The following is a 115,343-nucleotide window of genomic DNA, read 5'->3' as shown; positions in this document are numbered from 1 at the left end:
GTTCCTGCCGCGCGCCAAACGCCTGTTGGTGGACCAGGTGACCCGCTATGTGAACCAGGAGCCCCTGCGCAACGTGATCCTTACGACGGGTTCCACAAACGCTTAGGACCACGGAGCAACAGGCGCGCAATCCGTTTCCGGTACCCTCCGCAACCTTCCGGACGCGGGCCGTGCCCGCATCGCCGCTGGTCGTCACGGAGCGTAGAGGAACTATGTCCCTGAGTGACGAGACTGGTGTATCGTCCCGACAGGGGCAGCGCCGCGCACCGTTCGGCGCCGGGGATGGACATTGCAGACTGTGAGGGGGGCGACGGGCGATGCACGGCCTATGGACCAACGATCCGACGCGGCGGGGCCGCCGGCTCCGACCCTGGCACACAGCCGCGCGCAGACGCGGCCACCACGCCGGTCACGGCGGTCACCACAGCCCTCATCACCGCAGGCACAGCAGCCGCAGGAGGCATGCGCACCCGGCGCACCCGGACCCCGGAGCGGCGCGGACCGGGAGGACCCGGTGAGCGCGCCCCCCTCTCCCACGACCACCCTCGACGGAGCGCTGCGGGCCCGGCCCGCGAGGGCGGCGCTGCTGCCCTCCCGGCCGCCGGTCCTCCGTGGCGGGTCGAGCCTGGTCCACCAACTCCTCCTCGCCCTGTTGTGCGCGGGCTACGCCCTCGGTTCCGCGCTCGGCTGGGGCTCGCCCGAACTGGCCCTGATCATGGGCGACTTCGGGCTGAGCGCCGCGGCGGGCGCCGCCGCCGTGTCGTGCTTCCTCTACGCCCGCGACCGTCGGGTCCGCTTCCGGCAGGCCTGGCTGCTCTTCGCGCTCTCCTCCGCCATGGCGTCGCTCGGCAACCTGATCTGGGGGTGGTACGAGGTCGTCCTGGGCCGGGACGTGCCCAGCCCCAGCTACGCCGACCTGTTCTTCCTGTGCTTCGCCCCGCCCGCGATCGTGGGTCTGCTGGTCCTCGCCAAGCGCCCGGTGACGAAGGCGGGCTGGGTCTGTCTCGGCCTGGACTCCTGGCTGATCGGCGGCTCGCTCCTCACGCTCTCCTGGAGCCTCGCTCTCGCCCAGGCGGCCAAGTCGGAGGGGCCCAGCGTCGCGCACACCGCGCTGTCCCTGGCGTATCCGCTGCTGGACATCGCCCTCGTCAGCATGGTCCTCGCGCTGCACTTCCGGCGCTCGGCGGTCAACCGCACCGCGGTGAACACCGCGATCGGCGCGCTCGCCCTGACCGTGATGTGCGACGCCCTGTTCACCTCGCCACTGCTCCACAACAACTACCGCTCCGGACAGTTGCTGGACGCCGGATGGTTCGCCGGCTCCCTGCTCCTCGCCTACGCCCCCTGGGCCGCGCCCCGGCACCCGGACGGTGACCGGCGGCCATCGGTCGGGCGCACGCGCGTGGTGCACGAACACCTGCCCAGGCCGCGGCTCGGGATCCAGCGCCATCCGTCCGCGCAGGGAGTGCAGGGAGTGCAGGGAGCGCAGGGCGGTGACCACAGCCGGTATCCGGTCACCCGGCCCATCACCGGGTCACTGGCCGCCCTCACCCCGTATCTCGCCGCCGCCGTCTGCACGCTGGGGATCCTCTACAACGTCCTCAACGGCCGCAGCGTGGACCGCGTGGTGCTCCTCACCGGCGGCACCGTCGTGCTCGCCCTCGTGGTGCGCCAGGGCATCATGCTGCTCGACAACATCACCCTCACCCAGGAACTCGCGCAGAAGGAGAACCACTTCCGCTCCCTGGTGCAGGGCTCGAGCGACGTCATCATGATCGCCGCACCCAACGGCATCCTCCGGTACGTCTCCCCGGCCGCCGCAGGGGTCTACGGCCGCTCCGCCGAGGAGCTCGTGGGCACGGAACTGGCCGGTCTCATCCACCCGGAGGATCTGGGCTGCGTGGTGCACGAGGTGCGCCGTTTCCTCGCCGCCAGCCCCCTCGAAGAGCCCACCACCCGCATCGAGTGCCGCTTCCGGTCCGGCGACGGCGGCTGGCTCAACGTCGAGTCCACCGTCAACCGTCACCACGGCGGCCTCATCTTCAACAGCCGGGACGTGACCGAAAGAGTGCGCCTGCAGGCGCAGCTCCAGCACAACGCCGAGCACGACCCGCTGACCGACCTGCCCAACCGCGCCCTGTTCACCCGGCGCGTCCAGCAGGCCCTGTCCGGCCGCCGTTCCTCCGACCGCGGCACGGCCGTCCTCTTCATCGACCTGGACGGCTTCAAGGCCGTCAACGACACGATCGGGCACCAGGCCGGGGACGAGCTGCTCGTCCAGGCCGCCCGCAGACTCCAGGACGCGGTCCGCTACGGGGACACCGCCTCCCGGCTCGGCGGGGACGAGTTCGCCGCACTGATCGTCGGGGACGGCACCCGCGACCGCACCGCCCGCGAGGGCCACATCCTGGAGCTCGCCGACCGCCTCAGGGTCACGCTCTCGCAGCCGTACCTCATCGACGGCAACGATGTCCGGGTCGCCGCCTCCATCGGCGTCGCCTTCGCCGAACCCGGCCTCGGGGCGGGCGAGCTCCTGCGCAACGCGGACCTCGCGATGTACCGCGCCAAGGCGGGCGGCAAGGGCCGCGTCGAGCTCTACGCGCCCCAGATGCAGCAGGACGTCGTACGAAAGGCGGAGCTGGCCACGCGCCTGCGTGCCGCGCTGCACGACGGCGAGTTCACCCTGCTGCACCAGCCCGTCGTCTGTCTGGAGGACGGCCGGATCACCTCGGTCTCCGCCCAGGCGCGCTGGCGTTCCTCCCAGGGAGTGCTGTTCACGCCGGCCGAGTTCCTGCGGGTGGCCGAGGACAGCGACAAGACGCAGGAGCTGGGCCGCTGGATCCTGGAGGAGGCCGTCGAACAGGCCGCCGAACGGGCCGCGAACGGGCTCACCGTGCCCGTGGCGGTCCGGATGAGCGCCCAGCGGCTGCTGGACCGCTCGCTTCCCCTGGGCTCGGTGGAGGCGCTGCTGACCCGGCACGGGCTGCCGTCGGGCTCGCTGGTCATCGAGCTCTCCGACACCGATCCCCGGGTCTCCCTGGACGAGCTGGAGCGCCGGCTGACCGCGATCCGCCGCGTCGGCGTCCGGATCGCCCTGGACGGCTTCGGCAGCGGCTACGCGGCGATCACCGCGCTGCGCAGACTCCCCGTGGACGTACTGAAGCTCGACCGCAGTCTGGTCGAGGGCGTCGTGGAGTCCGCCAGACTGCACAAGATCACCAGCGGGCTGCTGAGGATCGCCGGGGACCTCGGCCTCCAGTCCGTGGCCGACGGCGTGGACCTCCCGGAACAGGTCGTCGCACTGCGGGCGATGGGCTGCACCCACGGGCAGGGCATGGCCTTCTCCGGACCGCTGGACGAGTACCGGCTGCGCAGGGCGCTGGCCTCGGGCCACTACCCGGTGCCGCACGGCCCCGCCGAACCCGCGTTCGCGGGGGGCGGCGCGGAGGTGTACACCAGTGGGGTGACCGCGGTCCTCGGAGGCGGCACGGCGCTCCGCTCACATAATGAGACTCCCGTCCCACCCACTTGACACCACATGCGTGCCGGGGGGAGGGTCAGTGCCATGCGCACCCGAATTCTCGTACTTGGAAAGCGCGTCGGCTGACGCTGAGCCCTCGATCGCTCAGCGACCCCACCCGGCGCGCTCCCCTCGCTTGCCTTATGGCACGAGGGGTTTTTTGTTGCACAGGCACCAGTCGAACACCGCACAAACTTCGCAAAAACCCTCAGCATCGAGAAGAGAATGACGATGACCGAGCAGGCCACCGGGGCCCATCCGCAGCCGCGGCCCCGATCCGGAGGACAGCAGTCCGCCCCCGAGCACGTCACGGGTGCGCAGTCCCTCATCCGCTCTCTCGAGGAGGTCGGCGCCGAGACGGTATTCGGCATTCCCGGCGGTGCCATCCTTCCGGCGTACGACCCGCTGATGGACTCCACCCGGGTGCGGCACGTCCTGGTCCGTCACGAGCAGGGCGCGGGCCACGCGGCCACCGGTTACGCGCAGGCCACCGGCAAGGTCGGTGTCTGCATGGCGACCTCGGGCCCCGGTGCCACCAACCTGGTCACCCCGATCGCGGACGCCCACATGGACTCGGTGCCGCTCGTGGCGATCACCGGTCAGGTGGCCTCCAAGGCGATCGGCACGGACGCCTTCCAGGAGGCGGACATCGTCGGCATCACCATGCCGATCACCAAGCACAACTTCCTCGTCACCAAGGCCGAGGACATCCCGCGCGTCATCGCGCAGGCCTTCCACATCGCCTCCACCGGCCGCCCCGGCCCGGTCCTGGTCGACATCGCCAAGGACGCCCTCCAGGCGAAGACGACGTTCTCCTGGCCGCCCGTCATGGACCTGCCCGGCTACCGCCCGGTGACCAAGCCGCACGCCAAGCAGATCCGCGAGGGCGCCAAGCTGATCACCCAGGCCAAGCGGCCCGTCCTCTACGTCGGTGGCGGTGTCATCAAGGCCGGCGCCACCGCCGAGCTGAAGGTCCTCGCAGAACTCACCGGAGCCCCCGTCACCACCACCCTGATGGGGCTCGGCGCATTCCCCGACAGCCACCCGCTGCACGTGGGAATGCCGGGCATGCACGGTTCGGTCACCGCCGTCACCGCGCTGCAGAAGGCCGACCTGATCGTCGCCCTCGGAACCCGCTTCGACGACCGCGTCACCGGCAAGCTGGACAGCTTCGCCCCACACGCCAAGATCGTCCACGCCGACATCGACCCGGCCGAGATCGGCAAGAACCGCGCCGCCGACGTGCCGATCGTCGGGGACGCCCGCGAGGTCATCGCCGACCTGGTCCAGGCCGTCCAGAAGGAACACAGCGAGGGCCACAAGGGCGACTACAGCGCCTGGTGGAAGGACCTGAACCGCTGGCGCGAGACCTACCCGCTCGGCTACGACCTCCCCGAGGACGGCTCGCTCTCCCCGCAGCAGGTCATCGAGCGGGTCGGACAGCTCGCCCCCGAGGGCACGATCTTCGCGGCGGGCGTCGGCCAGCACCAGATGTGGTCCGCGCACTTCATCCAGTACGAGAAGCCCGCCACCTGGCTCAACTCCGGCGGCGCCGGAACCATGGGCTACGCGGTCCCGGCCGCGATGGGCGCCAAGGCCGGCATGCCGGGCAACACGGTCTGGGCGATCGACGGCGACGGCTGCTTCCAGATGACCAACCAGGAACTGACCACCTGCGCCCTGAACAACATCCCGATCAAGGTCGCCATCATCAACAACGGCGCCCTCGGGATGGTCCGCCAGTGGCAGACCCTCTTCTACAACCAGCGCTACTCCAACACCGTGCTGCACAGCGGTCCCGAGGACGTCAACCCGAACGCCAAGGGCACGCGCGTGCCGGACTTCGTGAAGCTGTCCGAGGCGATGGGCTGCGTGGGTCTGCGCTGTGAACGCCCGGAGGACCTCGACAAGGTCATCGCGGAGGCGAACTCCATCAACGACCGCCCCGTCGTCGTCGACTTCATCGTCCACGAGGACGCGATGGTGTGGCCGATGGTCGCCGCCGGCACCTCGAACGACACGATCCTGGCCGCCCGGGACGTCCGCCCCGACTTCGGCGACAACGAAGACGACTGAGCGAGAGAGACGTAAAAGATCATGTCCAAGCACACGCTCTCCGTCCTGGTGGAGAACACCCCGGGCATCCTCGCCCGGATCGCCGCCCTGTTCTCCCGCCGCGGCTTCAACATCGACTCGCTCGCGGTCGGTGTCACCGAGCACCCCGAGATCTCCCGGATCACCATCGTGGTCACCGTGGTCGAGGAACTGCCGCTGGAGCAGGTGACCAAGCAGCTCAACAAGCTCGTCAACGTGCTGAAGATCGTCGAGCTGGAACCCGGCTCGGCCGTTCAGCGCGAACTCGTTCTGGTGAAGGTGCGCGCCGACAACGAGACGCGCTCCCAGATCGTCGAGATCGTCCAGCTGTTCCGCGCCAAGACCGTCGACGTCTCCCCGGAGGCCGTCACGATCGAGGCCACCGGCAGCGGCGAGAAGCTGTCCGCGATGCTGAAGATGCTGGAGCCCTTCGGCATCAAGGAACTGGTCCAGTCGGGCACCATCGCGATCGGCCGCGGCGCCCGTTCGATCACGGACCGCTCGCTGCGCGCGCTCGACCGCAGCGCGTAGGGCCGGGTACGGGCGGCTCCGGCCGCCCGTATACCGAGACCCGGAAACTTCATCTCAGCCCGCCGTCATACGGTGGGACGCAACACCTGCAGACCAAGGAGAGAACCCAAAGTGGCCGAGCTGTTCTACGACGCCGACGCCGACCTGTCCATCATCCAGGGCCGCAAGGTCGCGGTCATCGGTTACGGCAGCCAGGGCCACGCCCACGCGCTGTCGCTCCGTGACTCGGGTGTCGACGTGCGTGTCGGTCTGCACGAGGGCTCCAAGTCCAAGGCCAAGGCCGAGGAGCAGGGCCTGCGCGTGGTGACGCCGTCCGAGGCCGCCGCCGAGGCCGACGTCATCATGATCCTGGTCCCGGACCCGATCCAGGCCCAGGTCTACGAGGAGTCCATCAAGGACAACCTGAACGACGGCGACGCGTTGTTCTTCGGCCACGGCCTGAACATCCGCTTCGACTTCATCAAGCCCCCGGCGGGCGTCGACGTCTGCATGGTCGCCCCCAAGGGCCCGGGCCACCTCGTCCGTCGCCAGTACGAGGAGGGCCGCGGCGTTCCGTGTATCGCGGCCGTCGAGCAGGACGCGACCGGCAACGGCTTCGCGCTCGCGCTGTCGTACGCCAAGGGCATCGGCGGCACCCGCGCCGGCGTCATCAAGACGACCTTCACCGAGGAGACCGAGACCGACCTGTTCGGTGAGCAGGCCGTTCTCTGCGGTGGTACGGCCGCGCTGGTCAAGGCCGGTTTCGAGACGCTGACCGAGGCCGGCTACCAGCCGGAGATCGCGTACTTCGAGTGCCTGCACGAGCTGAAGCTCATCGTCGACCTCATGTACGAGGGCGGCCTGGAGAAGATGCGCTGGTCGATCTCCGAGACCGCCGAGTGGGGCGACTACGTCACCGGCCCGCGGATCATCACGGACGCCACCAAGGCCGAGATGAAGAAGGTCCTCGCCGAGATCCAGGACGGCACCTTCGCCCGTGAGTGGATGGCCGAGTACCACGGCGGTCTGAAGAAGTACAACGAGTACAAGCAGAAGGACGCCGAGTCCCTGCTGGAGACCACTGGCAAGCAGCTGCGCAAGCTGATGAGCTGGGTCGACGAGGAGGCGTAAGCCTCAGGCCACGGGGCCGGAGCAGACAGCTCCGGCCCCGTTGTCCCACCCGTCGCGTCACGGACGGGTGATCCTTCCGCAGAGGCGCAGGACGACCTCTGCCGCGCCACTAGACTGCCGGATACATACGCGTCAGGCCCACAACGTCGTGCGTCTTCCACGCGGCCAGTACCCTCCACCGCCTGCGGCCGTCGGGACGGCCGTCCGCAATGGACCTGTGAGGACTCACGTGAGCTCGAAACCCGTCGTACTCATCGCTGAAGAGCTGTCGCCCGCGACTGTGGACGCGCTTGGCCCCGACTTCGAGATCCGGCACTGCAACGGAGCGGACCGCGCCGAACTGCTCCCGGCCATCGCCGAGGTCGACGCGATCCTGATCCGCTCCGCCACCAAGGTGGACGCCGAGGCGATCGCCGCCGCGCACAAACTGAAGGTCGTCGCACGAGCCGGCGTCGGCCTGGACAACGTCGACGTCTCCGCCGCCACCAAGGCCGGCGTGATGGTCGTCAACGCCCCCACCTCGAACATCGTAACCGCGGCCGAGCTGGCCTGCGGTCTCCTCGTCGCCACCGCCCGCCACATTCCGCAGGCCAACGCCGCGCTGAAGAACGGCGAGTGGAAGCGCAGCAAGTACACGGGCGTGGAGCTCGCCGAGAAGACCCTCGGTGTCGTGGGTCTGGGCCGGATCGGTGCGCTGGTCGCCCAGCGCATGTCCGGCTTCGGCATGAAGGTCGTCGCCTACGACCCCTACATCCAGCCCGCCCGCGCCGCCCAGATGGGCGTCAAGGTGCTCTCCCTGGACGAGCTGCTCGAGGTCTCCGACTTCATCACCGTCCACCTGCCCAAGACGCCCGAGACCGTCGGTCTCATCGGCGACGAGGCGCTGCGCAAGGTCAAGCCGAGCGTGCGGATCGTCAACGCCGCGCGCGGCGGGATCGTCGACGAGGAGGCGCTGTACTCCGCCCTCAAGGAGGGCCGGGTCGCCGGTGCCGGTCTCGACGTGTACGCGAAGGAGCCCTGCACGGACTCCCCGCTCTTCGAGTTCGACCAGGTCGTCGCCACCCCGCACCTCGGTGCCTCCACCGACGAGGCCCAGGAGAAGGCCGGTATCGCCGTCGCCCGCTCGGTGCGCCTCGCTCTCGCCGGTGAGCTCGTGCCCGACGCGGTGAACGTCCAGGGTGGCGTCATCGCCGAGGACGTCAAGCCGGGCCTGCCGCTCGCCGAGCGCCTCGGCCGCATCTTCACCGCGCTCGCCGGCGAGGTCGCGGTCCGCCTCGACGTCGAGGTGTACGGCGAGATCACCCAGCACGACGTGAAGGTGCTGGAGCTGTCCGCCCTCAAGGGTGTCTTCGAGGACGTCGTCGCCGAGACGGTGTCGTACGTCAACGCCCCGCTGTTCGCCCAGGAGCGCGGTGTCGAGGTGCGGCTGACCACCAGCTCGGAGTCGGCCGACCACCGCAACGTCGTCACCGTGCGCGGCACGCTCGGCAGCGGCGAGGAGGTGTCGGTCTCCGGCACGCTGGCCGGTCCCAAGCACCTCCAGAAGATCGTCGCGGTCGGTGAGTACGACGTCGACCTGGCCCTCGCCGACCACATGGTCGTCCTGAAGTACGAGGACCGTCCCGGCGTCGTCGGCACGGTCGGCCGTATCTTCGGCGAGGCCGGTATCAACATCGCCGGTATGCAGGTGTCGCGGTCGGTCGCCGGTGGCGAGGCGCTCGCGGTCCTCACCGTCGACGACACGGTGCCCGCGGGTGTGCTGACCGAGGTGGCCGAGGAGATCGGGGCGACGTCGGCCCGTGCGGTGAACCTGGTCTGACGCTTCACCACGACCGCCGGGCGGGCCGAGGGTTTCCTCGGCCCGCCCGGCGCTTTTCTGTCAGACGAGCGCCTTCTCCTGCTCCGGTGCCTCCTGAGCTGTGGGCAGTTCGACCCGGCGCAGTGTCACAGCCGCCAGCACCGCCGCCCCGGCGAGCACTACCGCTCCCGCGATCGCCGCGCCCTGCATTCCGCTGGTGAAGGCCTCCCGGGCCGCCGTCGCGAGGCCCGGGAACCGGTCGGCCACCGCGAGGGCCCCGCCCAGCGTCTCCCGCGCCGCATCCGGCGCCGCATCCGGCATCTCGTGGCGGTAGACCGCCGTACCGATGGAGCCGAGGACCGCCATGCCCAGCGCGCCGCCGAACTCCGCGCCGGTCTCCATCAGGGAGGACGCGGCACCGGCCCGCTCCACCGGGGCGGTGCCCATCGCGAGGTCCATGATCTGGGACATCACGATGACGCCGCCGACCGCCAGGACACCGCAGGAGGCCAGCACCAGCCACATCGAGTCCGTACCGGCGAAGGCCAGCAGCCCGAAGCCGCACGCGGCGATCACGAAGCCCGCGGTGATGACCGAGGCGCGGTTGACGCCCTTCTGGACCAGGGCGGTCGCGACCGGCGCCGCGGCTCCGATCGGCACCGACGGCAGCAGCGCCCACAGGGCCGCCTCCAGCGCGCTCTTGTCGAGCACGGACTGCAGGTACTGCGTGGTGAAGTAGGCCGACCCCATGATCCCGAACGCCGAGACGAGGTTCAGGGCGACGGACGGAGCGAAGCCGCGACCGCGGAACAGGGCGGGGTCGATCATCGGTGAGGCCGCGGTGCGCTGGCGGTGCACGAAGAGGGCCGCGAAGAGCAGACCGACGGTGATCGAGACGACGTAGCGGACGTTCCAGCCCTCCGAGGGGATCTCCTTGAGGCCGTAGATCACGGGGAGCACGGCGGCCATCGACAGCGGGACGCTCAGCCGGTCGAAGCGACCCGGGGAGGCGCTCCTCGACTCGGGGAGCAGCGCGGGGCCGAGGAGCAGCAGCAGCGCCATCGCGGGCAGGTTGACCAGGAAGACCGAGCCCCACCAGAAGTACTCGACCAGCACACCGCTCATCACCGAGCCGAGCGCGATCCCGGCCGTCATCACGCCGGACCACATGCCGATCGCCTTCGCGCGCTGGCCGGGGTCGGTGAACATCGTGCGGAGCAGGGCCATCGTCGACGGCATCAGGGTCGCGCCGCCGATGCCGAGCACCGCGCGGGCCGCGATCAGCATCTCGGCGCTGTTCGCGTACGCCGCCACCAGTGAGGCGGTGCCGAAGGCGGCGGCGCCGACCAGCAGGAGCCTGCGGTGGCCGATGCGGTCGCCGAGCGAGCCCATCGTCATCAGCAGGCCGGCCAGGACGAAGGCGTAGATGTCGAAGATCCACAGCTGCTGGGTGCCGGTCGGCTCCAGGTCCGCGCTGATCGCCGGGATCGCGAAGTAGAGGACGGAGACGTCCATCGAGACCAGGAGCAGCGGAAGCATCAGGACGGCGAGGGCGGTCCATTCACGGCGGCCGGCGCGGCCGGACGGGGTGGTGGTGGTGCTCGTCGGGTTCGTCATGACGGCGACTATACGGTTGTCCTATACGGTTGTCTATGACGCTTGTATAAATCGTTTGTCTAGATAGGCTGAGCGCATGGGACATCGCGAGGATCTGCTCGAAGGCGCCAAGCGCTGCCTGCTGGAGAAGGGGTTCGTGCGCACGACGGCGCGCGACATCGTCAAGGAGTCGGGGACCAACCTCGCCTCGATCGGCTACCACTACGGCTCGAAGGACGCGCTCCTGGCGCAGGCGTACATCGCGCTGGTGGAAGACGTGTCCTTCGAGGGGGGTGACGGATTCACCGGTGCGCCCGGCTCGCTGGAGCGCTTCCGGGAGGTGTGGGCCGGCATCGTCGACACCATGCGGGAGCCCGGCTCGCTGTGGCGGCTCAGCCTGGAGGTCATGGGTATGGGTGACCAACTGCCCGAGGTGCGCGACCAGTTGGTGCGCGCGCAGCGCGAGGGTGGGCGGGGCCTGGTCTCCATGCTGATGGGCGTGCCGGAGGAGGAGGTGACGGACGAGACCGCCGACACCCTCGGCGGGTTCTATCTGGCGCTGATGACCGGACTCATCGGCCAGTGGGCCTTCGACCCCAAGAGTGCGCCCGACGCGGACACCCTCACCGAGGGTCTGCGGCAGGTCATCGAGGCCGCCACGCGCGCGTGATCCGCCCGTCCCGCATCTCCAGCACCCGGTCCGCGACATGCCGTACGACCGCCCGGTCGTGGCAGATGAACAGGTAGCCGAGCCCCAGCTCGTCCTGGAGGTCGGCCAGGAGGTTGAGGATCCCGGCCCGGACGGAGGGGTCCAGCGCCGACACCGGCTCGTCCAAGACCAGCAGCCGCGGCTCGCACGCCAACGCCCGTGCTATGCCCACGCGTTGGCACTGACCGCCGGAGAGCTCGTGCGGGCGGCGGTCGCCGTACGACGGGTCAAGGCCGACCCGGTCGAGAAGTTCGGCGATCCGGGCGGGCGTGGGCCGCCGGCCCCGGATCCTCAGCGGTTCCGCGACCGCGTCCCGAATGCGGTGGCGGGGGCTCAGGGAGCCGTACGGGTCCTGGAAGACGGGCTGCATCCGGGGGCGCAGGGGACGCAGCTCGCGGTCGGACAGCGCGGTCAACTCCCTTCCCTCGAAGTGGACTTCACCGCCGGACGGGCGGCGCAACTGGAGTACGGCGTGGGCGGTGGACGACTTGCCGCAGCCGCTCGGGCCGTCGAGCGCGAGGGTCTCGCCCTCCGACAGGGAGAAGGACACGTGATCCACGGCGGTGACCGTGCCGTAGCGGACGACCAGGTCGCGGACGTCGAGGAGGGGGGTGCTCACATGGTCTCCCCGTGGTGACAGGCGACCGACCGGTGGTCCACGTGCTGCGGTTCCGGTTCCCGCCGGTGGCACACCTCCGTCGCCAGGGCGCAGCGCGGGGCGAAGGCGCAGCCCGGGGGGAGGGCGTCCGGGGCGGGTGGCGAGCCGGGGAGGGCGACGAGACGGCGTCCCCGTGCGTTCTCGGGGAGGGACGCGAGCAGGCCCGCGGTGTACGGGGCCCGGGGGTGCGCCAGGACCTCCCGTGCCGGGCCCGTCTCCACCGCGCGGCCGGCGTACATCACCAGCACCCGGTGCGCGTGCCGCCGTACCGCGTCCATGTCGTGCGTGACCAGCACCAGGGCCGTGCCCCTCGACTCCCGCTGCTCCGCGAGGAGTCGGAGCACCAGCTCGCGATGGTCGGGGTCAAGGGCGGTGGTGGGTTCGTCGGCGACCAGGATGTCCGGTTCGTTGATCGTGGCCATCGCGACGACCGCCCGCTGGCGCATACCGCCGGAGTACTCGTGCGGGTGGGCACGGGCCCGGCGGGCGGCGTCGGGGATGCCCACCCGGTCCAGCGCGGCCACCGCGAGGGCGCGTGCCTCGCGTCGGCCCACCCGCCGTACCGACCGTACGGCGGCGGCGAGTTGGTCGCCGACCGGGTGGACGGGGGACAGTGCCGAGAGGGCGTCCTGCGGGACCAGGGCGATCCGGCGTCCCCGCGCCCCCGACAGGTCGGGGTCGACCGTGCCGGTCGTCGTGGCCTCCCTCGGCAGCATGCCGAGCAGCGCCCGCGCGGTCAGGCTCTTGCCCGCGCCCGACTCGCCCACCAGGGCGAACACCTCGCGCGCCCGGATGTCGAAGGACACCCCGCGCACCACCTGCACTCCGGAGAAGCCGATCCGCAGATCGCCTACCGACAGCAGCACCTCAGACTCCAACTCCGGCCTCCTGCCGTGTACTTTTCCGGCCGCGCCCCTGTGTGTACGACGCCCCCGCCACCGCGAGACCCGCCAGCAGGGCGAGGGCCACGGCCGGGGCGAGGGCGGCCCACGGGGCGCGTTCCACGTAGGCCCGGGACTCGTCGAGGAGCAGACCCCATTCGGGCGCGGGCGGCTGGGCGCCCAGACCGAGGAAGCCCAGGGAGGCGAGGGCGAGGGCGATACCGGGCAGCCGCAGGAGGGCATGACGGGCGACGGGGGCGGCCACCGAGGGCAGGACATGCCGGGTCAGGATCCACAACGGCGGTGCCCCGATGGCCCGTTGGGCGGTGAGGAAGGCGGACGCCCGGACCTCCTGCACCAGTGCCGCCGCGTGCGCGGCAAGCGGAGGCCAGGAGATGAGGGCGACCGCGAGGGCCGCGCCGCCGGTGCCGGGTCCGGCCGCCGCGGCGACCAGGATGCCGACGATCACCGGCGGCAGGGCGTTGGCGATGTCCGCCGCGCCCGCCGCGACCCCCGGCAGAAAGCCCAGCGCCAGTCCGGCCAGCAGGCTCAGCAGGCATACCGCCGCCGCCGTGCCGACGGTGGGGGCGGCGCCGTGGCCGAGCCGGGCCAGTACGTCCCGGCCGAGGCCGTCGGTGCCGAGCGGGTGCGCCAAGGAGGGAGCGGCGAGGCGGTCCGTCGTGTTCACGGCGTACGGGTCACGCAGCAGGCCCCAGCCGACGGCCACGGCGAGGACGGTGAAGAGGGCGGCCGGGATCGCCGGGTGGGTGCGGACCGGGCGGGCCGGCGGGAGCACGAGCGAGGCGTCGCGCAGGGCCGGACCCAGCAGCCGACGCCGCAGCAGAGCGGCCAGCGCGCCGGTGGCGAGCCCGAGCAGCAGCAGGGCGAGCACCGCACCCTGGAGCAGCGGGAGATCCTGGGACTTGGCCGCGCCCAGTGCGGTACGTCCGATGCCCGGCACGGCCAGGACGGTCTCCACCGCGACCGCGCCGCCGGTCAGCCCGACAGCCGCCATGCCGAACTGCGGTACCAGCGGCGGGAGTACCCGCTTGAGGGCCGCCGTGGCGATGAGCGACCTGCTCACCCCGGCACCCCGCCACAGCTCCACCCACCGTTCGTCCAGCACGGCGGGCAGCGCGTCCGCGACCAGCCGCCCGAGCAGGCCGCCCGCCGGAACGCCGAGAGCGAGCGCGGGCAGCACCATGGACGCAGGGCCCTGCCAGCCGGACGTCGGCAGCCACCCCAGCCACACCCCGCACACCAGCAACACAACGGTGGCCAACAGGAATTCGGGGACGGCGGCCAGCATCGCGGCCCACGCACCGGCCGACCGGCGCCCCCGCACCAGTACGGGTGCGACCAGCGCGCCCGCCAGCACCACCGCCACCGCGAAGGCCGCGCCCATCAGCGCGAGCGAGACCTGGAGCCCGGAGAGAACCGACGGCAGGACGTCCGTCCCCGACACCCAAGACGTGCCGAGGTCCCCACGCACCAGGCGGGTGGCCCAACTCCACAGCAGGGACAGGGGACCGGCGTCCAGCCCGAGGTCCTGTCGTACGGCGTCCAGGGCCTCCTTCGTCGGCTCCTGCTCGGCGGAACGGGCGCGCAGCACGGTCAGCGCGGGGTCCCTGCCGGAGAGCCACGGCAGCAGGCCCACGGCGGTGACGACCGCGAGGAGACTCAGGGCCCGGGTCGCCCCGGCCGCGGTGGGCCTCACCTGACGTGGGTGGCGGCCGTGACCAGCTCCCGCTCGCGCGGGTCGTGGGCCGCGCCGACGACCGCGGCGGCGTCGCCCTGGATCACCCGCTCGTGGAGCATCGGCACGGCGGCGTCGGTGGCGAGTACGGCGGCCTCGGCGGCGATGATCGCCGCGCGGCGCCGCTCACCGGCACCGGTCGCCCCGGCCTCCCTGAGCTTCGCGTCCACGTCGGAGTCCGCCAGCTGGGCGATGTTGAAGGAGCCGTCGGAGGCGAAGTCGCTGTAGAGGTAGGCGGCCGGGTCGCCGGAGTCCAGGACGGTGGCCCGGGACAGGATGAAGGCGTCGAACTCGCCCGCCAGCGCGTCGGATTCGATGGTGGCGTACTCGCGGACCGCCAGCTTCACCGTGAACCCGGCCTTCTGCAGCTGCTGTTGGAGCGCGGCCGCGACCTCGGGGAGCTCGGCGCGGTCGGTGAAGGTGCCGATGGTGACGGTCTGCCCGGTCGGCTTGTGGGCCTTGGCGTGCCCGACGGGCCTGCGCAGCTCGGCCGCCCATGGCAGCGCGGGCCCGAGCAGCCCCTCGGCCACGTCGGCCCGTCCCTCGTACACGCCGTTCACGATCGACTCGGCGTCGATGGCCTCGCGGGCGGCGGCGCGCAGCGAGGCGTCCGTGAAGACGCCCTTCCGGGTGTTGAGGTACAGCGTGTTGGTGCGCGGCATCGGGACCTCGGTGATCAGGTCCTTGTCGAGCAGTGCGGCCTGGGAGACGGGGATCGCCTCCACGATGTCGGCCTCGCCGCTGCGCAGGGCGGCCGCGCGGGCGGTGCCGTCGGGCACGAACGTCACGTCGATGCCGGGGGACTTGGCCCTGGCGCCCCAGTAGCCGTCGTAGCGGTCGAGGGTGGCGGAGGAGGTGCCGTTCACCTTCGTCAGCTCGAAGGGGCCGGTGCCGGCGCCGACCGGGTTCACGGTCTTGTCGGTGTAGGCCTTCGCGGCCAGGATCGACAGCTGGGGTGAGCTGAGCCGCTGTGGTACCAGCGGGTCCTCGTCGGCGGTGGTGACCGAGACGGTGCGGGCGTCCACGGCCTTCGCCGTCAGCTCGACGCCGTCCAGGATGCGGGGCTTGGGGGCGGCGGAGGCGGCTCTGGACAGCGACCGTACGACGGCATCGGCGTCGAGCTCGGTGCCGTCGTGGAACGTGACGCCGTCGCGTATCCCGAAGGTCCAGGTGCGGCCCGACTGCTGCCACCTGGTGGCGAGCGCGGGCTCGGCGTCACCGTCCGCGTCCAGCTCGACCAGGGTCTCCGCGGTCGACCAGCGCGACAGCTTGAACGCGTCGTCGGAGAGCGGGGACAGGCCGGAGCGCGGGGGCTGCATCATCGCGACGCGAAGACGCTTGCCGTCGCCGTCGCCCCCGGCGGACGTACCCGAGAAACAACCGGTGAGCAGGACGGACGCCAGAGCGGCGGGGATGAGGTGGCGGGCGGGCAGGCGCACGGGGCCCTCCGGGTAAAGGGGTGGTCAAGAGTCGGTGCGCCGACCGTAGCATGATGACAATCATTTTCAATAATCCTGCTCACTTTCAACGGCTGCCTCCTCCCTCCCAGTGCGGCCCCTCTCCATTGCTGCGGTCTGAGGCCGCCCCTATGCTTCCGGCGGGGGCCGACGCCGCGCCCCCAGCTGGAGCGTCCGACATGGCGGTTTCCCGGAGAACCGACAATCTGCCCGCACCGCTGACGACCTTCGTGGGTCGCCGCCAGGAACTCGGGGAGATCGGCGCCAGTCTGGAACAGGCCAGACTCGTCACGCTGACCGGAGCCGGGGGAGCGGGCAAAAGTCGGCTCGCCCTCGAACTGGCCGCCCGACGGACCGAGCGCCATCAGGACGGCGTATGGCTGGTCGAGCTGGCCGGGCTCGCCGATCCCGTCCTCGTCGCACACACCGTCGCCGGGGTGCTCGATGTTCCCGAACAGGGTGGGCAGGCCCAGACCGCCGTTCTCACCGAACGTCTTCGCGACTCCGACATGCTGATCTTCCTGGACAGCTGTGAACACCTCCTCGATCCCGTGGCCCGGCTGGTTCAGGACCTGCTGGCCGGGTGCCGGGGCTTGCGCGTACTGGTCACGAGCAGGGAGCGACTCGGGGTCACCGGTGAGACGCTCTGGCCGGTCACAGGCCTGTGCACACCGCCCGACGGGACCGGGGAAGTCGGCACCGCCCAAGGCTTCGACGCTGTACGGCTGTTCCTGGACCGGGCCACCGCCGCCGATCCCGGATTCCGGCTCACCGTGTCGAACGCTGCGGCGGTGGCAGACATCTGCCGCCGGCTCGACGGGCTTCCGCTGGCCATCGAACTCGCCGCTGCCCGGGTCAACTCCCTGGGAGTGGAACAGATCAGCCGACGTCTCGACAACCGGTTCGGGCTGCTGGCGGTGGAGAGCCGTGACATCCTGCCCCACCACCGGACCCTGAGAGGCGTGGTCGAGTGGAGCTATCGGATGCTCTCCACCCCGGAGCGCGAGCTGTTCGACCGGCTCGCCGTGTTCGCGGGCAGCTTCGGTGAGGAGTCCGCCAAGGCCGTCGCCGGTGGCCCGGACGGCCCGGGGGACATCGGGGAACTGCTGCCCCGGCTGGTCGACAAGTCGCTGGTGACCGTCGTCCCGGGACGGGGAACAACGCGTTACCGGCTTCTGGAAACCCTGCGCGCGTACGGGCTGGAGCGGCTCGGAGAGGGCGAGGGTGCGGAGCCGCTGCGGGCCCGCCACGCCGCGCATTTCCTGGGCCTCGCCGAAGGGGCGTGGAAACGGTACCGAGGGCCGGAACAGCCGGACTGCCTCGACCAACTGGAGGCCGAGCACTCCAATCTCCGGGTTGCCCTTGACTGGTTGCTCACCGCCCAGGAATTCGAAGGCGCCGTCCGCCTCGCTGGTGCTCTCGCGCCCTTCTGGGATCTTCGCGGCCACTATGCCGAAGGACACGTCTGGTTGGACCGAGCGCTGTCGGCCGACGCGGTGACCTCGCCCGAGGGCCGAGTGCGGGCACTCAACGGCCTGGCCACCCTGGCGGTCATCCAGGGCGACATCCCGCGCGCCGTCGGCGCCTGCGCCGATGCGGTGGAACTGTCGCGCCGGTTCGGTGACTTGCGGGGGCTGGCTTACGCGCTTCAGTACTTGGGCTTCGCCGCTGTCTGCGCGGGCGAATTCGACGGTGCGTTGGAACTCCTGGAGGAGTCGCTGGTCGTCGCGCGGGAGTCGGCGGATCTGTGGCTGTTGGGCTGGTCATACCTGTTCCTCGCCACTGCCCAGGTGGCACGGCAGGACTTCGAGCGGGCCCACGCGCTGGCGGAGACCGCCTGCACCACACTTCGAGAGACAGGCGAACCCGAGAGTCTCGCCTGGGCCACCCTGACGTACGCGATGGCGACCTGGGCCCTGGGAGGCACCGGGGACACCCGCGCTCGGGTGGCGGAAGCACTGCAGCGCTTCTGGCGGCTGAAGGCACGGTGGGGGCTGTCTGAGGTGTTCTGCCTCGTTGGCCTCCTTGCTGCACGGGAGGGCGACTGGGAACGAGCGGCCGGGCTTCTGGGTGCGTCCGAGACGACCCGGGACTCGGTAGGTGTGGCGTTGGTGCCCTTCATAGGCGCATTCATGACGACCGTTGCAGCGGACGGCCGTACCGCGTTGGGCAGCAGCACCTTCGATGCGGCGCGAGAGCGCGGCAGGCAGTGGTCGATCGACATGGCAGCCCGGGCGGTCACCGACGAACTCGGACTGCCGCCGCTGCAGCCGTACGACGATGAAGAGCCCCTCCGCACGAGGGAGGTGGAGGAGACCTCGCTCGACAGCGTCACCCTCCGCAAGGAGGGCGAGTACTGGGCCTTCACCCACGGAAGCCACGCCTTCCATCTCAAGGCCACGCTCGGAGTCGGTTACCTGAACCGGCTCCTTCACGAACCCGACCGGGAATTCCTCGCTCTCGACCTCGCGGGCGCAGCCCCCGAGTTGGTTCTCGAAGACGCGGGGCCGGTTCTCGATGCACAGGCCAAGAGGCAGTATCGGAACCGGCTCGGCGAACTCGCCGTCGACCTGGAAGAGGCCGAACGGTGGAACGACGCCGGACGGGCCGACCGTGCACGGTCCGAAATCGATGCCCTGACCGAGCAGTTGGCGGGAGCGGTCGGCCTCGGAGGCCGCGACCGCAGGGCCGCGTCGGCCTCCGAGCGGGCCCGGCTGAATGTCACCAAGGCGCTCAAGTCGGCGATACGAAGGATCGCCCACGAGGATCCCGTCCTCGGCCGTCATCTGGAAGGCGGCGTCCGGACGGGCACGTACTGCTGTTACGCCCCCGATCCCGCGACCCGCGTCGTCTGGAGTTTCTGAATCCCGAGCAGGTGTGCCGTCGCGAGGCACGATGTGCCGCCCCGATGCACGCCCTTGGTGGTGAGCAGACCGCTCATCACCAAGGAGACGAGACGCAGATGACCGACAACACCGATTCCGTCGTCACCGGGATCGCCAACGCCAAGGTGCTCGCCGTGGCCGAACGGGTGGTACGGGAGTTCCAGTTGGCCGCAGAGAAGGTCGCGGCCCACCACAACGAGCCCGCCAAGTACCCGATGCCGGGCGGCAGTACCGCGATGGAGCACCTGATGGCGAGCCGCTTCAAGGCGCTGCCCGAGGGGACGCGGAAGAAGGCGGCGGACCGCGTCGTGACCGATCTGAAGAACGCGCCCGGCCGCGCGAAGAAGCTGGACGACCTGGCCAAGGTCGATCTGCGTTCCACGACCACGGTCGAGGCACAGGTCAAGAAGCTGCCCTTCCCCGCGAAGCTCAGGTTCCCGGCGGACGAGCTGCGCAAGGCGGCGTCCGTCGCCGAGACATCCGTGGCCGGCGTGGCCGAGAGCGCGGACGCGGAGAACGCTGCCGCGGCGGCCGTCCCGCTGCGGCAGCTGGAACTGCGGCTGCACAGGGTGAAGTGCCTGGAAGAGACCAACGAGCTCTTCAAGGACGAGATCGGGCTCGGCGGCACCGCCATCGACGAGAGCGGCGACGTCGAGAAGATCTCCCCCTTCAAGGTGCGCAGCTTCCATACAGGCGGCGTGCAGACGTACACGCCGCCGCGGCGCCTCGTCCGGTTCAGCCTCATCGAGGGCCCGGTGAAGTTCCCGAAGTCCTACTTCGTGACGCTCGTGCTGGCCGAGCTGGACCAGGGCGGTTTCTCCGATTTCGTGAACAGGTTGTACGTCAAGGTGCGGGACGCGGTCGCCGAGGCTCTGGGCGATGCCGTCGGCGCGGTGCTGCCCGTCCCGATCAACGAGTTGATCCGCAAAGTCGTCATCTTCGTGGTCGGGAAGGTTTTCGACCTCTTCAAGGTGATCTGGCAGGACGACATCTTCCGGCCGGTCACCGTCGAGACCACCGTCCGTTCCCTGACCAGCCGTTGGGCGGGCCGCGCTGACAGTCCAGAACGTGTCGTCACGTTCACCGGACACGGCGGCGAGTACCAACTGGTCTACGACTGGCGGATGTTCAGCTGATGAACACCGTACTGTCCGGGACCTGGCGAGTCGTCCTGACCGCGGCGCACGGCGTGCGTCTGGAGCCGGTCGAGTTGCACCTGCGGGCCCATGTACGGGCACAGATGCGCCCGCTCTGGTCCAGGACCGTTGCCTGCCCGCCCCTGCCGGGGCGGGAGGCGGTGGTCGCGGTCGCGCGGCGAGAGATCCACGCGGGGCGGCCCCTGGAATTCCACGCCCCGTGCGGGTTCGGCAAGACCACGCTGCTCCGTTACCTTGCCTCGGGCGCGGTGTGGGCGCCCTCGGTGTACGTACGTGTGGGGTCCGCGCCGTTGGACGACGTGCTGCAGATGGTCGTCGACCGGCTCTACTGGTGTCCGGAGCCCGTGAAGGCGACCCGCGCGGAGTGCGAGGCGATCATCCGCGGCTGCCGAACCCTCGTCGTTCTCGACGACGTGCCGCCCGGCTCGGGCATCCCGAACGAGGCTGCGGCGGCGCTGCCGGGTTGCGGGCTGGTGATCGGCTCCACACGGCCCGTACTGACCGGGCTCGGGGGCTCACGCATGTTGCATGGGCTGCCCCCGGACGCGGCGCTCGACCTGTACGCACGGTCGCTGGGCCGAGGAATCGGGGCGAACGAAGTCACAGACGTACGGCGGCTGTTGGCGGCTCTGGACGGCCGTCCGCTGCACATCAAGCAAGCCGCGGCGCTCGTACGGTCCGGGGAGTTCACCGCGTCGCGGCTCGCGGAGGAAGCCGCGGCGGCCGGTCCGGAGGCGCTCGACCGGCTCTCCCTGCGCAGGCTGGACGGCGTCAAACGGCGGGCGCTGACCGTCCTGACCCTCTTCGCCGGCGCACTGCTTCCGGCTGCGCTGGTGTCGGGGGTCGGGGACATCACGTTCGTCCTCCAGTACCTGGACGAACTGCACCGTGACGGACTGGCCGAGCATCCCGACGACCGGTTCGGCATCCCTGTGTGCCGGAAGGAGAGCTATCGGCAGCAGCTCCTGGGCCAGATCGACTACGCCGGGGCGGTGCGCGGCCTTGCCGACTGGCTCGCCGACCCCTCCGGACCTCATGCGCTGGAGGCACTGGAGGCGGCGCTGGGTCTGCTCGGTTTCGCGTCCGAACGGGCGCAGTTCGAGGTGGTGGTCCGACTGATCCGGCTGGTGGAGCCGGTGCTCTTCGTCATGGGCCGCTGGAAGGAGTGGCGGGACGTCCTCGGGCAAGGCGTCGAGGCGGCACGACAGGTGGGTGACGCGTCGGCGGAGGCGTTGTTCGCCCACCAGAAGGGCACGCTGGCGTACTGCGAGGACCGGCTCGAGGAGGCGCGGGACCTGCTGCAACGGGCGGAGGAGCTGCGTTCCCGGCTGGGGGATCGGGTGGGGGCGGAGCTGAGTCGCACCCACCTGGGGCTGGTGCGGTCCGTACAGAACCACGGGCCCCCGCCTGACTCGGTTGCCTCGCGTGACCGTCGGGGGTCGCGGACCCGGGCGCGGGTGTTCCTGGCTGCCTTGCTCACCATCGTGGGCGCGGTGGCGATGGTGGCGGCAGTGCAGGCGATGTCCCGCGAACCCGTCGTCATGGTCACTGTCACCCCTCCGGTCACGCCCCCCAGCGCAGAGCTGTCAAGCCCCACAGCCACCCCGGAGACCCCGCAGAGCCCGGAGACCCCGCAGACCCCGGAGACCCCGGAGACCCCGAGGGTGTCGTCGCCCGACGAGCCGACGGTCCTAGCGGCGGAGAACAGCCCACTCACCTTGGAGTTCGTCGACACCGTGATCGATACTGGCAGCCCACCCAGCACACTCACCCTGACCAGCACGGGAACAGCCGCACTGAGCGTCGGGACGGCTGAGCCTGAGGGCCCAGCGCTCAAGGATTTCGTGATCACCGACGACGGTTGCTCCGGCACACAGCTCCGCCCGGAGCAGTCCTGCCGGATCGACGTCGTCTTCCGGCCTACCGAGACCGGTCTGCGGGAGGCGGTCTTGAAGATCCCCGATGACGCGGCGGGCGTTGTCCGTACGGTTCCCTTGTCGGGGCTGGGCGTGCGGGTGGTGGAGGGGGACGGCGACGACGTGAACAACGGCCCGAACGCCGACCCGAACGCCGACCCGAACGCCGACCCGAACGACGACGTCCGAGAGTCCTCAGAGATCCGTTGAGCCCAGGTCCGCAGACCTACAGCCGCGCCCCCTTCAACGCCATGTGCAGCAACAACCGATCCTCCCCGTCATCCAGATCCAACCCCGTCAGCTGTTCCACCCTCGACAACCGGTAGTACAGCGTCTGGCGATGGATCCCCAGCTCCGCCGCCGTGCGGCCCGCCTGGCCCGCGCAGTCGAGGTAGACCTCGGCCGTGCGGGCCAGTTCGTGGTGGGTGGGGGAGAGGAGGGCGCGTACGGCGGGGTCGTCGGCTGTTTCCGGGGGGAGGGAGGTCAGGAGGCGGTACGGGCCGATGGACGACCACTCGGCGATCGGGCCGAGGTGGGGTTCCGCGAGGGCCGCGCGGGCGGCGGCCGCGGCCTCCCGCCAGGCGACGCCCAGGTCCACCAGCCCGGCGCGGGCCGCCGCGATGCCGGCGGCGGCGCCGGTGCTCCGCGCCTGCTCCAGCAACCGCCCCGCCGCCGACGTCGCCGGTGTCATCACGTCCGCCGAGCGCAGCCGTACCAGCAGGGCCAGCGCCGTGGCCGTCGCCCCCCAGGGCAGTGTGCACAGGGCCGTCGCTCCCGGGACCGTACGGACGGAGGGGGCGTCGTCCGGGTCGGCGGAGGGCCAGGGGGTCACGCAGATCACCGTGTGGAGTGTGTCGGCGCGGGGGCCGAGGGCGGTGCGGAGTTCGGCGACCGCCATGTCGCCCTGCCAGCCGCGCTCGGCGGTCAGCACCGCACGGAGTTCCCGCGAGAGGTCCGCCCCGTGCTGCGCCTCGTCCGCGAGCAGCGCCCCGATCCGGGCCGCCACCCGCATCGCCGCGTCCAGCTGGCGGTCGGTCGGGCCGGGGTCGGAGTCCAGGAGCCAGACGTAACCGAGGACGACCCCCCGATGGCGTACGGGCAGACAGATCCGCCCGCGATAGACCCCTGCCTCCGGAGTGGGCGGAATCCGCACCGGCCCGCTCGCCCGGGTGATGCCGAAGCCCTCGAACCACGTCCGGACCGCGGCCGTGGAGCGCCGGGTCAGGATCGAGCGGGTGCGGACGGGGTCCAGCGCCGATGGATCGAGGTCGCCCTCACTGTCGTACGCACCGAAGGCGATCAGCTCGAAGTCGCGGTTCTCCAGGGTCGCCGGGACCCCCAGGAGCTCCGAGATCTCGTCGACCAGCTCCTGGTAGTCACCTGCGCGGTGCAAGGATGCGGCATCGGACGTCACCCGGGCATTCTCCCGCAATTCCTCGGTCCTTCATACATCTGTCTGAGATCTGCGGCACGGATGCGTGACAGCTGTCGATGGTCGACGATCGGGGGGATCCTTAGATTTCACGGTGGTCCTGTCTGCTGGTTTGTGGAGGTGCCCCGTGCTGGGTCCCGTGATTCTCGCCGCGTCGCGCAGCGACCGGATGCGACGCCTGATCTCGGCGGCCCCGGTGACCAAGCGGGTCGTCGACCGTTTCATCCCGGGCGAGACGGTCGACGAGATCGTGCCGATCATCCGCGAGCTGACCGACCGCGGTCTGGAGCTGACGATGGACGTCGTCGGCGAGGACATCACCAACCCGGAGCAGGCGGAAGCCGCCCGGGACGCCTATCTGGCGCTCATCGAGCGGCTCAGGACACTCGAACTGGGTAGCAGGGCCGAGATGTCGGTGAAGCTGTCGATGTTCGGCCAGGCGCTGGACGGCGGCCACGAGCTCGCACTCGCCAACGTCCGGCCCGTCGTCGAGGCCGCCGCCGCCATCGGTACGACCGTCACGCTCGACGCCGAGGACCACACCACCCTCGACTCGATGTTCGCCATCCACGAGGAGCTGCGGAAGGAGTTCCCGCAGACCGGCTGTGTGATCCAGGCCTACCTTTTCCGCACCGAGGCCGACGCCCGCCGGCTCGCCGACGCGGGCAGCCGGGTGCGGCTCGTGAAGGGCGCGTACAAGGAGCCCGCCGAGGTCGCCTACCAGCAGAAACACGAGATCGACAAGGCGTACGTCCGGGTCCTGCGCAGCCTGATGGAGGGCAACGGATACCCGATGGTCGGCTCCCACGACCCGCGCCTGATCTCCATCGCCCAGGAACTCGCCCGGCAGGCCGGCCGCAAGCCCGACGAGTACGAGTTCCAGATGCTCTACGGCATCCGCAGCGACGAACACCTCCGGCTCGCCGCCGAGGGCCACCGCATGCGCGTCTACACCGCCTACGGCACCGACTGGTACGGCTACTTCATGCGGCGGCTCGCGGAGAAGCCGGCCAATCTGCGCTTTTTCGCCCGCAGCATGATCACCCGGGGCTGACGGATGAGGCACGCACAGAGCTCTCTCTGCCGGGGGTCCGGGGGTTGTCCCCCGGGAAGGCGCAGCATGCGAAGGCTCGCGGAGAAGCCGGCGAACCTGCGCTTCTTCCTGCGGAGCATGATCAGCAAGGGCTGAGCCCCAACACCCGCTCAAGTACAAGGAGTTACGGAACCCATGGACGCTGTGACCCAGGTCCCCACCCCCGTCAACGAGCCGGTGCACGGCTACGCCCCCGGCTCGCCCGAGCGGGCCCGGCTGGAGGCAAAGCTCAAGGAGCTGGCCGAGAACCCGGTCGACCTGCCGATGACCATCGGCGGCGAGAAGCGGCTGGGCGGCGGCGAGGCCTTCCAGGTCGTGCAGCCGCACAACCACAAGGCCGTGCTGGGCACGTACCGCAACGCCACCCAGCAGGACGCCCAGGACGCCATCGACGCGGCGCTCGCCGCCGCCCCCGCCTGGCGCGCGATGTCCTTCGACGACCGCGCCGCGATCATTCTGCGCGCCGCCGAACTGCTCTCCGGCCCCTGGCGCGAGACGCTGGCCGCCTCCACCATGCTCGGCCAGTCCAAGACCGCCCAGCAGGCCGAGATCGACACCCCCTGCGAGCTGATCGACTTCTGGCGCTTCAACGTCAAGTACGCCCGTGACCTGCTCGCCGAGCAGCCCCCGGCCAACGCCCCCGGCGTCTGGAACCGCCTCGACCACCGCCCGCTCGAGGGCTTCGTCTACGCGATCACGCCGTTCAACTTCACGGCGATCGCGGGCAACCTGCCGACGGCGCCCGCGCTGATGGGCAACGTCGTCGTGTGGAAGCCGTCCCCGACCCAGACCCACGCCGCCGTGCTGCTCATGCAGCTCCTCGAGGAGGCCGGTCTGCCCAAGGGGGTCATCAACCTCGTCACCGGCGACGGCATCGAGGTCTCCAAGGTCGCCCTGGAGCACCGGGACCTCGCGGGCATCCACTTCACCGGTTCGACAAAGACCTTCCAGCACCTGTGGAAGACGGTCGGCGCCAACATCGAGAAGTACCGGACCTACCCGCGCCTGGTCGGCGAGACCGGCGGCAAGGACTTCGTCGTCGCCCACCCGAGCGCCGACCGCGCGATCCTCAAGACCGCCCTGACCCGCGGTGCCTTCGAGTACCAGGGCCAGAAGTGCTCCGCGACCTCCCGGGCCTACATCCCGGCGTCGATCTGGAACAGCGGTTTCCGCGAGGAGTTCGCCGCCGAGGTGGACGGCATCGCCATGGGTGACGTCACCGACCTGTCCAACTTCATCGGCGCGGTCATCGACGAGCGCGCCTTCGCCAAGAACAAGGCGGCGATCGACCGCGCGCAGTCGGACCCCACCTGCACGATCGTCGCGGGCGGTTCCTACGACGACTCGGTCGGATGGTTCGTCCGCCCGACCGTCGTCGAGTGCACGGACCCGGCGAACGAGGTCTTCACCACCGAGTACTTCGGCCCCTTCCTCGCGGTGTACGTCTACGAGGACGACCAGTACGAGGAGATGCTGACCCAGATGGAGTCGGCCTCCGACTACGCGCTGACGGGCTCGGTGATCGCGTCCGACCGCGCGGCGGCGGCGTACACGATGGAGAAGCTGCGCTACGCGGCCGGCAACTTCTACATCAACGACAAGTCCACCGGCGCCGTCGTCGGCCAGCAGCCCTTCGGCGGCGGCCGCGCCTCCGGCACCAACGACAAGGCCGGCGCCCCGCAGAACCTCCAGCGCTGGACCCTGACCCGCGCCATCAAGGAGACCCTGGTCCCGCCCACCGACTACGGGTACCCGCACATGGGCTGACGGACCGTCAGTCATCGGAAGGGGTCGGGCTGTTGTCCGGCCCCTTCGTGTGCGCACAATGCGGGCATGACCGCGATCACCGAGGACGGCGTACGACTGTGGGCCTCGCGTTCGGGTGAGGGCGACCCGCTCGTCCTGTGCCACGGCGGGCCGGGACTGTGGGACATGTTCGGGGACCTGGCCGCGATGCTCGGCGACCGGGCCACGGTGATCCGCTGGGTCCAGCGCGGCTGCGGCCGCTCGCAGCGGTGCGCCGGACCGTGGACGACCGACCGGTTCGTGGCCGACCTGGACGTCGTACGACGCCACTTCGGCCTGGACCGGATGGCGCTGCTCGGCCACTCCTGGGGCGCGCAACTGGCGTTGAGCTACACCCTTGCCCACCCTGAGCGGGTCAGCATGCTGGTCTACGTCAGCGGGTCGGGCATCGTGCCGGTGTCCCAGTGGCACGCCCGCTACAAGCAGAACCTCGCCGCGCGCCTCGGCGAGGACCCCGAACGGCTCGCCTGCTGGCGGGAGTTGCCGAAGAGCGACCCGGAGCGCGCGATCCTCCAGTGGACGGCCGACTTCACGGACAGCGAGCGCGCCCTGGAACACGCCCGCCGGCTGGCCGACCCCTGGTTCGAGATCAACCACGAGTGCAACAAGGCTTTGAACGCCGAGACCGCGGATGCCTGGGGCACCCCTGTCCTGCGGACCGCCTGCGCGTCCCTGGACGTGCCCGTCCTGATCATCGACGGCGCCGAGGACATCCGCCCGCGTTCGGCGGTGGACTCGCTGGAGGAGGCGTTGCCGCGAGTACGGCGGGTGGTGCTGTCGAAGGCCGGCCATCTGCCGTGGGTGGAGGCCCCGGCGGGGTTCCGGGACGCCCTGGGTGCCGTGCTCGGCCGTTGACGAAACCGCAGGTCAGGGGCGGGTGATCCACTCCGCCGTCTCAGATAGTAGGAAGTCCGAGTAATTGTGGAGACAGACCGGCAGTCCTCGCTTAGCTTTGTAGGAGCCGAACGTCTCGCTCGATCAAGCGAATGGCGGTCGTGAGCCGGGCCCATGCAGGCAACCCCTGCGCCCGCCGCTCCCCGCCCCTTCCGGCGTCTCGTTGTCCCCTTCCCTGGAATTCGAAGGAGTCGATTTCTCATGGCCGAGACGACCGCCCGCCGTCGAGTCCGTCACACCTCCCGGACCAGCGAGTCCGACCGCAAGAACGCCGCCGCAGCCCTGCAGCGCGCCCTCGACCGCCGTGACAACGGCGGCTCGACCGGTCACTGACCGACCCCTCGAAGCCGGGAGCCGCACCCGAACGAGGTGCGGCGCGGGCCCGTCAGGCCCCGCGCCGCACCTCGAAGTGGTCGACGCGCTCCCCGCTCTGCGCGAGCGCCGACACCGTCAGCCGCGGCCGCGGCCCGCTCTCCGCCTCCACTGAGAGCAGCGAGAACCCGCGGTAGCGCACCCGCGACCACTCCACCGTCTCCTTCCGGGGCTGCTTGGACTTCGTCCACTGGAAGGTCTCGACGGACTCGTGGTCGTGCACGCGCCCCTCGTAGCTCTCCTTCACGCCCGCCGGGAAGCCGTACAGATCCCGGCCGCCCCCGCCGGCCGTCACGTACACGATCCCGTCCCGCGTCGGGTCCGTGGCGCCGCCGACCGGCACCGGCCGGCCCACCTCGCCGCCGCGGATCGCGTCCGTCCGCTCGTAGACGTGGTTGTGCCCGTTGATCACCAGATCCACCTGGTGCTTCTCGAACAGCGGCAGCCACTCGGCTCGCATTCCGCCGTCGGAGGCGTGCGAGGACGTCGAGTACGCGCAGTGGTGGAAGTAGACGACGACGAAGTCGATCCCCTTGGCCGCGCGCAGCTCGGCCAGCTTTTCCTCCAGCCACGTCGTCTGCTTTCCGCCCGTGTGGCCGAAGTTGGCCTGGATCTCGTACGACACGTCGTTCGCGTCCAGCGCCACGACGCCGACGTTGCCGTAGACGAAGGAGTACACACCCGGCGCCGAGCGCGGGTCGAAGCCGCTGTCCGGGAGGGACCAGCGGGCGAGCTGGCCGCCGTAGCCCTCGGGGGAGTACCAGGCCTCCATGTCGTGGTTGCCGGTCGTCACCATCCACGGCACGCTCCGCGCGACCTCCTCGTTCTGCTTGAGGAACAGATCCCAGAAGGCCGGGTCGTAGCCGTCCGACGTCAGGCCCTGGCCGTTGCCGTCGGCGTAGCAGATGTCGCCGGCGTGGAGGTGGAAGGCGGGCTTCTGGCGCAGCAGGAGGTTGTCGTTGGCGGCCGCGGCGGTGCCGACGCCCTGGTCGCCGAAGGCGGTGAAGACGAACTTCTCGGGGCTCGCCGGGGCCGTACGGAAGCTGCTGATGGTCGAGCGGCGGCTCGCGTCCGCCGGGTCGAAGCCGTCGTGGCCGACGCCGTAGTAATAGGTCGTGCTCGGACGCAGGCCGTCCAGGGCCGCGTGCAGGTAGTACTGGTCGAGGGCGAGGCGTACGCCGGTCTGCCCCGGGGTGTGCAGGTCGCGGAGCTCGGCCTCGATCTTCCGGCTCAGCTCTTCGGGCTTCAGGCCGACGCGGACGTACGGCTTCTTCACCGCGAGCGGGACCTGCCACGAGATCCGCATCTGCGTCCTCGGGTCGGCGCCGAAGGCGAGATGGCGGCCGAAGGGGGAGACGGCGGAGCCGTGCACCGCGGCCGCGGGGGAGGGCGTGGCGGCCGGACTCGAAGGGCCGTTGCCCGCGCAGCCGGTCAGCAGGCCGCCCGCGACCGCGCCCGCCGTCACCAGCGTGCGGCGCCGGGACGGCTTCGTCCGCAGGTACTCGTGCTGCTCGGCCATGGTCATCCGGCGCGCGAGCCCGGGCGGAATGCCGAAGTCGGGAAGGTCCATGGGGATGAACTTCCCTGCGGAGCCCGACAACCGCCATACCTGCGAGTGAACGTGAGCCGAACGGTCGTGCAGCGGTGTCCGTATCGCGGACAGGTCATGTCATTCCATGGGACGGGGAGTAGGGTTTTCGCATGTCTCGCAGCCTCAATCTCGCAGTGATTCCCGGTGACGGCATCGGCCAGGAGGTCGTGGCCGAAGGTCTGAAGGTCCTCTCCGCCGTCCTTCCGCAGGATGTGAAGCTGGAGACCAAGGACTTCGACTTCGGCGCCCGCCGCTACCACGCCACCGGTGAGACCCTCACCGACGCCGACCTCGACGCGCTGAAGCAGCACGACGCGATCCTGCTGGGCGCCATCGGCGACCCGTCGGTCCCCTCAGGCGTACTGGAGCGCGGCTTCCTGCTCAAGCTCCGCTTCGCCTTCGACCACCACGTGAACCTGCGTCCGTCGAAGCTGCTCCCGGGTGTCGACACGCCCCTCAAGGGCGAGCCGGCCATCGACTTCGTCGTCGTCCGTGAGGGCACCGAGGGCCCGTACACCGGCAACGGCGGCACCATCCGCAAGGGCACCGAGCACGAGGTCGCCACCGAGGTCTCCGTGAACACGGCCTTCGGTGTCGAGCGCGTGGTCCGGGACGCCTTCGCCCGCGCCCAGGCCCGTCCGCGCAAGAAGCTCACGCTGGTCCACAAGAACAACGTGCTGACCTTCGCCGGGCACCTGTGGACGAACATCTTCAACAAGGTGGCCGCGGAGTTCCCCGAGGTCACCACCGACTACATCCACGTCGACGCGGCCACGATCTACCTGGTCACCGACCCGGCCCGGTTCGACGTGATCGTCACCGACAACCTCTTCGGCGACATCATCACCGACCTCGCCGCGGCCGTCTCCGGCGGCATCGGTGTCGCGGCCTCCGGGAACATCAACCCGAGCGGCGAGTTCCCGTCGATGTTCGAGCCCGTCCACGGCTCGGCCCCGGACATCGCCGGCCAGGGCAAGGCCGATCCCACCGCCACGGTCCTGTCCGTCGCCCTGCTCCTGCGCCACCTCGGCTACGAGGCCGAAGCCGCGCGTATCGAAGAGGCGGTCTCCGCCGACCTCGCCGAGCGCACCGGCAAGCCCGCCCGCTCCACGTCGGAGATCGGTGACGCGCTGGCCGTACGAGTAGCCGGCTGACCGGGCGCGCCACTCGAAAACCATTCGAAGCCGCCGGGTCACTCGCACCCGGCGGCTTTCGCATGTCCCCCGCCGGGTGCCACCATCATCCCCGGGTCGCATTTCACGCCGTTTCTTCCCCGGCCCCGCGCTTGCGATAATCGAACGCGGAGCCGCGGAGTGAGGGAATGCTCGGACGTCCTAGCACTGGTCACTGACAGTAAAAGGGCGTGAGCGCGGCCCGTCACTACAACCGGTGAAGGACAACCACTCATGACGACGCCCACGATCGAGCTCAAGCCCTCGGCCTCGCCACTTTCCGACGCGGAGCGCGCGGCGATCCTGGCCAATCCCGGGTTCGGCCGCCACTTCACCGACCACATGGTGACGATCAAGTGGACCGAGGGCCGCGGCTGGCACGACGCGCAGCTCGTCCCGTACGGCCCGATCTCCCTCGACCCCTCCACCCATGTCCTGCACTACGGCCAGGAGATCTTCGAGGGCCTGAAGGCCTACCGCCAGGCCGACGGCTCGGTCGCCGTGTTCCGGCCGGAGGCCAACGCGCGGCGCTTCCGCAACTCCGCCCGCCGGATGGCGATGGCCGAGCTGCCCGAGGAGCTGTTCATCGAGGCCCTCGACGCGCTGATCGGCCAGGACGCCGACTGGGTCCCGCCGCACGGCGGCGAGGAGTCCCTCTACCTGCGCCCGTTCATGTTCGCCACGGAGGCCGCGCTCGGCGTCCACCCGGCCAACGAGTACCTCTTCATGCTGATCGCCTCCCCGTCCGGCGCGTACTTCGCCGGCGGGGTCAAGCCGGTCACCATCTGGGTCTCCGAGGACTACGTCCGCGCGGTCCCCGGCGGCACCGGCGACGCCAAGACCGGCGGCAACTACGCGGCCTCCCTCCTCCCGCAGGCCGAGGCCGCCGCGAACGGCTGCGACCAGGTCGTCTACCTCGACGCGGTGACCCGCACGAAGGTCGAGGAGTCGGGTTCCATGAACATCGCCTTCGTCTACGGCGACCGGATCGTCACGCCGTCGCTCACGGGCTCGATCCTGGAGGGCATCACCCGCGACTCCCTCCTCCAGGTTGCCCGCGACCTCGGTTACACCGCCGAGGAAGGTGTCGTCACGCTGGACCAGTGGCGCACCGACGCCGCGTCCGGCGCCCTCACCGAGGTCTTCGCCTGCGGCACCGCCGCGGTCGTCACGCCGATCGGCCACGTCAAGACGAAGACGGACGCCTGGACCCACGGCGACGGCACGCCCGGCGAGGTCACCCTGAAGCTGCGCGAGGCGCTGCTCGGCATCCAGCGCGGTGTCCGGGAGGACAAGCACGGCTGGATGCACAAGCTGGGCTGACCCAGCGGTTGTTCCACGGGCCCGCCCGGACGACGTCCGGGCGGGCCCGTCGCGTATTCCGGTCATCTCCTCCACTGCTTCGGCTCCGCGCGGACGCGTGACCTTCCGCCCGGGTTGTACGCAATAAGGCCGATTGACCCTGTGGTCGCTGGTGCGTTTGCCTCGTGGGAGCCCTCGGCCTCTCAACACCGGCTGAGAGCGCCCCGGAGGCGAACGAGCCAAAAGAATGGGCGCCGGGGGTAATGCGTCAACGGGGACCACAGGGGGGAACATGTCCAGAGCCGCCGCATGTCTTTTAGGCGCGGCCTTGCTCGTCGCGTTCACCGGTACCACCGCATCCGCCGCACCGCACGTCGACCACGTCAGCACCGCCGCACCGCACGTCGACCGTGTCAGCACCGCCGCCGACGGAACCCAGGGCGATGGAGCCTCCAGTGCCGCGGTCATCACGCCGAACGGCCGCTTCGTGGCGTTCCGTTCGTCGGCGACCAACCTCGTGCCCGAGGGAATCACCCACCCCGGCACCTACTCCTACGTCCGTGACCTGAGAACCGGCGAGGTCACCAAGATGGAGAACGCGCTCAGCACGCCCCGGCTCAGCGCCGACGGCCGCTGGGCCACGTACATCGACTGGGGCAGCCGTACCATCAACGTCTTCCTGACCGACCTGACCAACGGCACGAGAACCCGGGTCGGGGGCAACGCCCAGGACAGCGCGGGCTCCCCGGAGGTCAGCGCGAACGGCCGCTACATCGCCTACCAGTGGTCCGGACACCCGCAGTTCCCGACCCGTGTCGACCTCTACGACCGGGTCGCCGGCACCACCGAGACCGTCAGCGCGGGCCCGGCCGACTCCGCCCGGGACATGGGCAACCCGTCCCTCAGCGGCGACGGCCGCCTCGTCGCCTACCAGGACAACGGCACCGGGGACGTGTGGATCGCCGACGGCGCCACCGGTACGCAGACCGAGGTGGACGACGGCACCCGCTCGACCGTCGTGCAGCTGAGCGTCAATGGCCGCGTCCTCGTGATGGATTCGGCGGACGGCTCCTACGTACGCGATCTGCGCACGGACCGGGTCCGGCACTTCCCCGGCGTCCAGGTGCGGGCCGTCAGCCCCGACGGGCGCCGACTGCTGCTCCAGGACGGGCAGTCGAACCTCTGGCTGCTGCACGGTGGACACCGAGAGCTCGTCGGAAACGGCGGTGCCGTCGACGGATCGGTCTCCGACCGGGGCCGCTCGGTCGTCTACTCCACGCAGGGCGCGGACGTCGTCCCCGGTGACACCAACGGTGTGCACGATGTCTTCCAGTGGAGGTCCCGCTGATGTCCCGTGCCTCAAGAGCCTTGCTGGGAGCGGTCGTTGTTCTTGCGCTCGCCGGCACCACCGCCCAGGCCCAGGCCCAGTCCCGTCCCGAGGAGTCCCCTACGCGGCGCGTGAGCACCGCGGCCGACGGCGGCCAGGCCGACGGGGCGTCGGACGACGCCGCGATCAGCGCCGACGGCCGCCATGTCGCGTTCGTGTCCACCGCGCCGAGCTTCGGCTGTGCGCACTTCACCCCGTGTCTGCTCGTGAAGGACGTGTCCGACGGCGGGGTCACGAGGATCGACCTGGGCAGCGGCCACACGTACGGCTCACCGACGCCGAGCGCCGACGGAAGCCGTATCGCCTTCTCCGCGGGCACCCGTTTCCTGGCCCCCTACCTGTACGACCGCGCCACCGGCCGCGCGGAGAAGCTGTGGCCGCAAGATCCGCCCGGCTTCAACGAGTTGGGCGGCGTGCAGTCGATCAGCCCGGACGGCACGCACGTCGCGTACACCATCGGCAACCGCAACGCACCGGAGAACACCCGCCTCCTGTACGTCCGCGACACGGCCACCGGCACCGACGAACTGGTCTCACCGGCCGAGGAGGGCCAGAAGGCCGGGGCCTCGGTGAGCGGCGACGGGACGCGGGTCGCGTACGGCGTCCGTGTCGACAGCGACGAGGATCCCGTCGACGTCTACGTCAAGGACCGCAGGACGGGCGAGCGGACCCAGGTGGACACGGGCCTCGGAGCCGCCTACCTGGTCGGCATCACCGCGGACGGCCGCCGCGTCCTCCTCGACGCCGAGAGCGGCCTGTACGTCCACGACCTGCGCACCGGAGAGTCGCGGCGGGTGGCCGACGGACGGCCGCTGTCGGCCACAGCCGACGGCCGGTACGCCGTCGTCGCCGGCGAGGACGGCACCCGGGTGCGTGATCTGCGGACCGGGCTGCGAGGTGCCGCTCTGCCGCCGAGCGCCCAGGTGATGGAGGGGGCGCTGGCCGCCAAGGGTCGTGCGGTGGTGTTCAGTTCGACGGCGTCCCACCTGGTGCCGGGCGACACCAACGCGGAGTCGGACGTGTTCGTCTTCTCGGGCGCGCTGCGGAGGAACCCGGCGCCGATGCCGTCCGTCACCGAGCGGATCAGCATGACGCGTGACGGGCAGCAGCGGCCCGGGGCGTCGTACGACCCGGTGATGGGGGAGGGCAAGGTCGTCTCCTTCACCTCGGAGGGCGATGTGTTCGTGAACGCCCCCGGCGGTGTCTCCCAGGTCAACTCGGTCGGACAGAAGCCGTCCTCCGAGGGCGCCCCCTGCTACAGCGGACGCATGGTCGGCTACGTGGCCCCTTACCCCGCCGGCGGCGGTCCCGGCGTCCACGTCCGCAACCGCGCGGTCGGCAAGCTCACCAGCCTGGGCTCCTACGAGGGCGTCCGCTTCACCTGGATGGGACAGCCCGTGGTGGACCCCACCTGCCAGTGGCTCACGTACGCGGCGACCCTGCCCGCCGGCGACACCGACCCGGATCCGCAACCCCGCGTCTACCGCTTCAGGTTCAACGGCGGCGGCACCGACGTGGTCAGCGCGCCCACGGGCGGGGCGGCGGGCAACCCGTCCATCACCTACGACGGCCGGTACATCGCCTTCGAGCAGGGCGGCTCCGTGTACGTCCGTGACCTGGACACCGGCGCCCTGGAGCAGGCCGCGGAGCACGCGTCGGCCCCCTCCCTCGCCGCGGACGGCCGCAAGATCGCCTACCAGCGGGGCCACGACTCCTACGTCCGTGACCTCGACACCGGCACCACGACCCGGGTCGGGGGCACCCAGCCCTCGCTCTCGGGCGACGGCACCCGGGTGGCGTACACCGCGGGCCGTTCCGTCCTCCTGCTCGAACTCGCCACCGGAAAGCGCCAGTTGGTCAGCGTCGACCGCTGGGGCGGCCGCAACGACCTCCCGGCCGGACACCCCTCCGTCAATGCCGACGGCACGGTCGTCGCGTTCGAGTCGGCGTCACCCGATCTGGTGGAGGGGGACACCAACGGAGTGTCGGACGTGTTCCTGAGGACAGTGCAATGACAACGACCGAACACGGGGGAACTCCTATGCACGGCAAGAAACGCCTGGCAGCCGCGGTCCTGGCCGCCCTCGCCACCGCCGCACTCACGGGTCCCGCGGCGACCGCCGCACCCAGGGGCCCGTACACCGAGCCGATCAGCGTCACCCCGGAGGGAAAGGCGGGCAACGGCGTCACCCGCACCGCCGTCATCAGCCGCAACGGCCGCCACATCGCCCTCACTTCGGACGCCGAGGACCTGGACCCCAACGTGCCGCACGGCGGTATGTACCTGCGCGACCCGCACACCGGCAAGCTCCGCTTCGCGGGCTTCGGGGGTCTGGTGGCGGTCCTGAACGACGGCCGGTATGTCTACGCCGAGTACCGAGCGGAGTCCTCGGAGGTGTGGATCCACGACATCGACACGGGCAAGCGCGTCGGGTTCGGCATCGAGGTCCCCGAGGGCTTCACCGGGCGGCCCGCAGAGATCTCCGTCAGCCCCAATGGCCGCTATGCCGTCTACACGCTCCAGGAGGCCGCCGACAACACCAGCGTGGTCTTCCTGCGCGATCGCATCAAGGGCACCACCGAGCGCATCAGCCACCCCCGGCCCACCTGGGAGCGGCGCAACGCCTTCCAGCCGACGGTCAGCGACGACGGGCGCCGGATCGTCTACCAGTACAACTACGCCAACGGGCCGCGCGGCGACGACTGGGGCGACGTCTGGATGTACGACCGCGGCACGGGCGAGCACACCCAGATCGACCGCTCCTACGACGGCTCGCAGACCGAGAGGGAGTCGCTGAACCCGTCCATCAGCGGCGACGGCCGTACGGTCGTCTTCGAGTCCCGGGACACCCACCTGGTTCCCGACGACACCGACGTGAGCTGGAACGTGTTCGTGCACACCATCCGCACCGGCACCAACCAGCGCATCCACGGCACCCAGGGCGGCCGCGGCGAGGTCTACACCCGGAGCGCGGCGATCAGCGCCGACGGCCGCTATCTCACGTTCATGTCGAAGCTGGCCGAGCCCGGCAGCCGGTACGGCGAGGAGTACCCCGTCTATCTGCGGGACCTGAGGAAGGGCACCACCACCCTCGTCACCCCCGACACCACCGGCGGTACCGCGACGGCCGACGTCCTGCCGGGCCGGATCGCCGACGGCGCCCGCCGGATCCTCTTCCAGTCCTCCGACCCGACGCTGATCCCGGCCGGCGACACCAACGACGGCACCGACGCGTTCCTACGGCACCTCCGATGAGCAGCACAGTGCTCGCATCCTGAGACGGAGGGTGAGCACGGGGGCGGTCTGTGCCAGACTGCCTCCGTGCTCTCGTTCGCCATGATTATTGGCAGCAGGCGCGCCGGTCCGCAGTGACCGCCACGTACGACCAGGTACGGGCGGACACCGTCGTCCTCGACCCGCGCGCAGACCTCTCGCACCCGCGAGGGGTTTTTCGCATTTCTGGCCCACCCGCAGCCGGAGGCGAGAGCGCGAGGGAGTATGTGGGGGCGGTGGAGCCGGTCATTCCGGTACGACCGAGATCCAATCCTCAGGAGCCTTGAGACCATGACCGCAACCAGCGAGCTCGACGATCAGTTCCACGTCTTCGACACCACCCTGCGCGACGGCGCCCAGCGGGAGGGCATCAACCTCACCGTCGCGGACAAGCTGGCCATCGCACGGCACCTGGACGACTTCGGCGTGGGCTTCATCGAGGGCGGCTGGCCCGGCGCCAATCCACGGGACACCGAGTTCTTCGCCCGCGCCCGCCAGGAGATCGACTTCCGGCACGCCCAGCTCGTCGCCTTCGGAGCGACCCGCCGCGCGAACGCGAAGGCGAGCGAGGACCCGCAGGTCAAGGCCCTCCTCGACTCGGGCGCCGAGGTGATCACCCTGGTCGCCAAGTCCCACGACCGGCACGTCGAGCTCGCGCTGCGCACCACGCTCGACGAGAACCTGGAGATGGTCCGCGACACGGTCTCGTACCTGGTCTCACAGGACCGCCGGGTCTTCGTCGACTGCGAGCACTTCTTCGACGGCTACCGCGCCAACCCGGAGTACGCGAAGGCCGTCGTACGGGCGGCCTCGGAGGCCGGCGCCTCCGTCGTCATCCTCTGCGACACCAACGGCGGCATGCTCCCGGCCCAGGTCCAGGCGGTCGTCGCGACCGTCCTCGCGGACACCGGTGCCCGCCTCGGCATCCACACCCAGGACGACACCGGCTGCGCGGTCGCCAACACCCTCGCCGCCGTGGACGCGGGCGCGACCCACGTCCAGTGCACGGCGAACGGCTACGGCGAGCGGGTCGGCAACGCCAACCTGTTCCCGGTCGTCGCGGCCCTGGAGCTCAAGTACGGCAAGAAGGTCCTCCCCGACGGCAAGCTCCGCGAGATGACGAGGATCTCCCACGCCATCGCCGAGGTCGTCAACCTCACCCCCTCCACCCACCAGCCCTACGTCGGCGTCTCGGCCTTCGCCCACAAGGCGGGCCTGCACGCCTCCGCGATCAAGGTCGACCCGGACCTCTACCAGCACATCGACCCCGAACAGGTCGGCAACACCATGCGGATGCTGGTCTCCGACATGGCGGGCCGCGCCTCGATCGAGCTCAAGGGCAAGGAACTCGGCATCGACCTGGGCGGCGACCGCGAGCTGGTCGGCCGGGTGGTGGAGCGGGTCAAGGAACACGAGCTGAAGGGCTACACGTACGAGGCCGCCGACGCCTCCTTCGAACTCCTGCTCCGCGCCGAGGTCCAGGGCAAGCCCCTCAAGTACTTCGGGGTCGAGTCCTGGCGCGCGATCGTGGAGGACCGCCCCGACGGCACCCACGCCAACGAGGCCACGGTCAAGCTCTTCGCCAAGGGCGAGCGCATCGTCGCCACGGCGGAGGGCAACGGCCCGGTCAACGCCCTCGACCGCGCCCTGCGCGTGGCCCTGGAGAAGATCTACCCCCAGCTCGCCAAGCTCGACCTCGTCGACTACAAGGTCCGCATCCTGGAGGGCGTCCACGGCACCTCCTCCACGACCCGCGTCCTGATCTCCACGTCGGACGGCACGGGCGAGTGGTCGACGGTGGGCGTCGCGGAGAACGTGATCGCGGCGTCCTGGCAGGCCCTGGAGGACGCGTACACCTACGGTCTGCTGCGGGCGGGCGTGGAGCCGGCGGAGTAGGTCCCGAGGCGGTCAGACGGCGGGGTGATGCCCCGCCGTGCAGGCCGCGCCGCGGGGCGGCGGGATCATGACCGCCGGCCGCGGCCCCTGGGTCGACACCGGCTCCAGCCGCCAGGCCTGCCGGATGCCGTCGATGACCGGACGTGTGCTGTACGGCGACACGGCCAGCTCCTGGCGGGCCTCGGCGAGCAGGTCGGGGTTCCCGTCGGGAGACCGTCGAGCCGCCTCCATCCGGCGCTGGGTGAAACCCGGTCTGCCGAAGACGTCCAGCAGGGTGAGGGAGAGATAGGCGTAGGCGGCGGCTTCGTCGATCAGTCGGCGGGACTCCTCGGGAATGCCGAGGCCGTCCACGTCGTAGGCCACGAAGTGCCGCAGCGCGCCGCGCAGTTGGTCCATGGGCTCCTGGCATGGGCAGGCGACCCGCAGATGGGCGGCGAGCGTCTCCGCCACCTCCTCGATGATCAACGCCTGTGCCACGTCGGTGAGTTCGGCCTGTTCCGTGACGAGCCGGATCTCCAGCAGTCGGCGGCCGTAGCGGATCAGGTCGCGCGGGATGCCTCCGGACAGCGCGTGCGCCAGCACGATGTACGCCTCACCGATGCCCGGCGCCCGCTTCCTGAGGATCTCCGAGGACTCGGCGAGCGAGCACCGACGCACATGGACCACGTCGTCCAGGGAGCTGTCGGTCACGTCCCGGTTCGGCAGCCCGCGCCGCACGAAGGCCGCGCCGACGTCCTCCGCGACGGACACCAGGTAATGCACGTGCGGAACCCCGAGGATCGCCTTGATCTCCCCCAGGAACGCCAGCGCCTGCACATCGGTGCCGAGCCGGTCCAGCTCGTCCACGGCGATCACGACTCCGATCTGACGCATATGACCCTCGCCCACTGGGGTGTGTCCGAGCGGAGCGACGAAATCCGCACCCCGGACACCGACCCCGACTCGGAACACGGGCGCGGTCTCCTCCTCGTGGCCGCGGTGGCCGACGAGTGGGGCGTGCGGGAGCGGGATCCGGGCGAAGTCGTCTGGTGTGAGTTCAAGGGGTGCCGGGTGTCTTGACGGCCCATTGGGCCGTCAGTTCACTCACGGCGTGAGGTAAGTCATGAGTGGTCACGAGAGCCAAGGGGGAAGCTCCATGCGTTCCGTACGAAGAACCGCCCTGCTCGCCTCCGCCACACTGCTGGCGGCGTTGCTCCCACTGGTGTCCGCCCAGGCGGCCGACGATCCCGCCCCGGTCCCCGTCGACCGCTTCGAGGGCGAGGTCCCCTTCGCCGCCCAGCCGGCCGAGGGCATCTTCACTTGGGGCGGCGACACCGACGACCCGCCAACTCTGCGGCTCACCACGAGAGATGACGCCCCCGAGGGCGGGAAGGTCCTCTCCGGCACCTACGACATCAGCGGCTACGGCGGCTTCACCCACGACTACGCGGCGAACGAACCCGCCCACGACTGGTCGGCCCACCAGGGCATCCGCTTCTGGTGGGAAGGCCAGGACAACGGCAAGAAGGTCGCCTTCGAGCTCAAGGACGGCGGCGCCAACGGCGAGGCCTCGGAGCTGTGGACCACGTCCTTCACCGACGACTTCACCGGCTGGAAGCAGATAGAGATCCCCTTCTCGGACTTCGCCTACCGGACCGACTACCAGCCCGTCGGCGGCATCGACCATGTCCTCGGGCTGACCGAGATGTGGGGGTACGGCGTCACGCTCCCCGTCGGCGCACCGGGCCGCTTCGCCATGGACGGCGTCGAGTTGTACGGCAGGGCCGACCAGTCGCTGCGCGCCTCGGTGCTCACCGACTCCGCCGTGTACCCGGTCGACGAGGGTGGCACGGCCACCGTGAAGGTCACCGTCGCCACCACCGGCTCCGCACCGATCGACGAGCCCGTGACCGTCGCCTACGAGACCGCCGGCGGCTCCGCCTCCACCTCCGACTACACCCCCCTCAAGGGCGAGTTCACCTTCCCCGCGGGCAGCGCCTCCGGCACCACACGGACCGTCCGGGTGCACACCCTCAAGGACAAGGCGGCCTCCGAGACCGCCGAGACCGTCCCCCTCAAGCTCACCGTTACCGGCGCCAAGGCCCCCGCCGAGACCCCGCAGGTCGTCATCGACGCGCACGGGCTGCCGTATCTGAACAGCAAGCTCCCCGTGAAGAAGCGGGTCGCGGACCTCCTCTCCCGGATGTCCCTCGCGGAGAAGACCGGCCAGATGACCCAGGCCGAGCGCGGAGCCGTCGGGACCGGGGCCGACATCGCCGCCGAGGACCTCGGCTCGCTGCTCTCCGGCGGCGGCTCCACACCCACGCCCAACACCCCCGAGGCCTGGGCGAAGATGATCGACTCCTTCCAACTCCGGGCGCAGGCGACCAGGTTCCAGATCCCGCTCGTCTACGGCGTCGACGCCGTCCACGGCCACAACAACCTGGTCGGCGCCACGGTCATGCCGCACAACATCGGCATCGGGGCGACCCGGGATCCCGCACTCGCCCAGCAGACAGGTGTCGTGACCGCCGCCGAGGTCCGTGCCACCGGCATTCCTTGGGACTTCGCGCCCTGCCTCTGCGTCACCCGCGACGAACGCTGGGGCCGTTCCTACGAGTCCTTCGGTGAGGACCCGGCACTCGTCGAGTCCATGGAAACCGTCATCCAGGGCCTCCAAGGGGCCAGGAGCGGCAAGGACCTCGACAGGAACGACAAGGTCCTCGCCACCGCCAAGCACTTCGTCGGCGACGGCGGCACCGCGTACGGCTCCTCCACCACCGGCACCTACACCATCGACCAGGGCGTCACCACGGTCACGCGACAGCAGCTGGAGGCGATCCACCTCACGCCGTACAAGACCGCGGTGGACCGTGGCGTCGGCACGGTCATGCCGTCGTACTCCTCGCTCGACGTCGTCGGCGACGGCCTCGGACCGGTCAGGATGCACGCCCGCGCCGACATGATCAACGGCGTGCTCAAACAACGCCTCGGCTTCGACGGCTTCGTCATCAGCGACTGGAACGGCATCGACCAGATCCCCGGGGACTACGCCTCGGACGTGCGGACCTCCGTCAACGCCGGCGTCGACATGGTCATGGCCCCCTACGCCTACAAGGACTTCCACACCGCGCTCGTCCAGGAGGCGCGGGCCGGTCGCGTCAGCGAGAAGCGGATCGACGACGCCGTATCCCGCATCCTCACGCAGAAGTTCCGGCTGGGGCTCTTCGAGAAGCCGTACGCCGACACGAGCGGCGCCTCGGAGATCGGTTCCGCCGGGCACCGGGCCGTGGCCCGTGAAGCGGCCGCCGAGTCGCAGGTGCTGCTGAAGAACAGCGGCGGGCTCCTGCCGCTGAGGAAGTCGCAGAAGGTGTACGTCGCCGGGTCCAACGCCGACGACATCGGCAACCAGAGCGGCGGCTGGACGGTCACCTGGCAGGGGGCCTCCGGTGACATCACCCCCGGCACCACGATCCTGGAGGCGATGCGCAAGAACTCCGCGGCCCTGACGTACTCGAAGGACGCCTCCGCCCCGACCGGCGGTTACGACGTCGGTGTGGTCGTCGTCGGCGAGACCCCGTACGCCGAGGGCGTCGGAGACGTCGGCAACGGCCACGACCTGGAGCTGTCCGCCGCCGACCGGGCCGCCGTCGACAAGGTGTGCGCGGCCATGAAGTGCGCGGTGCTGATCGTCTCCGGGCGTCCCCAGCTCATCGGCGACCGGCTCGGCGAGATCGACGCCCTGGTCGCCTCCTGGCTGCCGGGCACCGAGGGCGACGGCGTCGCGGACGTCCTCTACGGCAAGCGTCCCTTCACCGGTCGACTCCCGGTCACCTGGCCGAAGTCGGAGGCCCAGCTGCCGATCAACGTCGGCGACTCGACGTACGACCCGCAATTCCCGTACGGCTGGGGCCTGACGACGCTCACCAAGGTCCCGGAGGGAGGAGCGGCCACGCTCGAGGCGCTCGGGGCCGCGGCCAGGGCCGCCGAGCGGGCCGGCGCCGATGCGACGGGTCGCGCCCTCGTCACGAAGGCCCGGCTGATCGTCCAGCGGAAGGGCATCACCGCGGCCTTCGCCAAGCCCTTCGCCGACGCCGATCACCTGCTGCTGACCGGCCACTACGGGGAGGCGGTGGCGAAGCTGGCCCAGGCGTACAGGTCCGCCTGAGCCAGGTGCCGAAGAGGTCGGTTTCGGGAGGCTTCGGGTAGCGTCGAGGTATGAAGGCCAGCGCGCAGGCCGTCGTACGGACCCGAAGCCTTCCGGGGCTGCTTCTCGCCCTGGCGGTCGCGGCCCTGGTCGTCCTGTCGCCGGGCGTCCCGACCGCCACCGCCTCGACGTCCGCCACCAGCGTCTCGGCCATCGGCCAGGCCCTCCGCAAGAACCCCGTCTACGTCGATCCGGCCGCCGCGGCCCAGCTGTCGGCCAAGGACGCGGACGCCCTGGCGGACCGGATCGTGAAGGCGGACAAGCCGCTGTTCGTCGCGGTGCTGCCCGCCGACTACCCGAAGCAGGACCTCTTCACGAAGCTGCGCACCGCGACCGGCATCACCGGCCTGTACGCGGTCCGCCTGGGTGACGCCTTCGACGCCCGCGCCGACTCCTCGGTCCTGCCGGGCGCGGCCGTACGGAACCTGGTGACGACCGTGGAGGGCGAGGACACCCGCGCCCAGCTGACCGACTTCACCGCCGCCGCGGTCACCAACATGGGCGGCTCGGCCCCGTCGACCTGGCGGACCTCCGACGACGGGGGCGGGGTCTCGAGCACGGCACTGATCACGGTGGGCGCGGTGCTCGTGGCCGGAGGAGTGGGCGCGTACACGCTGGTGCGGCGCAACCGGCGCCGGCACGCGGAGGAGCAGCGGGCCGCGCTGGAGAAACTGCGGGTGGTGGTGGACGAGGACATCACGGCGTTCGGCGAGGAACTGGACCGGCTGGACTTCCACCCGGCCGAGGCGGGCGCCGACGACGCGATGCGCGCGGACTACGAGCGGGCCCTGGACGCGTACGAGCAGGCCAAGTCGCTCATGGGGGCGGCCACGAGACCCGAGGACGTGCGGGCGGTCACCCGGGCCCTGGAGGACGGCCGCTTCTCGCTGGCCCAGCTCGCGGCGCGCCGCGAGGGCCGGCCGCTTCCCGAGCGCCGGGTCCCCTGCTTCTTCGACCCCCGCCACGGGCCCTCCGTGACGGACGCCCTCTGGACGCCGCCGGGCGGTGCCCCGCGCGAGGTCCCGGTCTGCGCCGCCGACGCCACGCGCCTGGCCGACGGCCGGGACCCGGTGATGCGCGAGGTCGACACCGACCAGGGCCGCCGCCCCTACTGGGACGCGGGCCCCGCCTACGGTCCCTGGGCCGGCGGCTACTTCGGCGGCGGCCTCCTCCCCGGCCTGCTGGTCGGGACGGTCCTCGGCAGCATGATGGCCACTCCCGCCTACGCGGCCGACTACGGCTCCGGTTACGGCGACTTCGGCGGCGGCTATGAGGGCGGCGACCTCTCCGGCTCCGACTTCAACTCCGGGGACTTCGGCGACTTCGGGGGCGGCGGGGACTTCGGAGGCGGTGGGGACTTCGGGGGCGGGGGGTTCTGAGAAGAATCAGCCCCTCCGGCGTTTGAGGAGCGGGGGTCCGGGGGCCGGCCCCCGGAAACGGGGGCCGAAGGGGGCAGCGCCCCCTGGGGACGGGACGGGACGGGTAGGGGCGGCGGGGGCGAAAACCGCGGGCCCGGCGCTCAACGCACCGGACCCGCGAAAGACCGTACGAGACCCGCCTCACCTCACAGCGACGCGGCCGCCGAAGCGATCGCCGAGGCGAACGTGGACACCTCGGTGTAGACCCCGGGCGCGTTCGCCCGAGCGCACCCTATGCCCCAGCTCACGATGCCCACCTGGATCCACGCGTTCGCCGAGTCCCGCCGGAACATGGGCCCACCGGAGTCCCCCTGGCAGGTGTCGACCCCGCCCGAGGCATACCCCGCGCAGATCTCCTCGTTCGCGATGAGCCCGCTGTACCCGCTGTATCCCCGGCAGGTGGCGTCACTCACGAACGGCACGGTCGCCTTCAGCTGATACCGCTGCTGGGCCCCGCCTTCGGTGGCCGCACCCCACCCCGCGACCGTGAAGGTCCCGGTGTTGTACTGCGTCGTCGTCGCGATCTTCAGCGTCGGAAGGTTGACCGGCGAGGCGAGCTTGATGAGCGCCCAGTCCTTGCCGTCACCGTTGTACCCGGGCGCCCGGTACACGTACGTCGACTTGACCTGCACCCGCCCGCTGCTGGACTGCAGGTCCACGACCCCGGCGGTGGCGGTGATGCCGGTGTTCGCTCCGGTGCCGTTCACACAGTGCGCGGCGGTGAGCACGATCTGCTGGGTGTACAGCGCCCCGCCGCAGCCCATCGACAGGCGCACCATGAACGGGAACTCGCCCTGCGCGGCACGGCTGCCGCCGACGACGGGCGAGGGCGCGGCCTGTGCGGCCGACACGGGCTGGAGACTGGCGATCGCGAGCGCGGCGGCTCCGACCGCCAGACATCTCTTGACGGCGGTGAGGAGTTTCTTCAAGGGGACGCCTCTTCCAGGTGGGGGTGGCTTTGACGAGAGCATGTCAATCCTGAGCGCCAAAGAAACGCCCAAGTTCTGACATGGGCTGGTCAAATCTGTTCCTGGATTATGGGAATCCTGTGAACTCACGCACAAGGGGTGCGATTCAGCCACGTCCCCGTCAGCGGTACGACCTGAACCCAGGCCGTCTGATCACCGAGGTCTGCCGACGCGCCGGCTCCGGTCTGTCCGAGACGGCCTGGAAGGCGTACCTCCCGGACCGCCCGGACCTCCCGGACCGGCGCACCTGCCGATCTCCGGCGACGGGGTCACGCGTTCTTGATCGCGGAGATGTCGAAGTTCAGCTTGATCTTGTCGGAGACCAGGACGCCGCCCGTCTCCAGGGTCGCGTTCCAGGTCAGGCCCCAGTCGGACCGCTTGATCTCCGCCTTGCCCTCGAAGCCCACGCGCTCGTTGCCCATGGGGTCCTTCGCGGCGCCGTTGAACTCGAGGTCGATGGTGAGCGGCTTGGTGGTGCCGAGGATCGTCAGGTCGCCGGTGATGCGGTAGTCCTCGTCGCCGAGTGCCTCCGCCTTGGTGGAGCGGAAGGTCATCGTCGGGAACTCCTCGATCTTGAAGAAGTCCGCGCTCTTGAGGTGCCCGTCACGGTCCGCCGACCCGGTGTTGATGCTGTCCATCTTGACGTCGATGGAGGCCGTCGACGCGGACGGGTCGCTGCCGTCCAGGTGCAGCGAGCCGCTGAACTCGTCGAACGCACCCTTGACGTTGGTGACCATGGCGTGACGCACGGTGAAGCCGATCGTCGAGTGCGAGGCGTCGATCGTGTAGTCGCCAGTCAGTGCGGTCAGGTCGGTGTTCGTCATGACGAAGCTCCTTGGAGTGAGGATGTTGAACGTTGAACCACTCAACGGGAACGACCGTAGACCTATTCCATACGGGTTTCAACGTCATCCGCGAAGTGTTGGCCTGATCGCCCCGCGGTGGTAGATGCCCCGGTATGAACCCACAGCGCAGAGCCCTCCTGCGACCCACCCGCAGAGCCGTCTTACTCGCGGCGGCGCTCCTGGCCACCGCCGCCCCGCCCGCCCGCGCCACCGCAGCCGACCCCTACGACAGCCTCCGCCGACGCTGGCTCGACATCGCCCTCGGGACCGGATACGACCCGGCAGCGCAGCCGTACGCCGCCCGCCTCGCCGAGACCGGCGAACTCGCCCGCGGCTTCCGCGCCACCATGGCCCCGACCCCCACCTCCCTGTGGCCCGGCCAGCCCTACGACCCCCCGGCCGGCATCACCCGGAGCTACAGCCGCCTGTGGACCATGACCCGGGCCTACGTCCAGCCGGGCACCGGCTCGACCGGCGACGCGACCCTCCTCGCGGACGTCCTCCGCGGCCTCGACCACCTCGCCGCCACCGTCTACAACCCCTCCACCACCCGTTACGGCAACTGGTGGGAATGGCAGATCGGCAGCCCCCGCCTCCTCATGGACACCACGGCCGCCCTGTACGACCACCTCGGCCCGGACCGCGTCACAGCGGCCTGTGCCGCCGTCGACCACTTCATCCCCGACACGATGCTCACCGACTACTCCGGCACCTCCACCGGCGCCAACCGCGTGGACCTGTGCCGCTCCGTCGCCCTGCGCGGCCTCCTGGGCAGGGCCCCGGACCGGATCGCCCTCGCCCGCGACGCCCTCTCACCGGTCTTCCCGTACGTCACGAAGGGCGACGGCCTCTACGCCGACGGCTCCTTCGTCCAGCACACCTGGGTCGCCTACTCCGGCACCTACGGTCAGGTCCTGCTCGACGGCCTAGGCCGCCTCTTCGCCCTCCTCGCCGGGTCCGAGTGGGAGGTGACCGACCCGCAGCGGCAGACCGTCCTCGACAGCGTCGAACGCGCCTACGCCCCGCTGATCCACGACGGGCTGGTGATGGACAGCGTCAACGGCCGTGCCATCAGCCGCGGTCACCTCAAGGGCGACGACCGCCACGTCCTGCGCGGCGACCACTTCCACGGCCAGGGAATCATCGCCGCGATCGCGCTGCTGGCGGGCGGGGCGAGCGAGGAGGAGCGGCTCCGCTGGCACGGCCTGGTGAAGGGCTGGATCGAACGGGACACCGTCACACCGATCCTGACGGCACCCCAGTTCGACGTGGCCGACCTCGCCCGGCTGCACGCGGTCGCCGCGTCACCCGTCCCCGCCGCGCCCGAACCCGTCGGGCACACGCTCTTCGCCGCCATGGACAGGGCCGTCCACCGCCGCCCCGGATTCGTCGCCAACATCGCCATGGCCAGCGACCGCATCGCCGCCTACGAATGCGGCAACGGCGAGAACCCGCGCGGCTGGCACACCGGTGCCGGAATGCTCTCCTGGTGGGCCGAAGGCCGCAGCGATCAGTACACCGACTGGTACTGGCCCACCGTCGACTGGTACCGCCTCCCCGGCACGACCGTCTCCACGAAACGCCTTCCCGACCGGGCCGGCGGCGAGTGGGGCGAGCCCAAGCCGGACGTCCGCTGGGTCGGCGGCACGACCGACGGCGAGTACGCGGCGATCGGCCAGCACCTCAAGGGACTGGAGTCCACGCTTCAGGCCCACAAGTCGTGGTTCTGCGTCGCGGACGCGGTGATCTGCCTCGGCGCGGGCATCACCTGCACCGACGGCGTCCCCGTCGAGACCGTCGTCGACAACCGCAACCTGGGGGAGGGCGGGACGCAGTCCTTCGTAGGGGGACCGGGCTGGGCGCATCTGGAGGGGCACGGCGGCTGGCTCGTCCCCGGCGACGTGCACGCCCTGCGCGAGGACCGCACCGGCGCCTGGTCGGACATCAACACCTCCGGTACGACCGAACGGCGCACCCGGCGCTGGCAGACCCTCTGGCTCGACCACGGCACCGACCCCGTGGACGCCTCGTACGCCTATGTCCTGATGCCCGGGGCCTCCCGTCAGGCCGTCGCCGCCCGCGCCGCCGACCGTCACTGGCTGTCGGTCCTCGCCAACGACAGCGGGTGCCAGGCGGTCCGCGTCGACCGCCTGGGCCTGACCGCCGCGAACTTCTGGCGAGCCGGCACCTCGGGTCCGCTCACCGCGTCGGCCGGGGCGAGCGTCCTGGTCCGCCGCAGGGGCCGTACCGCTACTCTCTCCGTGGCCGAGCCACCCCGTTCGGGCGAACCGCTGGAGATCGTCTGGAACCGCCCCGTGAGCTCGGTCGTGCGCGCCGACGACACGGTCGACGTACGCGCCACGGGCCGCCTGCTGCACCTGCGCGTCACCCCGGGGACGGTATGCGCCACGCATGAGTGTGAGGTGACTCTCACGCCCTGACTTTGTACGACTCCTACAAGCGGCAGGCCCCCTGAGCAGTCAGAACGCCTGCATGCCTCCAGGGTTCTGTTCAGTGGCACCAGGAAAACGGGCCGGAGACTGTGAGGAGTCGACGGCTGGCATTCCTCGCGGGTCTTCGTAAGGTCACTACATGACCGTTTTGGATGAGGCGCCGGGTGAGACGACGGGCGAGCCGACGAGTGAGCCGGCGGGTGAGCCGACGGACGCGCGCGGGCGGGTGGCCGAACTGCACGGGATCCGTGCGGCGGCCCTGGCCGGTCCCAGCGAGAAGGCGACCGAGGCGCAGCACGCCAAGGGCAAGCTGACCGCACGGGAGCGCATCGAACTGCTCCTCGACGCGGGTTCCTTCCAGGAGGTCGAGCAGCTGCGCCGGCACCGGGCGACCGGGTTCGGCCTGGAGGCCAAGAAGCCGTACACCGACGGTGTCATCACCGGCTGGGGCACGGTGGAGGGCCGTACGGTCTTCGTCTACGCCCACGACTTCCGCATCTTCGGCGGCGCGCTGGGCGAGGCCCACGCCACGAAGATCCACAAGATCATGGACATGGCCATCGCTTCGGGCGCTCCTCTGGTGTCCCTGAACGACGGCGCGGGCGCCCGGATCCAGGAGGGCGTCTCCGCCCTCGCCGGCTACGGCGGCATCTTCCAGCGCAACACCAAGGCGTCGGGCGTCATCCCGCAGATCAGCGTCATGCTCGGCCCGTGCGCCGGCGGCGCGGCCTACAGCCCCGCCCTGACGGACTTCGTCTTCATGGTCCGCGAGACGTCCCAGATGTTCATCACCGGACCGGACGTCGTGAAGGCGGTGACGGGCGAGGAGATCACCCAGAACGGCCTCGGCGGCGCGGACGTGCACGCCGAGACGTCCGGTGTCTGCCACTTCGCCTACGACGACGAGGAGACGTGCCTCGCCGAGGTGCGCTACCTGCTGTCGATGCTCCCGCAGAACAACCGGGAGAACCCGCCGCGCGCGGAGTCCACGGACCCGGCGGACCGGCGCGGCGACGTGCTGCTCGACCTGGTCCCGGCGGACGGCAACCGGCCGTACGACATGGCCAAGGTCATCGAGGAGATCGTCGACGACGGCGACTACCTGGAGGTCCACGAGCGCTGGGCCCGCAACATCATCTGCGCGCTGGCCCGGATGGACGGCCAGGTCGTCGGCATCGTGGCCAACCAGCCCTCCACGCTCGCCGGTGTCCTGGACATCGAGGCGTCGGAAAAAGCTGCGCGCTTTGTCCAGATGTGTGACGCTTTTAACATCCCGATCGTCACTTTCCTGGACGTCCCCGGGTTCCTTCCGGGCGTCGACCAGGAGCACGGCGGAATCATCCGCCACGGCGCCAAGCTGCTCTACGCCTACTGCAACGCCACCGTGCCGCGGATCTCCCTGATCCTGCGCAAGGCCTACGGAGGGGCCTACATCGTCATGGACAGCCAGTCCATCGGCGCGGACCTCACCTACGCCTGGCCGACGAACGAGATCGCGGTGATGGGTGCCGAAGGTGCCGCCAACGTCATCTTCAGGCGTCAGATCGCCGAGGCCGAGGACCCCGAGGCCATGCGGGCCCGCATGGTCAAGGAGTACAAGTCCGAGCTGATGCACCCGTACTACGCGGCGGAGCGCGGCCTGGTGGACGACGTGATCGACCCGGCGGAAACCCGCGAGGTCCTGATCCGGTCCCTGGCCATGCTCCAGTCGAAGCACGCCGACCTGCCCTCCCGCAAGCACGGCAACCCCCCGCAGTAACCCCGCGGAAACCTCTCTCACGGAGACTGTGACCTATGAGCACCCCTGACATCCGCGTCGAGAAGGGCCACGCCGAGCCCGAGGAAGTCGCCGCCATCACGGCGATCCTCCTGGCTCGCGCGGCGGCCGCCCCGTCGTCCACCCCGACCCACCGAGTCCGCCCCAAGGCCGGCTGGCGCCGCCTGGAGCGCGAGGGCGGCTTCCGGGCCCCGCACAGCTGGCACTGAGCCCTGTACGACGCTTGAGGGCCCCTCTCGGAAGAGAGGGGCCCTCAAGCGTTTTTGTCTTTAGGGGCGCGGGGAACTGCGCGAGCAACCACAAGGCTGCCGCAGACGGCGTACAACCGTCCGTGGCAGCCCAGTAGCCGCAACCAGAACCACTTACCGCAGGCGAGCCATCAACGCGTGCTCCACGAGAGTGATCAGCGCGGACTTCGCATCCGCCCGATGCCGCGCGTCCGTCGTGATGATCGGCGTGTCCGGCCCGATCTGCAGGGCTTCCCGGACCTCGTCCGGGTTGTACGGCTGCTGGCCGTCGAACCCGTTCAGGGCGATCACAAAAGGAAGCCCGGAGTTCTCGAAGTAGTCGACAGCCGGGAAGCAGTCGGCAAGGCGCCTCGTGTCAACGAGGACGATCGCGCCGATGGCACCGCGGACCAGGTCGTCCCACATGAACCAGAAGCGGTCCTGGCCCGGCGTACCGAAGAGGTACAGGATCAGGTCCTGGTCGAGCGTGATGCGGCCGAAGTCCATGGCGACCGTGGTGGTCGTCTTGTCACCGGTGTGGGTGAGGTCGTCGATGCCCGCCGACGCGGATGTCATCACGGCCTCGGTGCGCAGCGGGTTGATCTCCGAGACGGCGCCGACGAACGTGGTCTTGCCCACGCCGAAGCCGCCAGCCACCACGATCTTCGCGGACGTGGTGGAGCGGGAAGGCCCTCCGCTAGAGCTTGCGAAGTCCACTGAGCACCCTTTCGAGCAGTGTCACGTCTGGCTGGCCGCCGGCGTTCTCGTCGCCGCCGGGCTGATGGATGGCGACCAGGCCCGCCTCCGCCAAGTCGGCGACGAGGATCCTGGCCACGCCGAGGGGGATGGTCAGCAGCGCCGAGATCTCGGCTACCGACTTGATCTCCCGGCAGAGGTTGCAGATCCGCTGATGCTCGGGCAACTGGCCCTGCATCTGGTGCGGCTGCGCGGTGGTGTGCACCAGCGCCTCGATGGCGAGCTGGTAGCGCGGGCGGGTACGGCCGCCCGTCATGGCGTACGGGCGCACCAGGGGATTGCTGGCGCCTCCCGCGGGTGAAGGCTCGGGGGTGCGTCGCTGCGGCTGCACGGGCTGGATGCGCGGGGCGGGCGGCTGGTCGTAAGGCGACGGCCCGGGACCCTGGGGCGCGTACGGCTGCTGACGCCGCTGGCTCGGTGCGGAGGGGAAGTTGTAGCGGTTCGGGTTCTGGGAACCGTCGTTCTGACCCTGGCCAGGGCCGTACGACCAATTGCCAGATGAACCACCTGGGGGTGTTGCCACTTTCTCTCCTCCTCCGACTGTGCCGGGGCACCCATCACGCTGTGTGGAGCCGCGTCCCGAAACCTTACGGCCCCGGGACGCCAAAACGCACCGTCTGTCTGTCAGTTGAGCAAGCTGCCCTGGAGCTCCGCACGCAGATCGGGCGTCAGGACCGAACCGGCTCGGTCCACCAGAAGGGCCATCTCGTACCCAATGAGGCCGATGTCCGCCTCGGGGTGCGCGAGGACCGCGAGCGAGGAACCGTCGGATACGGACATGATGAACAGGAATCCCCGCTCCATCTCCACAACCGTCTGATTCACGGCGCCGCCCTCGAAGATGCGCGAGGCACCCGCGGTCAGCGAGGTCAGACCGGAGGCGACGGCCGCAAGCTGGTCGGCTCGGTCGCGCGGAAAGCCTTCGGACATCGCCAGAAGGAGTCCGTCGGCGGAGACCACCACGGTGTGGGACACCCCCGGGGTGTTGTCCACGAAGTTGGTGATCAACCAGTTCAGGTTCTGCGCCGCCTGGCTCATCGGGCTCACACTAACGCTCCTGGTTGTAGGTGCTGTCAGAACCGAAGCCCTGACCGTTCGTTTCACTGCCGGCGTTGCGGCCCCGCTGGACACCGCGACGCAGATTGCTCAGCCTGCCCCGGACGTCCTCGGGAGCACGGGAGACCGATGGGCCTCCCTGGGGGGTGGATTCGGCGGCTCCCTCGACCAGGTTGGCCTTGGGCACCCGCCGCGGCAGACCGGAGGAGGTGACCCCGCCCGCCTTGGGCTTCCGGAGCTGGGAGGCCTGCTGCCACCGCGCGTCGTTGGCCGAGCGCCAGGATTCGCCGCCGCCGTTGCTCTCCGGCGCGGAGGCCGGCGGCTCCTGGGTCGTGTGCCGCGTGCCGTTCGAGCCGTTGGCGCCGCTCCCGGTGGAGCCACGGCGGGGGAGCCCGGCGTCGGTCAGCTCGTGACCCTTGGTGGCGGGGGCCGGCCCCGGACGTTCGAAGCCTACGCGGTCGCGCTCACTCACGTCAGCGGCCTGCACAGATTCCGCTTCCGGAGCGTACTGGTCCGGGTAGCCGTTCTGGTATCCGTCCGGCTGCGGCCAGTCATCCTGGTAGCGGCGCTCCTCGAATCCCGAGAAGGTCTCCGGCGCGGTCGCGTGCGCCGCCGCGGGCTCCTCCTGGACCGGCTCCGCATAGGAGGGCTCCGGGTAGCCGCCGCCGGGGGAGAAGGTGTCGTTCTGCGGCAGGCCGCCGTTCTGCGCGAAGTACGGCTCGTCGTACGCCGGGCGCTTCGGCTCCTCGTACGCCGTCTGCCGCTGCTCCTCGTACGGCGCCTGCTGCGCCTCCTCGTACGACGTCTGCTGGTCGTACGCGGCGGGCTGCTGCTCCGGGAAGCCGCCCCGGCCGTTGTCGTAACCGGTCTGCGGGGCGCTCTGGGGACCGTCGAACGCTTCGGTGTACGACGGGTTCGGACCCTGCAGAGCGGCCGGCTCGCCGCCGTTCTGGGACTCCAGGGCCGCGCGGCGCTCCTCGCGCATCAGGGAGCGGCCGACCGGGTCCAGCTCGCGTATGTCGTCCGGGACCTCGGAGTAGCGGCTGTCGTCGAAGCCGAGCTCCGCGGCCGTACGCATCGGCAGGCCGTTGTTGAAGTTCTCGCCGCCGAAGTTCTGCTCCGGGATGATCTGCGAGACGGTGAACTCGTCACGGTTCGGCTGGTACTCGCCGCCGCCGCCGTGGGTGATCGCGTCGGGCAGCATGACCAGCGAGGTGGTGCCGGCCTGCTCGCCCGAGGGGCGCAGCTGGACGCGGATGCCGTGCCGGTCGGACAGCCGGCCGACCACGAACAGGCCCATGCGCTGGGAGATCGCGGCGTCCACGGTCGGCGGGTTGGCCAGCTTGTGGTTGATGTCCGCGAAGTCCTCGGCGGTCAGGCCGATGCCCTTGTCGTGGATCTCGATCATGATGCGGCCGTCGGGCAGCCGGGTCGCGGTGACGCGGACCTTGGTCTGCGGCGAGGAGAACGTGGTGGCGTTCTCCAGGAGCTCGGCGAGCAGGTGCACGAGGTCGGTGACCGCGCGGCCGTGGATCTCGGCCTCCGGGACGCCGGACAGCTCGATGCGCTCGTACTGCTCCACCTCGGAGGAGGCGGCGCGCAGCACGTCGACCAGCGGGACCGGCTGGTCCCAGCGGCGGCCGGGCTCCTCGCCGGCGAGGACCAGGAGGTTCTCGCCGTTGCGGCGCATACGGGTCGCGAGGTGGTCCAGACGGAAGAGGTTCTCCAGCTGGTCCGGGTCGGCCTCGTTGTTCTCCAGGTCGGTGATCAGGGTCAGCTGGCCCTCGATCAGCGACTGGTTGCGCCGGGACAGGTTGGTGAAGATCGCGTTGATGTTGCCCCGCAGCAGGGCCTGCTCGGAGGCGAGTCGTACGGCCTCGCGGTGGACCTGGTCGAAGGCGCGGGCGACCTCGCCGATCTCGTCCTTGGTGTTGATCGGGATCGGGGCGACCCGGGTGTCGACGCGGCCGGGGTCGGTGCGCGAGAGCTGGTCGACCAGCATCGGCAGGCGCTGCTCGGCGATGCCGAAGGCGGCGTTGCGCAGCTGGCGCATCGAGCGGGACATCTGGCGGGCGACCGCGCCGGCCAGGATGAACGCGAGGAGCAGGGCGACCACGACGGCGGCACCCACGATGAACGCGTCGCGCTTGGCGTCGTCGGCGATGCTCGCGGCCTCGTTCACCGCGGTGTCGGCCAGGTCGGTCTCGATCTGGCGGTAGGCGTTGTACTTGAGGGTGTTCACCGCCCACCAGTTCTCGGCGGTGATGCCGTCCTTGCCGAGCGCGTCACGGGCGCTCTTGTCCATCGACGGCAGCTGGGCGAGGCTGGACACCATGTCCACGGGGTTGGACGGCGGCGGCACGTAGTTCGGGTTCTTGGCCGCGGCCTCCTTCGCGAGCGCCGCGCCCTCGGCCTGGATCTGCTTCTTCGCGGTGTCGAGCTTCGCCGCGTCGGCCTCGGTGCCACCGCCGACGTACTCCTCGACGGCGATGCCCTCGAGATACGCGTACGAGGAGAGGGCGACCTTCTGGCTGGCGAAGCTGCTCAGTCCCGGGCCGGGCTTGATCAGCAGGTGCATGCCGATGGAGCGCTGCAGCGACAGGGCCGCCTTGGTGAGCTCGATGGCGTAGACGGTCCGGCCGTAGCTGGTGATGTTGCCGGTGCCGAGGCCGAGCTCGTTGGCGAACTCCGTCAGCGGGTGCGCGATCTGGGTGTAGCCCTCTTCGGTCTTCACGCCGGTGAGCTTGGAGGAGGTGTAGGCGCCAGCGCGCAGCGTCTGGAGCCCTCCCTCGCCGTCCCGGAACAGCGTGAGGCGGCGCTGCAGGCCCGCCTTCTGCGGCATGTTCTGGGCGGCCTCGTCGAAGGCGTCCGCGGCCTCGTCGGTCTTCTTGCGGGCGGCGACGACCGTGGCGTTGTCCTGGCCCTGGCCGCTGAGCAGCGGGAGGGCGGTGCTGTCGCGCTCTTGGTAGAGGGCGTCGGCGTAGCTGAGGGAGGCCCGCACCAGACGCGCGGTGTTCTCCGCGTCCTCGGCCTCGCGCCAGGTGTCGATCGAGCTCTTGACCTGGAAGCCGCCCATGACGAGGCCGACGATCACGGGTATGAGCAGGATCGCGTTCAGCCGGGTGGGCACCCGCCAGTTGCGCGGGGAGAACCGGCCACCGCTGGACGACGGCGCGGCCGTCGAGTCCGGACCGGGCACAGGGGCGGGCGCCGCTCCGCGCGGCGGCGGGGTGAAGTTGCCCCGGGCCGACGGCTCGGGACCGTTCTTGCTTCGCCTCACTCGACCAACAACCTCTCGGAGGGGTCGGCACCTACGTTGTGCCGCAGTCTCTCAGAGCCCAGTGTCATCGACAGATGAGTACGTCTTTGACTATTGGGCAGTTCACGCATTCCAGCACGACGGCCTGCGCACCACCAAACATTGGTACGCGCGGATTCCGCGTGATGTAAGCCCCAGATAAAACGGTCATAAAGAACGAGCCCCGCCAAAAGACGGGGCCGTTGTGAGCGCAGCGAGACCGGCTGGCAACCACGCGTGGCCATACCACCCGATTCCTCTGCCGAAACGTTATGAACGCCGGGGCCGGCCGTGTCAAAGACCACAGCCGGCTCCGGGACATCTACGACAACTGCCGTATGACGCTTTTGATTTGGGAGCTGATCGACACGTCTTCAGGGCGTTACCGAAGACGTGCCATGAGGGCGTGCTCGACCAGCGTGATCAGGGCACTCTTGGCGTCCGACCGGTGCCGGGCGTCCGTCGTGATGATCGGTGCGTCCGGCCCGATCTGCAGGGCCTCGCGCACCTCCTCGGGAGCGTACGGCTGGTGCCCGTCGAAGCCGTTGAGGGCCACGACGAAGGGCAGACCGCTGTTCTCGAAGTAGTCGACCGCCGGGAAGCAGTCGGCCAGACGCCGGGTGTCGACCAGCACCACCGCGCCGATGGCACCGCGGACCAGGTCGTCCCACATGAACCAGAAGCGGTCCTGACCGGGCGTACCGAAGAGGTACAGGATCAGGTCCTGGTCGAGCGTGATGCGGCCGAAGTCCATGGCGACCGTGGTAGTCGTCTTGTCACCGGTGTGGGTGAGGTCGTCGATGCCCGCGCTCGCGGACGTCATGACGGCCTCGGTGCGCAGCGGGTTGATCTCGGAGACGGCGCCGACGAACGTGGTCTTGCCCACGCCGAAGCCACCCGCCACCACGATCTTCGCGGAGGTGGTGGCCCGCCCCGCGTCAGAGCTTGCGAAGTCCACTGAGCACCCTTTCGAGCAGCGTCACATCGGGAGCGCCGCCGTTGTTCTCGTCGCCGCCCGGCTGGTGGATGGCCACCAGTCCGGCCTCGGCGAGGTCCGCGACGAGGATCCTGGCCACACCGAGCGGCATGGCGAGCAGCGCCGAGACCTCGGCGACCGACTTCACCTCGCGGCACAGGTGGCAGATGCGCTGATGCTCGGGGAGGAGCCCCATCAGCGCCGCCGGGTCGGCCGTGGTGCTGATCAGAGCCTCGATGGCGAGCTGGTAGCGCGGCCGGGTCCGGCCGCCGGTCATCGCGTACGGACGTACCAGCGGCTGGTCGCCCTCATCCTCGTACGGCTCCGCGTACGGATCATGAGAGGCGGTGGGCGGGGTCATGAATCCTCCGGGCGGGACAGCAAGTCGGTCGGGCAAGCCGTCTGAAGAGGCCGGTGGGGGGATTGTGGCGGCCGGACGGTGATTTGGTGAGACGGGTGGATCCGGGCGGGTCAGTGGAGCAGACTGCCTTGAAGCTCGGCTCGCAGGTCGGGCGTGAGCACTGCGCCCGCGCGGTCGACCAGCAGGGCCATCTCGTATCCGACCAGGCCGATGTCGCATTCGGGGTGGGCGAGGACCGCGAGGGACGAACCGTCCGAGACGGACATGAGGAAGAGGAATCCCCGCTCCATCTCCACGACGGTCTGGGCCACGCTGCCGCCCTCGAAGATCCGTGAGGCACCCGCCGTGAGCGAGGTCAGCCCCGAAGCGACGGCCGCCAGCTGGTCGGCACGGTCGCGCGGGAAGCCCTCGGACATCGCCAGCAGAAGGCCGTCGGCGGACACGACGACGGTGTGGGACACCCCTGGGGTGTTGTCCACGAAGTTGGTGATCAACCAGTTCAGGTTCTGTGCCGCCTGGCTCATCGGGCTCAACTAACGCTCCTGCTGGTGAGTGGGGTTCGGGAAGCTGCCCGTCTGGCCGTTGCCGCCGACCTGACGACCTTGCGCGATACCCCGACGGAGATTGGTCAGCCGGCCGCGCACGTCGTCAGGCGCACGCGAGACAGCCGGACCGCTTTGGTGCTGTTGCTGCTGAGCCGTACCCGGGACGAGGTTCGCCCTGGGCACCCGGCGCGGCAGACCGGAGGTGGTGACACCGCCCGCGGCCGGCTGGCGGACACGCTCCGCCTGCCGGACGAGGTCGTCATTGGGCGAACTGCGCCAGGCCGCGGAAGCCGCGGGCCGTTGCGGAGCGCCGGCAGAACTCTGTGGGGCCGCGGGAGCCTGCTGCCGCGGCGCCTGCGCCGGGGAGGAGCCGTTGCCGTTGGCCGGCTGCCCCTGTCCCTGCTGCTGGCTGCCGTGGAACCAGTTGGTCTCCAGCGTGTCGTACAGCGGCGTCCGGCCGTCACCGGGACCCGCCGGGGGCAGCGCCTCCGGCTCCTGGCGGACCGGCCGCTGCTGCGGACGCGGCGGCATGGGCGGCCGCGGGGCGCCGAAGTCGGCGCCGTTGGCCTGGGGGCGCTCGAACTGGCCCGTGGACGCGGGGTCCTGACGGCCCGGCAGGGAATGCTGCCCGGTGGAACTGCCGTCGTAGCCCGGCATCGCGAACTGGCCCGTCGAGCCGCTGTCGTACGCCTGCGGAGTCGCGAACTGCCCGGTCTGCGCACCGCTGTTCTGCCCGGCCGGAGTACCGAAGACGTCCGGTCGGACGAACTGGCCCGTGTTCTGCGCGTCGTTCGGGACGGGGCGGGGGAACTCGCCCGTGTCCTGGGGGTCGTTGGATCCCGGCCGCGGGAACTGGCCGGTGTTCTGCGGACCGACCGCGCCCGGGCGGGGGAAGTCGCCCTGCGGACCGTTCGCACCCGGCCTCGGGAACTGGCCGGTGTTCTGCGGCGCGTCGAAGTCCGGCCGCGGGAACTCGGAGGTGCTCGCCGGACCCCGGTGGTCGTCGATCCGCGGCATCCGCGAGGTGGCGGCCGGGTCCTGCTCGTCGTGGCCGCGCGGGACGTCGAGCGAGGCGCGCGGCACCGGCGGCTGCGCGTTCTCGTCGCTCCAGCTCGGGGTGCGGGGCTGCTGGTTGCCGCCCGGCAGCTCGGCCCGCGGACCACCGCGGCCCGGCAGCTGCGGCCGCCGGCGCCGGCCGCCCCGCTCGGGAGCCTGGTCGGCGTTCGGGGCCTGCGACTGCGGAGGCACGGGCCCCCGGCCGCCGAAGGCGTCCTGGCCGCCGCCGAAAGCGTCCTGACCGTTGAAGGCGTCCTGGCCCGGACCGCCCGTGCCCGCGGCCTGGAGGCCCTGCGGAGCACCCGGCGCCTGGCCGCCGAACCCGGCACCCGCGGGAGCGGGCCGGCCCTGCGGGGGCGTACCCGGACCCTGCGGTCCTCGCGGGCCGCCCGGCGCACCGGGACGACCGCCCTGCCCACTGCCGGGCAGCGCGGCCCGCGGTCCCTGACCGGAGCTGAGCCGTCCGCCCGAGGGGGCACCGGCACCGAGAGCGCCACCGCCCGCGCCACCGGGCGCACCGCCAAGGGCACCGCCCTGGCCGTTGCCACCGCCACGACGGGCCGCGGCCACACCGGCGGCGGCCTGAGCCGCGGCGGGGGTGGCCTGACCGGGCTTCGGCTGGGGCTTCTTGCCGCCCTGGGCGACATCCACGGGCAGCATGACCAGCGCGGTCGTACCACCGGAGTCGGACGGGCGCAGCTGGATGCGGATGCCGTGGCGCTGCGACAGCCGGCCGACCACGAACAGGCCCATGCGGCGGGAGACGGAGACGTCCACGGTGGGCGGCGAGGCGAGCCGCTCGTTGATCGCGGCGAGGTCCTCGGGGGAGAGGCCGATGCCGGTGTCGTGGATCTCGATCAGCACCCGGCCGTCGGGCAGCGCGTGACCGGTGACCTTGACCTTGGTCTGCGGGGAGGAGAACGAGGTCGCGTTCTCCAGCAGCTCGGCGAGCAGGTGGACGAGGTCGTTGACCACGCGGCCGGCCACTTCGGTGGTCGGCACGGAGGCCAGCTCGATGCGCTCGTACTGCTCCACCTCGGACGCGGCGGCACGCAGCACGTCGACCAGCGGGACCGGGCGGGTCCAGCGGCGGCCGGGCTCCTCGCCCGCGAGGACGAGGAGGTTCTCACCGTTACGGCGCATGCGGGTCGCGAGGTGGTCGAGCTTGAACAGCGAGGACAGCTGGTCCGGGTCGGCCTCGCGGGACTCCAGTTCGGAGATGAGCGAGAGCTGACGCTGGATGAGGCCCTGGGAGCGGCGCGAGAGGTTGGTGAACATCGCGTTGACGTTGCCCCGCAGCAGGGCCTGCTCGGCGGCGAGGCGGACCGCCTCGCGGTGCACGTCGTCGAAGGCCGCGGCCACTCGGCCGATCTCGTCCCGGGAGTGCACACCGACCGACTCCACGGACGTGTCGACGTCCTGCGGGTCGGACTCGGACAGCTGCTTGACCAGCTCGGGCAGACGGTCGGAGGCGACCTTGGTGGCGGTCTCCTGGAGACGGCGCAGCGAGCGGATCATGGACCGGGCCACGACGAAGGCGCCGACCAGCGAGACACCGAGCACGAGCAGGATCAGCGCACCGGCGATGATCGCGTCGCGCTCGGTGGCGCTGCGCAGCTCGCGGGCCTTCTGCTCCATGTCCTCGAGCAGCGTGTGCTCGATGTTGCCCATCTGCTGGATCTTGGTCGAGCTGTCGTCGACCCAGTCCTTGTAGGAGCGCTTGTCCAGGTCGGCGAGGCCACCCTGGCGGCCGAAGGCACGGCCGGCGTACTGGTCGGCGGCCTCGATGTTCGAGTTGCCGTCCTCGATGGGCTGCAGGAGCTCCTCGGCGTTGTTGTCGCCGTAGATGCTCCGGAAGGTGTTGAGGTCGGACGCCTCACTGTCGAGCGCACCCTGGCCGTAGAGCCGGTCGGTCTCGGAGAGGCTGCCCAGTGTCTTGTTGGACGCGGGCAGCGCCGCCGCGAGGATGGCGCGCTGGCTGGACGCGTACTCCTTGGCCGAGGAGAAGGCCGCCAGGGCACGCGTGCTCTGGATCATGTCCGGGTTGCTGGTCGCCTGGGCCATGTCCTGCGAGAGGTCGAGCAGGTGCGTGATCAGGCGGTGGTAGGACTCCACCGTCTGCGTCGCGTTGCCCTTGGTCTCGTAGGCGTCGCTGCGGATCTTGCTCAGCGTGTCCAGGTCGCGGACGAGGCCGACGAGGCTGTCGCGGACGCCCTGGAGGTTGCCGTCCTTGCCGGCGGTGTCGATGTCCTCGGCGGCGTTGATGAAGTTGGTCGCGGCCCGGTCCGTCTTGTCCCGGTAGCCCTTGACCGTGATGTTGCTCGCCGTGGAGTCGTGCGCCAGCGGACCGGCCGACTGGTCGCGCTCCTCCTGGAGGGCCGCGGCCAGCTCGGTGGCCTGCTTCGTCATCTCCGTCAGCAGCTTCATGTTGTCGAGCTGCTGGATGTCGTCCATGGAGTCGTTGATGCGCAGCGCGCCCAGCGAGGTGGCCGCCACCACGGGGAGCGCGAGCAGCGACACCAGGCGCGTGGAGATGCGCCAGTTGCGCAGGGCTACGCGCGATCCCGGGCCGCTGGGGCCCTTCGGGGGCTTCACCGTCGGCTTGGCCGCGGCCGCCGGGCCCGAGGACGCCGACGTGCCGAGGCGCCCGGGGCCGGAACCGCCGTCCACGGCCGGGCCCGGGTTCTGGGCGTGCTGGGGGGAGGAACTGCCGACATTGGGGCCAGTCCCGCCGTGCTGCTCCGGCTCGGCCGAAGCGCTGCCATCCCTCTTGAAACGTCCCTGCACTAGCGTCGCAACCTCTGGACCAGGCGCTCCTCCGCAGGACGGCGGAGCACGGTGTCGGCGTTGTGGGGCGCGCCCTGAATACGCACCCCGGGTGGTCTGAGTGACCGGCGCTGCTCCCCCTTTACTCACCGCCGCTCGGCGCTTCTCTGCGCCCCCTGTGCGCCGGTTCGATCCCGCGGCGGTCCGTGGAATTCCAGCACAGTGCCGGATCTCCAACAAGGTCCGAGGGTCAGACCGTGACCTACGTGACACCACGTGAGGACAGTGTCACCGGCTGTGGGAAGCGTTCTCGTGCATAACGGACATAAGTCCGCGAGTCACCCTGCGGGGGTAGGTGTCCCAGTCGCCATGATCAGGAGCGGAATGATGGCTTCAGGGAGTCAATGTCCGTTTCGTTGGGGTGAGTTAAGGCTCGGAATTGTCCGGTTTGCCCACAGGTCAGTGAGGAAACTCACACGCCGATCATGAGGTCTTCGCGGCTTCGGAGGGGAATGGCATGTTTAGCCTGACGCTTTACAAGAAGGCCGCAACTGTCCAAACCACCACTGTCGAGGTCGAGTACAACCGTGAAGACGACGATGATGTTCCGCAACATTGCCAACCCGCGGCGCACGACGCTGGCGCACCTCGAGGACGCCGACGCACTGCAGATCCCGGAGCAGCCGGAGCACTCCCTCGCCCTCCCGGCCCAGACCGCCAACCCCCGGCGGACGGTCCTGATGGAGATCCCGGTCTCCGCCGACGCCGAGTAGATCACAACCGTACGACGGCCACGGCACCGCGGTGATACGCGCGGTGCCGTCCCCTCCCCGCGTTAGCCTGGAGCGTCAGACTCCAGCCGGCCGAGTAGAGGGGCGCCCAGATCCCGTGCGCATCGCCAGATTCTCCATCGACGGGAACGTCGCCTTCGGCGCGGTCGAGGGCGACAGGCCGGACGAGCTCGTCCTCGACATCATCAAGGGCATCCCGTTCGCGGACTTCGAGCTCTCCGGTACGAAGGTCCCGCTCAGCAAGGTCCGGCTGCTGCCCCCGGTGCTCCCCAACAAGGTCGTGGCGTACGGCCGTAACTATGCCGACCACGCGAAGGAACTCGGCAACGAGGTCCCGGACGTCCCCTTCGCCTTCTTCAAGCCCTCCACCTCGGTGATCGGCCCCGGCGACGAGATCCAGTACCCCTCCTTCTCGGAGGACGTCCACCACGAGGCCGAACTCGCCGTCGTCATCGGCCGTATGTGCCGTGAGGTGCCGCGCGAGCGCGTCAAGGACGTGATCTTCGGCTACACCTGCGCGAACGACATCACCGCCCGGGACGTCCAGAAGCGCGAGAAGCAGTGGGCGCGGGCCAAGGGCTTCGACAGCTCCTGCCCGCTGGGCCCCTGGGTGGAGACGGACCTGGACCTGGAGACGGCCTCCGACCTGACGATCCAGCTCACCGTCAACGGCGAACAACGCCAGCTCGGCCGCACCAGCGAGATGATCCACTCCATCGAGGATCTGATCGTCAACATCACCGAGGCCATGACGCTGCTCCCCGGCGACGTGATCCTCACGGGCACCCCGGCAGGCGTCGGGCCGCTCACCGTCGGCGACGAGGTCGCCGTCACCATCGAAGGCATCGGCACTCTCACCAACAAGGTTGTCAAGCGTGGCTAGCGCACCCGTCCCCGCCGTCCGAGTACGGTTCTGCCCGTCGCCCACCGGTAACCCCCACGTGGGCCTGGTCCGCACCGCCCTGTTCAACTGGGCGTTCGCCCGGCACCATCAGGGCACGCTCGTCTTCCGCATCGAGGACACCGACGCGGCCCGCGACTCCGAGGAGTCCTACCAGCAGCTGCTCGACTCGATGCGCTGGCTGGGCTTCGACTGGGACGAGGGCCCCGAGGTCGGCGGGCCGCACGCGCCGTACCGGCAGTCGCAGCGGATGGACCTCTACAAGGACGTCGCAGTCAAGCTCCTGGACGCCGGTCACGCGTACCACTGCTACTGCTCCCAGGCGGAGCTGGACACCCGCCGCGAGGCGGCTCGCGCGGCCGGCAAGCCCTCGGGCTACGACGGCCACTGCCGCGACCTGACCGACGAGCAGGTCTCCACGTACGTCGCCGAGGGCCGTACGCCCATCGTCCGCTTCCGTATGCCCGACGAGACGATCACCTTCACGGACCTGGTCCGCGGCGAGCTGACGTTCACCCCCGAGAACGTGCCGGACTACGGGATCGTACGAGCCAACGGGGCGCCCCTCTACACGCTGGTGAACCCGGTCGACGACGCGCTGATGGAGATCACGCACGTCCTGCGCGGCGAGGACCTGCTGTCCTCCACCCCACGCCAGATCGCCCTGTACAAGGCACTGATCGAGCTGGGCGTCGCGAAGACCGTGCCCGCCTTCGGGCACCTGCCGTACGTGATGGGCGAGGGCAACAAGAAGCTCTCCAAGCGTGACCCGCAGGCCTCGCTGAACCTCTACCGGGAGCGCGGCTTCCTGCCCGAGGGACTGCTCAACTACCTGTCCCTGCTGGGCTGGTCGCTCTCGGCGGACCAGGACATCTTCACCACCGACGAGCTGATCGCGGCCTTCGACATCGCGGACGTGAACCCCAACCCGGCGCGCTTCGACCTGAAGAAGTGCGAGGCGATCAACGCCGACCACATCCGTCTCCTGGACGTGAAGGACTTCACGGAGCGCTGCGCCCCGTGGCTGAAGGCTCCCTTCGCCCCGTGGTCCCCGGAGGACTTCGACGAGACGAAGTGGCAGGCGATCGCCCCGCACGCCCAGACCCGCCTCAAGGTCCTCTCCGAGATCACCGACAACGTCGACTTCCTGTTCCTGCCGGAGCCGGTCTTCGACGAGCCGTCGTGGACCAAGGCGATGAAGGAGGGCTCGGACGCCCTGCTGCGCACCGCCCGCGAGAAGCTGGAGTCCGCGGACTGGACCTCGCCGGAGTCCCTCAAGGAGGCCGTCCTGGCCGCCGGCGAGACCCACGGCCTCAAGCTCGGCAAGGCCCAGGCCCCGGTCCGCGTGGCCGTCACCGGCCGCACCATCGGCCTGCCCCTCTTCGAGTCCCTGGAGATCCTGGGCAGGGAGACGACGCTGGCCCGCATCGACGCGGCGCTGGAGAGGCTGGCGGCGGCGTAACACCCGCACACGTGAGGGCGGCACCCGGAACATTCACATTCCGGGTGCCGCCCTTCGGCCGCTCTCAGACCGCGTCGCTCTCGTCGATCAGGTAGGCGCTCTCGTCGAAGATCTCCAGCACCACGACGACCATGATCGCGCCGGCCACCACGTACTCCAGCATCACGCCGGGCGCCACATAGGCCTTGCGCAGGTGCTCATCGGGCCCGAGCTGCGCGGTCGACGTCTTGCGGAACGGGTCACGAGCCAGTATCCGCACGGCCTTGTCCAACTGGGCTCGACGCTCTCCGGGCAGGGCGTCGTACGTCGCACGGGCCTCGACAGTGAACTGGACGCGATACTCGCTCATGGCACCCAGTGTCCCAGGCGTCGTCCTTCGCCGTATCCGCCCTGTGGACAGGCCCCTCGGGTTACCGTCGGCTCATGAGCATTCGGGCTGTGGTCTGGGACGTGGACGACACCCTCTTCGACTACACGGGGGCCGACCGCATCGGAATGCGTCTGCATCTGACGGCCGAGGGACTGCTCGAGACGTACGAGAGCGTCGAGCAGGCCATCGTGCGGTGGCGGGCGATCACCGACAGCCAGTGGGCGCGGTTCTCGGCGGGGGAGGTCGACTTCCAGGGGCAGCGGCGGGACCGGGTGCGGGTGTTCCTGGGCGAGGAGCTGACCGACGCGGAGGCGGACGCCTGGTTCCAGCGGTACATCGCGCACTACGAGACCGCCTGGGCCCTCTTCCCCGACGTGCTGCCCGCCCTGGACGCCCTCGCCGCCAGTCACCGGCACGCGGTGCTGTCCAACTCCAGCATCCACGTCCAGGACCACAAGCTGCGCGTGCTCGGCGTGCACGACCGCTTCGAGGTCATCCTGTGCGCCGCCGAACTGGGCGTCTCCAAGCCCGAGGCCGGCGCCTTCCTCGCGGCCTGCGACGCCCTGGAGCTGGCCCCGCACCAGGTGGCGTACGTCGGCGACCACCCGGAGATCGACGGCCGGGGCGCCGCCGAGGCCGGACTGCTCTCCGTCTGGGTCGACCGCGACGGCGGTGTCCACGCCCATGTCCCCGCCCCCGCGGGACCGCGCCGCATCGCCTCGCTCGCCGAACTCCCCGCGATCCTCGGCACGGATACCCGTTTTGGAGCCCCGTCCACCTTCGGGTAATGTTCTTCCTGCGCCGCCGGGGAGCGGGCCGAAAGGCCGGGATCCGGAGGAGCGAACTAGAACAAGATCCCCGTAGGGGCTTGCGTTCCAGTGGCCTATGGTGTAATTGGCAGCACGACTGATTCTGGTTCAGTTAGTCTTGGTTCGAGTCCAGGTAGGCCAGCTCGCAGAGCTCATCTGCAGGCGGAGATCAATTCCGCGAAGCCCCCGTTGTGTAGCGGCCTAGCACGCTGCCCTCTCAAGGCAGTAGCGCCGGTTCGAATCCGGTCGGGGGTACTGATCTCGATGAACTCGTGATCGCTAGGGCCCCCGTTGTGTAGCGGCCTAGCACGCCGCCCTCTCAAGGCGGTAGCGCCGGTTCGAATCCGGTCGGGGGTACGATTTACTCTAAATCACCTTGGTCTATGGTGTAATTGGCAACACTACGGTTTCTGGTACCGTCATTCTTGGTTCGAGTCCAGGTAGACCAGCTCGGGCCTGCGGCGATGTAGTACTAAACGCCTGCAGGATCCACGCCCCCGTTGTGTAGCGGCCTAGCACGCCGCCCTCTCAAGGCGGTAGCGCCGGTTCGAATCCGGTCGGGGGTACGCGACACAAGGGCCCTCCCTCGGGAGGGCCCTTCTGCGTTTCCCCTGTCACTTCCCGCCGAACCGCCGGCGTGACTCCTGAGCCTGTGCCAGCCGGCGCAGACTCAGCAGCACCGGCTCGTACAGCACGGTCAGCGCCACCGCGGCCTCCACCTGTTCCTCCGGCGCCCCGTAGCGCTCCACCAGGTCGAGATCGGTGCCGGCCAACCGCTCCATCGCCCGGCCGTACGGCTCCAAGTCCCGGGCGGAGCACGGGTAACCGAGCCGGGAGAGGGTAGTGATCGCGGTCACCAGCATCCCGAACGCCGGCGCGGTGGGAGTGTCGGACGCGGGTCCGTAGCTCCAGCCGAGCCGGTCCAGGAGGGCATCGGCGGTGCGCCGGCCCGCCTCGGTCGCCGGGTCGTCCTCGTCCGGCGCCGGCCCGTGCGGCAGGGCCCACACGGCGGTACCCAGCCGCTGGTTCCGGTCGAGGTCCTCGTCCTGCAGGGCGGCGAGCACTTCCCGGGCCGAGGCCACTGGGATCCGCCCCACCTGGATCAACGCGCGCACCAGACGCAGGCGCCGCAGATGCTCCTCGTCGTACTCGGCCTGCGTGGCGGTGATGCGGCGGCCGGGATGCAGCAACCCCTCGCGCAGGTAGTACTTGATCGTCGCTGTGGAGACACCGCTGCGCGCGCTCAGCTCGGCAAGTCGCATCCGCCTCGCACCCTCTTTCCTCTTGCGCCCCTCGTTGGAGAGTGCCACTATCCAAGCATGGATAGCGCCGCTATCCAATCCTTGGGTCACGACGCGAGGGAGTGGGGGACGCGATGGGTGCCAAGCCGATCGAAGGACGCATGACGGCGGCGAGCGAGGACGAGGTGGTCGTCTTCCTGATCGGAATGCGGATCAACAGCTTCTCGGCGCCGCGCAGTTGGCTGCCGGTGGCCAGGGCCATGGGCCCGATGATCGCGGAGCTGTCGCGGGAGAAGGACAGCGGGCTGCTCGGCTACCAGTTCCTGTTGGGCTTTCCGCGGGTGCTGTACGTGGTGCAGTACTGGGACTCGAAGGAGAAGCTGCTCGCCTACGCGTCGGCGCCGGACAAGAAACACCGGCCGGCGTGGACCGCCTTCAACCGGCGGCTACGTGAAGGGAAGGGCAAGGTCGGCTTCTGGCACGAGACATACGTCGTGCCGGCGGGGTCGTACGAGTCGATCTACATGAACATGCCGGAGTTCGGCCTCGGAAAGGCCACTGGCGTCGTTCCGGTCGGCCGGCGGGGCGACCGGGCGGCCGACCGGTTCCGGATCTCCTGAGCGTGTCCACTGCTCGCCGGCGCTCTGCCGTGAGGGGCCTGCCGCGGCGTTGAGGCCGGCCCTTCCCGGTGTCGCGCGGGCGTGACGGTCAGCCCGTGCGGCGCAGTGCCTCGGAGAGGCGGGCGGCGGCGTCGATGACCGCCTGGGCGTGCATGCGGCCCGGGTGGCGGGTCAGGCGCTCGATGGGGCCGGAGACCGAGACGGCGGCCACCACGCGGTTGGAGGGTCCGCGTACCGGCGCGGACACCGACGCGACGCCCGGCTCGCGCTCGCCGATGGACTGGGCCCAGCCGCGGCGTCGTACGCCCGACAGGGCCGTGGCCGTGAAGCGGGCGCCCTGGAGGCCGCGGTGCAGGCGCTCCGGCTCCTCCCAGGCCATCAGGATCTGGGCCGAGGAGCCCGCCTTCATGGTGAGCGTCGAGCCGACCGGGACCGTGTCCCTGAGGCCCGACAGGCGCTCCGCGGCGGCGACGCAGATACGCATGTCGCCCTGGCGGCGGTAGAGCTGTGCGCTCTCGCCGGTGATGTCCCGCAGATGCGTGAGCACCGGGCCGGCCGTCGCGAGGAGGCGGTCCTCGCCGGCGGCCGCGGCCAGCTCGGCGAGGCGCGGGCCCAGAATGAAACGGCCCTGCATGTCGCGTGCCACCATGCGGTGGTGTTCCAGAGCCACGGCCAGCCGGTGGGCCGTGGGTCGTGCCAGTCCGGTCGCCGCGACCAAGCCCGCGAGGGTGGCCGGACCGGACTCCAGAGCGCTCAGGACAAGGGCTGCCTTGTCCAGAACGCCGACGCCGCTACTGTTGTCCATGAAACGATACTCACGTCTCACTCTGTGAAACGCAAGTTCCTTTTTTCGTGAGACGCGCAACCCTTGTAGACACAGCGGCCCGGTGACCGTACGGGCCTGGTGACGGGCGCCCGTGAACTGGGGCCGGGTGCCGTCTCCTCAAGATCTCTAGTTGGGCCGGTGGACGTTTGCCGGCCGGAGGGAAAGCGATGGGTAGGACACTCGCGGAGAAGGTCTGGGACGACCATGTCGTCCGGCGCGCCGAGGGCGAGCCCGACCTCCTCTTCATCGATCTGCACCTGCTGCACGAGGTGACCAGCCCGCAGGCCTTCGACGGTCTGCGCAAGAGCGGTCGCCAGGTGCGCCGGCTCGACCTGACCATCGCCACCGAGGACCACAACACCCCGACCCTCGACATCGACAAGCCCATCGCGGACCCGGTCTCGCGCGTCCAGCTGGAGACGCTGCGCAAGAACTGCGCCGACTTCGGCGTCCGGCTGCACCCGCTGGGCGACGTCGAGCAGGGCGTCGTGCACGTGGTGGGTCCGCAGCTCGGACTGACCCAGCCCGGCATGACCGTGGTCTGCGGCGACTCCCACACCTCCACGCACGGTGCCTTCGGCGGCCTGGCGTTCGGCATCGGCACCTCCCAGGTCGAGCACGTCCTGGCCACCCAGACGCTGCCGCTGGTCCGCCCGAAGACCATGGCGATCACGGTCGACGGCGAACTGCCCGACGGCGTCACGGCCAAGGACCTGATCCTGGCGATCATCGCCAGGATCGGCACCGGCGGCGGCCAGGGCTACGTCCTGGAGTACCGCGGCTCCGCCATCGAGAAGCTCTCGATGGAAGCCCGCATGACCATCTGCAACATGTCGATCGAGGCCGGCGCCCGCGCGGGCATGATCGCCCCCGACCAGACCACCTTCGACTACCTCGAGGGCCGCCCGCACGCGCCCAAGGGCGAGGACTGGGACGCGGCCGTCGCGTACTGGAAGACCCTGAGGACGGACGAGGACGCCGAGTTCGACGCCGAGGTCGTCATCAAGGCCGACGAGCTGGCGCCGTTCGTCACCTGGGGCACCAACCCCGGCCAGGGCGCGCCGCTTTCGGCGGACGTCCCCGATCCTGCTTCGTACGAAGACGCTTCGGAGCGCCACGCCGCCGAAAAGGCCCTGGAATACATGGGGTTGGAGGCCGGGCAGCCGCTGCGCTCCATCAAGGTGGACACCGTCTTCGTAGGTTCGTGCACCAACGGCCGTATCGAGGACCTGCGCGCCGCCGCCGAGCTCGTCAAGGGCCGCAAAGTCGCCGACGGCGTACGGATGCTGGTCGTTCCCGGCTCCGCGCGGGTGGGTCTGCAGGCCGTCTCCGAGGGCCTGGACGTCGTCTTCAAGGAGGCCGGCGCCGAATGGCGGCACGCGGGCTGCTCGATGTGTCTGGGCATGAACCCGGACCAGCTGGCCCCGGGTGAGCGCTCCGCGTCCACCTCCAACCGCAACTTCGAGGGCCGGCAGGGCAAGGGCGGTCGTACGCACCTGGTGTCGCCGCAGGTCGCGGCCGCGACCGCCGTGCTCGGCCACCTGGCTTCGCCCGCCGACCTGTCCGACGCCCCTGTCGCCGCTGGAGTCTGAGAGTCATGGAAGCATTCACCACGCACACCGGCCGGGCCGTCCCGCTGCGCCGTTCCAACGTCGACACCGACCAGATCATCCCTGCTCACTGGCTCAAGAAGGTGACGCGCGACGGGTTCGAGGACGGACTGTTCGAGGCCTGGCGCAAGGACCCGTCGTTCATCCTCAACCAGCCCGAGCGCAAAGGTGCGACCGTCCTGGTCGCCGGTCCCGACTTCGGTACCGGGTCCTCCCGTGAGCACGCCGTCTGGGCGCTGCAGAACTTCGGCTTCAAGGCCGTGATCTCGTCCCGCTTCGCCGACATCTTCCGCGGCAACTCGCTCAAGAACGGCCTGCTCACGGTGATCGTGGAGCAGAAGATCGTGGATGCGCTGCAGGAGCTCACGGAGAAGGACGCGACTGCTGAGGTCACTGTGGACCTCGAGGCCCGTGAGGTGCGTGCGGCGGGCATCACCGCCGCCTTCGAACTCGACGAGAACGCCCGTTGGCGGCTGCTGAACGGCCTGGACGACATCTCCATCACCCTCCAGAACGAGGCCGACATCGCGGCGTACGAGGCCAAGCGGCCCTCGTACAAGCCGCGGACGCTGCAGAGCTGACCCCAGGGCCGAACAGGTCGAGTTTCGGCCACCTCAACACCCCCGCCGTACCCCCGATCAGCCCGATCGGGGGTACGGCCGTTTCTGCGCCCGGACGGCCGCGCGTGGTGCGACACGCCCGTTCAACTTCCCACGTTACGACGGGTGTTGTCGGGGTACGCGTCCCTTGTAGCCGTGGCTTCCGGATGTGCCCGGAAGGCCGTTTGAGGCGGCAGTTGCACCCCTAGCAGGCGACAACTCGCCCCAGATGGCACAATCTGTGCATGGAACACGACGGCCAACTCGAGCTCTATGCGGCAGTCGCGGACCAACTCAAGGAAGCGCACGCAAGGGTGCGCGCACTGCAAGTCCCGGAGGGCGTACGGATGGCGCTGACCCGGAAGCTGCTGGTCATTACGGCCGCGGCCAAGCACGACGTCGTCGAAGCGACAAGGCGTCTGGAGGGGTTCATGGCTGACCTCGACGCGGGGCGGATCCCGGAAGAGGAACGCTGAACACAGCCAGAGCAGCCGAGTTCGTTGCGGCACAAGGGTGATAAGCCCGTTTCGTGTTTGATTTGCGGTATATATCTGCCTAACGTGCGAAAAAGCTTGAACACTTTCGTTCTGGCAATGTCTCCGAAGGGGAAGACGTGAACAAGGCGCAGCTCGTAGAAGCGATTGCCGACAAGGTGGGCGGCCGCCAGCAGGCCGCCGACGCTGTCGACGCGGTCCTGGACGCCATCGTCCGCGCGACGGTCGCGGGCGACCGGGTCTCGGTCACCGGCTTCGGTTCGTTCGAGAAGGTCGACCGGCCGGCCCGTTACGCCCGTAACCCGCAGACGGGCGAGCGGGTTCGGGTCAAGAAGACCTCCGTTCCGCGCTTCCGCGCGGGCCAGGGCTTCAAGGACCTGGTGAGCGGCACGAAGAAGCTCCCGAAGAACGACGTCGCGGTCAAGAAGGCGCCCAAGGGCAGCCTGACCGGCGGGGCTTCGGCCACGGTCAAGAAGGCGGCCGCGAAGAAGGCCACCGCCAAGACCGCCGCCGCCAAGAAGACCACCGCGAGGAAGACGACGGCCAAGAAGACGACGGCCACCGCGAAGAAGGCCCCGGCGAAGAAGGCGCCCGCCAAGAGCACGGCGACCGCCAAGACCACCGCCGCGAACAAGACCACCGCCAAGAAGACGACGGCCAAGAAGGCCCCGGCGAAGAAGGCGACCGCCAAGAAGGCCCCCGCCAAGAAGTCGGCGGCCCGCACCACCACCGCCAAGAAGGCCACGGCCCGCAAGAGGTAAGGGCACAGGGCACTCACGCGCCGGGCCGGACTCCGCATCGGAGTCCGGCCCGCGGCGTGTGCACAGGGGGTTCAGAAGGTCTGGAGGGTCACCAGGGTGATCTTGTCCCCGTCCATCTCGATGCGCACGCGCTGTCCGGGACGCAGCAGCCTCAGACCGCCCGCGTCGAACGCCGGTGCGTCGAAGGGGACGGGGGTGCCGTCGTCGAGAAGCACCTGCCCGCTGCGGCTTTCGGAGTCGTAGGTGTACGCGGTCGCCTGCATGGCCGCAGCCTACTGCCCGGGAATCAGCAACCGCGCAGCGGCGGCGGCCGTCCGGGGGCCCACCCCGAGGGCGAGCGCGGCCCGCAGGTCCTCGCCGGTGTCCACGTCCTGTCGTACGGAATCCACCTCGGTGAGGGGGAGTTCCGTCGCTCCCGAGGCGCGATGCCGTGCGCGGGAATCCGGGCCGAAGGCGGGGCGCAATTCCGCGTCCTCCCGGGCCGCCAGCAGAGTGGTGCCGATTGTCGCGGCGTCCGCGAGAAAAGCGCGCGGGAATTGGGCGGCAGCGTCGAGGACCCGGGCCAATTCCAGGGGCCGTAGCGCCGGAAGATCGGCGTTCAGGGCCGCGAGGGCCCTTTCGGGACGCGTGGACCGTACGACGGCCGCCGCGTGCGACAGGGCCGCGTTCAGGCCGCCGCGCGGCTCGTCGGGGACGATCCGGGCGCCCAGGGCCGCCAGCTCGCGGCCCGCCAGGGCGTCATCCGTGACTACCGCCACATCACCGACCGCGGGGCAGGCCAGCGCGGCCGCCACGGTGTCCTGGGCGAAGGCGAGGGCCAGACCCGGGCGCACCCCGTCGTCGGCGGTGTCCGAGAGCCTGCTCTTGGCCCGCGCCAAGGGCTTGAGCGGGATGACCAACGTCCACTGCACGCGAGTTCCGTCCTTCTCTGGTGGCGGCCATTGTCACTCAGTCGTCACGCGGCCCATCTGGCGGTGTCGGTGGCGGGGCGTACGGTGTTCTCGACAGACCGGCGGCCTGGGGCGACACTTGTGCGGCCCCCCAGGCCCAAGAGGAAGGTGTCCGCGTGCCCCGCCGCAGAATCGGCTTCTGGTACCGCTTGGCAGCGGTGATCGCCAAACCGCCGCTCGTGGTTCTGATCAAGCGGGACTGGCGTGGAATGGAGCATATTCCGGCCGACGGCGGATTTATCACCGCGGTCAACCACAATTCGCACATCGATCCCTTCGCGTACGCGCACTTCCAGTACAACACCGGACGCGTTCCGCGATTCCTCGCCAAGAGCGGTCTTTTCAACAAGGGATTCATCGGCGCCATGATGCGCGGCACGGGCCAGATTCCCGTCTACCGCGAGACCACGGACGCGCTCAGCGCCTTCCGGGCCGCCATCGACGCCGTGGAACGCGGCGAATGCGTCGCGTTCTACCCCGAGGGCACCATCACCCGGGACCCCGACCAGTGGCCCATGATCGGCAAGACCGGTGCCGCGCGGGTGGCCCTGCAGACCAAGTGCCCGGTGATCCCCGTCGCGCAGTGGGGCGCCAACGAACTGCTGCCGCCGTACGCCAAGAAGCTCCACGTGTTCCCGCGCAAGACCTCGCACGTCCTCGCGGGCCCGCCCGTGGACCTGTCGCCGTTCTACGGCAAGGAGATGACCCCGGACCTCCTGAAGGAGGCCACCGAGGTCATCATGGCCGCCGTCACCGCCCAGCTGGAGCAGATCCGCGGCGAGAAGGCACCCGAGACGGCGTACGACCCGCGCCGCGAGCGGATCGAGCAGCGGCGCCGCACCCAGGCACAGAACGGCCACGAGGGGGAGAAGACCACGTGAGCAAGCCCGTCAAGGCGGCCGTCTTCGGTACCGGTTCATGGGGCACCGCGTTCGGCATGGTGCTCGCCGACGCGGGGTGCGAGGTCACCCTGTGGGCGCGGCGTCCCGAACTCGCGGAAGCCGTCAACTCCACGCGGACGAACCCGGACTACCTCCCCGGCGTCGAACTCCCGGAGAACCTCCGGGCGACCGCAGACGCCGCGGAGGCCGCGCGCGACGCGGAATTGACCGTCCTCGCGATCCCCTCCCAGACCCTGCGCGCCAACCTCGCCGACTGGACCCCCCTGCTCGCGCCCGACACCGTCCTCGTCTCCCTCATGAAGGGCGTCGAACTCGGCTCCGCCATGCGGATGAGCGAGGTGATCGAGGACGTCGCCAAGGTCGGCGCCGACCGCATCGCCGTGGTCACCGGACCCAACCTCGCGCGAGAGATCGCCGCCCGGATGCCGGCCGCCGCCGTGGTCGCCTGCACCGACGAGGCGGTCGCCCGGCGGCTCCAGTCCTCCTGCCACACGCCGTACTTCCGCCCGTACACCAACACCGACGTGGTGGGCTGCGAACTCGGCGGCGCCGTGAAGAACGTCATCGGCCTCGCCGTCGGCATCGCGGACGGCATGGGCCTCGGTGACAACGCCAAGGGCTCGCTCATCACGCGCGGTCTCGCCGAGACCACCCGGCTCGGACTCGCCATGGGCGCCGACCCGCTGACGTTCTCCGGACTCGCCGGTCTCGGCGACCTGGTGGCGACCTGCTCCTCGCCGCTGTCGCGCAACCACACCTTCGGCACCAACCTCGGCAAGGGCATGACCCTGCAGGAGACCATCGCGGTCACCAAGCAGACCGCGGAGGGCGTCAAGTCCTGTGAGTCCGTGCTGGATCTGGCCCGCAGGCACGGCGTCGACATGCCGATCACCGAGACCGTCGTCGGCATCGTGCACGAGGGCAAGGCCCCGGTGGTCGCCGTCAAGGAGCTGATGTCGCGCAGCGCGAAACCCGAACGACGCTGAGCGACGACCTCGCTTTTTGCCTCGTTCGCCGCGGGGGCGCACGCTGTATCGGGGCACTACCAACGGGTACTCTCAACGCGATATGAGCACCGAGAACCTCCCCCAGAGCCCTCAGCAGCCGCCTCGCAAGCCGCGCGTGGCCGTCGTGTTCGGCGGGCGCAGCTCCGAACACGGGATCTCCGTGGTCACCGCCGGCGCCGTACTGCGGGCCATCGACCGGACCAAGTACGACGTCCTGCCGATCGGCATCACCCGGGACGGCCGTTGGGCGCTCACCGCCGACGAACCGGAACGCATGGCGATCACCGAGCGCCGTACGCCGAGTGTCGAGGAACTCGCCGAGTCGCGCGAGGGCGGCGTGGTGCTCCCCGTCGACCCCGCTAACCGCGAAGTCGTCTACAGCGAGCCCGGATCGGTGCCCAAGGCGCTGGGTGAGGTCGACGTCGTCTTCCCCGTCCTGCACGGCCCCTACGGCGAGGACGGCACCCTGCAGGGCCTCCTGGAGCTCTCCGGCGTCCCGTACGTCGGCTCGGGTGTGCTCGCCTCGGCCGTTGGCCAGGACAAGGAGTACATGAAGCGGGTGTTCACCTCCTTCGGGCTCAAGGTCGGCCCGTACGTGGTGATCCGGCCCCGCGAGTGGGAGCGGGACGAATCCGCGGCCCGCAAGAAGATCGTCGACTTCGCGGGCGAGCACGGCTGGCCGCTGTTCGTGAAGCCCGCGCGCGCGGGTTCGTCGATCGGCATCACCAAGGTCGACGACCTGTCCGGCCTGGACGAGGCGATCGCCGAGGCGCAGAGCCACGACCCGAAGATCCTCGTGGAGGCGGCGCTGCGGGGCCGCGAGATCGAGTGCGGGGTCCTGGAGTTCGAGGACGGCCCGCGCGCGTCGGTCCCGGCCGAGATCCCCCCGCCGCAGGAGCACGCGTACTACGACTTCGAGGCGAAGTACATCGACTCGACCCCGGGGATCGTGCCGGCGCCGCTCACGCCCGAGGAGACGGCCGAGGTCCAGAAGCTCGCGGTCGACGCCTTCGACGCGGCCTCCTGCGAGGGCCTGGTCCGCGCGGACTTCTTCCTCACCGAGGACGGCGAGTTCGTGATCAACGAGATCAACACGCTTCCGGGCTTCACGCCGATCTCGATGTACCCGCAGATGTGGGAGAAGAGCGGGATCAGTTACCCGGAGCTGGTGGACAGGCTGATCGAGGCGGCACTGCGCAGGTCGACGGGACTCCGTTGACCGATCGGCAGGCTAGTCGGCGATCCCCTCGGGGATCGCCTTCTTTATGCCGGACGCCAGATCCACCAGGGGCGCCAGGCCGTCGCCGGTGCGCTCCTCGGGGATCGTCACCTCGACGTACGCCTTCCGCAAGGTCGTGGTGAACCGGAACGACCCGTCGTCCTGCTTCTCCAGCAGCCAGCCGACCCCGTTCGCCTCGACCCCGTCGGCCTCCGGGTCGTCCATCTTCGAGGGCCGCTCGACACCGCACCGCAGTATGATCGCCGGGTCACCCCAGCCCGCGGTCAGCGCGGACGCGGGCTCGGGATCGCGACGGTCCTGGTCGTCGACCTTGGACGGCAGTACCCGGTCCAGTTCTCGGCAGAGTTTCGTGACGCCCGCCCCCGGCGAGGGAACCGCCGCCGACGCGCTGTCGTCTGCGGAGGAGCAGCCCGCGACCGTGATCAGCAGGGCGAACGCGGGCGGCCCGAGGACAGTACGGCGCCGGTGACGGAAGAAGTTCACCGGCCAAGGGTAGACGGGGGCTACAGATGGACGACCGGGCAGGTCAGAGTACGGGTGATGCCATCCACCTGCTGGACCTTGGCGACCACCAAGCGGCCCAGGTCGTCCACGGTGTCGGCTTGGGCACGGACGATCACGTCATACGGTCCTGTCACGTCCTCGGCCTGGATGACTCCAGGGATCTTGCTGATCGTCTCGGCGACGGTCGACGCTTTGCCGACATCCGTCTGGATCAGGATGTACGCCTGTACCACGGAACCTCCAGGGCGGCCACGAGGATCATGTGGGGAAAAGGAACGCCACGGTATCGCGTCGCCGCTCGTCGCGGGGAGACCCGCGGGGGCGTGGACGCCCGTGCCGGGTGCGGACACGACAGAAGTTCACGGTCCCCTCGACCGTATCGAGGACACTGATGACGCGCGACCGGGCACGGCACGGCACAGAAGGGGCGTAAGGGCAATGAAGGGCACTGTTGGTGAGCTCGGCGAGTTCGGGCTCATCAGGGAGCTCACCTCCCGTCTCACCACCACCCCGGCGGTCCGGGTGGGTCCCGGCGACGACGCCGCGGTGGTCGCCGCGCCCGACCGCAGGGTCGTGGCGAGCACCGACATCCTTCTCGAGGGCCGGCACTTCCGCCGCGACTGGTCCACGGCCTACGACGTCGGCCGCAAGGCGGCCGCGCAGAACCTCGCGGACATCGCCGCCATGGGTGCCGTGCCGACCGCCCTGCTGCTCGGCCTGGTCGTGCCCGCCGAACTCCCCGTCACCTGGCCCTCGGAGCTCATGGACGGTCTGCGCGACGAGTGCCAGGTCGCGGGCGCGTCGGTGGTCGGCGGGGACGTCGTACGGGGAGACGCGATCATGGTCTCCATCACCGCCCTCGGCGATCTGCGGGGCCAGGAGCCGGTGACCCGGGCCGGCGCCCAGCCCGGTGACCTCGTCGCGGTGACCGGCTGGCTGGGCTGGTCCGCGGCCGGGTACGCGGTGCTCTCCCGCGGCTTCCGCTCGCCGCGCGCGTTCGTGGAGGCGCACCGGCGCCCCGAACCGCCGTACCACGCGGGCCCGGCCGCCGCGGCGCTCGGCGCGACCGCGATGTGCGACGTGAGCGACGGGCTGATCGCCGACCTCGGACACATCGCCGAGGCCAGCAAGGTCCGCATCGACATCCGTTCCGGCGCGATCGACATCCCCACCCAGATGAACGACATCGGACAGGCCGTCGGTGTCGACCCCATGCAGTGGGTGCTGAGCGGGGGAGAGGACCACGCGATCGTGGCGACCTTCCCGCCGGACGTGAAGCTCCCCGCCCGCTGGAAGGTGATCGGCGAGGTCCTCAACCCCTCGGCGCTGCCCCAGGTGACGGTCGACGGGGCGCCCTGGACGAGCAAGGGCGGCTGGGACCACTTCGGCGGGGACATCGAGTCGTGAAGCCCCTGGTGCTCACGGTGGCGGGCTCCGACTCCGGCGGAGGCGCCGGAATCCAGGCCGACCTGAAGACCATGCTCGCGCTCGGCGTGCACGGCATGAGTGTCGTCACGGCCGTCACCGCGCAGAACTCCCTCGGTGTACAGGGCGCCTGGGAGCTGCCCGTCGAGGCGGTGCGGGCCCAGTACCGCAGTGTCGTGGACGACATCGGCGTCCAGGCCGTGAAGACCGGGATGCTCGCCTCGGCCGAACTCGTCGAGGCGGTGGCCGAGTTGCTCGCAGCCACGGACGCCCCGGCCGTGGTCGATCCGGTCGGCGTCTCGAAGCACGGGGACTCGCTGCTGGCCACGTCCGCCCTGGAGTCCGTACGCACGAGGCTGCTCCCGGTCGCCACCGTCGCCACCCCGAACCTCGACGAGGTGGCGCAACTCACCGGTGTCCGGGTCGACGCGGAGTCCGGTATGCGAGAGGCCGCCGAGGCGGTGCTGTCGTACGGACCGACGTGGGTGCTCATCAAGGGCGGCCATCTGACCGGCGACGCCGTCGACCTGCTCACCGACGGCCGTGCGGAGCACTGGCTGCGCGCGCCGCGCCACGACAACCGGCATACGCACGGCACGGGCTGCACCCTGGCCTCCGCGATCGCCTCGCAGCTCGCGAAGGGACAGTCCGTGCCGGAGGCGGTGGCGGCCGCCAAGGAGTACGTCACCGGGGCGATCGCCGCCGGCTTCGCGCTCGGCGACGGGATCGGTCCCGTGGATCATGGATGGCGGTCCCGGTAGTACGCGGGCGCGGAGTACCGGGACACGGCAAAAAGCCGGCCCACCTCTCGGTGGACCGGCTCAGTGCAGCGAACCAGCAGTGGCCGCGCGCTTAGCTGTGCGTCAGCGCGAGACCTTGCCGGCCTTGATGCACGAGGTGCAAGCGTTCACGCGCTTCGGCGTCCCGCCGACCACGGTACGGACGCGCTGGATGTTCGGGTTCCAGCGACGGGACGTACGGCGGTGCGAAAACGAGATGTTGTTGCCGAAGCCCGGCCCCTTGCCGCAGACGTCGCAGTTGGCAGCCACGGGTCACTCCAAAGACTTCAGATGCACTTACGGTCGGATTCCCGGCAAGCCGGGATCGAGATCGTAGGATCAGAGATCTGAGTGGCACTGCCAGGAGGGAATGGCCCGATCGGGATCGGGCAACCGGAGCAGCATACAACGACTGCGCCAGTAGAACGAAACTACCATGGTTGACCAGGCACTCGCTCCCGGCCCTCTTCCGGTGGACGCCCGCCCGGGGTCTACGCTGCGTCCAGTCCAGCAGCCCGAGGAGGCGCAGGTGGCGTATGTGCCGCAGACATTCTTCGATGCTCTCGCGGTGCGCACCTGGTGCGGTCTCGCGCTGCGGGCGCTGGGCCGGGCGCGTGAGGAGATCGACGCGATCAACGTCTACCCCGTCGCCGACGGGGACACCGGCACGAACCTGTATCTGACGGCGGAGTCCGCGGTCGCGGCCGTGGAAGCCGTGTTCGAGGGCCACGACGCCCATGGCTCGGAGAAACCGGCACTGGCCGACGCCGCGCGCGCGATGGCGCACGGAGCCCTCATAGGCGCCCGCGGCAACTCGGGCACGATCCTCGCCCAGCTGCTGCGGGGCATGGCCCAGGTGCTGGCCGCCGACGGTGGGACGGCCCACACGGACGGCGAGGGACTCCGGCTCGCCCTGCGGCACGCGGCCGACTCCGCTCGCCAGGCCGTGGCCCACCCGGTCGAGGGCACGGTCCTCACGGTCGCCTCGGCCGCCGCCGACGCCGCCGGGGCGGCGGAGGGCGACTGCGGGACGGTCGCCCGGGCCGCCTACGACGGTGCGCGCGCCGCCCTCGCCGCGACACCCGGCCAGCTGGCCGTCCTGGAGCGGGCCGGGGTGGTGGACGCCGGCGGGCGGGGACTGGTGGCGGTGCTGGGGGCGCTGGTGGAGACGTTCACGGGGGAGGCGCCCAGCGCGGTGCCGGTGGTGCGCGGGACGTTTCCGGAAGCAGTCTCCGCCGAAGCCGCCACGGCCGCCCCCGACGAGTGCGCCGACACCCCGGGCACCGGTGGCCCCGCCTTCGAGGTGATCTACCTCCTGGAGGCCGGCGACACGGCCGTCGCGCGGCTGCGGGAGCGGCTCGACGGTCTCGGGGACTCGCTCGTGGTGGTCGGCGGCGACGGCCTGTGGAACGTCCATGTGCACGTCGACGACGCCGGGGCCGCCGTGGAGGCGGGCATCGAGGCCGGCCGGCCGTACCGGGTCCGCATCACGCACTTCGGCGTCGGTGACGTGCACACCACCGGCGCCGAACGGCAGCCCCGCGAGCGCGCCCAGCGGGCCGTCGTCGCCGTCGTGCCCGGCGAGGGCCTGGCCGGGCTGTACACCGAGGCCGGCGCGACCACCGTGCTCGCCCGCCCCGGGGAGCCGCCCGCGAGCGGGGAGCTCGTGGAGGCCGTACGGCGTGCCCACGCGCACGAGGTCGTGCTGCTGCCCAATGACGCCGATCTGCGCCACACCGCGGCCGCCGCGGCCGACCAGGCCCGCGCGGAGGGCATTCGCGTCGCGCTGATCCCGACGCGCTCCGCGGTCCAGGGCATCGCCGCGCTCGCCGTGCACGAGCCGGAACGCCGGTTCGACGAGGACGTCGTCCAGATGACCTCGGCGGCCGGCGCGACCCGCTACGCCGAGGTCGCCGTCGCCGAACGCCAGTCCTGGACCATGGCAGGCATCTGCCAGGCCGGTGACGTCCTCGGCCTCATCGACGGGGACGTGGCCGTGATCGGTTCGGACGTCACCGTCACGGCCGAGACCGTCCTGGACCGCATGCTCTCGGCCGGCGGCGAGCTGGTCACCCTGGTCCTCGGCGACGAGGCCCCCGCGGCGGTCGCCGACCATCTGGAGACGCGCGTACGGGAGTCCTACCTCGCCGTCGACACGGTGGTGTACCGGGGCGGACGGCAGGGAGCCGTGCTGCTCATCGGGGTCGAATAGCACCCCTGGGCGCTCAGCCGTCCTGCTCCTCCATGAGCCCCAGCATCTGCTCGGCCTCGGCCCGCCGGGTCCGCGCCGTCTCGTCGTCGCGAGCCTCGCCGGAGCCGTCCGTGCCGCCATAGGCCTCGAGCACCGCACGCGCGCGTGCCGCCGCCTCCGCCGGCCGGCTCAGGTCCGCCGCCAGCCAGCCCGCCGCGAGCTCGGCACCGGTGCGGGCGTCCAGGGCGTCGTCCCCGAGCGAGGCGAACACCACGATCGCCTCCACCACCTGGGCCAGCGACTCCTCCAGCACCGCACGGATCGCGTCGTCGTCGGCGTCCTCGGGCACGGAGCGGGCCAGCAGGTCCCCGAACTGCCGGTGAGTGTGCCCGAGTTCGCCGACGAGCCGCTGCCACGCCGCGTCCTCGACCCGCGTCTCACCCAGCGCGACCTCGCACTCCCGGACCGCCTCCGTCATCAACTCCCGTGCCGCGTCCGCCCCGTCCTCGGCACGCAGCGCGAGCCACCCGCGGGCGCGCAGGGAGCGGATCAGCCCGTGGACGTTGCCGAGCTCACGCCACAGGCCGCCCGCGCGCGCGTACGCCCGGTCCGCCTCTGCGGGCAGACCCGCGGCCCCGAGGGATTCGGCGGCGAGGTGGGCGAGCGTCGCGTGGTCGTGCTGCTCGGGCCAGCGCCGGGCGATCTCGGCGGCCTGCAGGCGCCGTTCGGCTGCCTCCCGGTGCTCGCCCAGCTCGCTCAGACAGTCGCCGAGCCACCACTGCGTCTGTACGACCGCCCCGTCGCCGTGCGTCTCGGCGCTCAGGTCGGGCAGCGCCGACTCCAGTACCTCGGCGGCCTCGGCCCACCGGCCCTGCCGCAGCAGGAACCCGCCCAGCTGGTGCCGGGCCAGGGCACCCAGCGTCGGGCCCTCCCCGGCCTCGTCAGCCCAGTGAGCGGCCTCCAGGGCGTGCTCGGCCGCCTCCTCGTCGAGACCCCGGCCGCCCACGACCTCCGCGAGCTGGAGATGCAGCTGGGCCCGCCCGATCGCCTCCAGGTGCGGGCCGCCGTGCTCCAGGGCGGCCCGCAGCGCCCGCTCGCTGCCGGCCGGATCGCCCAGGTGGTGCAGGAGCCCGGCCAGCCGGGCCTCGTACTCCACCGCGAACCACGGCAGGCCCGCCTCCACGAACCCCGCCGCCGCCCACGTGAACAGCTCCGCGGCCGACTCCACGTCCCCGGCCCGCGAGGCCAGCTCCGCCAGCATCGCCTGCGCCTCGGCGACCCGCGCGGCGAGCCGCACGTCGTCCCCGGTCCGTCCCTCGACGAGGGCGAGCACCTCCCGCACGGCCTGCTCCGCCTCCGAGAGGAGCGCGTCCTCCTCGGCCTCGTGCACCCGCCGCATCAGGATGCGCGCCCGGGACATCAGCACCGACGCCGTCTGCCGTACGCCCGTGTCGTCCGCGGAGTAGAGCGCGAGGACCTCGTCGTACAGCCCGGCGACCATGGTGAGCGCCTCGTCCACCTCGCCCGCCAGCGCGCGTATGTAGGCGCCACGCGCGCGTGCCGCGAGCGACTCGCCCAGGTCGCCCGCCTCCGCGTACAACTCGGCGGCCCGCTCGAACAGTTCGGTTCCCTCGGGACCCCGGTCCATCGCCTCGTGGTCGGCGATCTCCGCCCGGTCGCGGGGGTCGAGATCGACGCCCCGCGCGGCCCGCGCGACCGCCGCCCACGCCTCGACGGCGTTCGGCTGGAGGGTGTCCGACAACCGCCGTGCCTCGGCGATCAGCGCGGGCAGACCGGGCTCCTGAGCAGGCACCGCGACCGGTGGCACGACCGCGGCAGCGGCGGCCGTCCGAACCGCCCGTACTCCCAGCGGGAGCCGCTCCACCAGCGGGCGCTGAGCCATACGCGCGCGTGCCCGCTCGCTGACATGGGCCGTGCCGTTGCGCTCGTCGAAGCGGGCGGCCAGCGCGAGGGCCTCCGCGCGCGCGTGGGCGGCGAGTTCGGCCGCGGTCCAGGACCGGCCCGCGGGCCCCGGCACCGGCCGGTCGCCCGGGCCCAGCTCGGTCAGCCGGTCCATGAGCAGGGCCACCACGGCCGTGAAGTCCAGCCTGCTGCGCGGATGACCGTCGTCCGTGAAGTACGCGGGACGCTCCGCGAGCAGCTCCAGACCGCGCGCCTCGTTGCCGCTGAGGGCGCAGAACTCGACATGGTCCGCGTAGGCGCTGCGCATGCTCTCCATGGACCGCACGAGCCGGAAGCCCCGCAGATGGTTGGCGCGCGCCTCGTCGAGGCGGCCCAGCCGCAGCAGCGGCGTCAGCGAGGAGGCGAGGACCGCGTGCGGCTCGTGGGCGCAGGTGAACTCGCCCTCCAGGACCGGCGCCCACAGCTCGAGCGCCTCCTCGTCCCGCCCGCGCTGCGCCTGCCACCAGCCCTGCTCGTGCAGCTCGCAGGCGTGACAGTCGGCCATGGCGTCCCGGTCGGCGGCCAGCCACGCGGCGTACGCACGCTCGGCCCGCGCCAGGTCCCCGACATGCGCGGCCACGCTGTACTCGGCGCTGCGCACGGCCCGTTCGGAGTGCCCGGCCAGCCGGTAGCGGTGCTCCATCTCGCCGAGCCACTTCTCCATGGCGGTGAGCGGGATGTGCGGCTGGTCGAGCATGCCGGTCGTCATCCACTTGAAGACCCAGTGCAGGGAGTGCGTCTCGTACTCGTCGAAGTCCTCGGGCCGCTCGTCCCACATGCGCAGCAGCCGCGCGAAGGGGACGAACATCTTTGCCTTCTCGGAGCTGTAGTTGTAGACCTTCAGCTGGTGTCCGAGCGCCTCGATCACCGCGAGCGGGATGTTCAGCTTCTCGGCCTCGGCGAGCAGCTGCTCCGCGCGGGCGTTGCGGGCGGGCCCCTCCGGCTCCTCGGCGTTCTCCGCCATCGCCCGGCGCAGCGCGTCGAAGCCCGTGATCCCGTGGTTGCCGTCCATCCCGTCGGTCCCGCTCGTCACAGGCCCTCCTCGCCGTTCGTGGCCCACTCCAGCAGGCCCATGAAGGCCCGGTTCAGCAAGGCCGAGTCCGCGGGCCTGAGCGGGCGCTGGGCCATCAGCAGGGCCTGCCCGTACAGGGACTCGGTGGCGGTGCCGATCAGTTCCGGATCGCCGAGCGAACCGATCCGCCGTACCAGCGGGTTGAGATGGTTCAGCACCAGACGCGCGCGGGGGGCGCTGCCGCGCAGCGAGCCGAGGATGCCCGCCCACAGGTCGTCGGCCCGGTCCTCGGCCTCCGCCCGCGCCTGCTCATGCCGTGCGTCCCGGTCGTCCAGGTGCAGCGCGGGCACGGACAGCGGCCGGAACGCACGCAGGACCACGTCACAGCCGAGCGGATCGAGCCTGGCCCGCGCGGCCGCCAGGAAACCGGCGAGTGCCAGCTCCTCGGCCGGGTCGACCAGGTCCAGGTGGGCGGTGACGGTGTCCGTGTCCAGCTCGGAGACGACCGTTCCGGGCCGTACCGAGGGCAGCGCCTCGACCAGTTCGCTGTCGTACGTGTAACCGCCGTTGACCACCCCGACGCCCTGCGCGGAGGCGATCGGCGCGACCTGCCGGTACTCCTCGACGGTCCGCGTGAAGTGCACCACCGGGTGCCGTTGCGCGAACTCCTCCAGGGACAGCCGCCCGTCGGTCGTCTCGAAGGGCAGCCACGGCAGCATCGTGCGCAGCATGTCCGAGTCGTGCCGGGCGAGCGACTTCACGCCCAGGTGGTGCACGGCCAGGAATGCCGCGAGCCGTTCCGGGTCCCCGGCGGCGAGGCCCGTCAGCCAGGACCGGATCCTCTCCCCGAGTGCCTCCCGTACGGCGGCCAGCGTCTCGTCCTCGTACAGCGACTCGCGCGAGGCCGTGGGCCGCAGGCTGTCGGTGTCCAGGACGCAGCGCACGAAGAACGCCCAGTCCGGCAGCAGCTGTTCGGCCCGCTCGGTCAGCAGCATGCCCTTGAGATGGACGCGATGAGTCGCCCGCTGGGCGGGGCTGACCGCCGACGGAAGGACGTAGGCCACACCCCGGATCCCGGCGAGCGGCACGTTCAGCTCGATCGAGTCCAGTGGGGTGAAGCCGAACAGCTCGTGACAGTGCCGGGCCAGGGCCACCCTGCGGGTGGCGGGGGAGGGGTAGGGCCGGTCCCAGGGGGCGGGCAGGTCGGTGACCGCCTCGTCGCCGACCCGGACGTCGTACGGCAGCAGGGAGCCGAAGTCCCGCGCGAGCCGCAGGACTCGTTCCGGAGTGAGCCACTCGGCGGCGCCCGCCCGCGCGACCAGGTGCACGGTGGTCCCCGGCTCCGGACGGGCGTCGGAGGGCAGCGTCCGCACCCGGTACGAACCGTCGTCGCTGGCCGTCCACTCCACGGGCGGCGCGTCCGGCGTACGGGCGCTGCGGCTGACCACCCGGATCCGCTCGGCGACCACGAAACAGGCGAGCAGACCGATGCCGAACTGGCCGAGGAAGTCGGAGCGGGCCTCCTGAAGTCCCTCGGCCCGCTTGGAGCTGCGTCCGATGGTGGCCAGCAGGTCGTGCACGTCCGCCTCGGTGAGCCCGATCCCGGAGTCCTCGACCCTCAGGGCGCCGTTCTCGGCGTACAACCGCACTCGGGCAGGGGCGTCCGGCTGTTCGGCCCGCCGGGCCGTGATCGCGTCCACCGCGTTCTGGAGCAGTTCGCGCAGATAGACCTTGGGGCTGGAGTAGAGGTGATGGGAGAGGAGGTCCACCAGACCGCGCAGGTCGACCTGGAACGTATGAGGTTGCTGAGGTACCTGGGGTGTCTGTGATGACTGTGAGGTCTGGGAATCCATCGTCGCAGCGCCGGTGGGAGGAACGTTCGCGCGGCGCGGGGTCGGGCGGTCCCGAGTGGGGCGGGGATCCGCGGAGATGGCCGGAGCGCGCCATCCTAAGTCCCCAACCAGCCGTCTGACCAGGGGTTTCCCGGTATGTATACGGCAATGTCAGTGGTGTGGTGTGCAATGGATCTCGTGCCCGCACTGGAAGAACCACTGAAGAAGGTGCTCGGCCCCGCCACCGCGAAGGTGATGGCCGAGCATCTCGGCCTGCACTCCGTCGGCGACCTCCTGCACCACTACCCGCGCAGATACGAGGAGCGGGGGCAGCTGACCCACCTCGCCGACCTGCCCATGGACGAGCACGTCACCGTGGTCGCCCAGGTCGCCGACGCCCGTCTGCACACCTTCGCCTCGGCCAAGGCGCCGCGCGGCAAAGGGCAGCGGCTGGAGGTCACCATCACGGACGGCAGTGGCCGCCTTCAACTGGTCTTCTTCGGCCATGGAGTGCACAAGCCCCACAAGGAGCTCCTGCCGGGCACCCGCGCGATGTTCGCCGGCAAGGTCTCCCTCTTCAACCGCCGCCTCCAACTGACACACCCGGCCTACGAGTTGCTGCGCGGGGCCGACGACGAGGCGGCGGAAACAGTGGAGACCTGGGCGGGCGCCCTGATCCCCATCTATCCCGCCACCGGCAAACTGGAGTCCTGGAAGATCGGCAAGGCGATCCAGACGGTGCTGCCGAGCGCCCAGGAGGCGGCCGACCCCCTTCCGGAGTCCCTCCGCGAGGGTCGCGGCCTGGTCCCCCTCCCCGAGGCACTCCTCAAGATCCATCGCCCGCACACCAAGGCCGACATCGCCGACGCCCATGCCCGCCTCAAGTGGGACGAGGCCTTCGTCCTCCAGGTGGCCCTGGCGCGCCGCCGGCACGCGGACGCCCAACTCCCGGCGGTACCGAGGAAACCCGCTCCGGACGGCCTGCTCTCGGCTTTCGACGACCGACTGCCCTTCACCCTCACGGACGGGCAGCAGAAGGTCTCCAAGGAGATCTTCGACGACCTGGCGACGGACCATCCGATGCACCGGCTGCTGCAGGGCGAGGTCGGATCGGGAAAGACCCTGGTGGCCCTGCGTGCCATGCTCGCCGTCGTCGACGCCGGCGGGCAGGCCGCCATGCTGGCGCCCACCGAAGTGCTCGCGCAGCAGCACCACCGCTCGATCGTCGAGATGATGGGCGAGCTCGCCGAGGGCGGGATGCTGGGCGGATCCGAGCAGGGCACCAAGGTCGTCCTGCTCACCGGGTCGATGGGGACGGCCGCGCGCAGGCAGGCGATGCTCGATCTGGTCACCGGTGAGGCCGGGATCGTGATCGGCACGCACGCGCTGATCGAGGACAAGGTGCAGTTCCACGACCTGGGCCTGGTCGTGGTCGACGAACAGCACCGGTTCGGGGTCGAGCAGCGGGACGCCCTGCGCGGCAAGGGAAAGCAGCCGCCCCACCTCCTCGTCATGACGGCCACCCCCATCCCGCGCACGGTCGCCATGACGGTCTTCGGTGACCTGGAGACCTCCGTCCTCGACCAGCTCCCGGCCGGCCGCTCACCCATCGCCAGCCATGTCGTCCCCGCCGCCGACAAGCCCCACTTCCTCGCCCGCGCCTGGGAGCGGGTCCGCGAGGAGGTGGAGAACGGCCACCAGGCGTACGTCGTCTGCCCCCGCATCGGCGACGAGGAGGACGACCCCAAGAAGTCAGCCAGGAAGAAGTCCCCGGAGGACGAGGCGGAGAAGCGCCCGCCGCTCGCGGTGCTCGACGTGGCGGACCAGCTCACGAAGGGCCCGCTGCACGGCCTGCGCGTCGAGGTGCTGCACGGCCGTATGCACCCCGACGACAAGGACGCGGTCATGCGCCGCTTCGCCGCCGGCGAGACCCACGTCCTGGTCGCCACCACGGTCATCGAGGTCGGCGTCAACGTCCCGAACGCCACGGCGATGGTCGTCATGGACGCCGACCGCTTCGGCGTCTCCCAGCTCCACCAGCTGCGCGGCCGAGTGGGCCGGGGTTCGGCTGCGGGCCTCTGTCTCCTGGTCTCGGAGATGCCGGAGGCCAGCCCGGCCCGCCAGCGCCTCAACGCGGTCGCCGCCACCCTCGACGGCTTCGAACTCTCCCGCATCGACCTGGAGCAGCGCCGGGAGGGCGATGTCCTCGGCCAGGCCCAGTCCGGTGCCCGGACCTCTTTGCGGGTCCTCGCGGTGATCGAGGACGAGGAGATCATCGCGGAGGCGAGGCAGGAGGCGACGGCGGTGGTGGAGGCAGATCCCGAGCTGACGGGACTCCCGGGCCTGCGCACAGCCTTGGACTCACTCTTGGACGAGGAGAGAGAGCAGTACTTGGAAAAGGGCTGAAGGAGAGACACTCACCATGAACCTGAAGTCCCCCACACCAAGGACCAAAGATGACCCGCGTGATCGCCGGCACAGCCGGCGGACGTCGACTCGCAGTGCCGCCAGGCACCGGCACCCGCCCCACCTCCGACCGCGCACGCGAAGGTCTTCTCTCCACCTGGCAGTCCCTCCTCGGCGGCCCCCTCGACGGTGAGAGGGTCCTCGACCTGTACGCGGGCTCAGGCGCGGTAGGCCTGGAGGCCCTCTCCCGCGGGGCGAGCCACACCCTCCTCGTCGAGGCCGACGCCAGAGCCGCCCGCACCATCCGCGAGAACGTCAGGAACCTCGGCCTCCCCGGCGCCGAGGTCCGCGCCGGCAAAGCCGAACAGATCATCCGGACGGGGGCGCCGACCGAGCCGTACGACCTCGTCTTCCTCGACCCCCCCTACCGAGTCACAGATCACGATCTTCGCGAGATTCTGCTCACACTCCGCACGGAACACTGGCTCGCGCCGGAGGCGATCGTCACCGTGGAGCGCAGCACCAGAGGCGGAGAATTCCAGTGGCCGCCCGGATTCGACGCGGTCAAGGCCCGTCGCTACGGCGAGGGAACGTTTTGGTACGGTCGCGCCGCCTCTACGTGCGAAGACGCACGATGACCGGACCGGAGAGCGAGGGATCTCAAGTGCGCCGCGCCGTCTGTCCCGGGTCGTTCGACCCGATCACCAACGGACACCTCGACATCATCTCCCGCGCCTCCAGACTGTACGACGAGGTCTACGTCGCGGTGATGATCAACAAGTCCAAGAAGGGCCTCTTCGAGATCGACGAGCGGATCGACCTGATCCGCGCGGTCACCGCCGAGTACGGCAACGTGATCGTCGAGGCGTTCCACGGCCTCCTCGTCGACTACTGCAAGGAGCGCGACATCCCGGCCATCGTCAAGGGCCTGCGCGCGGTCAGCGACTTCGACTACGAGCTCCAGATGGCCCAGATGAACAACGGCCTCTCAGGCGTCGAGACCCTCTTCGTCCCGACCAACCCCACCTACAGCTTCCTGTCCTCCTCGCTCGTCAAGGAGGTCGCGACCTGGGGCGGAGACGTCTCCCACCTGGTCCCGCCGCTGGTCCTGGAGGCACTCGACAAGCGCCTGCGCAAGGACTGATGGGACTACAGTCGTCCCGTCCGTCTCCAACACAGCTGTAGAGAGTGGCGAGCACAGGTGGACGTGCAGAAGAAGCTCGACGAGATCGTCTCCACGGTCTCCGGCGCCCGGTCGATGCCCATGTCGGCCTCGGTGATCGTCAACCGCGCCGAACTGCTCGCGATGCTCGAAGAGCTGCGCCAGGCCCTGCCCGGCTCCCTCGCGCAGGCCCAGGAACTGATCGGCGACCGCGAGCAGATGGTCGAGCAGGCCCGCCAGGAGGCCGAGCGGATCATCGGGCAGGCGCACGCCGAGCGCGGCTCCCTGATCTCCGACACCGAGGTCGCCCGCCGCTCCCAGGCCGAGGCCGACCGGATCCTGAACGAAGCCCGCCAGGAGGCCGAGGAGGTCCGCGCCGAGGCCGACGACTACGTCGACTCCAAGCTCGCCAACTTCGAGGTCGTCCTCACCAAGACCCTCGGCTCGGTCGGCCGCGGCCGCGAGAAGCTGCTCGGCACCGGCCCGGGCCTCGACGAGAACGGCTACGAGGACGAGGACGCCCCGGAGCGCAGCCACGACCCCGAGACCCTGCGCAAGGACGCCGACTCCTACGTCGACGCCAAGCTCGGCGCCTTCGAGGCGGTCCTCGCCAAGACCCTGGAGGCCGTCGGGCGCGGCCGCCAGAAGCTGCACGGCCGTATCGCCACGGACGACCTCGGCGCCCTGGCCGACGACACCTCCACCGTCCAGCACTCCAGCGACGCCGACTACCTGGCCGACCTCACCGCCCTCGCGGAGCAGGACGCCCGGACCCAGGCCGCCCGCGGTCAGTCCGAGCAGCCGGCCCAGCAGCCGGACTACGCCCAGCAGCCGGCGTACGGCTACCAGCAGCAGAGCGACGCCTACGCCGCCTATCAGCAGCAGCCCGATCCCTACGCCCAGCAGGACCAGTACGGCTACCAGCAGGCCGATCCCTACGCCTACCAGGGATACGACCAGCAGCAGTACGACCCGAACCAGGCCCAGCAGGTCCAACAGCCCCAACAGCCCCAACAGGCCCACCAGTCGCAGCAGGGCTACGCCCTGGACGAGACCAGCCTCTTCGACACCGGCATGATCACACCGGAGCAGTTGAGGGCCTACGAGCAGGGTCGCGGCCAGTAAGAGACCACCGGATTGGGCCGTGAGCGAAAGGTCCAGTATCCTGGCTCTTCGGTCGCGCGTACGTCCGCGATCAACGCTGCCCGGGAGCACCGAAGGGCGGCGACCCTCTGAGCTCGAAGATCGAAAGCAGGAATGGCCCTGAACGCCCGCCTCGACCACCGCAACCCTCTCGTGTTCGACACACACGAGCTGGGGCGGCGTCCTGGCGCGCTGCAGCGCCTGACCCGTGAGATCGACGCTCCCAAGGACCTGGGTATCCAGGGAGTGATCGGAGTGCCGGAAGGCGCCCCGGTCGAGCTCGAACTCCGCCTCGAGTCGGTCATGGAAGGGGTGCTTGTCACAGGCACCGCCCGTGCACTGGCGAAGGGGGAGTGCGTAAGGTGTCTGGAGCCGCTTGAGCTGGTGCTCGAAGCGGATTTCCAGGAGATGTTCTCGTACCCTGACGCCGACGACCGTGGCCGCGTGAAAGCGGAACCGGCCGACGACGCCGAGGAAGACGAGGACAGGCTCTTCATCGAGGACGGCCTGTTCGACCTCGAACCCGTGCTGCGTGATGCGGTAGTGCTCGCACTGCCGATGCAGCCGGTGTGCCAGGACGACTGTCTGGGCCTGTGCTCCGAGTGCGGGGCGCGGCTCACGGACGACCCGGACCACCACCATGACGCCGTCGACATCCGTTGGGCGGCACTGCAGGGACTCGCCGGTTCACTCGAAGACGGCGAGAAGGACGAGATGAGCGGCGCCGAACCGGGCGTCGACGAGAAGCAGGAGAAGTAGCCGTGGCTGTTCCGAAGCGGAAGATGTCGCGCAGCAACACGCGCCACCGCCGGTCGCAGTGGAAGGCTGCGGTCCCCACCCTGGTTGCGTGCGAGCGCTGCCACGAGCCCAAGCTGCAGCACATCGCGTGCCCTGCTTGTGGCACCTACAACAAGCGCCAGGTCCTCGAGGTCTGAGCGGCTGGTGAGAGGCACTGTGTCCACGCCGAAGAAGAACTCGGGCGACAATCAGGCCTCGTCCCACACGCTGTTGGAAGGGCGGCTCGGGTACAAACTCGAGTCCGCCCTTCTGGTGCGTGCGCTGACCCACCGTTCGTACGCGTACGAGAACGGCGGTCTGCCGACCAACGAGCGGCTGGAGTTCCTCGGGGACTCCGTGCTCGGCCTCGTGGTCACGGACACGCTGTACACCACCCACCCCGACCTGCCCGAAGGCCAACTGGCCAAGTTGCGGGCCGCGGTGGTCAACTCACGCGCACTGGCGGAGGTCGGCCGCGGGCTCGACCTGGGCTCCTTCATCCGGCTCGGCCGTGGTGAAGAGGGCACAGGCGGCCGGGACAAGGCGTCCATCCTCGCCGACACCCTGGAAGCGGTGATCGGCGCTGTCTATCTCGACCAGGGTCTCGAAGCGGCCTCCGAACTGGTGCACCGCCTGTTCGACCCCCTGATCGAGAAGTCCTCCAACCTCGGTGCCGGCCTGGACTGGAAGACCAGTCTCCAGGAGCTCACCGCGACCGAAGGGCTCGGCGTGCCCGAGTACCTGGTCACGGAGACCGGCCCCGACCACGAGAAGACCTTCACTGCTGCCGCCCGCGTCGGAGGCGTCTCGTACGGCACCGGCACCGGCCGCAGCAAGAAGGAGGCGGAGCAGCAGGCCGCGGAGTCCGCCTGGAGGTCCATCCGGGCCGCCGCGGACGAGCGCGCCAAGGCGGTAGCCGAAAAGGCCGTCGAAGCCGTTGAGGCCGTCGACGTCGTCGAAGCCGCCAAGGACGACGACGAAGGTCCGTCGTCCGTCTCCGCCTGACGCCTGGAAGCCCCAGCGCGTCTGGAAGAACAGCGCAGCCGAGCGCCTGCCCCCGAACACCGGGGCGGGCGCTCGGTTCATACACCGGTCCGTGACGGGGGAGCCCCATGCCCGAGTTGCCCGAGGTCGAGGTCGTACGGCGGGGCCTCGCGCGGTGGGTCCCCCACCGTACGGTCGCCGAGGTCGAGGTGCTGCACCCGCGCGCGGTCCGCCGTCACCTCGCCGGTGCCGACGACTTCGCGCACCGCCTCAAGGGCCGCCGCGTCGGCACCCCGAGCCGCCGCGGGAAGTACCTCTGGCTGCCCCTGGAGGACACGGACCAGTCGATCCTGGCCCACCTCGGCATGAGCGGCCAGCTGCTGGTCCAGCCGCATACCGCGCCCGACGAGAAGCACCTCAGGATCCGGGTGAGGTTCGCCGACGAGGTGGACACCGAGCTTCGCTTCGTCGACCAACGGACCTTCGGCGGGCTGTCGTTGCACGACAACACCCCCGACGGCCTGCCCGACGTCATCGCGCACATCGCGCGCGACCCTCTCGACCCGCTCTTCGACGACGACGCCTTCCACCAGGCCCTGCGCCGCAAGCGCAGCACCATCAAACGGGCCCTGCTCGACCAGTCGTTGATCAGTGGAGTCGGCAACATCTACGCGGACGAGGCCCTGTGGCGCTCCCGCATCCACTACGAGCGCCCCACCGCGAACTTCACCCGCCCGCGCACGGCCGAACTCCTGAGCCACGTCCGGGACGTGATGAACGAGGCCCTCGCGGTCGGCGGCACCAGCTTCGACAGCCTGTACGTCAACGTCAACGGGGAGTCCGGGTACTTCGACCGGTCCCTCGACGCGTACGGCCGGGAGGGGCTGCCGTGCAAGCGGTGCGGTACGCCGATGCGCCGGCGGCCCTGGATGAACCGGTCCAGCTACTTCTGCCCGAGGTGTCAGCGGGCGCCGCGCGTCACGTCGTAACGCTCGCGGGCGGCCAGGACGTCGTCCATGCGGCCCTCGACGAAGTGGATGAGGCCCAGCAGCCGCTCGGCGACCTCGCGGCCCAGCGGGGTCAGTTCGTAGTCGACCCGGGGCGGGTTGGTGGGCTGGGCCTCGCGGTGCACCAGGCCGTCGCGCTCCAGCGCCTGGAGCGTCTGGGAGAGCATCTTCTCGCTCACGCCGTCGACCCGGCGGCGCAGCTCGTTGAAGCGCAGCGAGCCCTCGTACAGGGCGCCGAGCGTGAGTCCGCCCCAGCGGCCCGTCACATGCTCCAGCGTGCCGCGTGAGGGGCAGGCCTTGGCGAACACGTCGTACGGGAGGTCACGCGCCTCCAGGGGCTGCTGCGTGGTGTCCATATCACGAGCGTACTGGAAGACAGCACTAACCAACAGATTGCACTAACCGCAAGTTAGCGCAATGCGCTGCGGCGTCCTCTAGTAGCCGAAGTCCTGCGTCCACCAGGGGCCGCCCGAACCGAAGACCACACCCACGCCCAGCGTCTTGAAGTCGCAGTTCAGTATGTTGGCCTTGTGGCCGGGGCTGTTCATCCAGGCCTCCATGACCGCCGCCGGGTCGGACTGGCCCCGGGCTATGTTCTCGCCGCCGAGGCTGGTTATCCCGGCCTGCGCGGCCCGGTCCCACGGCGTGGCGCCGCTCGGGTCGGTGTGGTCGAAGAAGCCCTGCTCGGCCATGGCCTTGCTGAAGGCCGCGGCGAGATCGGCCAGCGCGCTGTTGGCGGCGACCGGGCTGCAGCCGACGTTCGCCCGCTCGGCGTTGACGAGCCTGAGCACCTCGGCCGCCGCGGCGGCCTCGGTCGAAACCTCCACGGGCGCGGCGGTCTCCTTCTTCGCCGGCTCCTTCTCCTTCTGGGAAGGCGGCGTCTTCGGCTTCTTGCTCGGCGGGGCGGCCGGCTTCTTCGTCGGCTTCTCGGTCGGCGTGGGCGTCGAGGTCGAGGGGGACGGCGAGGCGGAGGGCGAGGAGGCGCGGTCGGCATCCCGGCTCGTCGAGCTGCCGTCCTCGCGGCTGTCGGCGCTGCCGGAGGTGCCGCCCTGCTCGGCCGGGGAGTTGGTCGGCGAGCCCGCCGCCTGCACATCGCCGCCGGTGGTGCTGCCGCCGCCGAGCTTGTAGTTGTCCAGGCCGGGCACCACACCGGTGGCGACCGCGGCCGTGCCGATCGCGACGGCCGCAGAGACCCCGAGCAGACCGGTCTTGACCGGCGTCACGAGGTTCCTCTTGCGCCGGCGGTGCGACCCACCGCGCCGGGAACCGTCGGCGGGCGTGTAGCCCTCGCCCCGGTAGAGCGCGTACTCCTCCTCCGACGCGAACAGGTAGGCGTCACTGCGCGCGTAGGGGTCGGGGTCCTCCTGGCCCGGGTAGGTCGCGGCGCCCACCGAGGCGAAGTTGTACGAGTCCTGTGGGCCGTAACCGCTCCCGTAGGAGCTGTGTGTCGCTGTTACCCCCGTGGCGCGGCCCGTGGCGGCGCGGCCGGCGGCGGAGCGTCGGTGGCGTCCCATGTGCTTGCCTTCCTAGTCCTCGTGCGTGAGGTCGACGCGTCCCCCCGGTCAACCAAAGTCACAAAACCCACACCATCGAGTGAGTTTCGTATGAGATTCATTGGCAGCGGACAGTACCGCATGGCGCCTGGGGAGGGAGTGCCCAGAGAGACATTGGCCGGTTAGGTTGCACCCATGAGCGAGGATGTACGACTGGTCGCCTGGGTGCGCGGACGCGTCCAAGGTGTGGGTTTCCGCTGGTTCACGCGGGCCAAGGCCCTGGAGATCGGCGGCCTGAGTGGTTTTGCTCTCAATTTGGACGACGGACGCGTGCAAGTGGTCGCGGAGGGCCCGCGCAAGGGATGCCAGGGACTCCTCGACTGGCTCCTGGGCGACGACACGCCCGGCCGCGTAGACGGTGTCACCGAGATCTGGGACACACCTCGTGGGGGTTACGACGGCTTCGCCATCCGATGAGCCGTTTCTGTAAAACGGCCCAGGCGGAAGCGGAGGGACATGCCACTGGCACCTGCCCCGAGCAGAAAGTCGCTGGTGGTTGCCAAGAAGGCCGTGCCGTGGCAGGCTCCGCAGCTAAGAGTGATCGTCACGTCCCGAAGGCCCCGAGGGAGCCGCAGCGCCGCCGTCTCAGGTCGCGCCGGACCGGGTTGTCCGCCAATACGGGGCGTGATCGTGTTGACCGTCAAACTTTTTGGTGAGACGCTGAAAGCACCCCGCGCACCTTAGCTGTTTGGCATGGATGAACAGCAGCATGAACTCAAAAGTGTCAAGCACCGCGGGTGCGAATCCCTCACGACCCACACCGCTTCGGTCGGTCACTCAGTGTGGAGGACCATCCATCATGGCAAAGGCGCTTCTCGGTTACGTCGGCGGCTCCGACCCTCGACTCCTCGCCGAGATGCGACGGCTCCAGCAGCGCGTACAGGATCTGGAATCCGAGCTCGTACGGATCCAGGCCGAGAACGACGCGCTCGCGGCTGCCGCTTCTCACGAAAGTCTCCTGGAGAGCATCGACGCACACCAGGCGGAGCCTGCGCTCACCTGATCACTGCATCGCTCCACGACAGCTCACGCAGTGGTTGGGCGGCCTGTATCAACCGCTAAGTTGTCAGAGTTTGCAAGGGACGCTTCGGCGTCCCTTCTTTCTTGCCCCCGTGCACCCTTTCACTCTCTTAACGTTTGGTGTGCCCTGCACGTTCAACGGTGAAACCGCGGGCAACAGCGCGTTCATGGAGTGAGACACACCCGGAAGGTAGAGTCCAGCGGCGTGCACCTCAAGGCGCTGACCCTCCGAGGGTTCAAGTCGTTCGCCTCGGCGACCACGCTCCGGTTCGAGCCGGGGATCACATGTGTCGTGGGGCCGAACGGCTCAGGCAAGTCCAACGTCGTGGACGCGCTCAGCTGGGTCATGGGCGAGCAGGGCGCCAAGTCGCTGCGCGGCGGCAAGATGGAGGACGTCATCTTCGCCGGCACCACCGGCCGCCCGCCGCTGGGCCGCGCCGAGGTGTCCCTGACCATCGACAACTCCGACGGCGCCCTGCCCATCGAGTACGCCGAGGTCACCATCACGCGGATCATGTTCCGCAACGGCGGCAGCGAGTACCAGATCAACGGCGACACCTGCCGCCTCCTCGACATCCAGGACCTGCTCTCCGACTCCGGCATCGGCCGCGAGATGCACGTCATCGTCGGCCAGGGCCAGCTCGACTCCGTCCTGCACGCCGATCCGACGGGCCGCCGGGCCTTCATCGAGGAGGCCGCCGGAGTCCTCAAGCACCGCAAGCGCAAGGAGAAGGCCCTCCGCAAGCTCGACGCGATGCAGGCCAACCTCGCGCGCGTGCAGGACCTGACCGACGAGCTCAGGCGCCAGCTCAAGCCGCTCGGCCGTCAGGCCGCGGTCGCCCGCCGGGCCGCCGTCATCCAGGCCGACCTGAGGGACGCCCGCCTCCGGCTGCTCGCCGACGATCTCGTACGACTGCGGCAGGCGCTGCAGACCGAGGTCGCGGACGAGGCCGCGCTGAAGGCACGCAAGGACGCCGCCGAGCAGGAGCTGAAGAAGGCCCTCCAGCGGGAGGCCCTTCTGGAGGACGAGGTCCGACAGCTCACCCCCCGGCTGCAGCGGGCCCAGCAGACCTGGTACGAGCTCTCCCAGCTCGCCGAGCGGGTGCGCGGCACGGTCTCGCTGGCCGACGCGCGCGTGAAGAGCGCGACCTCGGCGCCGCCCGAGGAACGGCGGGGCCGTGACCCCGAGGACATGGAACGCGAGGCCGCCCGCATCCGCGAGCAGGAGGCCGAGCTGGAGGCTGCCCTGGAGGCGGCCGAGCACGCCTTGGAGGACACGGTCGCGCACCGCGCCCAGCTGGAGCGGGAGCTCCTCCAGGAGGAACGGCGACTGAAGGACGTCGCCCGGGCCATCGCCGACCGCCGCGAGGGCCTCGCCCGGCTGGGCGGCCAGGTCAACGCGGCCCGTTCCCGCGCGGCCTCCGCGCAGGCCGAGATCGACCGCCTCGCCGCCGCCCGGGACGAGTCCCAGGACCGTGCGGTCGCCGCGCAGGAGGAGTACGAGGCACTGAAGGCCGAGGTGGACGGCCTGGACGCGGGCGACGCGGAACTGGCGGAGCGGCACGAGGCGGCGAAGCGGCAGCTGGCGGAGGCGGAGGCCGCACTGACGGCTGCCCGCGAGGCGGTCACGGCGGCGGAACGCAAGCGCGCGGCGACGCAGGCCCGGCACGAGGCGCTGGCCATGGGACTGCGGAGAAAGGACGGAACGGGAGCGCTGCTGGGCGCGAAGGATCGTCTCACCGGACTCCTGGGCCCGGCGGCCGAGCTCCTGACGGTGACCCCGGGCCATGAGGTCGCGCTGGCGGCAGCGTTCGGCGCGGCGGCGGACGCCCTGGCGGTGACCTCGCCTTCGGCCGCGGCCGACGCGATCAGGCTGCTGCGGAAGCAGGACGCGGGACGAGCGTCACTCCTCTTGGCAGGGGCCCCCGAAGACGCGCCCTTCAGGGGCGCGGGGCTGCATCAATCCGCGGCTCCGCCGCGGGGCGCGACCAGCCACACCGCACCCGCGGACGCCGCACTACAACACGCGGCAGACCTGGTCCGCGGCCCGTCCGATCTCATGGCGGCCGTTCGCCGCCTGCTCCACGGCATCGTCGTCGTCGGCACCCTCGAAGACGCCGAGGACCTCGTCTACGCCCATCCCCACCTGACCGCCGTCACCGCCGAAGGCGACCTCCTCGGCGCCCACTTCGCGCACGGCGGCTCCGCGGGCGCCCCCAGCCTCCTCGAAGTACAGGCGTCCGTCGACCAGGCCGCCGCCGAACTCGAAGAGCTGGCCGTGCAGTGCGAGGAACTCAGCGAGGCCCAGCACGCGGCGGTGGCACACCGCAAGGAGTGCACGGCCCGAGTGGAGGAGCTGGGAGAGCGCCGCCGCGCCGCGGACCGGGAGAAGTCGGCCGTCGCCCAGCAGCTCGGCCGCCTCGCCGGCCAGGCGAAAGGTGCCGCCGGCGAGGCGGAGCGGTCCACCGCGGCCGCCGCGCGAGCGCAGGACGCCCTGGAGAAGGCGCTCGAAGAGGTCGAGGAACTCGCCGAACGGCTCGCCGTCGCCGAGGAGATGCCGGTGGAGGAGGAGCCCGACACGTCGGTACGGGACCGTCTCGCCGCCGACGGCGCCAACGCCCGCCAGACCGAGATGGAGGCCCGCCTTCAGGTCCGTACGCATGAGGAGCGGGTCAAGGGGCTCGCCGGACGGGCCGACGCCCTCGACCGTGCCGCCCGTGCGGAGCGAGACGCACGCGCGCGTGCCGAACAGCGGCGCGCCCGGCTGCGGCACGAGGCCGCCGTGGCCGACGCTGTCGCCTCCGGTGCGCGGCAGTTGCTCGCGCACGTCGAGGTGTCCCTCGCGCGCGCGGACGAGGAGCGGACCGCCGCCGACGCCGCCAAGGCGCTCAGGGAACGGGAGTTGACCGCCGCGCGGAACACCGGCCGGGATCTCAAGTCCGAGCTCGACAAGCTGACCGACTCCGTCCACCGCGGTGAGGTGCTCGGCGCCGAGAAGCGGATGCGGATCGAGCAGCTGGAGACCAAGGCGCTGGAAGAACTGGGTGTCGAACCGGCGGGGCTCATCGACGAGTACGGCCCCCACCAGCCGGTACCGCCCTCCCCGCCCGCCGAGGGCGAGGAACTGCCCGACGATCCGGAGCATCCGCGCAACCAGCCGAAGCAGTTCCACCGGGCCGAGCAGGAGAAGCGGCTCAAGGCGGCCGAGCGGGCCTATCAGCAGCTCGGCAAGGTCAACCCGCTCGCCCTGGAGGAGTTCGCGGCGCTGGAGGAGCGGCACAAGTTCCTCAGTGAGCAGTTGGAGGACCTGAAGAAGACCCGCACCGACCTGCTTCAAGTGGTGAAGGAGGTCGATGAACGCGTCGAGCAGGTATTCACCGAGGCCTACCGGGACACGGCCAGGGAGTTCGAGGGTGTTTTCAGCCGGCTCTTCCCGGGCGGCGAGGGGCGGCTCATCCTGACCGATCCCGACAACATGCTCACCACCGGCGTGGATGTCGAGGCCCGTCCGCCGGGCAAGAAGGTCAAGCGGCTGTCGTTGCTCTCCGGTGGCGAGCGCTCGCTCACCGCTGTGGCGTTGCTGGTGTCGATCTTCAAGGCCCGGCCCAGCCCGTTCTACGTCATGGACGAGGTCGAGGCCGCCCTCGACGACACCAACCTGCAGCGGCTGATCCGCATCATGCAGGAGCTGCAGGAAGCCTCACAGCTCATCGTGATCACGCACCAGAAGCGGACCATGGAGGTCGCCGACGCGCTGTACGGCGTCTCCATGCAGGGCGACGGGGTGTCCAAGGTGATTTCACAGCGGCTCCGCTAGCCCTTCATCAATACTTCAAGTCTTGAACACGTCTTGGTCATCCATGCCTCTTTTCTCACACTGGACGCCCTCTTGACTTCGAAACTTGAAGGCATAGGGTCGGCAATGTTGTTTTTACCTTCAGGTACCACCTATCTGGAAGGGTCGCCCCCAGCCGGCAGCGTTGCCGGTGGCCCGAGGAGTACACGTGACCAGCACAGAGCAGGCGTCCAAGTCAGGAGCCCAGGCGGCTCATCCCGATCATCTCGGGCACGTCATCTTCATCGCGGCGGCGGCCGCGATGGGCGGTTTCCTCTTCGGTTACGACAGCTCCGTGATCAACGGCGCCGTCGAGGCCATCCGGGGCCGTTACGACATCGGTTCCGCGGCCCTGGCGCAGGTCATCGCCATCGCCCTGATCGGCTGTGCGATCGGCGCGGCGACCGCGGGACGTATCGCGGACCGCATCGGCCGTATCCGGTGCATGCAGATCTCGGCCGTCCTCTTCACGATCAGCGCCGTCGGCTCGGCACTGCCCTTCGCGCTGTACGACCTGGCGTTCTGGCGGATCGTCGGCGGCTTCGCCATCGGTATGGCCTCCGTCATCGGCCCCGCCTATATCGCCGAGGTCGCCCCGCCGGCCTACCGCGGCCGCCTCGGGTCCTTCCAGCAGGCCGCGATCGTCATCGGCATCGCCGTCTCGCAGCTGGTCAACTGGGGCCTGCTGAACGCGGCCGGCGGTGACCAGCGCGGCAAGCTGATGGGTCTCGAGGCCTGGCAGGTCATGCTCGGCGTCATGGTGATCCCGGCCGTCCTCTACGGCCTGCTCTCCTTCGCCATCCCCGAGTCCCCGCGCTTCTTGATCTCCGTCGGCAAGCACGAGCGTGCCCGGGAGATCCTCGCGGAGGTCGAGGGCGACAAGATCGACCTCGACGCGCGCGTGACCGAGATCGAGAACGCCATGAAGAGCGAGCACAAGTCGACCTTCAAGGACCTCCTCGGCGGGAGCTTCTTCTTCAAGCCGATCGTCTGGGTCGGCATCGGCCTGTCGGTCTTCCAGCAGTTCGTCGGCATCAACGTCGCGTTCTACTACTCCTCGACGCTGTGGCAGTCGGTCGGCGTCGACCCGACGGACTCGTTCCTCTACTCCTTCACGACGTCGATCATCAACATCGTCGGCACCGTGATCGCGATGATCTTCGTGGACCGTGTCGGCCGCCGGCCGCTCGCCCTGATCGGTTCGGCCGGCATGGTGATCGGTCTCGCACTGGAGGCCTGGGCGTTCTCCTTCGACCTGGTCGACGGCAAGCTGCCGGCCGTGCAGGGCTGGACCGCGCTGATCGCCGCGCACGTCTTCGTCCTCTTCTTCGCCCTGTCCTGGGGTGTGGTCGTCTGGGTCTTCCTCGGCGAGATGTTCCCGAACCGGATCCGCGCCGCCGCCCTCGGTGTGGCCGCGTCCGCGCAGTGGATCGCCAACTGGGCCATCACCGCGAGCTTCCCGTCGCTGGCCGACTGGAACCTCTCCGCGACCTACGTGATCTACACGGTCTTCGCCGCGCTCTCCATCCCGTTCGTCCTCAAGTACGTCAAGGAGACGAAGGGCAAGGCGCTGGAGGAGATGGGCTGACGGCCCGCGAACCCGCTGACGGCCCCCGCGAACCCGGGGAGAAGGGCCAACACCCCGCTGCCCTTCTCCCCGAACCCTCCGCCGCCCCCGGTCCGGCAACCGCCTGGACCGGGGGCGGCGGTGTTGTCTCCTCGACCGTCCGTGGCCGCTGCGTGCCGTGGGCGACCTCGTCCAGGCGGCTCAGCCGTTCAGCGCCGGAAGCACCCGTTCCGCGAACAACCGGAGACTGCGCCACCCCTCCTCCACCGGCATCCCGCCCGCCAGCGGATGCAGGACGAGATTGTCGAGCCCCTGCTCCACGCACTCGTCCGGTGTGAGGATCCGGTACACGCCCTCCGCGCGCAGCTCATCCACGCTCGCAGCCGCCGACCGTACCGCCGAGCGGATGTCACCGGACTGCCAGGAGGCGTAGGTCCGGGCCTCGTGGAGGAAGTGCTCTCCGTGACGCGCCCACGCCTCGTCCGGGTTCTCGGCGATGTGCAGCAACGGTGTCTCGGCCGTCGGCATCATGGTCCAGCCCTCGGTGCCGTACTCGACGAGCCGCTCCTTGTAGTACGCCTCCAGTTCCGGGAGGTGGGCGCTGGGGAAGAACGGCAGGCCCAGACGGGCGGCCCGGCGAGCCGCGGCCTTGGAGGAGCCGCCGACCAGGAGGAGGGGGTGCGGGTCGGTGAAGGGGCGCGGGGTGATCCGTACCGTACGACCCCGGTATGCGAACTCCTCGCCGGTCCAGGCCTTCAGCAGGGTCTCCAGCAGCTCGTCCTGCAGGCGGCCCCGCCGGCTCCACTCCACGTCGAACAGGGCGTACTCCTCGGGCCGGTACCCGATCCCGGCGACCGTCACCAGGCGTCCGCCGCTCAGCAGATCCAGTACGGCGATCTCCTCGGCCAGGCGGAGCGGGTCGTGCAGGGGGCCGATCACGGCGGAGACGGTGACCGCGATCCTCCGCGTCGCGCCGAACACCGCGCCCGCGAAGGCGAACGGCGACGGCAGCCAGTTGTTGTCGACGCCGTGGTGCTCCTCGGTCTGCACGGTGGTGATCCCGTGCTCGTCGGCGTACGCGGCCATGTCCAGGGCGGCGCGGTAGCGGGCGCTGAGGGAGGCGGGCGTCGCGCCGGGCTCGACGAGGTTGAAACGGACGACCGTGACGGGCATGGGGGTCCCCCTTCACCGGGCGGAGTGGTGCGGGGACGGTAGCTGACGAGGCGTCAGATTGCTATGGAGGTGGCACGTGTGGGTCGTAGAGGGCACGGCGTGGCGCGTCGTTGCGTATTAGTCACACTAAAAGCCATTTTGTGGCTGTTTTCCCCGTGTGAAAACACAAGCTGGGTTCGGCCGTGACCCATGGCCGATACTGGGTGCGTTATGGAAACCGTCATCCTTGCTGTAGTCATCGCCGTGGTCGTGCTCGGTGTGCTCGGCGGGCTCGTCGTCGGCAGCCGGCGCAAGAAGCCGCTGCCCCCGCCACCCCCCGCCGCGCCCGACATCACCGCCCCTCCGGCCGAGCCGCACGTCGGCGACGAGGCCGAGACCCCGCGCGACGAACCGCGCCGGACCATAGAGGAGGTCGACCTCCCGGACGGCTCGGCGCCGCCCGTCGTAGAAGAGCTCCCCCCGCCCGCGATCGAAGTCCCGGAGCCCACCGCCGGCCGCCTGGTCCGTCTGCGCTCCCGGCTCTCCCGCTCGCAGAACGCCCTCGGCAAGGGGCTGCTCACGCTCCTGTCGCGCGAGCACCTCGACGACGACACCTGGGAGGAGATCGAGGACATCCTCCTCACCGCCGACGTCGGCGTGGCCCCCACCCAGGAGCTGGTCGACGGGCTGCGCGAGCGGGTGAAGGTGCTGGGCACCCGGACCCCCGACGAGCTGCGTGGGCTGCTGCGCCAGGAGCTGCTCAAGCTGGTCGGCACCGAGGTCGACCGCACGGTGAGGACCGAGCCCGAGGAGCGCAAGCCGGGCATCGTGATGGTCGTCGGCGTCAACGGCACCGGCAAGACCACCACCACCGGCAAGCTCGCGCGCGTGCTCGTGGCGGACGGACGGAGCGTGGTCCTGGGCGCCGCGGACACCTTCCGGGCCGCCGCCGCCGACCAGCTCCAGACCTGGGGCGAGCGGGTGGGCGCCTACACCGTGCGCGGACCCGAGGGCGGCGACCCCGCCTCCGTCGCCTTCGACGCGGTGAAGGAGGGCAAGGAGATGGGGGTCGACGTGGTCCTCATCGACACCGCGGGGCGGCTGCACACCAAGACCGGCCTCATGGACGAGCTCGGCAAGGTCAAGCGGGTCGTCGAGAAGCACGCCCCGCTCGACGAGGTGCTGCTGGTCCTGGACGCCACCACCGGGCAGAACGGCCTGGTGCAGGCCCGCGTCTTCGCCGAGGTCGTCGACATCACCGGCATCGTCCTGACCAAGCTGGACGGCACGGCCAAGGGCGGCATCGTGGTCGCGGTCCAGCGCGAACTGGGCGTGCCGGTCAAGCTGATCGGCCTCGGAGAGGGCGCCGACGACCTGGCGCCGTTCGAGCCGGAAGCGTTCGTGGACGCGCTGATCGGCGACTGATACGTCGTACAGGCGGCGAATGAAAGCCGTACAGCGGCGCGAGTGAGAAGCCGTACACGCGGCGAGTGAGAAGCCGTAGATCGCGAAGAGGCGCCCGCCCCCGAGGTGCAGTGGGGAGCGGGCGCTTCGCTGTGTGCGGCGTACGTCCTATGCCTGTGACCGGTGTGCCACGTACGCCAGTGTCCCCAGCAGCAGGCGGGCCGCCGGCGGCTTCGTCGCGGTGTCCAAGGAAGGCGGCCGGAGCCACTGCACCGGCCCCAGGCCGCCCCGGTCCGACGGCGGAGCCGTGATGTGGCTGCCGGGGCCCAGGCCGCGCAGGTCGAGGGAGGCGGCGTCGTCCCAGCCCATGCGGTAGAGGAGTTCGCTCAGATCGGACGCGGCGCCGGGGGCGACGAAGAACTGGGCGCGGCCCTCGGGGGTCGCGGTCACCGGGCCGAGGGGCAGGCCCATGCGCTCCAGGCGGACCAGGGCGCGGCGCCCGGCCGGCTCGGCGACCTCGATGACGTCGAAGGCACGGCCGACGGGCAGCATCACTGAGGCGCCGGGGAACTCGGACCACGCCTTGGTCACGTCGTCGAGCGTGGCTCCGGACGGGACCGGTGGTGCGAAGTCGAGGGGGTGGGCGCCGGGGTGAGGGCAGTCCGCGCGGCCGCAGGAGCAGGCGCCGGCCGAAGCGCGCGCTCCCGGGACGACGTCCCAGCCCCAGAGTCCGGTGAACTCGGCGACGGTGGTGCACTCCGAGGAGCGGCCGCGCCTGCGGGTACCGGAACGGATCTCCCGAATGCCGCCGATCGTGAAGCCCATGCCCCCTCCAACGGGTCCAGCGCGCCGGTGGTTACGCGACGGACGCGTCCAGTCACTCTCCGTTGCTTCTTCCGGGCGATATCGGCGCTCGGAGGTGCCCCGGGTGGTGCGCTGGGTCATGTGCGCCCCTGAGTGCACCGCTCCGCCTACCCCTGCTCGGTCTATGTCAAGTGAATCGCGCGGAGGCGACCGTAGGTTCATTCGAAGGGGTGGCGAATGGTGGCGTTTCCGGGATCGCCATGGCTGGACGCGTGATCGTAGGATTACTTTGAGTGCACGAGTCCTGGGGGCACATGCGCTTGTGGGTATGCCGGAGGCAAGTCGGCTCCTCGTTCGAAGGCTGACAACTGCCGGACGAACGGCCGTATTTACCGGCATTCTGATAAGGCTTGGCGCACTCGGCGACAAGTGGTCTCAGGGATGGGGGCGTTCCAGTGGGCGGCAACAGCGGAAGCGGGACGGGCGCCGGGAGCGCCGCGCAGAGCTCCTCCCAGGCCGACAAACGCCCCAACGAGCTGCTCACCTCCTGGTTCGTGCGCAGCGGCTGGTCGAAGGGCGAGCTCGCCCGCCAGGTCAACCGCAGGGCCCGCCAGCTGGGGGCCAACCACATCTCCACCGACACCTCGCGGGTGCGCCGCTGGCTGGACGGCGAGAACCCCCGCGAACCCATCCCCAGGATCCTGTCCGAGCTGTTCTCCGAGCGGTTCGGATGCGTCGTCTCCGTCGAGGACCTCGGACTGCGCGCCGCCCGCCAGTCACCGTCCGCGACCGGGGTCGACCTGCCCTGGACGGGCCCGCAGACCGTGGCCCTGCTCAGCGAGTTCTCGCGCAGCGACCTCATGCTGGCGCGGCGCGGCTTCCTCGGGACTTCGCTGGTCCTGTCCGCGGGCCCGTCCCTCATCGAGCCCATGCAGCGCTGGCTGGTCCCCGGCCCCGCCGCCCCCGCGCACCGGGAACCCGACCCCGCCTCGTCCCGTCGCGTCGGCCGTCTCTCCAGGCCCGAGCTCGACCTCCTCGAGTCGACGACCGAGATGTTCCGCCAGTGGGACGCCCAGTGCGGCGGCGGCCTGCGCCGCAAGGCGGTCGTCGGCCAGCTGCACGAGGTGACGGACCTCCTCCAGGAGCCCCAGCCCGAGACCACCACCCGCAAGCTGTTCAAGGTCGCCGCCGAACTGGCGGAACTCGCGGGCTGGATGTCGTACGACGTGGGGCTGCAGCCCACCGCGCAGAAGTACTTCGTCCTCGCCCTGCACGCGGCCAAGGAGGCCGGCGACAAGCCGCTCGGCTCCTACGTCCTGTCCAGCATGAGCCGTCAGATGATCCACCTCGGGCGGCCCGAGGACGCCCTGGAGCTGATCCACCTCGCGCAGTACGGCAGCCGGGACTGTGCGAGCCCGCGCACCCAGTCGATGCTGTATGCGATGGAGGCCCGCGCCTACGCCAACATGGGGCAGCCCGGCAAGTGCAAGAGGGCGGTCCGGATGGCCGAGGACATCTTCGCCGACGCCGACGAGTGGGACGAGCCGGACCCCGACTGGATCCGGTTCTTCTCCGAGGCCGAGCTGTACGGCGAGAACTCCCACTCCTACCGGGACCTGGCCTACGTGGCCGGTCGCAGCCCGACCTACGCCTCCCTGGCCGAGCCCCTCATGCAGCGGGCGGTGGAGCTCTTCTCCAAGGACGACGAGCACCAGCGGTCGTACGCACTCAATCTCGTCGGCATGGCCACGGTGCATCTGCTCCGGCGCGAGCCCGAGCAGAGCACCGCACTGGTGGAACAGGCCATGCACATCGCCAAGAAGGTCCGCTCCGAGCGCGTCAACACTCGTATCCGAAAGACGGTCGACACGGCTGTACGCGATTTCGGTGATCTCGCCGAGGTCGTGGAACTCACCGACAAGCTCGCCGTGGAACTTCCGGAGACCGCGGAAGCCGTCTGAATCCCCGGAACCCCGGCCGCGGCCGGCCCTCCCGAACTGCCCGACTCGGCTCCCCCATGCCAGGTCATCGGAAGGCCGACCGCGGCCGGTTTAACTCCTGAAGCGAAGGTTGCGCCACGATAACGATCGACGCGGCCCATATCTGCCAGTTCATCGACGCGTAACACGCAAGGCGTCTTCGTCACGGCGGCGAAACAATGAGGGGCCTCCACCGAAACCGCGCTGCGCGAATCTCATGGCGCATAACCGGCCCACCCCTGATTCCGCTCTGGCTTCGCCCGCACGGGGCCGTACCTACGACGAGGAGACGCCGATGGCACCAACCGCCATCACGCTCGCCGCAGACAAGCTGTCTGTGGCCAACACAGGCTTCATGTTGATCTGTTCCGCTCTGGTGCTCGTCATGACGCCGGGACTCGCCTTCTTCTACGGAGGCATGGTCCGCGTCAAGAGCACCCTCAACATGCTGATGATGAGCTTCATCAGCATGGGTATCGTCACCATCCTGTGGGTCGTCTACGGCTTCTCCATGGCGTTCGGTACGGACCACGGTTCGCTCATCGGCTGGGAATCCGACTTCTTCGGATGGACCGGCATCGACAAGGGCGATATCTGGTCCGGGTACACGATCCCGGTCCTCGCCTTCGCCGTCTTCCAGATGATGTTCGCCATCATCACGCCCGCCCTCATAAGCGGCGCGATCGCCGACCGCGTGAAGTTCTCCGCCTGGGCGCTCTTCGTGGCGCTGTGGGCGACGGTCGTGTACTTCCCGGTCGCCCACTGGGTCTGGGGCACCGGCGGCTGGGCCTTCGAGCTCGGTGTGATCGACTTCGCCGGTGGTACCGCGGTCCACATCAACGCGGGCGCCGCAGCGCTCGGTGTGATCCTGGTCATCGGCAAGCGCGTCGGCTTCAAGCGTGACCCGATGCGCCCGCACAGCCTCCCGCTGGTCATGCTCGGCGCCGGTCTGCTGTGGTTCGGCTGGTTCGGCTTCAACGCCGGCTCGTGGCTCGGCAACGACGACGGCGTCGGCTCGCTGATGTTCGTCAACACGCAGATCGCCACCGCGGCCGCCATGCTCGCCTGGCTCGCCTACGAGAAGATCCGCCACGGCGCGTTCACCACGCTGGGCGCCGCCTCCGGCGCGGTCGCCGGTCTGGTCGCCATCACCCCGTCCGGTGGTGCGATCACCCCGATCGGCGCGATCTGCATCGGCGCCATCGCCGGTGTCGGCTGTGCCGCGGCCGTCGGCCTGAAGTACCGCTTCAACTACGACGACTCCCTGGACGTCGTCGGTGTCCACATGGTCGGCGGTGTCATCGGCTCCCTGCTGATCGGCTTCTTCGCCAGTGGCAAGGGCCAGTCCGACGTCGAGGGCCTCTTCTACGGCGGCGGCCTGGACCAGTTCTGGAAGCAGTGCGCCGGTGTCTTCGCGGTCCTCGCCTACTCCCTGATCGCCTCCGCGATCCTGGCCTTCCTGCTCGACAAGACGATCGGCATGCGGGTCACTGAGGACGAGGAGGTCTCGGGCATCGACCAGGCCGAGCACGCCGAGACCGCATACGACTTCAGCGGTGCCGGTGGCGGCGCCGCCCGGACCTCCGTCACGGCCCCGGCCGACGGCGCGGGCAAGAAGGTGGACGCATGAAGCTCATCACCGCCGTCGTCAAGCCGCACCGGCTCGACGAGATCAAGGAAGCCCTCCAGGCCTTCGGGGTCCACGGCCTGACGGTCACCGAGGCGAGCGGCTACGGTCGTCAGCGGGGCCACACCGAGGTCTACCGCGGTGCCGAGTACACCGTCGACCTGGTCCCGAAGATCCGCATCGAGGTCCTCGCCGAGGACGACGACGCCGAGCAGCTGATCGACGTCATCGTCAAGGCGGCCCGTACCGGCAAGATCGGTGACGGCAAGGTCTGGTCCCTGCCGGTCGAGACCGCCGTACGGGTCCGGACGGGCGAGCGCGGCCCGGACGCGCTCTGACCGAAGAACAGAACTGGAGCTGCTGGGTGACGAGCACGGACGTGCACAAGGACGTAGAGGACTCGGGACCCAGCGGCTACGCGGCGGCCCGGCTGCGCCTCCTCCAAGAGGGGGCGCGGTCCGGGCCGCCGCGCCGTTCGGCCCTCTCCGACCTGACGGACGACTGGCTCTCGGGGCTGTTCACCGCGGGCGCCGAGGCACTGCGCGGGGTCTCCCTTATCGCCGTCGGCGGCTACGGCCGCGGCGAGCTGTCCCCGCGCAGCGACCTGGACCTGGTCCTGCTGCACGACGGCAGCGACTCGGGCGCGGTCGCCGCGCTGGCCGACCGCATCTGGTACCCCGTGTGGGACCTCGGTCTCGCCCTCGACCACTCCGTGCGCACACCTGCGGAGGCCCGCAAGACGGCCGCGGAGGATCTGAAGGTCCAGCTCGGCCTCCTCGACGCCCGCCACATCGCCGGCGATCTGGGGCTGACGGCGGGCCTGCGCACGGCGGTCCTCGCCGACTGGCGCAACCAGGCCCCCAAGCGCCTTCCCGAGCTTCAGGAACTGTGCGCCGAGCGCGCCGAGCGCCAGGGCGAACTCCAGTACCTGCTGGAGCCCGATCTCAAAGAAGCGCGCGGCGGACTCCGGGACGCCACCGCCCTGCGTGCCGTCGCCGCCTCCTGGCTGGCCGACGCCCCGCGCGAGGGCCTCGACGACGCCCGGCGCCGACTGCTCGACGTCCGGGACGCACTGCATCTGACGACGGGCCGCGCGACCGACCGGCTGGCGCTCCAGGAACAGGACCAGGTCGCCGCCGAACTCGGCCTGCTCGACGCCGACACCCTGCTGCGGCAGGTCTACGAAGCCGCGCGGGTCATCTCGTACGCCAGTGACGTCACCTGGCGCGAGGTGGGACGCGTCCTCAGGTCGCGTGCCGTGCGGCCGCGGCTGCGCGCCATGCTCGGGGGCGGCAAGCCGGTGGCCGAAAGGTCGCCGCTGGCGGAGGGGGTCGTCGAGCAGGACGGCGAGGTGGTGCTCGCCCGCGCCGCGCGCCCCGATCGCGACCCCGTGCTCCCGCTGCGTGCCGCGGCCGCCGCCGCACAGGCCGGACTCCCGCTCTCCCTGCACGCCGTACGGCGCATGGCGGCCGGAGTACGCCCCCTGCCCACGCCCTGGCCCGCCGAGGCGCGTGAGCAGCTCGTGACCCTGCTCGGCTCGGGCCAGCCCACCATCGACGTCTGGGAGGCACTGGAGGCCGAGGGGCTGATCACCCAGATGCTGCCCGACTGGGAGCGGGTGCGCTGCCGCCCCCAGCGCAACGCCGTGCACATCTGGACCGTCGACCGGCACCTGATCGAGACGGCCGTCCGCGCCTCGGAGTTCACCCGGCGCGTCCACCGTCCCGACCTGCTGCTCGTCGCCGCACTGCTGCACGACATCGGCAAGGGCTGGCCCGGCGACCACTCGGTGGCCGGCGAGATCATCGCGAAGGACGTCGCCGCGCGCATCGGCTTCGACCGCGACGACGTCGCCGTACTCGCGACGCTCGTACGCCACCACCTGCTGCTCGTGGACACCGCCACCCGGCGTGACCTGGAGGACCCGGCCACCGTGCGTTCGGTCGCCGAGGCGGTCGGATCGCAGGGCACGCTGGAGCTGCTGCACGCGCTGACCGAGGCGGACGCCCTGGCCACCGGGCCGGCCGCCTGGTCGTCCTGGCGGGGTTCGCTCGTCGCCGACCTGGTCAAGCGGGTGGCCGCCGTGCTCGCCGGGGACGACCTCGACGAGCCGGAGGCCGCCGCGCCCACCGCCGAGCAGGAGCGCCTCGCCATCGAGGCGGTGGCGACCGGCAGCCCGGTGCTGTCCCTGCGCGCGCAGACCGAGCCGCCGGCTCTCACGGAGGGCCAGCCCGCCGGGGACCCCGAGCCGCTCGGCGTGGAGCTTCTCATCGCCGTACCGGACCAACCGGGTGTACTGCCCGCCGTCGCCGGAGTGCTGGCCGTGCACCGGCTGACCGTCCGCACGGCGGAGCTGCGGGCCCTGGACCTGCCCGACGGTGTCGAGGGCTCCGTGCTCCTGCTGAACTGGCGGGTCGCCGCCCAGTACGGCTCGCTGCCCCAGGCGGCCCGGCTGCGCGCCGATCTCGTCCGGGCCCTGGACGGCTCGCTGGACGTCGCCGGACGCCTGGCCGAGCGCGACGCCGCGTATCCGAGGCGCCGGGGCGTCGTCGCGCCCGCCGCACGCGTGACGGTCGCGTCCGCGGCCTCCCGGCACGCCACGGTGATCGAGGTGCGGGCCCAGGACGCCCCGGGACTGCTGTTCCGCATCGGGCGCGCGCTGGAGGACGCCGGGGTGCGGATGCGCAGCGCGCACGTGTCGACGCTGGGCGCCAACGCGGTGGACGCCTTCTACGTCACCGACGGCAAGGGCGCCCCGCTCGGGGCCGGCGAAGCGGCTTCCGTGGCCCGGAAGCTGGAGGAGACCTTGCGGGGCTGACCGGGGGATCCCGGCTACGTGTGTCGCCGGGATACCCTGGAGGGCGATTCCCAGCTGCCACCGACCCCGAGGACCGCGAGCGCCGTGTTCGATACTCTTTCCGATCGCCTCTCAGCGACTTTCAAGAACCTGCGCGGCAAGGGACGGCTCTCCGAGGCGGACATCGACGCCACCGCGCGCGAGATCCGTATCGCGCTCCTCGAGGCGGACGTGGCCCTGCCGGTCGTCCGGACGTTCATCAAGAACGTCAAGGAGCGTGCCCTCGGTGCCGATGTCTCGCGGGCGCTGAATCCCGCGCAGCAGGTCCTGAAGATCGTGAACGACGAGCTCGTCACGATCCTCGGCGGCGAGACCCGGCGGCTGCGGTTCGCCAAGAACCCGCCCACCGTGATCATGCTGGCGGGTCTCCAGGGTGCCGGTAAGACCACCCTCGCGGGCAAGCTCGGCCACTGGCTGAAGGAGCAGGGCCACTCGCCGCTGCTCGTCGCCGCCGACCTCCAGCGTCCCAACGCCGTCAACCAGCTCAGCGTCGTCGCCGAGCGCGCCGGTGTCGCGGTCTACGCGCCCGAGCCGGGCAACGGCGTCGGTGACCCGGTCAAGGTCGCCAAGGACTCCATCGAGTTCGCGAAGTCCAAGGTCCACGACATCGTGATCGTGGACACCGCCGGCCGCCTGGGCATCGACCAGGAACTGATGCAGCAGGCCGCGGACATCCGCGACGCCGTATCGCCCGACGAGATCCTCTTCGTCGTCGACGCGATGATCGGCCAGGACGCGGTCAACACCGCCGAGTCCTTCCGCGACGGCGTCGGCTTCGACGGCGTGGTGCTCTCCAAGCTCGACGGTGACGCCCGCGGTGGCGCGGCCTTGTCGATCCGGCAGATCACCGGCAAGCCGATCATGTTCGCGTCGAACGGCGAGAAGCTCGAGGACTTCGACGCCTTCCACCCTGACCGGATGGCCTCCCGCATTCTCGACATGGGTGACCTGCTCACCCTGATCGAGCAGGCGGAGAAGACGTTCAGCCAGGAAGAGGCCGAGAAGATGGCCTCCAAGCTGGCGTCCAAGAAGGGCCAGGACTTCACCCTGGACGACTTCCTGGCCCAGATGGAGCAGGTCCGCAAGATGGGCAGCATCTCCAAGCTGCTCGGCATGCTCCCCGGCATGGGCCAGATCAAGGACCAGATCAACAACCTCGACGAGCGGGACGTCGACCGCACGGCCGCCATCATCAAGTCGATGACCCCGGCCGAGCGTGCCGACGCCACGATCATCAACGGCTCGCGGCGCGCCCGTATCGCCAAGGGTTCCGGCGTCGAGGTCAGCGCGGTCAAGAACCTCGTCGAGCGGTTCTTCGAGGCCCGCAAGATGATGTCGCGCATGGCTCAGGGCGGCGGGATGCCGGGCATGCCGGGTGTGCCGGGCATGGGCGGCGGCCCCGGCCGCGCCAAGAAGCAGCAGAAGAAGGCCAAGGGCAAGCAGCGCTCCGGCAACCCCATGAAGCGCAAGCAGCAGGAGGCCGAGGAGGCCGCGCGCAAGGCCGCCGGCGCTCAGGGCGGGGGCGCCTTCGGTGTGCCTGGCCAGCAGGCCCCGCAGGACTTCGAGCTGCCGGACGAGTTCAAGAAGTTCATGGGCTGAGTCCCGTACGACGTCGAGGGCGTCCTCCCTGCCGGAGGGCGCCCTCAGCGCGTGCCGAGGCCCGAGGTCTGCCGTAACGTCCAGATATGAGCAATGCCGCCCCGGCGCGCAAAGCCCCCGACCAGCCCTGGCGCACCGAGGGCACCCCGGACGACGGACCACGGCCCCCTGGCGGGAGGCGGCCGCGCGGCCGCTGGTGGGGACTGGCCGTCACCGCGGTGATCGTCTTCCTGCTGGTGTACGTCGGTCTGAACTACCTCGGCGGGGGCGACGAGCCGACGATCTCCTACACGGAGTTCAGCAGACAGGTCGACGCGGGCAACGTCGACAAGATCTACTCCAAGGGCGATGCGATCCAGGGCCAGCTCAAGCAGTCCCGGGACGATCCCGACGGCAGCGGCGACTACACCAAGTTCAGGACCCAGCGCCCGGCCTTCGCCGACGACGCCCTCTGGCAGCACCTGAGCAGCCACCACGTCACGGTGACCGCGCGGCCGGTCGTGCAGCAGCGCGGTCTGCTGCCCAACCTGTTGCTCTCGCTGGTGCCGATCGTGCTCCTGGTCGCCGTGTGGGTCTTCTTCGCCCGGCGGGTCGGCGGCGGGCTGGGTGGCGCGGGCGGCATCCTCGGGCGCAAGGCCCCGCCCAAGCCGGTAGGCCTGCGGCCCGGCACCCAGCGCACCACCTTCGCCGACGTGGCCGGCATCGACGAGGTCAAGGGCGAGCTGGACGACGTCGTCGACTTCCTGGAGCACCCCGACGTCTACCGCAGGATGGGCGCGAAGATGCCCCGCGGCGTGCTGCTCGCCGGTTCGCCCGGCACCGGCAAGACCCTGCTGGCGCGCGCCGTGGCGGGCGAGGCGGGCGTGCCGTTCTTCTCCGCCTCGGCCTCCGAGTTCATCGAGATGATCGTCGGTGTCGGCGCGTCCCGGGTCCGTGAGCTGTTCGCCGAGGCCCGCAAGGTGGCGCCGTCGATCATCTTCATCGACGAGATCGACACCATCGGGCGGGTCCGCAGCGGCGGCGCCTCGGTGGGCGGTCACGACGAGCGCGAGCAGACGCTGAACCAGATCCTCACCGAGATGGACGGCTTCTCGGGATCCGAGGGCGTCGTCGTCATCGCCGCGACCAACCGCGCCGACATCCTGGACCCGGCACTGACCAGGCCCGGCCGCTTCGACCGGGTGGTCAACGTCTCCCCGCCGGACCGGGCCGGACGCGAGGCGATCCTCGCCATCCACACCCGCGAGATCCCCCTCGCGCCCGAGGTGGACCTGGCCCGGGTGGCCCGCACGACCCCGGGCATGACAGGGGCGGATCTGGCCAATCTCGCCAACGAGGCCGCGCTGCTCGCCGTGAAGCGCAAGCAGGACCAGGTGACGCCGTCCGACCTCTCGGAGGCCCTGGAGAAGGTGCAGCTCGGGGCCGAGCGCACGCTGGTGATGCCGGAGGAGGACCGGCGCCGTACCGCGTACCACGAGAGCGGGCACGCCCTCCTCGGCATGCTGCAGCCCGGCGCCGACCCGGTCCGCAAGGTGACCATCGTGCCGCGCGGCCGGGCGCTCGGGGTGACCATGTCGACGCCCGAGGTGGAGCGGTACGCGCTCTCCGAGGAGTACCTGCGCGGCCGGATCATCGGCGCGCTCGGCGGCATGGCCGCGGAACAGGTCGTGTACGGCGTCGTCACGACCGGAGCCGAGAACGACCTCGAACAGGTCACGAACATCGCGCGCGGGATGGTCGCACGGTGGGGGATGAGCGAGCGCGTGGGACGCCTGTCCGCCCTCCCCAGCGACGCCCAGCAGGCGTACGGCCTCGCCGCCGCACCCCAGACCCTCGATGTGATCGACAGCGAGATGCGGCGGATCGTCGACGACTGCTACGAGGAGGCCCTCCGCAAGCTCGCCGAGCACCGCGGGCAACTGGACGCGCTGGCCGAGGCCCTGCTGGCGAGCGAGACGCTGGAGGAGACGGACGCGTACCGGATCGCCGGGATCACGCGGCTGAAGAAGGACACGGAGGTCTGACGGAGGTCTAGGGCACCCTCGCGATCACGTAACGGAAGACGTTCGGCATCCACACCGTGCCGTCCCGGCGCTGATACGGATGCAGGGCTTCCGTCACTTCCTTGTCCACCTGTGCCTGGTCGGTGGCCTCGATGGCCGCGTCGAAGAGCCCGGTCGACAGCAGCCCCTTGAGCGCGCTGTCGAGGTCGGCGTACCCGAAGGGGCAGGACACCCGCCCCGAGCCGTCTGGCCGCAACCCCGCCCGCTGGGCGACCTCCTCCAGGTCGTCGCGCAGGGCCGGGCGCCAACTGCCCGTGCTGCGCAGCGGATCCGCCAGCTTGGTGGCCACCCGCAGCACGGACGACGTGGCGCACCGCTCCGGCGGACCCCAGCCGGCGAGCGCCACGGGCGCTCCCCGCTCGGCGAGCGGTGTCGCCGAGGCGAGAAGTTCACCGAGCCCCTCCGAGTCGCCCGCGAGACACCCGATCGGCTCGAAGGCGGTCACGAGGGTGTACGGGGGAGTGCCGGCGTCGGCGGCGTCCCCGGGGGCTCCCTCGACGAGCCGGGTGCCGGCACGCGCGCGTGTGCCCCCTGCCCCTGTCTCCGGCAGCAGCCGCTGCCGCGCGAGCGCCAGCCGTTCGGGGCACGACGGCTCGACACCGGCGACCGCGGCGCCTCTGGAGGCCGCCATCAGCAGGGCGAGCCCGCTGCCGCAGCCGAGGCCCAATACCCGCGTCGCGGAGCCCACTTCAAGTCGCTCGTAGACGGCCTCGTACAGCGGAACCAGCATCCGCTCCTGGATCTCGGACCAGTCACGCGCGCGTGCACCGAGGTCCGTACGGGATCCCCTTCCCGTATGAGACAGGTGGTGCCGCACGAGCGTAGGTGTCATGGATAAGCGCCCCAATCCGCCGAGAGTTGACTCTGTGCCCGATTCCGTAGCCCCCGTGACGTGCGCTCGCACTTCCCCCGTATGCCAGGTAACTCCGCACTCGACCGCGCGTCCAGAGGCAGAAGGGCCCTGTTGCCGGTTGGCATGTGCCGGGGAAAAGAATTCACATCCCGGCAACGTGCGCCCGTAACATCGCGCCATGGCAAAGGCACCTGTTCTCACACCCCGGGCGGACGACTTCCCGCGCTGGTACCAGGATCTGGTCAGCAAGGCCGAACTGGCCGACAACGGTCCGGTGCGCGGCACCAT

92 protein-coding genes, 5 tRNA genes and 2 pseudogenes (2 of these 99 cut by a window edge) are annotated in these 115,343 nt (G+C 70.4%); 66 read left to right on the top strand and 33 right to left on the bottom strand.

The window, feature by feature from the left end:
• The 6 genes from ACIBJB_RS30225 to serA all read left to right on the top strand — a co-directional run.
• Nucleotides 1-106, top strand: the final stretch of a protein-coding gene (locus ACIBJB_RS30225; protein WP_398935063.1) for a 2-hydroxyacid dehydrogenase. It extends 845 nt beyond the left edge of the window; 106 of the gene's 951 nt are visible here — the last part of the coding sequence; its start codon lies beyond the left edge, outside the window; it ends in the stop codon at nt 104-106.
• 408 nt (nt 107-514) lie between these two features.
• Entirely contained in the window at nt 515-3,532 is a 3,018-nt protein-coding gene (locus ACIBJB_RS30220) for a putative bifunctional diguanylate cyclase/phosphodiesterase (protein ID WP_398935061.1), read from the top strand.
• A 219-nt stretch (nt 3,533-3,751) separates the two neighbouring features.
• Entirely contained in the window at nt 3,752-5,596 is a 1,845-nt protein-coding gene (locus ACIBJB_RS30215; RefSeq protein WP_398935059.1) for an acetolactate synthase large subunit, read from the top strand.
• Nucleotides 5,597-5,617: 21 nt separating this feature from the next.
• Nucleotides 5,618-6,145: an acetolactate synthase small subunit gene (gene ilvN, locus ACIBJB_RS30210; RefSeq protein ID WP_069766166.1), complete on the top strand. Its 528-nt coding sequence runs from the start codon at nt 5,618-5,620 to the stop codon at nt 6,143-6,145.
• A gap of 111 nt (nt 6,146-6,256) precedes the next feature.
• Complete coding sequence (gene ilvC, locus ACIBJB_RS30205; protein ID WP_062045764.1) at nt 6,257-7,255, top strand: ketol-acid reductoisomerase; 999 nt, start codon at nt 6,257-6,259, stop codon at nt 7,253-7,255.
• 229 nt (nt 7,256-7,484) lie between these two features.
• Entirely contained in the window at nt 7,485-9,074 is a 1,590-nt protein-coding gene (gene serA / locus ACIBJB_RS30200) for a phosphoglycerate dehydrogenase (protein ID WP_398935056.1), read from the top strand.
• Between the two features lie 60 nt (nt 9,075-9,134).
• On the opposite strand, the gene ACIBJB_RS30195 is transcribed toward serA, so the two are convergent.
• Nucleotides 9,135-10,670 carry an MFS transporter gene (locus tag ACIBJB_RS30195; RefSeq protein WP_398935054.1) on the bottom strand — a complete coding sequence of 512 codons (1,536 nt, stop codon included), beginning with the start codon at nt 10,668-10,670 and terminating at the stop codon, nt 9,135-9,137.
• Between the two features lie 76 nt (nt 10,671-10,746).
• Here ACIBJB_RS30195 and ACIBJB_RS30190 point away from each other — a divergent pair, with 76 nt between their 5' ends.
• The gene (locus tag ACIBJB_RS30190; RefSeq protein ID WP_398935052.1) at nt 10,747-11,319 is read left to right on the top strand and encodes a TetR/AcrR family transcriptional regulator; all 573 of its coding nucleotides are present in this window, start codon (nt 10,747-10,749) and stop codon (nt 11,317-11,319) included.
• On the opposite strand, the gene ACIBJB_RS30185 is transcribed toward ACIBJB_RS30190, so the two are convergent.
• From ACIBJB_RS30185 to ACIBJB_RS30170, 4 genes are read right to left on the bottom strand one after another with little or no spacing between them, the layout of a single operon-like run.
• A complete protein-coding gene (locus tag ACIBJB_RS30185) occupies nt 11,294-11,977 on the bottom strand; it encodes an ATP-binding cassette domain-containing protein (protein ID WP_398935050.1) in 684 nt (227 codons plus the stop codon). The genes ACIBJB_RS30190 and ACIBJB_RS30185 overlap by 26 nt on opposite strands.
• Complete coding sequence (locus tag ACIBJB_RS30180; protein ID WP_398935048.1) at nt 11,974-12,894, bottom strand: ABC transporter ATP-binding protein; 921 nt, start codon at nt 12,892-12,894, stop codon at nt 11,974-11,976. Before ACIBJB_RS30180 ends, ACIBJB_RS30185 begins: the two co-directional genes overlap by 4 nt.
• Entirely contained in the window at nt 12,884-14,614 is a 1,731-nt protein-coding gene (locus tag ACIBJB_RS30175) for an ABC transporter permease subunit (protein WP_398935046.1), read from the bottom strand. The genes ACIBJB_RS30180 and ACIBJB_RS30175 overlap by 11 nt, the downstream gene beginning before the upstream one ends.
• On the bottom strand, nt 14,611-16,092 hold the full coding sequence (locus tag ACIBJB_RS30170; protein WP_398935044.1) for an ABC transporter substrate-binding protein: 1,482 nt from the start codon (nt 16,090-16,092) through the stop codon (nt 14,611-14,613). Before ACIBJB_RS30170 ends, ACIBJB_RS30175 begins: the two co-directional genes overlap by 4 nt.
• Nucleotides 16,093-16,289: 197 nt before the next feature.
• On the opposite strand from ACIBJB_RS30170, the gene ACIBJB_RS30165 reads away from it, so the two are divergent.
• From ACIBJB_RS30165 to ACIBJB_RS30155, 3 genes are all read left to right on the top strand, one after another.
• A complete protein-coding gene (locus ACIBJB_RS30165; RefSeq protein WP_398935042.1) occupies nt 16,290-18,974 on the top strand; it encodes an ATP-binding protein in 2,685 nt (894 codons plus the stop codon).
• Nucleotides 18,975-19,072: 98 nt separating this feature from the next.
• Nucleotides 19,073-20,131 (top strand): hypothetical protein, encoded by a 1,059-nt coding sequence (locus ACIBJB_RS30160; RefSeq protein WP_398935040.1) that lies wholly within the window; start codon nt 19,073-19,075, stop codon nt 20,129-20,131.
• On the top strand, nt 20,131-22,278 hold the full coding sequence (locus ACIBJB_RS30155) for a hypothetical protein (protein ID WP_398935038.1): 2,148 nt from the start codon (nt 20,131-20,133) through the stop codon (nt 22,276-22,278). Before ACIBJB_RS30160 ends, ACIBJB_RS30155 begins: the two co-directional genes overlap by 1 nt.
• A gap of 16 nt (nt 22,279-22,294) precedes the next feature.
• Here the strand turns inward: ACIBJB_RS30155 and ACIBJB_RS30150 are convergent, their stop codons facing one another.
• Nucleotides 22,295-23,500 carry a PucR family transcriptional regulator gene (locus tag ACIBJB_RS30150; protein WP_398935036.1) on the bottom strand — a complete coding sequence of 402 codons (1,206 nt, stop codon included), beginning with the start codon at nt 23,498-23,500 and terminating at the stop codon, nt 22,295-22,297.
• A gap of 127 nt (nt 23,501-23,627) precedes the next feature.
• On the opposite strand from ACIBJB_RS30150, the gene ACIBJB_RS30145 reads away from it, so the two are divergent.
• The 4 genes from ACIBJB_RS30145 to ACIBJB_RS30130 all read left to right on the top strand — a co-directional run bounded on the left by ACIBJB_RS30145 (nt 23,628) and on the right by ACIBJB_RS30130 (nt 27,626).
• Nucleotides 23,628-24,554 carry a proline dehydrogenase family protein gene (locus ACIBJB_RS30145; protein WP_398935034.1) on the top strand — a complete coding sequence of 309 codons (927 nt, stop codon included), beginning with the start codon at nt 23,628-23,630 and terminating at the stop codon, nt 24,552-24,554.
• A gap of 174 nt (nt 24,555-24,728) precedes the next feature.
• Complete coding sequence (gene pruA / locus ACIBJB_RS30140; RefSeq protein WP_398935031.1) at nt 24,729-26,360, top strand: L-glutamate gamma-semialdehyde dehydrogenase; 1,632 nt, start codon at nt 24,729-24,731, stop codon at nt 26,358-26,360.
• 66 nt (nt 26,361-26,426) lie between these two features.
• Nucleotides 26,427-27,254 (top strand): alpha/beta fold hydrolase, encoded by an 828-nt coding sequence (locus ACIBJB_RS30135; protein WP_398935029.1) that lies wholly within the window; start codon nt 26,427-26,429, stop codon nt 27,252-27,254.
• A 240-nt stretch (nt 27,255-27,494) separates the two neighbouring features.
• Nucleotides 27,495-27,626: a hypothetical protein gene (locus ACIBJB_RS30130; RefSeq protein WP_020121043.1), complete on the top strand. Its 132-nt coding sequence runs from the start codon at nt 27,495-27,497 to the stop codon at nt 27,624-27,626.
• A gap of 52 nt (nt 27,627-27,678) precedes the next feature.
• Here ACIBJB_RS30130 and ACIBJB_RS30125 read toward each other — a convergent pair whose 3' ends face one another.
• Nucleotides 27,679-29,235, bottom strand: a complete 1,557-nt coding sequence (locus ACIBJB_RS30125; protein WP_398935027.1) for a purple acid phosphatase family protein — start codon at nt 29,233-29,235, stop codon at nt 27,679-27,681.
• A gap of 131 nt (nt 29,236-29,366) precedes the next feature.
• On the opposite strand from ACIBJB_RS30125, the gene ACIBJB_RS30120 reads away from it, so the two are divergent.
• The 6 genes from ACIBJB_RS30120 (at nt 29,367) to cimA (ending at nt 38,287) form a co-directional block, all read left to right on the top strand.
• Complete coding sequence (locus ACIBJB_RS30120; protein ID WP_398935025.1) at nt 29,367-30,410, top strand: 3-isopropylmalate dehydrogenase; 1,044 nt, start codon at nt 29,367-29,369, stop codon at nt 30,408-30,410.
• A gap of 252 nt (nt 30,411-30,662) precedes the next feature.
• The gene (locus tag ACIBJB_RS30115; RefSeq protein WP_328780272.1) at nt 30,663-31,751 is read left to right on the top strand and encodes a branched-chain amino acid aminotransferase; all 1,089 of its coding nucleotides are present in this window, start codon (nt 30,663-30,665) and stop codon (nt 31,749-31,751) included.
• A 307-nt stretch (nt 31,752-32,058) separates the two neighbouring features.
• Nucleotides 32,059-33,078, top strand: a complete 1,020-nt coding sequence (locus tag ACIBJB_RS30110) for a protein TolB (protein ID WP_398935023.1) — start codon at nt 32,059-32,061, stop codon at nt 33,076-33,078.
• Nucleotides 33,078-35,132: a TolB family protein gene (locus ACIBJB_RS30105; protein WP_398935021.1), complete on the top strand. Its 2,055-nt coding sequence runs from the start codon at nt 33,078-33,080 to the stop codon at nt 35,130-35,132. Before ACIBJB_RS30110 ends, ACIBJB_RS30105 begins: the two co-directional genes overlap by 1 nt.
• Entirely contained in the window at nt 35,129-36,373 is a 1,245-nt protein-coding gene (locus ACIBJB_RS30100; protein WP_398935019.1) for a TolB family protein, read from the top strand. The genes ACIBJB_RS30105 and ACIBJB_RS30100 overlap by 4 nt, the downstream gene beginning before the upstream one ends.
• Before the next feature lie 309 nt (nt 36,374-36,682).
• Nucleotides 36,683-38,287, top strand: a complete 1,605-nt coding sequence (gene cimA, locus ACIBJB_RS30095) for a citramalate synthase (RefSeq protein WP_398935017.1) — start codon at nt 36,683-36,685, stop codon at nt 38,285-38,287.
• Between the two features lie 12 nt (nt 38,288-38,299).
• Here the strand turns inward: cimA and ACIBJB_RS30090 are convergent, their stop codons facing one another.
• Complete coding sequence (locus tag ACIBJB_RS30090) at nt 38,300-39,160, bottom strand: hypothetical protein (protein ID WP_398935015.1); 861 nt, start codon at nt 39,158-39,160, stop codon at nt 38,300-38,302.
• Nucleotides 39,161-39,223: 63 nt separating this feature from the next.
• Between ACIBJB_RS30090 and ACIBJB_RS30085 the strand changes: the two are divergent.
• From ACIBJB_RS30085 to ACIBJB_RS30075, 3 genes and pseudogenes are all read left to right on the top strand, one after another.
• A pseudogene (locus ACIBJB_RS30085) lies at nt 39,224-39,346 on the top strand (ATP-binding protein); the annotation flags it as partial.
• A 76-nt stretch (nt 39,347-39,422) separates the two neighbouring features.
• On the top strand, nt 39,423-42,434 hold the full coding sequence (locus ACIBJB_RS30080) for a glycoside hydrolase family 3 N-terminal domain-containing protein (protein WP_398935013.1): 3,012 nt from the start codon (nt 39,423-39,425) through the stop codon (nt 42,432-42,434).
• A 50-nt stretch (nt 42,435-42,484) separates the two neighbouring features.
• Nucleotides 42,485-43,852, top strand: coding sequence for a hypothetical protein (locus ACIBJB_RS30075; protein ID WP_398935011.1), 1,368 nt, complete (start codon nt 42,485-42,487; stop codon nt 43,850-43,852).
• A gap of 185 nt (nt 43,853-44,037) precedes the next feature.
• On the opposite strand, the gene ACIBJB_RS30070 is transcribed toward ACIBJB_RS30075, so the two are convergent.
• Nucleotides 44,038-44,820: a S1 family peptidase gene (locus tag ACIBJB_RS30070; protein ID WP_398935009.1), complete on the bottom strand. Its 783-nt coding sequence runs from the start codon at nt 44,818-44,820 to the stop codon at nt 44,038-44,040.
• 308 nt (nt 44,821-45,128) lie between these two features.
• Entirely contained in the window at nt 45,129-45,683 is a 555-nt protein-coding gene (locus ACIBJB_RS30065; RefSeq protein ID WP_398935007.1) for a YceI family protein, read from the bottom strand.
• A gap of 134 nt (nt 45,684-45,817) precedes the next feature.
• Here ACIBJB_RS30065 and ACIBJB_RS30060 point away from each other — a divergent pair, with 134 nt between their 5' ends.
• The 3 genes from ACIBJB_RS30060 (at nt 45,818) to ACIBJB_RS30050 (ending at nt 50,143) form a co-directional block, all read left to right on the top strand.
• Complete coding sequence (locus tag ACIBJB_RS30060) at nt 45,818-48,145, top strand: polysaccharide lyase 8 family protein (protein WP_398935005.1); 2,328 nt, start codon at nt 45,818-45,820, stop codon at nt 48,143-48,145.
• 151 nt (nt 48,146-48,296) lie between these two features.
• Nucleotides 48,297-49,916 (top strand): acyl-CoA carboxylase subunit beta, encoded by a 1,620-nt coding sequence (locus tag ACIBJB_RS30055; protein ID WP_398935003.1) that lies wholly within the window; start codon nt 48,297-48,299, stop codon nt 49,914-49,916.
• A 35-nt stretch (nt 49,917-49,951) separates the two neighbouring features.
• Nucleotides 49,952-50,143 carry an acyl-CoA carboxylase subunit epsilon gene (locus tag ACIBJB_RS30050; RefSeq protein WP_069766191.1) on the top strand — a complete coding sequence of 64 codons (192 nt, stop codon included), beginning with the start codon at nt 49,952-49,954 and terminating at the stop codon, nt 50,141-50,143.
• A gap of 153 nt (nt 50,144-50,296) precedes the next feature.
• Here the strand turns inward: ACIBJB_RS30050 and ACIBJB_RS30045 are convergent, their stop codons facing one another.
• From ACIBJB_RS30045 to ACIBJB_RS30010, 8 genes are all read right to left on the bottom strand, one after another.
• Nucleotides 50,297-50,878, bottom strand: a complete 582-nt coding sequence (locus tag ACIBJB_RS30045; protein WP_009314218.1) for an ATP/GTP-binding protein — start codon at nt 50,876-50,878, stop codon at nt 50,297-50,299.
• On the bottom strand, nt 50,859-51,440 hold the full coding sequence (locus ACIBJB_RS30040) for a DUF742 domain-containing protein (RefSeq protein WP_306975964.1): 582 nt from the start codon (nt 51,438-51,440) through the stop codon (nt 50,859-50,861). Before ACIBJB_RS30040 ends, ACIBJB_RS30045 begins: the two co-directional genes overlap by 20 nt.
• A 101-nt stretch (nt 51,441-51,541) precedes the next feature.
• Nucleotides 51,542-51,955, bottom strand: a complete 414-nt coding sequence (locus tag ACIBJB_RS30035; protein WP_007384910.1) for a roadblock/LC7 domain-containing protein — start codon at nt 51,953-51,955, stop codon at nt 51,542-51,544.
• A gap of 10 nt (nt 51,956-51,965) precedes the next feature.
• Nucleotides 51,966-55,253: a nitrate- and nitrite sensing domain-containing protein gene (locus ACIBJB_RS30030; protein ID WP_398935000.1), complete on the bottom strand. Its 3,288-nt coding sequence runs from the start codon at nt 55,251-55,253 to the stop codon at nt 51,966-51,968.
• A 400-nt stretch (nt 55,254-55,653) separates the two neighbouring features.
• The gene (locus tag ACIBJB_RS30025) at nt 55,654-56,229 is read right to left on the bottom strand and encodes an ATP/GTP-binding protein (RefSeq protein WP_007384912.1); all 576 of its coding nucleotides are present in this window, start codon (nt 56,227-56,229) and stop codon (nt 55,654-55,656) included.
• Nucleotides 56,210-56,608: a DUF742 domain-containing protein gene (locus ACIBJB_RS30020; RefSeq protein WP_003973454.1), complete on the bottom strand. Its 399-nt coding sequence runs from the start codon at nt 56,606-56,608 to the stop codon at nt 56,210-56,212. The genes ACIBJB_RS30025 and ACIBJB_RS30020 overlap by 20 nt, the downstream gene beginning before the upstream one ends.
• Before the next feature lie 110 nt (nt 56,609-56,718).
• Nucleotides 56,719-57,132 carry a roadblock/LC7 domain-containing protein gene (locus ACIBJB_RS30015; RefSeq protein ID WP_003993189.1) on the bottom strand — a complete coding sequence of 138 codons (414 nt, stop codon included), beginning with the start codon at nt 57,130-57,132 and terminating at the stop codon, nt 56,719-56,721.
• A 9-nt stretch (nt 57,133-57,141) separates the two neighbouring features.
• On the bottom strand, nt 57,142-60,996 hold the full coding sequence (locus ACIBJB_RS30010) for a nitrate- and nitrite sensing domain-containing protein (protein ID WP_398934998.1): 3,855 nt from the start codon (nt 60,994-60,996) through the stop codon (nt 57,142-57,144).
• 566 nt (nt 60,997-61,562) lie between these two features.
• Here ACIBJB_RS30010 and ACIBJB_RS30005 point away from each other — a divergent pair.
• The 3 genes from ACIBJB_RS30005 to gltX all read left to right on the top strand — a co-directional run bounded on the left by ACIBJB_RS30005 (nt 61,563) and on the right by gltX (nt 64,129).
• Nucleotides 61,563-61,748 (top strand): hypothetical protein, encoded by a 186-nt coding sequence (locus ACIBJB_RS30005; RefSeq protein ID WP_398934996.1) that lies wholly within the window; start codon nt 61,563-61,565, stop codon nt 61,746-61,748.
• Between the two features lie 115 nt (nt 61,749-61,863).
• Nucleotides 61,864-62,649, top strand: a complete 786-nt coding sequence (locus tag ACIBJB_RS30000; RefSeq protein ID WP_398934994.1) for a fumarylacetoacetate hydrolase family protein — start codon at nt 61,864-61,866, stop codon at nt 62,647-62,649.
• The gene (gltX, locus tag ACIBJB_RS29995; RefSeq protein WP_398934992.1) at nt 62,642-64,129 is read left to right on the top strand and encodes a glutamate--tRNA ligase; all 1,488 of its coding nucleotides are present in this window, start codon (nt 62,642-62,644) and stop codon (nt 64,127-64,129) included. Before ACIBJB_RS30000 ends, gltX begins: the two co-directional genes overlap by 8 nt.
• A 64-nt stretch (nt 64,130-64,193) precedes the next feature.
• On the opposite strand, the gene ACIBJB_RS29990 is transcribed toward gltX, so the two are convergent.
• Entirely contained in the window at nt 64,194-64,478 is a 285-nt protein-coding gene (locus ACIBJB_RS29990; protein ID WP_398934990.1) for a type II toxin-antitoxin system RelE/ParE family toxin, read from the bottom strand.
• A gap of 74 nt (nt 64,479-64,552) precedes the next feature.
• Here ACIBJB_RS29990 and ACIBJB_RS29985 point away from each other — a divergent pair, with 74 nt between their 5' ends.
• The 6 genes from ACIBJB_RS29985 (at nt 64,553) to ACIBJB_RS29960 (ending at nt 65,874) form a co-directional block, all read left to right on the top strand.
• A complete protein-coding gene (locus ACIBJB_RS29985; protein ID WP_398934988.1) occupies nt 64,553-65,287 on the top strand; it encodes an HAD family hydrolase in 735 nt (244 codons plus the stop codon).
• Between the two features lie 91 nt (nt 65,288-65,378).
• A tRNA-Gln gene (locus tag ACIBJB_RS29980) sits at nt 65,379-65,450 on the top strand.
• Between the two features lie 40 nt (nt 65,451-65,490).
• Nucleotides 65,491-65,563 (top strand) — tRNA-Glu (locus ACIBJB_RS29975).
• Between the two features lie 29 nt (nt 65,564-65,592).
• Nucleotides 65,593-65,665: transfer RNA gene (locus ACIBJB_RS29970), tRNA-Glu, on the top strand.
• 20 nt (nt 65,666-65,685) lie between these two features.
• Nucleotides 65,686-65,757: transfer RNA gene (locus tag ACIBJB_RS29965), tRNA-Gln, on the top strand.
• A gap of 44 nt (nt 65,758-65,801) precedes the next feature.
• Nucleotides 65,802-65,874: transfer RNA gene (locus tag ACIBJB_RS29960), tRNA-Glu, on the top strand.
• A gap of 48 nt (nt 65,875-65,922) precedes the next feature.
• On the opposite strand, the gene ACIBJB_RS29955 is transcribed toward ACIBJB_RS29960, so the two are convergent.
• Entirely contained in the window at nt 65,923-66,570 is a 648-nt protein-coding gene (locus tag ACIBJB_RS29955; RefSeq protein ID WP_398934986.1) for a MerR family transcriptional regulator, read from the bottom strand.
• Nucleotides 66,571-66,683: 113 nt separating this feature from the next.
• On the opposite strand from ACIBJB_RS29955, the gene ACIBJB_RS29950 reads away from it, so the two are divergent.
• Nucleotides 66,684-67,169, top strand: a complete 486-nt coding sequence (locus tag ACIBJB_RS29950) for a DUF4188 domain-containing protein (protein ID WP_398934984.1) — start codon at nt 66,684-66,686, stop codon at nt 67,167-67,169.
• A gap of 88 nt (nt 67,170-67,257) precedes the next feature.
• Here ACIBJB_RS29950 and ndgR read toward each other — a convergent pair whose 3' ends face one another.
• Complete coding sequence (gene ndgR, locus ACIBJB_RS29945) at nt 67,258-67,974, bottom strand: IclR family transcriptional regulator NdgR (protein WP_007384919.1); 717 nt, start codon at nt 67,972-67,974, stop codon at nt 67,258-67,260.
• Between the two features lie 188 nt (nt 67,975-68,162).
• On the opposite strand from ndgR, the gene leuC reads away from it, so the two are divergent.
• The 4 genes from leuC (at nt 68,163) to ACIBJB_RS29925 (ending at nt 71,459) form a co-directional block, all read left to right on the top strand.
• On the top strand, nt 68,163-69,587 hold the full coding sequence (gene leuC / locus ACIBJB_RS29940; RefSeq protein ID WP_398934982.1) for a 3-isopropylmalate dehydratase large subunit: 1,425 nt from the start codon (nt 68,163-68,165) through the stop codon (nt 69,585-69,587).
• Nucleotides 69,588-69,592: 5 nt separating this feature from the next.
• Nucleotides 69,593-70,186, top strand: a complete 594-nt coding sequence (leuD, locus tag ACIBJB_RS29935) for a 3-isopropylmalate dehydratase small subunit (protein ID WP_057616463.1) — start codon at nt 69,593-69,595, stop codon at nt 70,184-70,186.
• A 263-nt stretch (nt 70,187-70,449) separates the two neighbouring features.
• Nucleotides 70,450-70,680 carry a hypothetical protein gene (locus ACIBJB_RS29930; RefSeq protein WP_007384922.1) on the top strand — a complete coding sequence of 77 codons (231 nt, stop codon included), beginning with the start codon at nt 70,450-70,452 and terminating at the stop codon, nt 70,678-70,680.
• A 137-nt stretch (nt 70,681-70,817) separates the two neighbouring features.
• On the top strand, nt 70,818-71,459 hold the full coding sequence (locus tag ACIBJB_RS29925) for an HU family DNA-binding protein (RefSeq protein ID WP_398934979.1): 642 nt from the start codon (nt 70,818-70,820) through the stop codon (nt 71,457-71,459).
• 71 nt (nt 71,460-71,530) lie between these two features.
• Here the strand turns inward: ACIBJB_RS29925 and ACIBJB_RS29920 are convergent, their stop codons facing one another.
• Both ACIBJB_RS29920 and cofC read right to left on the bottom strand, forming a co-directional pair.
• Complete coding sequence (locus ACIBJB_RS29920; protein WP_398934977.1) at nt 71,531-71,722, bottom strand: hypothetical protein; 192 nt, start codon at nt 71,720-71,722, stop codon at nt 71,531-71,533.
• A 9-nt stretch (nt 71,723-71,731) separates the two neighbouring features.
• The gene (gene cofC / locus ACIBJB_RS29915; protein ID WP_398934975.1) at nt 71,732-72,370 is read right to left on the bottom strand and encodes a 2-phospho-L-lactate guanylyltransferase; all 639 of its coding nucleotides are present in this window, start codon (nt 72,368-72,370) and stop codon (nt 71,732-71,734) included.
• Nucleotides 72,371-72,525: 155 nt separating this feature from the next.
• Between cofC and ACIBJB_RS29910 the strand changes: the two genes are divergently transcribed.
• The 3 genes from ACIBJB_RS29910 to ACIBJB_RS29900 all read left to right on the top strand — a co-directional run bounded on the left by ACIBJB_RS29910 (nt 72,526) and on the right by ACIBJB_RS29900 (nt 75,537).
• On the top strand, nt 72,526-73,290 hold the full coding sequence (locus ACIBJB_RS29910; protein WP_398934973.1) for a lysophospholipid acyltransferase family protein: 765 nt from the start codon (nt 72,526-72,528) through the stop codon (nt 73,288-73,290).
• Nucleotides 73,287-74,297: an NAD(P)H-dependent glycerol-3-phosphate dehydrogenase gene (locus tag ACIBJB_RS29905; RefSeq protein ID WP_398934971.1), complete on the top strand. Its 1,011-nt coding sequence runs from the start codon at nt 73,287-73,289 to the stop codon at nt 74,295-74,297. Before ACIBJB_RS29910 ends, ACIBJB_RS29905 begins: the two co-directional genes overlap by 4 nt.
• 82 nt (nt 74,298-74,379) lie before the next feature.
• Nucleotides 74,380-75,537, top strand: a complete 1,158-nt coding sequence (locus ACIBJB_RS29900; RefSeq protein WP_398934969.1) for a D-alanine--D-alanine ligase family protein — start codon at nt 74,380-74,382, stop codon at nt 75,535-75,537.
• 12 nt (nt 75,538-75,549) lie between these two features.
• Here ACIBJB_RS29900 and ACIBJB_RS29895 read toward each other — a convergent pair whose 3' ends face one another.
• Nucleotides 75,550-76,041: a DUF3515 domain-containing protein gene (locus ACIBJB_RS29895; protein WP_398934967.1), complete on the bottom strand. Its 492-nt coding sequence runs from the start codon at nt 76,039-76,041 to the stop codon at nt 75,550-75,552.
• Nucleotides 76,042-76,061: 20 nt separating this feature from the next.
• Nucleotides 76,062-76,295, bottom strand: a complete 234-nt coding sequence (locus ACIBJB_RS29890) for an Lrp/AsnC family transcriptional regulator (RefSeq protein ID WP_057616476.1) — start codon at nt 76,293-76,295, stop codon at nt 76,062-76,064.
• Between the two features lie 205 nt (nt 76,296-76,500).
• On the opposite strand from ACIBJB_RS29890, the gene ACIBJB_RS29885 reads away from it, so the two are divergent.
• On the top strand, nt 76,501-77,469 hold the full coding sequence (locus ACIBJB_RS29885; RefSeq protein WP_398934964.1) for a thiamine-phosphate kinase: 969 nt from the start codon (nt 76,501-76,503) through the stop codon (nt 77,467-77,469).
• A complete protein-coding gene (thiD, locus tag ACIBJB_RS29880; protein ID WP_398934962.1) occupies nt 77,466-78,248 on the top strand; it encodes a bifunctional hydroxymethylpyrimidine kinase/phosphomethylpyrimidine kinase in 783 nt (260 codons plus the stop codon). The genes ACIBJB_RS29885 and thiD overlap by 4 nt, the downstream gene beginning before the upstream one ends.
• 102 nt (nt 78,249-78,350) lie before the next feature.
• Here the strand turns inward: thiD and rpmB are convergent, their stop codons facing one another.
• The gene (gene rpmB / locus ACIBJB_RS29875; protein ID WP_009190838.1) at nt 78,351-78,536 is read right to left on the bottom strand and encodes a 50S ribosomal protein L28; all 186 of its coding nucleotides are present in this window, start codon (nt 78,534-78,536) and stop codon (nt 78,351-78,353) included.
• Nucleotides 78,537-78,795: 259 nt separating this feature from the next.
• Between rpmB and ACIBJB_RS29870 the strand changes: the two genes are divergently transcribed.
• On the top strand, nt 78,796-80,478 hold the full coding sequence (locus tag ACIBJB_RS29870) for a DAK2 domain-containing protein (RefSeq protein WP_398935178.1): 1,683 nt from the start codon (nt 78,796-78,798) through the stop codon (nt 80,476-80,478).
• A 13-nt stretch (nt 80,479-80,491) separates the two neighbouring features.
• On the opposite strand, the gene ACIBJB_RS29865 is transcribed toward ACIBJB_RS29870, so the two are convergent.
• Together ACIBJB_RS29865 and ACIBJB_RS29860 are read right to left on the bottom strand one after the other, a co-directional pair.
• Nucleotides 80,492-83,431: a tetratricopeptide repeat protein gene (locus ACIBJB_RS29865; protein WP_398935176.1), complete on the bottom strand. Its 2,940-nt coding sequence runs from the start codon at nt 83,429-83,431 to the stop codon at nt 80,492-80,494.
• A 17-nt stretch (nt 83,432-83,448) separates the two neighbouring features.
• On the bottom strand, nt 83,449-85,284 hold the full coding sequence (locus ACIBJB_RS29860; protein WP_398934960.1) for an HSP90 family protein: 1,836 nt from the start codon (nt 85,282-85,284) through the stop codon (nt 83,449-83,451).
• Nucleotides 85,285-85,452: 168 nt separating this feature from the next.
• Here ACIBJB_RS29860 and recG point away from each other — a divergent pair, with 168 nt between their 5' ends.
• From recG to mutM, 8 genes and pseudogenes are all read left to right on the top strand, one after another.
• Entirely contained in the window at nt 85,453-87,669 is a 2,217-nt protein-coding gene (gene recG / locus ACIBJB_RS29855; protein ID WP_398934958.1) for an ATP-dependent DNA helicase RecG, read from the top strand.
• Nucleotides 87,670-87,713: 44 nt separating this feature from the next.
• Nucleotides 87,714-88,307: pseudogene (gene rsmD, locus ACIBJB_RS29850) on the top strand (16S rRNA (guanine(966)-N(2))-methyltransferase RsmD); the annotation flags it as partial.
• A 26-nt stretch (nt 88,308-88,333) separates the two neighbouring features.
• Nucleotides 88,334-88,813 (top strand): pantetheine-phosphate adenylyltransferase, encoded by a 480-nt coding sequence (coaD, locus tag ACIBJB_RS29845; RefSeq protein ID WP_398935174.1) that lies wholly within the window; start codon nt 88,334-88,336, stop codon nt 88,811-88,813.
• 57 nt (nt 88,814-88,870) lie between these two features.
• Nucleotides 88,871-89,956 (top strand): cell division initiation protein, encoded by a 1,086-nt coding sequence (locus ACIBJB_RS29840; protein ID WP_398934956.1) that lies wholly within the window; start codon nt 88,871-88,873, stop codon nt 89,954-89,956.
• Between the two features lie 132 nt (nt 89,957-90,088).
• Nucleotides 90,089-90,733 carry a YceD family protein gene (locus ACIBJB_RS29835; RefSeq protein ID WP_398934954.1) on the top strand — a complete coding sequence of 215 codons (645 nt, stop codon included), beginning with the start codon at nt 90,089-90,091 and terminating at the stop codon, nt 90,731-90,733.
• Nucleotides 90,734-90,735: 2 nt separating this feature from the next.
• A complete protein-coding gene (gene rpmF / locus ACIBJB_RS29830; RefSeq protein WP_006139588.1) occupies nt 90,736-90,909 on the top strand; it encodes a 50S ribosomal protein L32 in 174 nt (57 codons plus the stop codon).
• A gap of 19 nt (nt 90,910-90,928) precedes the next feature.
• Nucleotides 90,929-91,756, top strand: a complete 828-nt coding sequence (gene rnc / locus ACIBJB_RS29825) for a ribonuclease III (RefSeq protein ID WP_398935172.1) — start codon at nt 90,929-90,931, stop codon at nt 91,754-91,756.
• A 107-nt stretch (nt 91,757-91,863) separates the two neighbouring features.
• Entirely contained in the window at nt 91,864-92,724 is an 861-nt protein-coding gene (gene mutM, locus ACIBJB_RS29820) for a bifunctional DNA-formamidopyrimidine glycosylase/DNA-(apurinic or apyrimidinic site) lyase (protein WP_398934952.1), read from the top strand.
• Here mutM and ACIBJB_RS29815 read toward each other — a convergent pair.
• Nucleotides 92,697-93,098 carry a helix-turn-helix domain-containing protein gene (locus tag ACIBJB_RS29815; protein WP_280862381.1) on the bottom strand — a complete coding sequence of 134 codons (402 nt, stop codon included), beginning with the start codon at nt 93,096-93,098 and terminating at the stop codon, nt 92,697-92,699. The genes mutM and ACIBJB_RS29815 overlap by 28 nt on opposite strands.
• 78 nt (nt 93,099-93,176) lie before the next feature.
• A complete protein-coding gene (locus tag ACIBJB_RS29810; protein ID WP_398934949.1) occupies nt 93,177-94,256 on the bottom strand; it encodes a CAP domain-containing protein in 1,080 nt (359 codons plus the stop codon).
• Between the two features lie 174 nt (nt 94,257-94,430).
• Here ACIBJB_RS29810 and ACIBJB_RS29805 point away from each other — a divergent pair, with 174 nt between their 5' ends.
• From ACIBJB_RS29805 to ACIBJB_RS29790, 4 genes are all read left to right on the top strand, one after another.
• Nucleotides 94,431-94,712: an acylphosphatase gene (locus ACIBJB_RS29805; RefSeq protein WP_057616505.1), complete on the top strand. Its 282-nt coding sequence runs from the start codon at nt 94,431-94,433 to the stop codon at nt 94,710-94,712.
• A 382-nt stretch (nt 94,713-95,094) separates the two neighbouring features.
• Nucleotides 95,095-95,298 carry a hypothetical protein gene (locus ACIBJB_RS29800; protein ID WP_057616507.1) on the top strand — a complete coding sequence of 68 codons (204 nt, stop codon included), beginning with the start codon at nt 95,095-95,097 and terminating at the stop codon, nt 95,296-95,298.
• A 222-nt stretch (nt 95,299-95,520) separates the two neighbouring features.
• A complete protein-coding gene (gene smc, locus ACIBJB_RS29795) occupies nt 95,521-99,132 on the top strand; it encodes a chromosome segregation protein SMC (RefSeq protein WP_398934947.1) in 3,612 nt (1,203 codons plus the stop codon).
• 187 nt (nt 99,133-99,319) lie between these two features.
• Nucleotides 99,320-100,738: a sugar porter family MFS transporter gene (locus ACIBJB_RS29790; RefSeq protein WP_398934945.1), complete on the top strand. Its 1,419-nt coding sequence runs from the start codon at nt 99,320-99,322 to the stop codon at nt 100,736-100,738.
• 180 nt (nt 100,739-100,918) lie between these two features.
• Here ACIBJB_RS29790 and ACIBJB_RS29785 read toward each other — a convergent pair whose 3' ends face one another.
• Nucleotides 100,919-101,890: an LLM class flavin-dependent oxidoreductase gene (locus ACIBJB_RS29785; RefSeq protein WP_398934943.1), complete on the bottom strand. Its 972-nt coding sequence runs from the start codon at nt 101,888-101,890 to the stop codon at nt 100,919-100,921.
• 210 nt (nt 101,891-102,100) lie between these two features.
• Between ACIBJB_RS29785 and ftsY the strand changes: the two genes are divergently transcribed.
• Nucleotides 102,101-103,294, top strand: coding sequence for a signal recognition particle-docking protein FtsY (ftsY, locus tag ACIBJB_RS29780; RefSeq protein ID WP_398934941.1), 1,194 nt, complete (start codon nt 102,101-102,103; stop codon nt 103,292-103,294).
• A gap of 147 nt (nt 103,295-103,441) precedes the next feature.
• Here the strand turns inward: ftsY and ACIBJB_RS29775 are convergent, their stop codons facing one another.
• Nucleotides 103,442-104,098, bottom strand: a complete 657-nt coding sequence (locus tag ACIBJB_RS29775) for a bifunctional DNA primase/polymerase (RefSeq protein WP_398934939.1) — start codon at nt 104,096-104,098, stop codon at nt 103,442-103,444.
• A gap of 434 nt (nt 104,099-104,532) precedes the next feature.
• Between ACIBJB_RS29775 and ACIBJB_RS29770 the strand changes: the two genes are divergently transcribed.
• The 6 genes from ACIBJB_RS29770 (at nt 104,533) to ftsH (ending at nt 114,163) form a co-directional block, all read left to right on the top strand.
• Complete coding sequence (locus tag ACIBJB_RS29770; RefSeq protein ID WP_398934937.1) at nt 104,533-106,038, top strand: hypothetical protein; 1,506 nt, start codon at nt 104,533-104,535, stop codon at nt 106,036-106,038.
• Nucleotides 106,039-106,351: 313 nt separating this feature from the next.
• Complete coding sequence (locus ACIBJB_RS29765; protein ID WP_398934935.1) at nt 106,352-107,686, top strand: ammonium transporter; 1,335 nt, start codon at nt 106,352-106,354, stop codon at nt 107,684-107,686.
• Nucleotides 107,683-108,021 carry a P-II family nitrogen regulator gene (locus tag ACIBJB_RS29760; RefSeq protein ID WP_003997576.1) on the top strand — a complete coding sequence of 113 codons (339 nt, stop codon included), beginning with the start codon at nt 107,683-107,685 and terminating at the stop codon, nt 108,019-108,021. The genes ACIBJB_RS29765 and ACIBJB_RS29760 overlap by 4 nt, the downstream gene beginning before the upstream one ends.
• Before the next feature lie 26 nt (nt 108,022-108,047).
• Nucleotides 108,048-110,501, top strand: a complete 2,454-nt coding sequence (locus tag ACIBJB_RS29755) for a [protein-PII] uridylyltransferase (protein ID WP_398934933.1) — start codon at nt 108,048-108,050, stop codon at nt 110,499-110,501.
• Nucleotides 110,502-110,585: 84 nt separating this feature from the next.
• The gene (ffh, locus tag ACIBJB_RS29750) at nt 110,586-112,139 is read left to right on the top strand and encodes a signal recognition particle protein (RefSeq protein ID WP_398934931.1); all 1,554 of its coding nucleotides are present in this window, start codon (nt 110,586-110,588) and stop codon (nt 112,137-112,139) included.
• An 86-nt stretch (nt 112,140-112,225) separates the two neighbouring features.
• Nucleotides 112,226-114,163: an ATP-dependent zinc metalloprotease FtsH gene (ftsH, locus tag ACIBJB_RS29745; protein WP_398934929.1), complete on the top strand. Its 1,938-nt coding sequence runs from the start codon at nt 112,226-112,228 to the stop codon at nt 114,161-114,163.
• Between the two features lie 7 nt (nt 114,164-114,170).
• Here ftsH and ACIBJB_RS29740 read toward each other — a convergent pair whose 3' ends face one another.
• On the bottom strand, nt 114,171-115,034 hold the full coding sequence (locus tag ACIBJB_RS29740; RefSeq protein WP_398934927.1) for an SAM-dependent methyltransferase: 864 nt from the start codon (nt 115,032-115,034) through the stop codon (nt 114,171-114,173).
• Between the two features lie 199 nt (nt 115,035-115,233).
• Between ACIBJB_RS29740 and proS the strand changes: the two genes are divergently transcribed.
• Nucleotides 115,234-115,343: the 5' portion of a proline--tRNA ligase gene (gene proS / locus ACIBJB_RS29735; protein ID WP_398934925.1), read on the top strand. It continues 1,306 nt past the right edge of the window; 110 of the gene's 1,416 nt are visible here — the first part of the coding sequence; its start codon is at nt 115,234-115,236; the stop codon falls past the right edge of the window.

This window comes from Streptomyces sp. NPDC050759 (assembly GCF_044456945.1).
GTDB lineage: Bacteria > Actinomycetota > Actinomycetes > Streptomycetales > Streptomycetaceae > Streptomyces.
This window is presented reverse-complemented; position numbering and strand designations above follow the sequence as displayed.

Coding starts and splice junctions, on each gene's coding strand:
- ACIBJB_RS30080 (WP_398935013.1), top strand. CDS start 39,423: ATGCGTTCCGTACGAAGAACCGCCCTGCTCGCCTCCGCCACACTGCTG.
- leuD (WP_057616463.1), top strand. CDS start 69,593: ATGGAAGCATTCACCACGCACACCGGCCGGGCCGTCCCGCTGCGCCGT.
- ACIBJB_RS30055 (WP_398935003.1), top strand. CDS start 48,297: ATGACCGTTTTGGATGAGGCGCCGGGTGAGACGACGGGCGAGCCGACG.
- ACIBJB_RS30115 (WP_328780272.1), top strand. CDS start 30,663: ATGACGACGCCCACGATCGAGCTCAAGCCCTCGGCCTCGCCACTTTCC.
- ACIBJB_RS29955 (WP_398934986.1), bottom strand. CDS start 66,570: ATGCGACTTGCCGAGCTGAGCGCGCGCAGCGGTGTCTCCACAGCGACG.
- ACIBJB_RS30065 (WP_398935007.1), bottom strand. CDS start 45,683: ATGACGAACACCGACCTGACCGCACTGACTGGCGACTACACGATCGAC.
- ACIBJB_RS29785 (WP_398934943.1), bottom strand. CDS start 101,890: ATGCCCGTCACGGTCGTCCGTTTCAACCTCGTCGAGCCCGGCGCGACG.
- ACIBJB_RS29800 (WP_057616507.1), top strand. CDS start 95,095: ATGGCAAAGGCGCTTCTCGGTTACGTCGGCGGCTCCGACCCTCGACTC.
- ACIBJB_RS30100 (WP_398935019.1), top strand. CDS start 35,129: ATGACAACGACCGAACACGGGGGAACTCCTATGCACGGCAAGAAACGC.
- ACIBJB_RS30195 (WP_398935054.1), bottom strand. CDS start 10,670: ATGACGAACCCGACGAGCACCACCACCACCCCGTCCGGCCGCGCCGGC.
- ACIBJB_RS29990 (WP_398934990.1), bottom strand. CDS start 64,478: ATGAGCGAGTATCGCGTCCAGTTCACTGTCGAGGCCCGTGCGACGTAC.
- ACIBJB_RS29810 (WP_398934949.1), bottom strand. CDS start 94,256: ATGGGACGCCACCGACGCTCCGCCGCCGGCCGCGCCGCCACGGGCCGC.
- ACIBJB_RS30165 (WP_398935042.1), top strand. CDS start 16,290: ATGGCGGTTTCCCGGAGAACCGACAATCTGCCCGCACCGCTGACGACC.
- ACIBJB_RS29865 (WP_398935176.1), bottom strand. CDS start 83,431: ATGGACGGCAACCACGGGATCACGGGCTTCGACGCGCTGCGCCGGGCG.
- recG (WP_398934958.1), top strand. CDS start 85,453: ATGGATCTCGTGCCCGCACTGGAAGAACCACTGAAGAAGGTGCTCGGC.
- ACIBJB_RS30105 (WP_398935021.1), top strand. CDS start 33,078: ATGTCCCGTGCCTCAAGAGCCTTGCTGGGAGCGGTCGTTGTTCTTGCG.
- ACIBJB_RS30075 (WP_398935011.1), top strand. CDS start 42,485: ATGAAGGCCAGCGCGCAGGCCGTCGTACGGACCCGAAGCCTTCCGGGG.
- leuC (WP_398934982.1), top strand. CDS start 68,163: ATGGGTAGGACACTCGCGGAGAAGGTCTGGGACGACCATGTCGTCCGG.
- cimA (WP_398935017.1), top strand. CDS start 36,683: ATGACCGCAACCAGCGAGCTCGACGATCAGTTCCACGTCTTCGACACC.
- ACIBJB_RS29985 (WP_398934988.1), top strand. CDS start 64,553: ATGAGCATTCGGGCTGTGGTCTGGGACGTGGACGACACCCTCTTCGAC.
- ACIBJB_RS30120 (WP_398935025.1), top strand. CDS start 29,367: ATGTCTCGCAGCCTCAATCTCGCAGTGATTCCCGGTGACGGCATCGGC.
- ACIBJB_RS29930 (WP_007384922.1), top strand. CDS start 70,450: ATGGAACACGACGGCCAACTCGAGCTCTATGCGGCAGTCGCGGACCAA.
- ACIBJB_RS29765 (WP_398934935.1), top strand. CDS start 106,352: ATGGCACCAACCGCCATCACGCTCGCCGCAGACAAGCTGTCTGTGGCC.
- ACIBJB_RS29835 (WP_398934954.1), top strand. CDS start 90,089: ATGGCCCTGAACGCCCGCCTCGACCACCGCAACCCTCTCGTGTTCGAC.
- ftsH (WP_398934929.1), top strand. CDS start 112,226: ATGAGCAATGCCGCCCCGGCGCGCAAAGCCCCCGACCAGCCCTGGCGC.
- ACIBJB_RS30135 (WP_398935029.1), top strand. CDS start 26,427: ATGACCGCGATCACCGAGGACGGCGTACGACTGTGGGCCTCGCGTTCG.
- ACIBJB_RS30130 (WP_020121043.1), top strand. CDS start 27,495: ATGGCCGAGACGACCGCCCGCCGTCGAGTCCGTCACACCTCCCGGACC.
- ACIBJB_RS30190 (WP_398935052.1), top strand. CDS start 10,747: ATGGGACATCGCGAGGATCTGCTCGAAGGCGCCAAGCGCTGCCTGCTG.
- ACIBJB_RS29950 (WP_398934984.1), top strand. CDS start 66,684: ATGGGTGCCAAGCCGATCGAAGGACGCATGACGGCGGCGAGCGAGGAC.
- ACIBJB_RS30160 (WP_398935040.1), top strand. CDS start 19,073: ATGACCGACAACACCGATTCCGTCGTCACCGGGATCGCCAACGCCAAG.
- ACIBJB_RS30050 (WP_069766191.1), top strand. CDS start 49,952: ATGAGCACCCCTGACATCCGCGTCGAGAAGGGCCACGCCGAGCCCGAG.
- ndgR (WP_007384919.1), bottom strand. CDS start 67,974: ATGGACAACAGTAGCGGCGTCGGCGTTCTGGACAAGGCAGCCCTTGTC.
- ACIBJB_RS30035 (WP_007384910.1), bottom strand. CDS start 51,955: ATGAGCCAGGCGGCGCAGAACCTGAACTGGTTGATCACCAACTTCGTG.
- ACIBJB_RS29920 (WP_398934977.1), bottom strand. CDS start 71,722: ATGCAGGCGACCGCGTACACCTACGACTCCGAAAGCCGCAGCGGGCAG.
- ACIBJB_RS30090 (WP_398935015.1), bottom strand. CDS start 39,160: ATGCGTCAGATCGGAGTCGTGATCGCCGTGGACGAGCTGGACCGGCTC.
- ftsY (WP_398934941.1), top strand. CDS start 102,101: ATGGAAACCGTCATCCTTGCTGTAGTCATCGCCGTGGTCGTGCTCGGT.
- ACIBJB_RS30215 (WP_398935059.1), top strand. CDS start 3,752: ATGACCGAGCAGGCCACCGGGGCCCATCCGCAGCCGCGGCCCCGATCC.
- ACIBJB_RS29775 (WP_398934939.1), bottom strand. CDS start 104,098: ATGGGCTTCACGATCGGCGGCATTCGGGAGATCCGTTCCGGTACCCGC.
- ACIBJB_RS29900 (WP_398934969.1), top strand. CDS start 74,380: ATGAGCACCGAGAACCTCCCCCAGAGCCCTCAGCAGCCGCCTCGCAAG.
- ACIBJB_RS29805 (WP_057616505.1), top strand. CDS start 94,431: ATGAGCGAGGATGTACGACTGGTCGCCTGGGTGCGCGGACGCGTCCAA.
- ilvN (WP_069766166.1), top strand. CDS start 5,618: ATGTCCAAGCACACGCTCTCCGTCCTGGTGGAGAACACCCCGGGCATC.
- ACIBJB_RS30060 (WP_398935005.1), top strand. CDS start 45,818: ATGAACCCACAGCGCAGAGCCCTCCTGCGACCCACCCGCAGAGCCGTC.
- ACIBJB_RS29760 (WP_003997576.1), top strand. CDS start 107,683: ATGAAGCTCATCACCGCCGTCGTCAAGCCGCACCGGCTCGACGAGATC.
- ACIBJB_RS30020 (WP_003973454.1), bottom strand. CDS start 56,608: ATGACCCCGCCCACCGCCTCTCATGATCCGTACGCGGAGCCGTACGAG.
- ACIBJB_RS29815 (WP_280862381.1), bottom strand. CDS start 93,098: ATGGACACCACGCAGCAGCCCCTGGAGGCGCGTGACCTCCCGTACGAC.
- ACIBJB_RS29740 (WP_398934927.1), bottom strand. CDS start 115,034: ATGACACCTACGCTCGTGCGGCACCACCTGTCTCATACGGGAAGGGGA.
- ACIBJB_RS29885 (WP_398934964.1), top strand. CDS start 76,501: ATGAAGGGCACTGTTGGTGAGCTCGGCGAGTTCGGGCTCATCAGGGAG.
- ACIBJB_RS29860 (WP_398934960.1), bottom strand. CDS start 85,284: ATGGATTCCCAGACCTCACAGTCATCACAGACACCCCAGGTACCTCAG.
- ACIBJB_RS30015 (WP_003993189.1), bottom strand. CDS start 57,132: ATGAGCCAGGCGGCACAGAACCTGAACTGGTTGATCACCAACTTCGTG.
- ACIBJB_RS30125 (WP_398935027.1), bottom strand. CDS start 29,235: ATGGACCTTCCCGACTTCGGCATTCCGCCCGGGCTCGCGCGCCGGATG.
- mutM (WP_398934952.1), top strand. CDS start 91,864: ATGCCCGAGTTGCCCGAGGTCGAGGTCGTACGGCGGGGCCTCGCGCGG.
- pruA (WP_398935031.1), top strand. CDS start 24,729: ATGGACGCTGTGACCCAGGTCCCCACCCCCGTCAACGAGCCGGTGCAC.
- ACIBJB_RS30155 (WP_398935038.1), top strand. CDS start 20,131: ATGAACACCGTACTGTCCGGGACCTGGCGAGTCGTCCTGACCGCGGCG.